Genomic DNA, 115,343 nt, shown 5'->3' on the forward strand with positions numbered 1-115,343 from the left:
GCGAGGCCGGCCTGCCCGCCGCCGAGCAGACGCTGCGGATCGCGCTCGACGAACGACCCGACGGGCTGGTCAGCTTCGGCCTCGGTGGCCCCGAGATCGGGGTGCCCCGGCCGCAGTTCAAGCCCTGGTTCGACCAGGCGCGGGCCGCCGGGCTGCGCTCGGTGCCGCACGCCGGCGAGACCACCGGCCCGGAGACGATCTGGGACGCGCTGCGCGAGCTGGGCGCCGAGCGGATCGGCCACGGCATCTCCGCCGCGCAGGACCCGGCGCTGCTGACCTACCTCGCCGAGCGGCGGATCCCGCTGGAGATCTCCCCGACGTCGAACGTGCGCACCCGGGCCGTGCCCAGCCTGGACGCGCACCCGCTGCCCCGGATCGTCGAGGCCGGCGTGCCGGTCAGCATCAACTCCGACGACCCGCCGATGTTCGGCACCACGCTCAACGACGAGTACGCGGTGGCCGCCCGGCTGCTGCGGCTCGGCCCCGACGGGGTCGCCGCGCTGGCCCGCGACGCCGTGGCCGCCGCGTTCCTGACGCCGGCCGAGCAGGCCCGGATCACCGCCGAGATCGACGCGTACCTGGGGAGCGCGGCACGCTGAGCGGCCGTACCGGTGCCGGCCGCCGGGATCCCCGGGGCGGCCGGCGCCGCGCGGTCAGCAGCATCGCGGACAGCGCGAGCACGGTGAGCGCGACGGTGGGACCGGGAGCGGCGGGCGCGGGCCGGACGGGCCCGTGCGCGAGCACCGGGTCCTGCCAGACCGCGAGTGTGAGCGCGATGCCCAGGCCGATGACGGCGGCCCAGCGGAGCAGACGACTGACGGCCGGTGGCATGACGGTCACCTCGCGCCCGGGATCGACGGGAGAGCGCGCGCGACGGGAGCGAGGTGTGGGGGGACCGGACTCCCGCCGCGCGCATGATCCGTCGGCCGGAAGGTCTTACGGGGCGTCCCGGCCGACGGAACTGATGGGTTCTGTCAGCGATCCTGGCAGTTCACGCCGGTTTTCCGGCCGTCGTTAAACCACCTTTAAGGAGAACTTGCGCCCGTACACAGCCACGGGTCAGCGCGGGCGCGGCCAGCGCCGCCCGGCACGCGGCTCACGGGCCTCCCGGGCCATCCGCCCGACCAGCCCGAACCGGTTCACCTGCCGGGGTGCCGCGTCCGGGTCGGCCAGCAGCATCACCACGCTCGCCCCGCCGAGCCGGGCCCGGTCGATGCTCACCGAACCGTTCGCCTGCAACGCGACCCGCTTGGCGATGTCCAGCCCGAGCCCGGTCGAGCCCTTGTCGCTCTCACCCCGGCGCAGCGCCCGGTCCGGGTCGGCGATGCCCGGCCCGGCGTCGTCGATGCGGATCGCCACCCAGCCGTCCCGGCGGCTCACCGCCACCTCGAACGCGGTGCCCTGCGGCGTGTACCGGAACACGTTGCCGATCACCGCGTCCAGCGCGGCGGCCAGTTCGGCGCGGGGCACCGGCGCCGGGATGCGGAACTGCGCCCCGACCACCCGGTGCGGCCGGTTCTGGTCCCCGGCCAGCGCCGACCAGAAGACCATCCGGTCCCGGACCACCTCGCTCACGTCGCACGACGCCGGCGCCGACTCCTGGGCGACCGCCTTGCGGGTCGTCTTGATGAGCTGGTCGACCTCGCCCTCCAGCGTGACGATCGCCTGCCGGATCCGCCGGATGCCGCGTCGCCGGTCCAGCTCCGCCTCGCTGAACGTGCCGATGCTCGTGTCGTCGGACTCCAGCGCCTCGGCGTCCAGCCGCAGCGCGGTCAGCGGCGTACGCAGCCGGTGCGACAGGTCGGCGACCAGCTCGTGCTCGTCGGCACGCAGCGCCACCAGCCGTTCCGTCATCCGGTTGAACGCGTGCCCGGCCTCGGCCAGCTCACGCGGGCCGGTCGGCTCGACCCGTACCCCCAGCTCGCCGTCGCCCACCGCGAGCGCCGCCTTGACCAGATCGCCGGTGGCGTCCACGGCCCGTGCCGCCACCCGGTCGACCACGGCGACCGCCGCGCCGACAAGCGCCAGGCCGATCGCGAACAGCAGCAGCCACCGCCCGCCGCCCCCGGAGTCGAGCACTTCGTCGGGGACGAACACCTCCACCACGGCGACCCGGTCACCGAGCACCACCGGGTCCAGCCGCAGCACCCCGCCGTCCACCTCGGTCACCACCGACTGCCGCCGCGCGGCCGCCTCGGCGAGCACCCGCGGGTCGGCGCGACCGGCGGACTCGTCCGCGCCGATGCCGTGCACGACCGGGCGCATGGCCGGATCGTCACCGGCCGCGGCGGCCACCGCCCGTTCGATCGTCGCGGTGTCGGTGCTGACCGCGAGCGCGCCGGTCACCAGCGCGGCCCGGCGGGCGGCGTCGGCCAGCTCCGCCTCCCGGGTCCGGTCGGCGAGGGTCAGCCCGAGCGGGATGAGGAAGGCGAGCGCGATCAGGCCGCACAGCCCCGCGGTGAGCCCGGCGAGGCTGAACCTCAGTCCGGCGCCACCAGCCGGAAGCCGACCCCCCGCACGGTGCGCAGGTAACGCGGCTTCGCCGCGGACTCGCCCATTTTGCGGCGGAGCCAGTACAGGTGAACGTCGATGGTCTGGTCCTCGCCGACCGATGGCTGCCGCCATACCTCCTCCAAGAGTTCCCGCCGGGACACTACCCGGCCGGGACGCGCGGCGAGATACGCCAGCAGGTCGAATTCCTTACGGGTCAGCGCCAGCGCCTCCCCGTCCAGCACCGCGCTGCGCTCGCCCACGTCGACGCGCAGGCCGCCGACCGTGTGCACGGCCGGCGCGACGGTACGGCTGGCCCGGCCGGCCCGGCGCAGCACAGTGGTGATCCGGGCGTCCAGGTGCGCCCCGGTGAACGGCTTGACCATGTAGTCGTCCGCGCCGGCGCGCAGCAGCCGCACCACCGACTGCTCGTCGTCCCGGGCGGTGGCGATGATGATCGGCACGTCGGTGATGCCGCGCAGCATGCGCAGCGCGTCCGAGCCGTCCAGGTCGGGCAGACCGAGGTCGAGCACCACCAGGTCCGGCGTCTCCGCGGCGACCCGGCGCAGCGCGTCCAGCGCGGTGCCGACGGCGTGTACCGCGTGCCCCCGATCGGTCAGCGACCGCAGCATGGCGCCGCGCACGACGTGGTCGTCTTCGACCAGCAGGACGGTTGCCACGTCAGCACCGTACTCGGCGTGGCAAGCCGGTCGCGTTGCGGCGGTCCGGCCAACCGGGCAAGCTGGGACGGCGATGACGTTCACGCTCTTCCCCGACACCCGCCTCACGCTCGCCCGCGACGCGCTCGCCGGCCTGTCGGTGGGCGACGCCCTCGGCTCCCAGTTCTTCGTCCCCGGCCGGCACCCGGACGACCTCGCCGCAGGGCGGCTGCCCGAACCGCCCTGGGAGTGGACCGACGACACCGAGATGGCGTGCTCGGTGGTGGCCGAGCTGGCCGCCGGCGGCCGCATCGACCGGGACCGGCTGGCGCTGGCGTTCGCGCAGCGCTGCGAGCCGTACCGGGGGTACGGGCCGGGCGCGGTGACGGTGCTGCGGCTGATCCGCACCGGCACGCCCTGGCCGGTGGCCGCCGCGTCCGCGTTCGACGGGCAGGGCTCCTGCGGCAACGGTGCCGCGATGCGCGTCGCGCCGCTCGGCGCCTGGCACGCCGACTCCACCCGCCGCGCCGCCGAGCAGGCCCGCGCCTCCGCCGAGGTGACACACGCCCACCCGGAGGGCGTCGCGGGTGCGGTAGCAGTCGCGGTGGCCGCCTCGCTCGCCGCCCGCGCCCGCCTCGACGGCGGCCGGCCCGACCCGGCCCGGCTGCTCACCGCCGTCGCCGGGACGCTCGACCCGGTCGGCGAGGTGCACCGCGGGGTACGCCGGGCCGCCGCGCTGCTCGGTCACTCCGCCGCCGCGGCGGCCGACGCGCTCGGCAACGGCTCCCGGGTCACCGCGCAGGACACCGTGCCGTTCACGCTCTGGGTCGCCGCCACACTGCTGCACGACTACCCCGCCGCGATCCGCGTCTGCGTCGAGGCGGGCGGCGACGTGGACACCACAGCCGCGATCGTGGGCGGGATCGTGGCCGCGTACACCGGGGTGGGCGCGCCGGGCGGCGTGCCGGAGAGCTGGCTGACCGCCCGCGAGCCGCTCCCCGGCTGGCTGACCGCCCCCGCCTGACCGCCCGTACTTCCGTTCGTTTCGACCGGCACGCGCCAGCTCGGGGAGGTGGCGGGGTCGGCGGGGGTGGGATGCAGCCACCTCGGCGAAGTGGAGTCGATCATGCGCTCCGGCGTGCACCACCAGCGGGGACGGGCTCGCCGAGGGGGTCCGCGGCGCTCCTCGAATCCGGGGAATCCGGTGCCGGGTCTCCGCTGGACGAATGCGGTTCCGAGCCGCCGTGGGGCGAATCGGGTGCGGGCCTGCTGCGGGACGAGTCGGGTGCCGGGGTGTCGGCGGCGGGAGCGGGGGCACGCTCGGGGGAGTCGGAGCGGTTGTCCGCGTCCGGACGCTCGGTGGCGGCGGGCGCGTCGGGGGAAAGGCTGTCGTCCGGGGTAGGGCTGCCGTCGGGCGGCAGGGTCATGGTGTCGCGCCGGCGGCGACTGAGCAGCCAGCCGATCGCCGCGCCACCGGCCAGCCCGGCGAGCAGGCCGCCGCCGAGCAGCAGGTCCGCGCTCGGCCCGTCGTCGGCAGCCCCGGCCGCCGGTGCCGTGCCGCCCTGCGCGCCGCCCTGCGCCCCGCCGGGTGCGCCCGGCGCGCCGTGCCCGCCGTGCCCGGCGCCGCCCGCTCCGGAAGCGCCGTCGTGCGTCACGGTGCCCGGCAGCGGCGGCAGCAGGTCGACCGTCGGCGCGGGGTGCGGGCCACCCGCCGGGTCCGCCCACCGGACCACAGTGCCGTCGTCGTACGTCTGCGTCACGGTGAACGTGAGCCGGTCGGTGGCGGGCATCGGTCCCATGCCCAGCGGCAGCCGGGCCGCCCCGGTGCCGGTGCCGGGCATCCGCAGCCAGCTCACCGCGTGGGTCACCTGGTTCAGTTCGGCCGCGTGCATGCCGGGGACCGGCTGGTCGAGCGTGCGGGTGGTGATGGTGGGCGCCCAGTCCGGCACCGACAGCGGGTACACCTCGCCGATCGGGGCGTCCGCGGGCATGGTCAGCTCGATCCGGGTGGTCCGGGTGCCGGGCCTGTCCGCCGGCACCAGCACGGACAGTTCGATCGCGTCGCCCTGGCGTACCTGGGCGGGCGAGGTCGTGACGGTCACCCCGGCCGCGTTCGCCGCGGCGGGCCAGCCCACCGCCCCGGCGAGTACCGCCGCCAGCAGCGCCGCCGCCCACCGGCCCTGACGGGTCATCCTCATGGTCGTCCCCATCCTTCTCGGCTGGGGCCGGTACCGGCTCCGGCCCCACCTGGTAGTTCGGGCGGCGGGGCGAAAAGGTTCAACCCGGCAGGGAACTCGCCGGAGGCGGGCACCGGCGTCGGCGGCGGTCCGGGTCCGGGCGACCGATAGCATCGCAGGGGCCGGTCACCGGCCCTTCCGTACCGTCGACGACAGGAGTCACCGTGTCCGCACCCCGTACCCCCGTCGTGGCCGACCCCGTCGTCGTCGCCGCCGGGACCACGGCGGCCGACGCGGTGGCCGCGGCCGGCCTGCCGATGAGCGGGCCGAAGGCGATCGTGGTGGTCCGCGATCCGCAGGGCCAGCTGCGCGACCTGGACTGGCGCCCGGCCGAGGAGGTCGCGGTCGAGCCGGTCACGCTGGACAGCCCGGACGGGCTGAACGTGCTGCGCCACTCCACCGCCCACGTGCTGGCCCAGGCCGTGCAGGACGTCTTCCCGGACGCCAAGCTCGGCATCGGCCCGCCGATCGAGAACGGCTTCTACTACGACTTCGGCGTGGACAAGCCGTTCCAGCCGGACGACCTGACCAAGCTCGAGAAGCGCATGCAGGAGATCGTCAAGTCCGGCCAGCGGTTCCGCCGCCGCCGGTTCGCCGACCTGGACGAGGCGCGGTCCGAACTGGCCGCCGAGCCGTACAAGCTGGAGCTGATCGAGGTCAAGGGGGAAGGGCTGGACTCCTCCGAGGTGATGGAGGTGGGCGGCGGCGAGCTGACCATCTACGACAACCTCGCCGCGAACGAGGACAAGGTCTGCTGGTCGGACCTGTGCCGGGGCCCGCACCTGCCGAACACCCGGCTGATCGGCGCGTTCAAGCTGATGCGCTCGGCCGCCGCGTACTGGCGCGGGTCGGAGAAGAACCCGCAGCTGCAGCGCGTGTACGGCACCGCGTGGCCGACCCGGGACGAGCTCAAGGCGTACCTGAAGCTGTTGGAGGAGGCCGCCCGCCGCGACCACCGCAAACTCGGCGCGGACCTCGACCTGTTCAGCTTCCCCGACGAGATCGGGTCCGGCCTGCCGGTCTTCCACCCCAAGGGCGGCGTGCTCAAGCGGGTGATGGAGGACTACGTCCGGGCGCGCCACATCGAGGAGGGCTTCGACTACGTCGGCACGCCGCACATCTCCAAGGAAGGTCTCTTCCACACCTCGGGACACCTGCCCTACTACAAGGACACGATGTTCCCGCCGATGGAGATGGAGGGCAGCGACTACTACCTCAAGGCCATGAACTGCCCGATGCACAACCTGATCTACCGGTCGCGCGGGCGGTCCTACCGGCAGTTGCCGCTGCGGCTGTTCGAGTTCGGGTCGGTCTACCGGTACGAGAAGTCGGGCGTGATCCACGGCCTGACCCGGGTGCGCGGCTTCACCCAGGACGACTCGCACTCCTACTGCACGAAGGAGCAGGCGCCGGCCGAGATCAAGCACCTGCTCGGCTTCGTGCTCAGCCTGCTGCGCGACTTCGGCATCGACGACTTCTACCTGGAGCTGTCGACCCGCGACGAGTCGAAGCCGGACAAGTTCGTCGGCTCCGACTCCGACTGGGCGACCGCCACCGCCGTGCTGGAGCAGTGCGCGCTGGAGACCGGCCTTGAGCTGGTGCCGGACCCGGGCGGCGCGGCGTTCTACGGCCCGAAGATCTCCGTGCAGGCCAAGGACGCGATCGGCCGCACCTGGCAGATGTCGACCATCCAGTACGACTTCAACCAGCCGAAGGGCTTCGGGCTGGAGTACCAGGCCGCCGACGGCACCCGGCAGCAGCCGGTGATGATCCACTGCGCCAAGTTCGGGTCGATCGAGCGGTTCATCGGCGTGCTCACCGAGCACTACGCGGGCGCGTTCCCGGCCTGGCTGGCGCCGGTGCAGGTGGTCGGCATCCCGATCCGCGAGGAGCACGGCGACTACCTGGTCGACTTCGCCGCGACGCTGCGCCGGCACGGCGTCCGGGCCGAGGTGGACCTGGGCGACGACCGGATGCAGAAGAAGATCCGCAACGCGCAGCAGCAGAAGATCCCGTTCATGGTGATCGCCGGGGACGACGACGTGGCCGCCGGCACCGTCTCGTTCCGCTACCGGGACGGCTCGCAGCGCAACGGCGTGCCGATCGACGAGGCGGTCGCGCACGTCCGCGAGGTGGTGGAGTCGCGTACCAACGCCGGTCCTGCCGCCGAGCGGGCCGGATCGTAGGATCGCCTGTGTGACAGGGGCGGAGCGGGACACCGGGTACGGCGGCGACAACGGTCTGGCGGACGGGCTGGACCGGCTCTGGACGCCGCACCGGATGACCTACATCTCCGGCGAGGACCGGCCCGAGGGCGGATACGAGAAGCCGGCCGGCTGCCCGTTCTGCCTCGCGCCCGGCCTGCCGCCGGAGGAGTCCCTGGTGGTGGCCCGGGGCGAGCACGTGTTCGCGGTGCTCAACCTCTACCCGTACAACCCCGGGCACCTGCTCGTCTGCCCCTACCGGCACGTGGCCGACTACACCGAGCTGGACGAGCCGGAGACGGTCGAGCTGGCCGCGTTCACCAAGGCCGCCATGCGGGTGGTCCGGCACGTCTCCAGCGCGCACGGCTTCAACCTGGGCATGAACCAGGGCGGCGTGGCCGGCGCGGGCATCGCCGCGCACCTGCACCAGCACGTGGTGCCGCGCTGGGGCGGCGACGCCAACTTCATGCCGGTGATCGGCCGGACCAAGGTGCTGCCACAACTGCTCGCCGACACCCGGGAACTGCTCGCCAAGGCGTGGGCGGCGGCCTGACGGGGGCCCGCCCCGACAGTACGATCTTGCGCATGGCTCTCCTGCACCGCGCGGAACTGCGCCCCTCGAAACTGGAGTTGCTCGTACCCTGGCTGCCCGGCCGGTCCTGGTTCGCCGGCGAGGCGGGCGCGGAGGTCAGCCGGGTCGCGGCGTACCGGTTCGACGACCCGGCCGGCGAGGTGGGCGTCGAGACGCTGCTCGTGCGCGCCGGTGACGGCCCGGTGCTCCAGGTGCCGCTGACCTACCGGGGCGCGCCGCTGGCCGGGGCGGACGACTTCTTCGTGGGCCTCGTCGAGCACTCGGTGCTCGGCCGCCGCTGGGTGTACGACGCCTGCGGCGACCCGGTGTACCCACCGCTGCTGGCCGCCGCCGTGCTCGCCGACGCCGGGCAGGCCGAGGAGTACTTCGAGGTCGACGGGAAGCGCGAGGTGCGCCCGGCGAGCATGAGGCTGACCGGCAGCCGTACCGGCCGCCCGGTGCCGACCGGTCCGGTTTCGACCGGCTCGGGTGACGGCGGCGTGACGGTGGTCCGGGTCGGGGACGTCGAGCTGGCGGTGGTCCGGCGGCCCGTGCCGGCCGAGGTGCCGGGCTCCGGCGGGCTCACCGGCACCTGGTCGGGCCAGGACGAGCCGGTGCTGCTGGCCTACGCCCGCTGACGGCTCGCCGGGCGGCCTTCTGCGTCGGAGGCCGGATCGAAGGGACGCCTCGCACCGATATGCCTCAGAGGCATATTCGTGACTCTCAGGCATATCGCGTTCACCGCGACTGTTCGCCGCCTGGCGTCACGCGGCGTGATCGCGGCCGGACTCTTCGGCCACGAACCGGCCCGCGGTCGCCGGGGAGATGACAGGATGCGGCGGTGGCAGTCGACAAGCGACAGTTGGGGCGCAGCGGCATCGAGGTGAGCGCCCTCGGCATGGGGTGCTGGGCGATCGGCGGCCCGTGGGCCGAGGGCGCCCGCCCGCTGGGCTGGGGCCGGGTCGACGACCACGAGTCGGTACGCGCGATCCGCCGCGCGCTCGACCTGGGCGTCACGTTGTTCGACACCGCCGACACGTACGGCGCCGGGCACGGCGAGCGGGTGCTGGGGCGGGCGCTGGCCGGCCGGCGCGACGAGGCGGTGATCGCGACGAAGTTCGGCTACACGTTCGACGAGCGCACCCGGCAGGCCACCGGCGAGAACGCCTCACCGCACTACCTACGCCGGGCGGTGACCGACTCGCTGCGCCGGCTGGGCACCGACCGCATCGACCTCTATCAGCTGCACCTGGGCGACCTGCCGCTGCCCCGGGCCGAGGCACTCATCGGCACGCTCGACGACCTGGTCGGCGCCGGCCTGATCCGGTCGTACGGGTGGAGCACCGACCGGGCCGACCGGGCCGCCGCGTTCGCGCAGGTCGCCCGCGGTGCCGCCGCCGTGCAGCACGCGCTGTCGGTGCTGCGGGACGCCCCGGCCATGCTCGACGCCTGCGACAAGCACGACCTCGCCGGCCTGGCCCGAGGGCCGCTCGGGATGGGACTGCTCACCGGCAAGTACACGCCGGAGTCCACGCTGCCCCGCGACGACGTACGCGGACTCGGGCCGACCTGGCTGGAGTGGTTCCGCAGCGGCCGGCCCGCCCCGGAGTGGCTGCGCCGGGTCGCCGCCGTCCGCGACGCGCTGACCGCCGACGGGCGCACCCTCGCGCAGGGGGCGATCGGGTGGATCTGGGCGCGCAGCGACCGGGCCGTGCCGATCCCCGGTGCCCGTACCGTCGCCCAGGTCGAGGAGAACGCGGCCGCGCTGGCTCGGGGCCCGCTCGCGCCGGACCAGTTCGCCGAGGTGGAGCGGCAGTTGGCGGCGGTACGCTCGGCCGCCCTCCGCGACGCCGACCGCCCCCACTGGCCGATGCCCCCGGTCCCCGCCGTCCGCCCCTGACCCACTTCCTACCAGGATCTGCGCAGTCCTGACCCGACCCCGCCCTCGTCGGCGTCGATCTTGCACTTACCGCCCCTCGGTTGCCGGAAACGCCCCATTTGGGGGGGCGGTAAGTGCAAGATCGCGGGGTCAGCGGGTGGTGGACTCCTTGCGGGCCTGGTCGGCCAGGTGGGCCGGCATGGGCTCGTGGCGGGCGAACTCGCGGCGGAACGTGCCGGTGCCGGCCGTCATCGAGCGCAGCTCGACGGCGTACCGCAGCAACTCGGTCGCGGGCACCTCGGCGCGGACCAGCGTCCGACCCTCGGCGTCCGGGTCCGGCTCGGTGCCGAGCACCCGGCCGCGCCGCCCGGACAGGTCGCCCATCACCGCGCCGACCGACGAGTCGGGCACCCGTACGGTGATCTCGTCGACCGGCTCCAGCAGTGCCGGCTGGCCCTTCTCGGCGGCCTCGCGCAGCGCCAGCGCGCCGGCGGTCTGGAACGCCGCGTCGGAGGAGTCGACGCTGTGCGCCTTGCCGTCGACCAGCGTGACCCGCAGGTCCACCACCGGGTAGCCGGCGACCAGACCGCGCTCCATCTGCGCCCGGACGCCCTTCTCCACCGACGGGATGTAGTTGTGCGGGACGGCGCCGCCGACCACCCGGTCGACGAACTCGAAGCCGGCGCCCCGGGGCAGCGGTTCCACCTCGATGTCGCAGACCGCGTACTGGCCGTGGCCGCCGGACTGCTTGACGTGCCGGCCGTGCCCGCGCGCGGCGGCGGTGAACGTCTCGCGCAGCGGCACCCGGACCGGCTCGGTGTCCAGCTCGACGCCGCCGCCGCGCAGCCGGTCGAGCACCACGTCGGCGTGTGCCTCGCCCATGCACCAGAGCACGAGCTGGTGGGTCTCCGGGTTGCGTTCGAGCCGTAGCGTCGGGTCGCCGGCGACCAGCCGGGACAGGTTGCGGGCCAGCGCGTCCTCGTCGGCCCGGCTGCGCGCCGTGATCGCCACCGGCAGCAGCGGCTCGGGCATCTCCCAGGGCGCGATCAGCAGCGGGTCGTCCTTGGCCGAGATGGTGTCGCCGGTCTCCGCGCTGCCCGACTTGGTGATCGCGCACAGGTCACCGGCGACGCAGGCGGCCACCTCGCGCAGCGTCGCGCCCAGCGGGCTGTAGACGTGGCCGACCCGCTCGTCGGCGTCGTGGTCCGGGTGGCCGCGCTCGGCCATGCCGTGACCCGACACGTGGATCACCTGGTCGGGGCGGAGCGTGCCGGAGAAGACGCGCACCAGCGAGACCCGCCCCACGTGCCTGTCGACTGTCGTCTTGACCACCTCGGCGACGAGCGGGCCGTCCGGGTCGCAGGTCAGCGGCGGGCGAGGCGAGCGGTCCACGCCGGTGACCGCGGGCAGGTCGTGCTCCAGCGGCGACGGGAACGCCGCGACCAGGCCGTCGAGCAGCGCGTCCAGGCCGACGCCGGTCTCCGCGCACACGGGCACCACGGGGTAGAAGTGGCCTCGGGCGACGGCGGTCTCCAGGTCGGTGATGAGCACCTCGGGGTCGATCTCCTCGCCGCCGAGGTAGCGGTCCATCAGGGTCTCGTCCTCGCTCTCCGCGATGATCCCCTCGATCAGCTCGTTGCGGGACTCCTGGATGGCCGGCAGGTGCTCCGGGTCCGGCTCACGCACCGCCGCCGGCAGCCCGTCGGAGTAGTCGTACACCCGGCGGGTGATCAGCCCCATCAGCCCGGCCACCGACTCGCCGTCGTCGCCGAGCATGGGCAGGTAGAGCGGCAGCACGTTGTCGCCGAAGACCCGCTGGCACAGCGCGACCGCCTCGTCGAAGTCGGCGCGCGGGTGGTCCAACCGGGAGACCGCCACGGCCCGGGGCATGTCGACGGCGGCGCACTCCTCCCAGAGGGCGGCGGTGGCGGCGTCCATGCCGTCGACGGCGGAGACCACGAACAGGGCCGCGTCGGCGGCGCGCAGCCCGGCGCGCAGCTCGCCGACGAAGTCGCCGTACCCCGGGGTGTCCAGCAGGTTGACCTTGACGTCGCGGTGCGTCAGCGGGGCGCAGGCCAGGCTCACCGAGCGCTGCTGGCGTACGGCGGCGGGGTCGTGGTCGCAGACGGTGGTGCCCTCGGTGACGGCGCCGGCCCGGCCGATCGTGCCGCTGGCGGCCAGCAGCGCCTCGACGAGCGTCGTCTTTCCGGCACCGGAGTGCCCGACGAGCACCACGTTGCGAACCCTGCCGGGCTCGGTCACCACCGGCGCGCCGCCGGTGACACCCTTCTCGTTCTTCTGCGCCATCGCGGCGCACCTCCCTCAACCGGTGGTGGTGGCGACCGCCGCGGGCGACGGGGGAGCGGACCCGGGACGGGCGCTGCGGCGATATCTTCCGGTGATCTCCTGCTGGACGGGAACGCGGACCGGTGATCCGGTGAACTGGCTCACCTCCTGGCTCGATCTCACACCCGCGCGGGTGCCCGCACAAGGGCCGCCGGGCGGGTCGTACGCCCGGCTGTGTCCCCGGCGGTTGCGGGCCGTTATCGTGGGACCGCCATGGCGAAGATCTTCCAAGTGACGGCCCGCGCGGGCATGACCCGCGTCGTGGAGCCGGTCGCCCGCGCGCTGCTGCGTGCGGGCGTGTCCCCCAATGCGGTCACCGTGACCGGAACCGCCGGCGTGCTCGTCGGCGCGCTCGGCTTCGGCGCGCGCGGCCATCTGGTCGCCGGCGCGCTGATCGTCACGGTCTTCGCTCTCACCGACCTGCTCGACGGCACGATGGCGCGGATGAGCGGCGGGTCCACCCGGTTCGGGGCGTTCCTCGACTCGAGCATGGACCGGATCGCCGACAGTGCGGTGTTCGGCGCGGTCGCGTACTGGCTGGCCACCGAGCACGACTACTCGGGCGTGGCGGCGGCGCTGATCTGCCTGGCCGCCGGTGGTCTGGTCTCCTACGTCAAGGCCCGCGCCGAGGGGCTCGGGATGACCTGCAACGTGGGCATCGCCGAGCGCACCGAGCGGCTGCTCATCGTCGGCGTCGGCGGCCTGCTCACCGGCGTCGGCGTGCGTCCCGCGCTGGAGATCGCCCTCTGGCTGCTCGCCGCCGTCTCGATCTTCACCGTGGGGCAGCGGATGGCCCACGTGTACCGCCAGGCCCAGCGGGTCGGCGTCGAGTGAATCTCACCGAGGCGGGCTTCGTCGCGGGCTGGCGCCTGATCCGCGCGCTGCCCCGGCCCGTCGCGGCCGCGGCCTTCCGGGCGGGCGCCGACCGCGCCCACCGCAAGGACGGCGGGGGTACGCGTCGACTGCGCGCCAACCTGCGCCGGGTGGTCGGCCCGGAGCTGCCCGACGCGGAGCTGGACGTGCTGGTGCGTGAGGGCTTGCGCTCGTACGCCCGGTACTGGATGGAGGCGTTCCGGCTGCCTGGCCTGAGCCGGGCCGAGATCCTCGCCGGATTCCGCCTGGACGGGCAGGAACTGCTCGCCGCCGACGTGGCGGCCGGCCGGGGCGCCGTGGTGGCGCTGCCGCATGCCGGCAACTGGGACGCCGCGGGCGCCTGGGTGGCTGCTACCGGCTGGCCGATGACCACGGTGGCGGAGCGGCTCCCGGACGGCGTCTACGAGCGGTTCGTCGGGTTCCGGGAGGGGCTGGGGATGGAGATCCTGCCCAACCGCGGTGGCCCGCGTCCCGCGTTCGACGTGCTGGTGGACCGGCTGCGTGCCGGTTACGTGGTGCCCCTGCTCGCCGACCGGGACCTGTCCGCCCGGGGCGTGGAGGTGGACTTCTTCGGCGGCCGGACCCGGACGCCGGCCGGCCCGGCGCTGCTGGCCATCCGCACCGGCGCCCCGCTCTACGTGGCCTCGATGTGGTACGAACCGGACGCGGCGTGCGCGTCCATCGACGGCCCGCTGCCGCTGCCGGACCCGGACGGCGCCCCGCTCGACGAGCGGGTACGCGCGGTGACGCAGCGGATTGCCGACGGTCTGGCGGCGGGCATCGCCCGGCATCCGCAAGACTGGCACATGTTGCAGCGGATGTGGCTGGACCAGGACCGGGACGGTACGCCCACGTCGCCGCGGCCACCGGCCACCACCGGGACGGTCTAGGGGGGGCGCAGTGCGTATCGGCATCGTGTGCCCGTACTCGTTCGACGTGCCGGGCGGCGTGCAGAACCACGTCATGGACCTGGCCGAGGCGCTGCTCGGGCTCGGCCACGAGGTGAGCGTCCTGGCGCCCGCCGACGAGGACTCGGCGCTGCCGCCGTACGTGGTGTCGGCCGGCCGGGCGGTGCCGCTGCCGTACAACGGGTCGGTGGCCCGGATCGCGTTCGGCCCGGTCTCCACCGCCCGGGTGCGGCGCTGGATCACCCGCGGCGACTTCGACGTGCTGCACGTGCACGAGCCGCTCACGCCGAGCCTGTCGATGCTGGCGGTGCTCTGCGCCCGCGGCCCGGTGGTGGCCACGTTCCACACCGCGATGACCCGTTCCCGGGTGCTGTCGGCCGCGCAGGGCGTGCTCCAGATCGTGCTGGAGCGGATCACCGCCCGGATCGCGGTCAGCGCCCTGGCCCGCAAGGTGCAGGTCGAGCACATGGACGGCGGCGCGGTGGAGATCCCGAACGGGGTGGCGGTGGCGAAGTTCGCCGGGGTGCCGCCGCTGCCGGGCTGGCCGGGGGAGTGCGCCCCGGGCACCGGCGGCACGCTCGGGTTCCTGGGCCGCTTCACCGAGCCGCGCAAGGGCTTCCCGATCCTGCGGGACGCGTTCGTCGCGTTGGCGCCGCACCGCCCCGGGCTGCGTCTGCTGGTCGCCGGGCCGGGTGACGCCGACGAGCTGTACGGGCGGTTCCCGGCCGGCCTGCGCGACCGGGTCACGTTCCTCGGCCTGGTCTCCGAGGCGGACAAGGCACGCATGCTGCGCAGCGTGCACCTCTACGTCGCACCGAACACCGGAGGGGAGTCCTTCGGGATGATCCTCACCGAGGCGCTGGCCGCCGGAACCACCGTGGTCGCCAGCGACCTGGACGCGTTCCGCCGGGTGCTCGACGGCGGACGGGCCGGGCGGCTGTTCCCGACCGGCGACGCGACCGCACTGGGCGCCGCGCTGTCCGAGCTGCTCGACGACGACGGACGCCGCGCCGGGCTGACCGCCTGCGGCGACCAGGTGGTGGCGAATTTCGACTGGCCCGTGGTTGCCCGCCGCGTTCTGGAGGTATACGCAGCCGCGATCGAGGCCACCGACGGCCGGGTCATGGACCAGGAGTGGGCGGGTCTGGGCTGACCGCTGTGGCCGCTGCGGCCGCTGTGACGAGCGCGTCTGCCGGTGCGAGCGCCGGCCGGCCGGGATGAGGAGCAGCACTACGATGCCGGGCATGTGGTGGGTGGTGGGCGCGGTCGCGGTGCTCGGGCTGCTCTCGGCGTACCTGATCTGGACCTCCGGCCGCGTGCAGCGGCTGCAGGTCCGCGCGGACTCGGCGGCCCGCGCGCTGGACGCGCACCTGCTGCGCCGCGCGGCCGCCGCCGCGGTCCTGGCCGAGCAGCGGTACGGCGTGGAGCTGTACGCCGCCGCCCGGATCGCGCTGGACGCCGCTCCGGAGGAGCGCGAGGCGGCCGAGAACGACCTGACCCGGCAGTTGCGCGGGGTGCGGCTGGACCCGGACGACCCGGCGTGCGCGGCGGTGATCGCGGCGAGCCGGCGGCTGGCGCTGGCCCGGCAGGTGCACACCGACCTGGTTCGGGACGCCCGCTCGGCGCGGGGGCGTCCGGTGGTACGGCTGTTCCGGATGGGGTGCGGCCGGGAGTGGCCGCGCTACTTCGACATCGACGACCCGACGCTGGCGTCGCACGCGGACGTGACCACCGGCTGATGCACCGGCCGTGACGGGGGCCACACGGCAGGCCACCGGGGGTTCGATTGGCGCTCGGACCGGCGTCGCGCCGGTCGTAGCATTCCTGCGCAGTCACCTCCCGAGCACGCCGAGGAGCGATGTCCCGTGTCTGAATCCGCAGCCCCGACCCCCGCCACCGCCGTCGGCACCGCCCGCGTCAAGCGCGGCATGGCCGAGATGCTCAAGGGCGGTGTGATCATGGACGTGGTCACCCCCGCGCAGGCGAAGATCGCCGAGGACGCCGGCGCTGTGGCCGTGATGGCCCTGGAGCGCGTACCGGCCGACATCCGCGCGCAGGGCGGCGTGTCCCGGATGAGCGACCCGGACATGATCGACGGCATCATCTCCGCCGTCTCGATCCCGGTGATGGCCAAGGCCCGTATCGGCCACTTCGTCGAGGCGCGGATCCTCCAGGCGCTCGGCGTCGACTACGTCGACGAGTCCGAGGTGCTGACCCCGGCCGACTACGCCAACCACATCGACAAGTGGGCGTTCACCGTGCCGTTCGTGTGCGGCGCGACGAACCTGGGCGAGGCGCTGCGCCGGATCACCGAGGGCGCCGCGATGATCCGCTCGAAGGGCGAGGCGGGCACCGGGGACGTCTCCAACGCCACCACCCACATGCGCAAGATCCGGCAGGAGATCCGCCGGCTCCAGTCGCTGCCCGACGACGAGCTGTACGTCGCGGCCAAGGAGCTGCAGGCCCCGTACGAGCTGGTCAAGGAGGTCGCCGAGCAGGGCAAGCTGCCGGTCGTGCTGTTCACCGCGGGCGGCATCGCGACCCCTGCGGACGCGGCCATGATGATGCAGCTCGGCGCCGAGGGCGTCTTCGTCGGCTCCGGCATCTTCAAGTCCGGCAACCCGGCCCAGCGGGCCGCCGCGATCGTCAAGGCGACCACGTTCCACGACGACCCGGACGTGCTCGCCAAGGTCTCCCGTGGGCTGGGCGAGGCGATGGTCGGCATCAACGTCGACGAGATCCCCCAGCCGCACCGCCTGGCCGAGCGCGGCTGGTGAGCGCGGCGTGACCGTACCGGTGATCGGCGTGCTCGCGCTTCAGGGCGACGTACGCGAGCACGTCGCGGCGCTGACCGGCGCGGGCGCCGACGCCCGGCCGGTGCGGCGGCCGGGCGAGCTGGACGCGGTCGACGGCCTGGTGGTGCCCGGCGGCGAGTCGACCACGATCAGCAAGCTGGTGGACATCTTCGAGATGCGCGAGCCGATCGACAAGCGGATCGCCGCCGGCATGCCGGTCTACGGCTCCTGCGCCGGCCTGATCATGCTGGCTGCCGAGGTGCTGGACGGCCGCCCCGACCAGCGCGGCTTCGCCGGCGTCGACATGACGGTGCGGCGCAACGCGTTCGGCCGTCAGGTCGACTCGTTCGAGGCGCCGGTGGCGCTCACCGGCGTCGACGGGGGCCCGTTCCACGCCGTCTTCATCAGGGCGCCCTGGGTCGAGCGCGTCGGCCCGGACGTCGAGGTGCTCGGCCGGGTGACCGACGGCCCGGCCGCGGACCGGATCGTCGCGGTACGCCAGGGCAACCTGCTTGCCACCTCGTTCCACCCGGAGCTGACCGGCGACCTGCGGCTGCACCGGCACTTCGTGGAGCTGGTCCGGGCCGCCTCCTGAGCGGCCGGTCCGTCCCTGGTTGTACCGGTTCGGGTGGGCTGGGACGGGCCGGTGCCGTGCGGCGCGTGACAGTGACCCGCCCGCCGCCGGTAGGATTGCCGAGATTCGGCAGGGCCATCAGCCCGCCGCGGCTCCCAGCGAAGATCACAGCACCTCGACGTGCGCCGGTGGGGGAGCGGGGCGTGTGCGGTGCGGTCGATGCAGACGGCGGGTAGCAACGGAGGTAACAGATGTCCGGCCACTCAAAGTGGGCGACGACCAAGCACAAGAAGGCGGTCATCGACGCCAAGCGCGGCAAGATGTTCGCCAAGCTGATCAAGAACGTCGAGGTGGCCGCCCGTACCGGCGGCGGTGACCCGGCCGGTAACCCGACTCTCTACGACGCCATCCAGAAGGCGAAGAAGAACTCGGTCCCGAACGACAACATCGACCGCGCGGTCAAGCGCGGCTCCGGCCTGGAGGCCGGCGGCGCCGACTGGCAGACGATCATGTACGAGGGTTACGGCCCGAACGGCGTGGCGATGCTGATCGAGTGTCTCACCGACAACCGCAACCGTGCCGCCACCGAGGTGCGTACCGCGCTGACCCGCAACGGCGGCTCGCTGGCCGACGCGGGCTCGGTGTCGTACATGTTCTCCCGCAAGGGCGTGGTGATCGTCCCCAAGGCCGGCACCAGCGAGGACGACGTGATGATGGCCGTGCTCGACGCGGGCGCGGAGGAGGTCAACGACCTCGGCGAGGCGTACGAGGTGGTCTCCGAGCCGGGCGACCTGGTCGCGGTCCGCACCGCGCTGCAGGACGCCGGTATCGAGTACGAGTCGGCCGAGTCCTCCCTCATCCCCAGCGTGAACGTGCCGCTGGACGAGGAGGGTGCGCGCAAGATCTTCAAGCTGATCGACGTGCTGGAGGACTGCGACGACGTGCAGAACGTCTACGCCAACTTCGACGTCTCCGACGAGGTCATGGCCGCGGTCGGCTGAACCGCCCCGACGCGCGGAGCGCCGGCCACCCTCATCGGGTGGCCGGCGCTCACCGTCTCGCGGTCAGCCGATCGGCTCGCGTTGCCGCCACGCCGTCCGAACCGAGGTCCGGCCGTTGGTGCGCAGCAGCGAACCCTCGTAGATCCGCGCCCCGGCGAGCAGGAACCCGGCCGCCGCGAGCAGCAGCAGCGCCAGCGACACGAACGGCTCCCAGGGCGCCGCGTCGCCGGTGAACAGCCGTACCGGCATCGCGGTGGGCGAGGAGATCGGCAGGTACGACAGGATCCGCATCGCGGCGGCGTTGTCGTTGAGGAACACCACGGCGAAGAACGGCGCCATCACCGCGAGCTGCACCGGCGTGGACGCCCCGGCGATGTCCTCCTGCCGGTTCACCAGCGCCCCGGCGGCCGCCCACATGGCCGCCAGCAGCAGGAAGCCACACAGGAAGAACGGTACGAACCAGCCGATCGCGGGCGCGATCAGGCCCAGCAGGTCACCGCCGTCGGTGAGGCGCATGCCGATCAGCGCGACTGCCGCGATCAGGGTGATCTGCCCGAGCGCCAGCGCGCCCGCGGCGAGGATCTTGCCGGCCAGCAGCGCCCGGGCCGGCACGGCGGCGACCAGGATCTCCACGATCCGGGTCTGCTTCTCCTCGGTGACGCTCTGCGCGATCTGCAACCCGAACGTCTGGGACATGAAGAAGAAGACGAACGCGAACGCGAACGGCACCAGGTAGGCGACGAGCGGGTCCACCGCGTCCGGGTCCAGCAGCTTCACCTGCGGAGCCGCGCTGAGCGCGGAGACCACGTCGTCCGGGGCCCGCTCGTCGGCGACCACGACCGGGCCGGTCACCACCGCGGCGTCCGCGTCGCCGTCGCGTACCGCCTGTTCGGCGGCGCCGTCGTCGGCGACGAGCATGACGTCCAGCCCGGCCGCGCGCAGCGGTTCGGCGCCGGCCGCGGTCACCGCCACAGTGGATGGACCGCTGCTCATCAGCGCCGGCACGACGGTGGCGACGACGGCGAGCAGCAGGAAGATCAGCGTGCTGTAGAGGAACGTCTTGTCGCGGACCTTGACCTTGATCTCGCGGGCCGCGACCAGCCGGGTGGCCTGGAACGTGTTCACTGGTTGACCTCTCGGAAGATCTCGGCGAGGGACGGGGTGACCGGGCCGAACGCGCGCACCGGGCCGCGCTCCAGCGCCGCGCGCAGCACCGACTGGTCGTCGGCGGGCGGGTCCACCTCGAACACGGCGCGCGCGCCGTCGAGGTCGACCAGCCGCACGCCGGGCTGGTCCCGCAGCCAGCCGGCGTCGCCGTCGACCACGAGCGAGAACCGGGGCAGCGTGTACGCGGCGCGCAGCTCCTCGCGGGCACCGGCGGCCCGGATCGTGCCGCCCGCGATGAGCACCAGGTCGTCGCAGAGCCGCTCCACCACGTCGAGCTGGTGGCTGGAGAACAGCACCGGCGCGCCGGCGGCGGCCCGTTCCCGCAGCACGGCGACCACCATGTCGACGGCGAGCGGGTCGAGCCCGGAGAACGGCTCGTCCAGGATCAGCACCTCCGGGTCGTGCACCAGCGCGGCGGCGATCTGCGCGCGCTGCTGGTTGCCGAGCGACAGCGTCTCCAGCAGGTCGTCGGCCCGCTCGCCGAGACCGACGCGCTCCAGCAGCGCGTCGGTACGCCGGCGCGCCCCGGCGGCGTCCAGCCCGTACAGCCGGCCGAGGTGGACCACCTGCTCGCGGGGCGTCATCTTCGGGTAGAGGCCGCGTTCCTCGGGCATGTAGCCGAACCGGGCCCGGGCCTCGCGGGTGAGCGGCTGTCCCCGCCACGTCACCTGCCCCGCGTCCGGGGCGAGGACGCCGAGGACGATCCGCATGGTGGTGGTCTTGCCGGCGCCGTTGCCGCCGACGAATCCGGTCATGCGCCCGGCGGTCACGTCGAAGGAGACGTCTTTGAGCACCTGACGGCCGCCGAAGCTGCGGTCGACGCCGTCGAGGCGGAGCACGCTGGTCATGATCCCGACGCTACGGCCGGCCGTCGCTCCCGTCGTCCCACCACGGAGCGATCATCGGGTCCGTCGCGCGGCGGACGGGCCTCATCCGCCGGGCCGGACCACCCCGTGCTCGTACGCGAACACCACCGCCTGCACCCGGTCGCGCAGCCCGAGCTTGGCCAGTACGCGGCTGACGTGGGTCTTCACCGTCGCCTCGCCGACGTGCAGCACGTCCGCGATCTCGGCGTTGCTGGCCCCGCGCGCGACCAGTTCCAGCACCTCCCGCTCGCGCGGCGTCAGGTCCGCGGTGGCCGCGTCGTGCCGCGGGTCCGGCGGGACCGCGCCGGGCCGGGCGAACGTGGAGATCACCCGCCGGGTGAGCGCCGGCGCGATGAGTCCCTCGCCGCGCGCCACCACCCGGACCGCCTCGATCAGGTCCTCCGGGGTGCCGTTCTTCAGCAGGAAGCCGCTCGCCCCGGCGCGCAGCGCGGCGAACAGGTAGTCGTCGTGGTCGAACGTGGTGAGGATCAGCACCGCCGGGCCGCCCGGTGTCGCGTCGGCGGTGATCCGGCGGGTGGCCTCCAGCCCGTCGAGCACCGGCATCTCCACGTCCATCAGCACCACGTCGGGACGCAGCGCGGCCGCCATCGACACGGCACGCTGCCCGTCGGCGGCCTCGCCGACCACCTCGATGTCGTCCTCGACCTCCAGGATGACCCGGAAACCGGTCCGGACCAGGTGCTGGTCGTCGACGAGCAGCACCCGCACCGGGGCGGTCACGCCGCCCGCCCGGTGGCCTCGACCGGCAGCGGCATGCGGGCCCGGACCCGGAACCCGCCGCCGGGGCGTGGTCCGGCCTCCACCTCACCGCCGTGCGCGGCGACCCGCTCCCGCATGCCGATCAGGCCGAGCCCGGCCCCGGCGGCCGGTACGGCGCCGTGTCCGTCGTCGCTCACGTCGATCTCCAGGTCCCTCGCCAGATAGCGGATCCGCACGTCCAGCGTGGTGGCGTGGGCGTGCTTGACCACATTCGTCACGGCCTCCTGCACGATCCGGTACGCCGCCTGCGACACCGAGCGCGGCAGCGGCACCGGTTCCCCGTACACGCCGACGTCGGCTCGGAGCCCGGTCTCCCGGGCCCGGTCGACGAGCGCGGCGACCTGGTCGATGCCGGCGGTGTCCTCCGGCGCGGTGGCCGTGCCGGCAGCGGCGTCCGGGTCGCGCAGCACGCCGAGCATCCGGCGCAGCTCGTCGACGGAGGTGCGGGCCGTCTCCTCGATCGCGGCCAGGGCGGTACGCGCTTTGTCCCGGTCCCTGTCGAACACGCGCCGGCACGCGGCGGCCTGCACGCCCATCACCGACACGTGGTGGGCGACCACGTCGTGCAGTTCGCGGGCGATGCGGACCCGCTCGCCCATCACCGCGCGCTCGCGCGCCTCGACCTGCGAGCGGCGCAGCTGCTCGGCCTGCTCGTGCAGTTCGTGCCGGCGGCGCGCGGCCACCCAGGCGGTCTGCCCGGAGTAGTAGGCGAACCCGAAGAACAGCACGTTGTAGAGCACGCCGTTCACGACGGCGGCGAGCACCGGCGGCACCGGGCCGGCGGCGTCGGCGAAGGAGGCGGCGGTGATCTGGTCGGCCCGCAGCGCGAGGGACAGCGCGAGCCAGCCGAACATCGCCACGATGATGCCGGCCCGCAGCCGCCCGGCCAGCCGCCGGTCGGTGCCCCACGCGCCGAGCGTGAAGAGGGCGGCGAACAGCGCGCCCGACGGGAGCTGGGCGAGCGGGACCGCCCGCGCCTGCCCCGCGACGAAGGCGATCGAGACGAGCACGGCGACGGTGGCGGGCCACCGCCGCCGTACGGCCAGCGGGGCGGTCACCGCCACGGTCCACCAGATCTGCTCGGCGACGCTCGGCGGTGGCCCGAGCAGGAAGGCCCCGGTGCTGTGCGCCAGCGTCAGCTCGAACAGGGCCAGCACGGTGACCGCGAGCCCGACCCAGAGGTCGGCGCGCAACTGCGCGGCTGTGGGAGCCGGCCGGCGCCAGGCGGTGGTGGGTGCGGTGCTCACCGTACGACCATGCCACCGCTGCCGCCGATGCGGTGCCCGGGGCGTAAACGGGTGGGCCGGATGACAGTGCCGACGTAGCCTGCCGGGGTGTTCGTGCCCGATCTGCCGTTACGTACCGAGCGCCTGCTGCTGCGCGCCTTCACCGCCGAGGACCTCGCCGTGGTCCGGGACTACCGGGGCCGCCCGGAGGTGACCCGCTACCTCTACCACGAGCCGTACGACGACGCCGCCGCCCGCGCCGCGATCGACCGGCTGGTCCGGCGGACCGCGCTGCGCGCCCCCGGCGACGTGCTCAACCTGGCGGTGACGCTGGCGGACACCGGGCAGTTCCTCGGCGACGTGCTGCTGAGCTGGACCAGCGGGGAGCACCGGCAGGGCGAGATCGGGTACGTGGCGCATCCCGCGCACACCGGCCGCGGGTACGTCACCGAGGCGGCCCGGGAGCTGCTGCGGATCGGCTTCGACGGGCTCGGGCTGCACCGGATCGTCGGGCGGCTCGACGCGCGCAACACCGCCTCGGCCCGGGTGCTGGAACGGCTGGGCATGCGCCGGGAGGCGCACCTGCGGGAGAACGAGTTCGTCAAGGGGGAGTGGACCGACGAGGTGGTCTACGCGCTGCTGGCCCGGGAGTGGCGGCCGGCGGCCTGACTGTCCGCGTACCCGGAAGGCCCGGCACGCCCACGACGGGGCGTGCCGGGCCGTTCGGGGCTCAGGCGGCGCGGCGGGCCTTGACCGCGCTGTCGACCACGTCCCAGATCGCGACCAGCACGACCACCGCGCCCGCCACCCGGGCGAACTCGACGGTCCCGCCGTCCCGCAGCCAGGCGAACCGCTCGACCAGCTCCGGGTTGAGCAGCCGGTCGGTGGCCAGCAGCCAGAGCACCGGGGCGGCGAACGCCACGTTGAGCACCGCGTTGACCGCCACCAGCGGCCAGGTCCACCGCCCCGACCGGTACTTGGCGATCTCCAGGCCGACGGTGGCCAGCAGAACCACGATCAGGGCCGGCAGCCAGAAGCTCCAGAGCGCCGGGTCGAGCGCCGGCAGCCGGGTGCCGTCGTCGGTGGTCCAGCGCTGGAAGTGCTGGCCGATCAGGAGGCCGATGGTGGCGAGCAGGAACACCACGGAGGCGATGCTGTCGGAGTGGCTGATCTGCCGTTCCCGGGTCTCCTCGGGGAGCTGGTCGACGGTCCACTCGGGCAGGCCGAGCGGGGTCCGGGTGCGCTCCAGTACGGCGAACACCAGCGTGACCCAGAACGCGATCTGCACCGCGGTCTGCATCGCGGCCACGACCGCCGTGCCGATCGCCGCGCCCGGCTCGCCGTCGACGAGCGCCTTCGTGACGCCGGAGAGCACGCCGACGATCGCCGGGATCCAGGTGAGCAGCAGACGCAGCAGCCGCCACCAGGTCAGGAAGTACCGCGGGCCGATGAGCTGCAGCGTGCGGTCGCTGTAGCCGGCCGCGAGCTTCTCCGGGTTGCCCAGCTCGGTGAGCACCTCGCGCTCGGCGGAGGCGTGGTCCTGCCCGCCCGAGGTCCGGTCGTCGATCATGTCGGCGATGGAGCCGCGCAGTTCCTCGGCGAGTTCCAGGCGGCGTTGCGCGGGCACGGCCCGCATGGTGGCGGCGACGTAACGGTCGGTCAGGGAACTCATCGTTCCGCTCCTTCGATCAGTTCGGTGACGGACGTCCGCACCGCGGTCATGTCATCGAGCAGGCGGTTCAGGACGGACTCGCCGTCGTCGCTGGTCCGGTAGAACTTGCGCGGCCGGCTCTCCTCGGTGTTCCACTCGCTGGTCAGCAGGCCCTGGTCCTCCAGCCGGCGCAGCAGCGGGTAGAGCGTGTTGGCGTCGACGGCGAAGCCGTGCGCGGCCAGCCGTTGCAGCAGGGCGTATCCGTAGTCGGGGCGGCGCAGGGCGACCAGGCTGGCCACCACGACAGTGCCGCGTCGTAGCTCCTGGAGGTGGGTCCGGAGGACCTCTTCGCTGACCATGTGCAACACGATACTGTGTGCCACACACCATTGCAATGGAGAAGAACATCGCGTGCCGCACACCGGTCGGTCGGAGAGACCCGGACCACCCTCGGTGTGGACGGTGGAGCCCGCGAGATCACCTCGGTAGGGTGGGTCGGTCGACTCCGACGCAGCTTGATCCACAACCCGGGGGGCGCCACGCATGGGCGATTCGTTCGCGCATCTGCACGTACACACCGAGTACTCGATGCTCGACGGGGCGGCCCGGCTCAAGGACCTCTTCGCCGAGGCGGCGCGGCTCGGCATGCCGGCGGTGGCGATCACCGACCACGGCAACATGCACGGCGCGAACGACTTCTACAAGCAGGCCATGGACGCCGGGGTCAAGCCCATCCTCGGCGTCGAGGCGTACGTCGCGCCGGAGTCGCGCTTCCACAAGGCCCGGGTCAAGTGGGGGCGCCCTGAGCAGAAGAGCGACGACGTCTCCGGTAACGGGGCGATCACCCACATGACCATGTGGGCGGCCAACCGCGACGGCCTGCACAACCTGTTCAAGCTCAACTCCCGCGCCTCGATGGAGGGCCACTACGTGAAGTGGCCCCGGATGGACATGGAGCTGATCGCCGAGCACGCCGAGGGCATCATGGCCACCACCGGCTGCCCGTCCGGCGCGGTGCAGACCCGGCTGCGGCTGGGCCAGTTCGACGAGGCGCTCAAGGTCGCCGCCGCGTACCAGGACATCTTCGGCAAGGACAACTACTTCCTGGAGATCATGGACCACGGCCTCGACATCGAGCGCCGGGTCCGCGACGGGCTCACCGAGATCGCCCGCAAGCTCGACATCCCGCCGGTGGTCACGAACGACTCGCACTACACGCACGAGGCGCAGGCCGAGGCGCACGACGTGCTGCTCTGCGTCCAGACCGGCAGCAACGTGGCCGACCCGAACCGGTTCCGGTTCGAGGGCGGCGGCTACTTCGTCAAGTCCGCCGACCAGATGCGCGCCGTCGACTCCTCCGAACTGTGGCAGCAGGGCTGCCGCAACACGCTGCTGGTGGCCGAGAAGGTCGACCCGGCCGGCATGTTCACCTTCCACAACCTGATGCCGCGGTTCCCGATCCCCGAGGGCGAGACCGAGGAGTCCTGGTTCCGCAAGGAGACCTTCGCGGGGCTCAAGCGCCGTTTCCCGAACGGCATCCCCGAGGGCCACGTCGTCCAGGCCGAGTACGAGCTGGGCGTCATCATCCAGATGGGCTTCCCGTCGTACTTCCTCGTGGTCGCCGACTTCATCCAGTGGGCCAAGAGCCAGGGCATCGCGGTCGGCCCGGGGCGTGGCTCGGCGGCCGGCTCGCTGGTGGCGTACGCGCTGGGCATCACCGACCTCGACCCGATCCCGCACGGCCTGATCTTCGAGCGGTTCCTCAACCCCGAGCGCGTCTCCATGCCGGATGTCGACATCGACTTCGACGAGCGCCGGCGCGGTGAGGTCATCAAGTACGTGACCGACAAGTGGGGCGAGGACAAGGTCGCGCAGATCGCCACGTTCGGCACGATCAAGGCGAAGGCCGCGATCAAGGACTCGGCCCGCGTGCTCGGCTTCCCGTACGCGGTCGGCGACCGGATCACCAAGGCCATGCCCCCGGCAGTGATGGGCAAGGACATCCCGCTGTCCGGCATCTTCGACCCGAAGCACCCCCGCTACGCCGAGGCGGGCGAGATCCGCGGCCTCTACGAGTCCGACCCGGACGTCAAGAAGGTCATCGAGACCGCCAAGGGCATCGAGGGCCTGATCCGGCAGACCGGTGTGCACGCCGCCGGCGTCATCATGTCCGCCGAGCCGATCATCGAGCACATCCCGCTGATGCGGCGCGACTCCGACGGCGTCATCATCACGCAGTTCGACTACCCGACCTGCGAGTCGCTCGGGCTGCTGAAGATGGACTTCCTCGGCCTGCGCAACCTGACGATCATCGACGACGCGGTGAAGAACATCCAGCTCAACCACGGCCGGGAGCTGGACCTGCTCGGCCTGCCGCTTGATGACAAGCCGGCGTACGAGCTGCTGGCCCGCGGTGACACGCTCGGCGTGTTCCAGCTCGACGGCGGGCCGATGCGCTCGCTGCTGCGGCTGATGAAGCCGGACAACTTCGAGGACATCTCCGCCGTTCTGGCGCTCTACCGGCCCGGCCCGATGGGCGTGGACTCGCACACCAACTACGCGCTGCGCAAGAACGGGCTCCAGGAGATCACCCCGATCCACCCGGAGCTGGAGGAGCCGCTACGCGAGATCCTCGCGCCCACGTACGGCCTGATCGTCTACCAGGAGCAGGTGCAGCGCGCCGCGCAGATCCTCGCCGGCTACACGCTCGGCCAGGCCGACCTGCTGCGCCGGGCGATGGGCAAGAAGAAGAAGGAGATCCTCGACAAGGAGTTCATCCCGTTCCGGGACGGCTGCCGCGAGCGCGGCTACTCCGACGAGGCCATCCAGGCCGTGTGGGACGTGCTGGTGCCGTTCGCCGGCTACGCGTTCAACAAGGCCCACTCCGCCGCGTACGGCCTGGTCTCCTACTGGACCGCGTACCTCAAGGCGCACTACCCGGCCGAGTACATGGCCGCCTTGCTCACCTCCGTCGGTGACGACAAGGACAAGATGGCCATGTACCTGTCCGAGTGCCGCCGGATGCGCATCCAGGTGCTCCCGCCGGACGTCAACACCTCGGCCGGGCCGTTCACGCCGGTCGGCAAGGAGATCCGCTTCGGTCTCGGCGCGGTACGCAACGTCGGCGCGAACGTGGTCGCCTCGATCATGCGGTGCCGCGAGGAGAAGGGCGACTACGCCGACTTCTACGACTTCCTGTCCAAGGTCGACGCCGTGGTCTGCAACAAGAAGACGATCGAATCGCTGATCAAGGCGGGGGCGTTCGACGTGCTCGGCCACCCGCGCAAGGGCCTGCTCGCCGTGCACGCCGACGCCATCGACGCGTACGCCGACGTCAAGCGCAAGGAGGCGGTCGGCCAGTACGACCTGTTCGGCGCCGGCTTCGGCGAGGCGGAGACCGGCGGCACCACCACTGTCATGCCGGTCATCGGCGAGGGGGAGTGGGACAAGCGCGACAAGCTCGCGTTCGAGCGCGAGATGCTCGGCCTGTACGTCTCCGACCACCCGCTGTTCGGCCTGGAACACGTGCTCGGTGCCGCCGCCGACACCACCATCGCCGCGCTGTCCGAGGAGGGCACGGTGCCCGACGGTGCGGTGGTGACCCTGGCCGGCATCCTCTCCGGCGTGCAGCGCCGGGTCACCAAGCAGGGCCGGGCCTGGGCGTCGGCCACCCTCGAAGACCTCGCCGGCGGCGTGGAGACGCTGTTCTTCCCGAACACGTACGAGGTGATCGGGCAGTACATCGCCGAGGACGCCATCGTGGTGGTCAAGGGCCGGGTGGACCGGCGTGACGACACCCCGCGCATCATGGCGATGGACATGTCCATGCCGGACGTCACCAGCAACCCGGCGAACAAGCCGGTCACGCTGACCATCCCGGTGCACCGCTGCACGCCGCCGCTCGTGGAACGGCTCAAGGAGACGCTCGTGCTGCACCCCGGCGACACCGAGGTGCACGTCAAGCTGCTCAACGGCGGCAAGGTCACCACGCTGCGCCTCGGCCCGTTCCGGGTCGCGCCCACCACCGCGCTGATGGGTGACCTGAAGAGCGTGCTCGGCCCGGCCAACGTGAGCTGACCGGGCCGGGCGCGCCGGCGCGGAGAGCTAGACGCGGGTCACGCGGATGGCGTCGGCGATCACGTACCCGGTACTGCCGGACCACCTGCTGACGCCCACCTTGTTGGTGTCCCCGGCGGCCAGGGTGAAGGTGCCCAGCGAGCGCCACGTACCGCCGTTGGCGCTCTGGTTCACCGCTACCGTCTGGTTGCCGCTGGTGGTCGCGACGATGTACGGCGTGCTCGTGTTGTATCCGGCGACGGCGGGATACCAGACCTCCACCCGGTAGGTGGCGGTCGCCGGGATGTTCACCTTGTACCAGGCCGTGTCGCTGGCCGCGACGGGGTTGGCGTACCGGTAGTCGGCGCCGTAGCGCTGCGCCGAGTACGTCGAGGTGCCCCAGTTGGCGCTCGCGGTGAACCGGCCGGCGGTGGTGTTGTCCACGATCGTCGACCAGGCTGTCGGCGGCGGCGTGGTGCCGCCGGTCACGAGCTGCATGTAGTAGGTCCAGTTCCAGTTCGAACCCGGGTCGGTGTGCGTGGCGCCCGGCACCTGGTTGTGCCCGATGATGTTGGTGCGGGTCTTCGGGATGCCGTACTTGTCGCACAGGTACCGGGTCAGCGCCGCCGACGACCGGTACATCGCGTCGGTGTACCAGGAGGCGTTGTCGACGTAGCCCTCGTGCTCGATGCCGATCGACTGGGTGTTGTAGGTCCAGTTGCCGGCGTGCCAGGCGATGTCCTTGTCCCGCACCATCTGGGTCACCGCGCCGTCTGAGGAGCGGAGCAGGTAGTGCGCGCTGGTGCCGGCGGCGGCGTTCTGGAACCAGCTGATCGAGCCGGCGTAGCTGCCCTGCATGGTGTGGATGACGATGTAGTTGATCGGGTACGCCGACTCGCGGCTGGAGACCGTGTAGTTGGACGAGTTGGCCGGCACCCAGGCCGCCGGGCCGTAGTCGGTGCTCAGGGTGCCGAAGTCGCCGGTGCCCAGCGGCGCCACCGCGGCGTACCGGCCCCGCTGCGGCGCGACCGGACGGCCGTCCACGCTGACCTCGCCGCCGGCGGTGGTCGCGATGAAGCCCCGGGCGAGCAGCTCGTACACGGAGTCCGCGTACAGCCGGGCGGTGGCCGCGTCCGTCGAGCCGCCGTAGCGGGCGATCGGGCCGTACCACTGATTGACGTCGTCGCGCTGTGCCGCGGTGAGCCCGGCCTCGTCGGCGTAGGAGCGCAGCACCGCCGCCGCGCCGGCCACGTTCGCCGCGTCCCGGGTACGCAGGTCGGCGCGGTCCAGCCGGGTCCGGCGCGCGGCCTCGTCGAGGGTCCGCACCTTCGGGTTGCTGGTCAGGTGCATCACGCCGTATCCGCCGGAGGCGCTGGGCTCGCCGCCGTGGCCGTCCAGGCGGGTTTCTGCGTAGCCGAGCGCGGCGAGTACGTCACGCGGCACGTCGGAGCCGGCGGCGGCCCGGTCGAAGGCCGCGGCGAGCGGCTGCGCGTCATGCTGGGGCGCGGCCTGGGCCGGCTGGCCGGTCAGGCCGATCACGATGATCAGGGCGCCGCCGAGCAGGTGGCTCACCCGACGCGAGGGTCTCCGAATCGTCACAGGCACTCCTCGTCCACTACACGGGGCGACGGGCTCACGTCGCCGGTTCGCCGCACCCTATAGCGTGACGTTCGTCTATGTCGATACCTTGCATCGACATACTCTCTGCTGAAGACTTCCTTCAGATGTGGAGCTGCCCCCGTACCGTCGCGGTGTTGCCCGGCGGGCCACGGCCGGGCAACATCGGGCGGATGCCGCCCACCGACCTGCTGCGCGTCCGTGACCTGGTGCCCGACTTCCTGGCCTGCGCCGAGCGGTTCACGCCGCCGGAACCGTGGCCCTCCCGGTATCTGGCCGGTCATCCGGACGTGGTCCGGGCGCTGCGCCGCGACGGCGACTGGTCCGACGCCGCGGGCGTGGCCGCCACCCTGGACGGGCTCCGCGACCGCGCCGCGGAGCTGGCGGCACGAGCCGAGACGGTACGCGCGCTGCTGCCCGGCGGCGTCGCGGCGGTGGCGGACGCGCTCGGCTGGTCCGGCGACGGCGGGCCGGTCGAGTGCGTGGTGCTGGTCGGGCTGAACCAGGCCAACGGCTGGGCCGGCGAGCTGAACGGCAGGTACGCGCTCTTCCTCGCCGTGGAACAGCTCGGGCCGCCGGAGGACGTCGAGCTGCTGGTGCGGCACGAGGCCGCGCACGTGGTGCACGACCGCGGCGCCGCGATCCGCGACTGGCCCGAGTACGGGGTGGCGAACGCGCTGTTCACCGAAGGGCTCGCCACCCAGGTCACGACGGAACTGGACCCCGGCCGGCCGGACGAGGAGTACCTCTGGTTCGGCCGCCCCGGGCACCGGCAGTGGCTCGACGAGTGCCGCCGCCGCTGGCCGGAGATCCTGCGCCGGGTCCGCGCCGACCTCGACGCCACCGACGTCGACCATCACGCCCCGTACTTCCTGATGCGGGACTCGCCGCTGGCGGGCGACCTGCCCAAACGGTGCGGCTACCTGGTGGGCCTGACCGCGGTACGACACCTGCGCCGCCACCACTCCCTCCAGGGGCTAACCACCTGGCCCCTGCCCCGCGTCCGCGCAGAGATCGCCGCCGCCCTGCCCGACCTCCCCCCACCACCCTGACCCCCACCCCTCCGCCCCACCTCACCTCCCCCCACCTAACCCCACCTCCCCCCGCCCGCCCCGGCGATCATGAAGTTAGCGGCGGACAAATCGGACCGCAGGCACCGCCAACTTCATGATCGGCGGGGCGGTGCGGTGGCGCGGACACCCGCGCCCCGGGCCGCGCCGCGCCCCCCCTGCTCCCCGCTGCGCGATCTTGCAGTTTCGGCCCTGCGATTCGGGGTTTTGCACCATTTGCCGGGGCAGAAAGTGCAAGATCGCCGGGGCCGGGGTGGGCCACGGGGGTGGGATTGGCGGTGTCGGGGTGGAGGCGGGGGTGGCTAGCGTCGGTGGCATGGAGCTGGAGCAGGCGCAGAAGTTGTGGCAGCCGGAACCGGGCTGGTTGAACACCGCCACCTACGGGCTGCCGCCCGAGCCGGTGTGGGACGCCGTGCAGCAGGTGCTCGCCGACTGGCGGACCGGGCGGGTGTCGTTCGAGGTGTGGGACGAGTCGGTGGACCGGTCCCGGGCCGCGTTCGCCCGGCTGACCGGTGTGGACGTCGCCGACGTGAGCATCGGTTCCGCCGTGTCGCAGCTGGTCGCGCCGATCGCGGCGAGCCTGCCGGAGGGCGCGACGGTGGTGGTGCCCGAGAGCGAGTTCACCTCGATCCTGTTCCCCTGGCTGGTGCAGCGGGAGCGGGGCGTGCGGGTCCGCACCGTGCCGCTGGCCGGCCTGGTCGACGCGATCGACGCCGACACCGACCTGGTGGCGTTCAGCGTGGTGCAGTCCGCCGACGGCACCGTCACCCCGTACGACGAGATCGTCGCGGCGGCCCGGGCGCACGACGCCGTCGTGGTGGTCGACGCCACGCAGGCGTGCGGGTGGCTGCCGTTCGCCGCGGACCGCGCGGACGCGGTGGTGGTGGGGGCGTACAAGTGGTTGATGGCACCGCGCGGCTCGGCGTTCGCCTACCTGGCGCCGGAGCTGCGCGAGCGGATCCGCCCGGACGCGGCCGGGTGGTACGCCGGCCAGGACCCGCACGCCTCCTACTACGGGACGCCGCTGCGCCTGGCCGAGGACGCCCGGCGGTTCGACATCTCCCCGTCCTGGCTGTGTTACGTCGGGGCGGCGCCGGCGCTGGAGCTGCTCGCCGACCTCGACCCGGAGGCGGTGCGCGCGTACGACGTGGGGCTGGCCAACAGGTTCCTCGCCGGGCTGGGCCGGCCGCCTGGCGACAGCGCGATCGTCAGCGTGGACGTGCCGGACGCGCAGGAGCGGCTGGCCCGCGCCGGGGTGCGCGCGGCGGTACGGGCGGGCCGGGTCCGCGCCTCGTTCCACCTCTACACGACCGAGGAGGACGTGGACCGGGCGGTCGAGGCGCTGACCGGCTGACCGCTCCGCTCAGGCCAGGTGGCCGCCGATCTTCGTGTAGCCGCGCAGCAGGTCCCGGGAGATGATCAGCCGCTGCATCTCGTCGGTGCCCTCGAAGATCCGGTACAGCCGGACCTGCCGGTACCAGCGTTCGATCGGCAGTTCCCGGGTGTAGCCCATGCCGCCGTGGATCTGCAGCACCCGGTCCACCACCCGGTTGACCATGCCCGCGCCGTAGAGCTTGCCCATCGAGGAGGCGTGCCGGGGGTCGAGGCCCGCATCGACGGTCCAGGCCGAGCGCAGGATCAGCCAGCGGGCCGCCTCCAGTTCGGTCTCCGAGTCGGCGATCATCCACTGGATGGCCTGGTTGGTGGCGATCGGCGCGCCGAACGTCTCGCGCGTGTTGGCGTGGTCGATCGCCATCTGCAGGGCACGCTCGGCGATGCCGACGGCGTGCGACGGGATGGTGTAGCGGCCCTTGCCGATCCACTCCATGCCGAGCGTGAAGCCCTGCCCGATCTCGCCGAGGATGTTGCGGTGCGGCACCCGTACGCCGTCGAAGATCAGCGAGGCCGGTCCGCCCTCGCCCATGGTCTGGATGAACTCCGAGCGCCAGCCCATCGCGCGGTCCACCAGGAACGCGGTCGCGCCGCCGCGGCGGGCGCCCTTCTCCGGGTCGGTCACCGCGACCACGATGGCGAAGTCGGCGTCGTTGCCGTTGGTGATGAACGTCTTCTCGCCGTCGAGGACCCAGTCGTCGCCGTCGCGGCGGGCGCGCAGCTTGATGTTCGCCGCGTCCGAGCCCGCGCCGGGCTCGGTGATGGCGAAGCAGGAGATCCGTTCCCCCTCGATGGTGGGGATCAGGAACTCGCGCTTCTGCTCCTCGGTGGCGTGGAACAGGATGTTGTCGGCCTCGCCGCCGAAGCGGAACGGCACGAAGCTGCGGCCCAGTTCGGTCCAGATCAGCGACTGCATGACCGCCGGCAGGGCCATGCCGCCGTACTCCTCCGGCGTGGCCAGCCCCCAGAAGCCGAACTTCTTCGCCTTGAGCTGGAGTTCGCGCAGCTCGGAGCGGTCCAGGCCGGGCTGGTGGGCGCGCTCGCGGCGCAGCACCTCCGCCTCCAGCGGCATCACCTCGCGGGTGACGAACGTGCGAACGGTGTCCCGGATCGCGCGTTCCTCGTCGGACAGTGCGAAGTCCACGGTGCCCCCTCAGGTCGACTGGCTCTAAACTAGCGCTGGAAGTTTTCCCGCGTCCAGACCCCGGGCCGAAAGGAGGATGATGACCAGGTGCCCCGACCCCGACAGGCCCTGCTCACCCGCGACCGGATCGTCGAGACCGCGCTGGCGCTGATCGACGCCGACGGGCTGGACGCGCTCTCGACCCGGCGGCTCGCCGCCGCGCTCGGCGTCCGCGGCCCTTCGCTCTACAACCACTTCGCCACCAAGGAGGAGATCCTCGACGCGGTGGCCGACGGCGTCGCGGCAACGGTCGACATCACCGTCTTCGACGAGTGCGAGTGGCTCGACGCGCTCGGCCGCTGGGCGCGCTCGTACCGGGCCGCGCTGGCGGCGCACCCGAACATCGTGCCGTACCTGGCGCAGGGGCCGGGCCGCCGTCCGGCGGCGCTCGCCATGGCCGACGCGGTCTACGGCGCGCTGGTCCGGGCCGGCTGGCCGCCCGCGCGGGCCACCCACATCGGCGCCGCGATGCGCTACTTCGTGGCCGGGTCCGCGCTCGGCTCGTTCGCCCGCGGTTTCGTCGAGGACCCCTCGCTGTACGCCGCGCACCCGCACCTCAGCCAGGCGCACCGGCTCGCCGGCCACCAGCGCAGCGTGGACGAGGGCGCCTTCGCGCTCGGCCTGGACGCGCTGCTGCACGGACTCGCCGCCGAGTACGCCGCCACCGTCGCCCCGCTGGAACGGGTCGGCGGTCCGGAGTAGCGTCGAAACTCCCACCGCTAGTTTCCACCACCACCGAAGGACGCCATGGATCTCGCCGACGCCCCTCCCGCCCTGCTGACGCGCCGCCACCTGCACATCGCCGGTGACTGGGTCGACCCCTCCTCGGGCGACAACGTCCCGGTGGAGAACCCGGCCACCGGCGGCATCGTCGGCGAGGTGCCCGCCGGTACACCGGCCGACGTGGACCGCGCGGTCGCCGCCGCCCGCGCCGCGTTCCCCGGCTGGGCCGACACCGCACCCGCCGAGCGCGCCGCGCACCTGGACCGGCTGCACACCGCGCTCGCCGCCCGCGCCGACGAGATCGCCCGCACCGTGGCGACCGAACTGGGCACCCCGCTCAAGCTCGCCACCCGCGTCCAGACCGGCCTGCCGCTGACAGTGCTGCGGAGCATGGTCGACCTGGCCGCCCGCCCGGCCACCGAGCACACGGTCGGCAACTCCCTCGTCGTCCGGGAGCCGGTCGGCGTGGTCGGGGCGATCACCCCGTGGAACTACCCGTTGCACCAGGTGGTCGCCAAGGTCGCGCCCGCGCTCGCCGCCGGGTGCACGGTGGTGCTCAAGCCCAGCGAGCTGACCCCGCTCACCGCGTACCTGCTGTTCGACGCGATCACCGACGCCGGCCTGCCGCCCGGCGTGGTGAACCTCGTGCCCGGCACCGGCCCGGTGGTCGGCGAGGCGCTCGCCGCGCACCCCGACGTCGACCTGGTCTCGTTCACCGGCTCCACCGCCACCGGCCGGCGCATCGCGCACCTGGCTGCCGAGCGGATCGCCCGGGTGTCGCTGGAACTCGGCGGCAAGTCGGCGAACGTCGTCCTGGCCGACGCCGACCTGCCCACCGCGGTCAAGGTCGGCGTCGGCAACGCGCTGCTCAACTCCGGGCAGACCTGCACCGCCTGGACCCGGATGCTCGTGCACCGCGACCGCTACGCCGAGGCGCTGGACCTGGTCGCGGCGGCGGTGGCCGGCTACCGGCTCGGCGACCCCTTCGACCCGGCCACCCGGCTCGGCCCGCTGGCCTCCGCCGCGCAGGCCCAGCGGGTACGCGACCACGTGGACCGCGCGCTCGCCGACGGCGCCCGGCTCGTCGCCGGCGGCCCGGACGCGCCACTACCGCCCCGGGGTCACTTCGTGGCGCCCACCGTCTTCGCCGACGTGCACCCGGACAGCGCGCTCGCCCAGGAGGAGGTGTTCGGTCCGGTGCTCGCGGTCATCCCGTTCGCCGACACCGACGAGGCGGTCGCCATCGCCAACAACTCCCGGTACGGGCTGGCCGGCGCGGTCTGGTCCGCCGACTCCGACGCGGCGCTGGCGGTGGCCCGGCGGATGCGTACCGGCCAGGTGGACGTCAACGGCGGCGCGTTCAACCCGCTCGCCCCGTTCGGCGGCTACAAGCAGTCCGGCCTCGGCCGGGAGCTGGGCGCGTACGGCGTGGAGGAGTTCACCGAGCTGAAGGCGATCCAGCGATGAGGGCGCTCGTGGTACGCGGCCGGGGCGAGACACCGGCGGTCGAGGACGTACGCCTGCCCGCGCCCGGTCCGGGTGAGCTGCGGGTCCGCATCCGCGCCGCCGGCATCTGCCACTCCGACCTGGCGATGGTGGACGGCACGCTGGCGCCCGCGTATCCGCTGGTGCTCGGGCACGAGGCGACCGGCGTGGTGGCCGAGGCCGGGCCCGGCACCACTATCGCGGTCGGCACACCCGTGGTGCTGAACTGGGCGCCCGCCTGCCGGGAGTGCTGGCACTGCCGGCACGGCGAGCCGTGGCTCTGCGCCGCGAACCCCAACCCGTCCACGCCGCGGGGCGAGACGGCCGCCGGTGAGCCGCTGGAGGTCACACTCGGGCTCGGCGCGCTCGCCGAGGAGGTGGTGGTGCCGCAGCGCGCCGCCGTACCGGTGCCCGCCGGACTGCCACCGGAGCAGGCCGCGGTGCTGGGCTGCGCGGTGCTCACCGGCGTCGGTGCGGTCCGCAACACCGCGCGGGTCGCGCCCGGCGAGTCGGTCGCGGTGATCGGGCTCGGCGGGGTGGGCCTGGCCGTGCTGACCGCCGCGCGGCGGGCCGGCGCGTCGCCGATCCTCGCCGTGGACGTGGTGGAGGCCAAGCGGGATCTGGCACTCGCCGCCGGGGCCACCGACTTCCTGCGCTCCGACGACCGGCTGGGCAAGGAGATCCGGGCCCGCACCGACGGGCGCGGCGTGGACCACGCGTTCGAGTGCGTCGGCCGGTCCGCCACCATCCGCGCCGCCTGGCGGGCGACGCGGCGCGGGGGAGCGGTCACCGTGGTCGGCATGGGCGCCCGCGACGACATGCTCAGCCTCTCCGCGCTGGACATCTTCCACTCCGCGCGGACGCTGCGCTCCTCGGTGTACGGCTCGACCGACCCGGACCGGGAGGTGCCGGAGCTGGCCGCCGCGCTCGCCGCCGGTGACCTGGACCTGGGCCCGCTGGTGAGCGGCACGGTGCCGCTGACCGAGGCACCAGCGGCGCTGGAACGGCTGGCCCGCGGCGAGGGCGCCCGCTGGGTGGTCACGTTCCCCGAATGACCCCTCCGGTACGGCGGTGGCCGTGGTGCGGGCGGGCGGCGGCGCCCCCCACGTGACGCGGAGCGACGCTACGCTTCCCGATTCATGGCCGTCTCGCGTCTGCGTGCGCTCGCCACCACGGTCCCCGCCGACCGGCCGGCGCCACCGCCGGTCACCCTGCCGTCCTGGTTGCTCCTGCCCGGTCTGGTGGCGTTGGCCGGGTCCCTCGCCGCGTACGCGGTCTTCCTGGACCACGACCCGCTGCGCGGGACGGACCTGTCGATGTACGTCGGTGGTGCGCGGTCCTTCCTGGACGGCGAGCCGGTCTACCGGCTCGGGTACACGACGCTGAACCTGCCCTACACCTATCCGCCGATCACGCTGCCGTTCCTGACGCCACTGACGCTGCTCGACGACCGGGCCGCCCTGTACGTGTGGACCGTGGCGGGCCTGCTGGCGATGCTCGCGGCGCTGTGGTTCACCACCCGGATGCTCGGGTACCGGGGCGCGCGGGGCGGGCTCGGCCTCGCCGCCGCGGTCCTCGCCGTGCTCGTGTGGACCGAGCCCTTGCACCGCACCTTCTATCTCGGCCAGATCAACATCTTCGTCCTGCTGCTCGTGGTGGCGGACCTGGCGCGTCCGGACCGGAGCCGGTTCAAGGGTGTCGGCATCGGCGTCGCCACCTCGGTCAAGCTGCTCCCCGGCCTGTTCGTGGTCTACCTGCTGCTGACCCGCCGGATCCGGGCCGCCCTGGTGGCCGGGGCGACGTTCGCCGGTCTCACCGTGCTGGGCGTGATCATCCAGCCGGGCGGCTCGTACGACTACTGGATCGCCGGCCGCGCGTTCGACTCGTCCCGGCCGCTCGCGACCTCCGGCCCGCGGTACGCCGCCAACCAGTCCCTTCAAGGTCTCGTGGCACGGGTGCTCGGCAGCGACGAACTCAACAGCGTGCCGTGGATGCTGGCCGTGGTGCTCGCCGGGGTGGCCGGCCTGGCGCTCGCCGTCGCGCTGCACCGGCAGGGTGAGGAGGCGGCCGCGATGGTGGTGGTCGGGTTCACCACGCTCGCCGTCTCGCCGGTGAGCTGGTCGCACTACTGGCTCTGGATCGGCCCGACGGCGCTGGTCCTGATCGATTTGGCCCGGCGTGCCCGCGGCCCGGCCCGGGTGCCCGCGGCCGCCCTCGCGGTGGCCGCCGTGCTGCCGTTCCTGCTGTGGCCCGGCCGCGACCGCACCGGTGCGACGGTCCCGCGCGGCCTGATCTGGAAGGCGGCCCACCTGGAGGGGGCGGCGAAGACGCTGGCGGTCGACGCGTACCTGCTGACGGTGCTCGCCCTGGGCCTGATCGCCGTGGCGTGGCTGTCGCTGCGCCGTCGTCGCCGCTCCGTCGCCGCGGCGGAGCCCGTCCCGCCGGAACGTGGGCCGGTGTGATCCGGCCCACCGGCCCGGTGCCGGGACCGCATCTCGTCCGGACCGGTCCGGCCCGGGCGCATCCAAACCGTGCCGTCGCGTCGAACCCCGGGTAGTGACCGTCTACCCGGGAGGTGCTTCTGGTGGTGACCGAGGCGATGCCCGGCGACGCCGTCGAGGACGTCCGCAAGCACCTCACCCTCGCCGCGGAGGACCTGGACGGCAACCGGGTCGCCGCGCTCGTCGTCGAGGCCGCGGGTCGGTGGGGCGTGACGGCGGTGTGGGAGCGGGTCTGCGCGCCGATGCTGGCCGCGCTACCGGGGCACAGCGCCGTCGAGGTGGCGGTGGAGCACGCCTTCTCCGAGGGGATCCGGTCCGGCCTGGACGCACTGGTGCGCGAGCCGGGGCGGGCGTCGCCGGGCGGCGGCATCCTGCTCGCCGCGGCGGAACAGGAACTGCACTGTCTCGGCCTGCACGCGCTCGCCGCCGCGCTGCGGGAGGCGAACCTGGGCAGCCTGCTGCTGGGCGCCGCCCTGCCCTGGCCGGCGCTGGCCAGCGCCGTGCGCCGCAGTCGGCCGCACACGGTGGTGGTGTGGTCGCAGACCCCGGTGACCGGCCGGGCGTACCGGATGGCCCGGTTCGCGCGGGAGTTCCCGTCGGTGTGGGTGCACAGCGCCGGGCCGGGCTGGATCATGCCACCGGACGGGCATCTGACGACCCTGTCCGACGCGCTGCGCACCTGCCGTGCCGCGGCCGGGCGCCCCGCGGCCCAGCCCTAGGCGCGGAAGCCGCGCAGCAGCGTGGCGACGGCGGCCTCCGGGTCGACGTCGTCGCCGGGGGCGGCGAGCCGGTTGCTCAGCAGCCCGTCGACGAGTGCCAGCAGCATCCGGAAGTGGGCCGGCGGGTCGGTCGAGCCGAGCGTGGCGAGCAGCGGCTCCCCCCAGCCGGCCAGCCGTGCCCGGGCGGCCTCGATCGCCGGGCGCAGGTCGGGCCGCACGGCCGCCTCGACGAACAACGCGTACCTGGCGAGCGTGACCACCCGCTGCCGGTCGGTGAACTCCCGGATCAGCCGGCCGACCACTGCGGCGAACGCGGTGACGTCGCCCGGCGGCAGGTCCGCGGCGAGCCGTTGCCAGGCCGCCGTCTCCACCTCGACGAGCCGGTCGAAGACGCCGGTGACCAGTGCCTCCCGGGTGCGGAACCGGTTGGACGCGGAGCCCTCGGGCAGGCCCGCCTCGGCGTCAACGGCCCGGTGGGTGAGCTGTCGCGGCCCGCCGGTGCCGAGCACCCGGATGGCGGCGTCGAGCAGGAGTCGCCGGCGATCGGTCACCCGGTCAGACTACAGGCGTAGTGCAGCCGACTACATCTGTAGTACGGTGACGGGCATGGGCGGACGCACGGTCGTGGTCGGGGGCGGGATCGGCGGGCTCGCGGCGGGCGTCGGCCTTCGGGCGGCGGGCTGGGACGTGACCGTACTGGAACGGTCGTCCGCACTGCCGGAGACCGGCACCGGGCTCGGCATCTGGCCCGCCGCGATGCGCGCCCTGGACGCCCTCGGCGTCGGCGACGAGGTGCGCCGCCGGGGCAGCCGTCAGGCCGGCGGGTCGATCCGGCGCCCGGACGGCAGCCGGATCGCCACCATCGACGTCGACCGGCTGGAGCGCCGCCACGGCGAGCCGGTGTACCTGGTCACCCGGCCGGTGCTGCTCGCCGTCCTGGCCGGCGCGCTGCCCGGACCGGTGTTGCGCCTGGACGCTCCGGTGGCCGACCCGGGGCCGCTGCGCGAGGCGTACGACCTGGTGGTGGGCGCGGACGGGATCAACAGCGTGGTGCGCGAGGCGATGTACGGCCGGCGGCACCCGCTGCGCTACGCGGGCGCGGTGGCCTGGCGCGGTGTGGTCGACCTGGACCTGGCCGAGGGTGGCGAGACCTGGGGGCGGGGGCGCAAGTTCGGGCTGACCCCGGCCGGGCCGGGCCGCACCAACTGGTACGCCGCGGTGCGGCTGCCCGAGGGGCACCCGGCGCCGCCCGACGACCGCGCCGAGCTGCGCCGACTCTTCGGCGACTGGCATCAGCCGGTGCCGCGCGTGCTCGACGCGCTCACCCCGGACGGCATCCTGCGGCACGAGATCCACGACCTGACGCCGCTGCCGTCGTACGTGTCCGGCCGGACGGCACTGCTCGGCGACGCCGCGCACGCGATGACCCCGGATCTCGGGCAGGGCGCCTGCCAGGCGCTCATCGACGCGGTCGCGCTCGCCGACTGCGTCCGCGAAGCAGGCGACCTGCCCGCCGCGCTGCGGGCGTACGACAGGCGCCGCCGGCGGCCCACGCAGCGGATCGCGGCGGGCGCGCGGTGGGCGGGGCGGTTGTCCGGCGCGCGGCGGCTGCTGCCGGTGCGGGACGTGCTGCTGCGGCTGGCGCTGGCGGCCGGGCCGCCCGCGTGACCTGAGACACATTCGATACGAACCGGTTCCGTATCGAAACCCGCTCACCTACGCTCGGCTCCGTTACGAGTCTGACCCGTATCGTATTCCGATCGCGGGGAAACCGGGGGGAGCACGGACGTGGAACCACGCGAGAACACCGGACACCCGAGGAGGTGGGCGATCCTCGGGGTGCTGGTGATCAGCCTCCTCGTGGTCGTCCTCGACAACACCATCCTCAACGTCGCGCTGCGCACGCTGGCCGACCCGGTGCACGGCCTCGGCGCCACCCAGGGCGAGCTGGAGTGGGCGATCAACTCCTACACGCTCGTCTTCGCCGGGCTGCTGTTCACCTTCGGCGTGCTCGGTGACCGGCTCGGCCGCCGCCGCTTCCTGATCCTCGGGCTGGCGCTGTTCGGCCTGTCCTCGCTGCTGTCCGCGTACGCGCAGGACCCGGGCCAGCTGATCGCGGCCCGCGCGCTGATGGGCGTCGGCGGCGCGGCCATCATGCCGGTGACGCTCTCGATCATCTCCAACGTCTTCGACCCGCGCGAGCGCGCCAAGGCGATCGGCGTCTGGGCCGGCGCGGTCGGCCTCGCGGTGGCGATCGGCCCGGTGCTCGGCGGCGCCCTGCTGGAGCACTTCTGGTGGGGCTCGGTCTTCCTGATCAACGTGCCCGTGGTGGTGCTCGGCGTGGTGCTCGTCGCGGCCCTGGTGCCCGAGTCCCGCGACCCCAAGCCCGGCCGGGTGGACCTGCTCGGCGTGCTGCTCTCGGTGGTCGGCCTGGTCGCGCTCACCTACGGCATCATCGACGGCGGCGAGCACGGCTTCGGCCGCCCGCAGGTGTGGGTCGCGGTGCTCGGCGGCCTCGCGGTGCTCGGCTGGTTCGTCGCCCACGAGCTGCGCAGCGACCACCCGTCGCTCGACGTACGGCTGTTCCGGGTGCCCCGGTTCGCCGCGCCGGTGGCCCTGGTCGGGCTGGTCTTCTTCGCCGCCATGGGCGTGATGTTCTTCGGCGCGTTCTATCTCCAGCTCGTCCGCGGCTACAGCCCGCTGGAGAGCGGCCTGCTGTTCCTGCCGTTCGCCGCGGCCCAGCTGATCTTCGCGCCGCGCAGCGCCGCGATGGTCCGCCGCTACGGCGGCCGTGCGGTCGCGGCCGCCGGGCTGCTGCTCACCACTGTGGCGCTCGCCGCGTTCGTCTTCATCGACGCGGACACCCCGATCTGGATCTTCTCGGCGCTGGGCTTCCTCCAGGGCGCCGGGATGGCGAACATCATGCCGCCGGCCACCGAGTCGATCATGTCGTCGCTGCCCCGGGAGAAGGCCGGCGTCGGTTCCGCGGTGAGCAACACCGTGCGGCAGGTGGCCGGCGCGCTCGGCGTGGCGGTCCTCGGCTCGGTGCTCTCCGCCGTCTACCGCGACCAGGTCGGCCCGGCGGTGGCCGCCCTGCCCGCCCCGGTGCGCGACGCGGCCCGGGAGTCGGTGTCCGGGGCGTACGCGGTCGCCGGCCGGCTCGGCCCCGACGGGCCGCGACTGATCGACGCGGCGAACGACTCGTTCGTCTCGGCCATGCACTGGGCGGCGGGCGCCTCCGCGGTGGTGGCCGCGCTCGGCATCGTGATCGTGCTGCGGTGGATGCCGGGCCGGCCGGTCGTCGCCCCCGACGCGGCGCCGGTCACCGACCGGGAGTTGGCCGGTACCGCATAGGTTCGTGGACAATGTCTGACATGACTTCCACGGCGGATGCTCCGCGGTCGCCCGGGCGACCGCGGAGCACCCGCGCGGACGAGGCGATCGTCGACGCCACCCTCGACCTGCTGGCCGAGGGCAGCACCATAGAGTCGCTGTCGATCGAGGCGATCGCGAACCGCGCCGGAGTCGGCAAGGCCACCATCTACCGCCGCTGGGCGGGCAAGGACGCGTTGCTGCTGGACGCGCTGCGCACGCTCAAGGGGCCCGCGCCGCGCACGGACGGGCGCTCCGTCCGCGACGACCTGGTGGTACTCGTCGGCGCGGTGGGCCAGCACGCCGATGTCCGCGTCCGGAAGATCATGCCCTGTCTGGTGCCGGAGGTGAACCGCAGCTCGGCGCACCGGCAGGCGTACGAGGCGATCATCGAGCCCCGGCGGGCGGCGATGCGCGAGGTGCTGCGCCGCGCGGTCGACCGGGGCGAGCTGCGCGCGGACCTCGACATCGAGGTGGCGATGGCGCTGCTCACCGCGCCGATGCTCACCCAGCGGATGCTGCGCTGGCACCCCGAGCGCGACGAGCGGCTGCTGCCCGAGCGGATCGTGGACGCGGTCCTGGACGGCCTGCGCGTGCGCTGATCCCGGGCCGGGCCGCCTGCCCGGCCGGTCCGTCGCCCGCCGCTCAGCGGGCGGGTGTGCGCAGCCGGTGCAGGCGCAGCGCGAGCTGCACCTCCAGCGCCCGCTCCGGCCGCTGCCAGTCCGCGCCGAGCAGGTGACCGACCCGCTCCAGCCGCTGGGTGACCGTGTTGACGTGCACGTGCAGCTGTTCGGCGGCCCGGGCCAGGCTGCCGCCCACCCCGAAGTACGCCTCCAGCGTCTTCACCAGCGCGGTGCCCCGCCGGGCGTCGTAGTCCAGTACCGGTCCCACGGTGGTGGCGAGGAACCGCGCCACGTCCCGGTCCCCGGCGTCACCGACCGCGCCCAGCAGCAGCCCGACGAAACCCAGCTCGGTGGTGCTCGCCCCCTGCCCGGCCCGGCCCAGCGCACCCAGCGCGGACAGGCAGCGCTCCGCCTCGGCGAACGTGACAGCGAGCGACGCCGGGCCGGTGGAGGGCCCGCTCGCCCCGGCGGTCACCGGACGGCCGGTCACCCGGGACAGGTCCCGGGCCACCGCGCGGGCCGCGCCGCCCGCGTCCCGGCCGGGCAGCATCAGCACCACCCGCCCGTCGCGCGCCGCGGCCAGGCCACCCCGGGTCGAGGCGTACGTGGTGGCCCAGGAGAGCACCCGCTGCCGGGCCGAGCCGGTCTCGGCGAACGCGTCGTCGCCGACCGCCACCAGCACGTGCGGGGCGTCCAGGTCAACAGCGATCCGGCGGGCCCGCGCGCGCAGCGCGTCCGCGTCGCGCAGCGGCCGGGCGATCAGGTCGTCCAGCAGCTCACCGCGGACCCGCCCCTCCGCCTCGGCCACGGTCCGGCGGAACAGCAGCAGCAACGCGGTCACCAGCGCGGCCCGCTCCAGGATGCGCTGGTCGGCGTCGACCAGCTCGTCGTCCGGGCGCAGCACCAGCGCGCCCAGGTTCTCCGCGCCGGCCACCACCGCGGCGTACCAGAGCGGACCCCGGCGCACGCTGCGCCCCTCGGTACGGGACGCGGCCACCGCCTCCACGATGTCCGCCCGGTCCGGCTCCTCGATCTCACCGACCCGGGCCAGCCGCCGGCCCTCGGCGTCCAGCGCCAGCAGCGCGCCGCCGAGCACCTCGGTGACCGCCGCCGCCACGTCCTCCATCCCACCGCCGCGTAGCACCAGCGCGGTCATCCGGTCGTGCGCCGCGGCGGCGCGCTCCACCGAGCTGCTGTGCGCCCGGATGGTGCTGTTCGCCGCGGACAGCTCGGCCAGCGCCGCCCGGGTCTCGGCGAGCAGCCGCGCGGTGTCGATCGCCACCGCCGCGTGCGCCGCCAGCGACACCAGCAGCGACACCTCCTCGCGGGCGAACGGCCGGGCCGAGCGGTTCGCCGCGTACAGCACGCCGATCACGCTGGACCCGAGCCGCAGCGGCACGCCGAGGATGGCCACCAGGCCCTCCTCGCCCACCCCGCCGTCGATCTCCCCGGTGTGCCGGAACCGCTCGTCCTCCTGGTAGTTCGAGGTGACGTACGGGGTGCCGGTCTGCGCGACCAGCCCGCCCAGCCCGTCGCCCAGCTCCAGCCGCAGCCGCTGGAACCGGGCCGAGATCGAGCCGTCGGTGACCCGCATGTACGTGTCGCCGCGTTCGTCGTCGTTGAGCGTCATGTACGCCACGTCGGTGCCGAGCAGGATCCGCGCCCGGTGCACGATCGCGCGCAGCACGTCGTCCAGGTCACGCAGCCCGGCCAGGTCGCTCGCGGTGTCGTACAGGCCGGACAGCTCGGTCTCCCGGCGGCGCCGGCGCGCCAGCAGCGCCCTCACCCGCAGCGCCACCACCTTCGCCTGCTCCAGCTCGGCGAGCCGTTCGGCGGGCAGGCCGGCGGCGCGCGCGGCCACCAGCGGGCCCTCGAACTCGACCGCGGCGGCCTCGCGCGCCAGCAGCTCCAGGAACTCCACCGGCGACGACATGACCGACATTGTGCGCGGGCCCACTAGTTCGCCGTCCAGCCCCCGTCGAGGGCGATCGAGGTGCCGGTGAGGAACGCGGCGGGCGGGGAGCAGAGGTACGCCACCAGTTCGGCCACCTCCTCCGGCTCGATCAGCCGCTTGATCGCCGCCCGGGCCAGCATGATCTTCTCGACCACCTCGTCCTCGCCGATGCCGTGGGTGGCCGCCTGGTCGGCGATCTGGCTCTCCACCAGCGCGGTGCGCACGTACGCCGGGTTGATGCAGTTGGCGGTGACGCCGTGCGCGGCGCCCTCCAGCGCGACCACCTTGGACAGGCCCTCCAGCGCGTGCTTGGCCGAGACGTACGCGGCCTTGAAGGGTGAGGCGCGCAGCCCGTGCACCGAGGAGATGTTCACGATCCGGCCCCAGCCGTTCGCGTACATCCGGGGCAGCGCGCGGCGGATCAGCAGGAACGGCGCCTCCACCATGACCCGCTGGATGTACTCGAAGCGCTCGACCGGGAAGTCCTGCACCGGCGCGACGTGCTGCAGCCCGGCGTTGTTGACCACGATGTCGGCGTCGACGCCGAGCCGGTCCACCGCCGCCGGGTCGGCCAGGTCGATCCCGACCGCCCGGCCGCCGGCCTCGGCGGCCACCGCCTCGGCCGCCGTCACGTCGCGGTCCAGCACCACGACCGTCGCGCCGGCCGCCGCCAGGCGCAGGGCACAGGCCCGTCCGATGCCGCCGCCACCACCTGTGACCAGCGCGGTGCGACCGGTCAGGTCGACGTGTACGACGTGGGGGACCGCCACGGGTTCTGCCGTCATGGCGCATGAACGTACGAGCCGGTTGCCCCCTGGCACATGGGGCGGCGACACATACTCCACCGCCCGCCTGTGTGGTGCGCCGGGTCACCGTCCGCACCCGGCGTGTCCGGCGGTCCCGGCGTCGGCGGGCACCAGTAGGGTGTGTCGAACACACGTACTGCTGGCGGCTCGGGGAGGAGGCGGCGTGCGCGTGCTGGGCGTCGACCCGGGGCTGACCCGGTGCGGGGTCGGCGTGGTCGAGGGCGTGCCGGGCCGTCCCTGCACGCTCGTGGCCTACTACGTGGTCTACACCGACCCGGAGGACGACCTCGCGCTGCGCCTGCTGCACCTGGACCGCTCGCTGACCGACCTGGTCACCGAGCACCGGCCGGACGCGGTCGCGGTGGAGCGCGTGTTCAGCCAGCACAACGTCCGCACCGTGATGGGCACCGCGCAGGCCAGCGGCGTCGCGGTGCTCGCCGGAGCCCGGGCCGGGCTGCCGGTGACGACGTACACGCCGAGCGAGGTCAAGGCCGCGGTGACCGGGTCGGGGCAGGCGGACAAGAAGCAGATGACCACCATGGTCACCCGGCTGCTGCGGCTGCCCGAGCCGCCGAAGCCGGCCGACGCCGCCGACGCGCTGGCGCTGGCCATCTGTCACGTGTGGCGCGGCGGCACCCGGTCCAAGCTGGCCGAGGCCGCGCAACGGGCCCGACGAGGAGGGACGCGATGATCGCGAGCGTACGCGGCACGGTGACCGCCACCGGCCCGGATCACGCGGTGGTGGAGGTGGGTGGCATCGGCCTGGCCGTGCAGTGCGCTCCCGGCACGATCGCCGACCTGCGCGTGGGCCAGCCCGCCCGGCTCGCCACCAGCCTTGTCGTCCGGGAGGACTCGCTCACCCTCTACGGCTTCGCCGACGACGACGCCAAGCAGCTGTTCGAGCTGCTCCAGACCGCCAGCGGGGTCGGTCCCCGGCTGGCCCAGGCGGTACTCGCCGTGCACACGCCGGACGCGGTCCGCAAGGCCATCGCCAACGCCGACACCGCGGCGCTGACCCGGGTGCCCGGCATCGGCAAGAAGGGCGCCGAGCGGCTGGTGCTGGAACTGCGCGACCGGGTCGGCCCGGTGCCGGTGGGCGCCGACGGCGCGGCCGGGGTGACCGCGGGCGCCTGGCCGGAGCAGGTCCGCCAGGCCCTCGTCGGCCTCGGCTGGACGACCGGCCAGGCCGAGCAGGCGGTGGCCGCGGTGGCGGAGACCGTCGACGGCGAGACCCCGGCGGTGCCGGTGCTGCTCAAGCAGGCGATCCGCCTCCTGGGCCGGACCCGATGACCGGAGAGAACCTGGTCTCGGCGTACGTGAACGACGCCGAGCGGGACGCCGAGGCCAGCGTCCGGCCGAAGCGGCTGGCCGAGTTCATCGCCCAGGACCGCGTCCGCGACCAGCTCGACCTGCTGTTGCAGGGCGCGATGCGGCGCGGCTCGCCGCCGGACCACATCCTGCTCTCCGGTCCGCCCGGCCTCGGCAAGACCAGCCTGGCCAACATCGTCGCCGCCGAGCTGGGCACCGGGATCCGGGTGACCAGCGGCCCGGCCATCGAGCGTTCCGGCGACCTGGCGGCGATCCTGACCGGCCTCGCCGAGGGCGACGTGCTGTTCATCGACGAGATCCACCGGATCGCCAAGCCGGCCGAGGAACTGCTCTACAGCGCCATGGAGGACTTCCGCGTCGACGTGGTCGTCGGCAAGGGCCCGGGTGCCACCGCCATTCCGCTCGACGTGGAGCCGTTCACGCTCGTCGGCGCCACCACCCGCTCCGGCCTGCTGACCGGCCCGATGCGCGACCGGTTCGGCTTCGTCGCGCACCTCGACTTCTACGCGCCGGCCGACCTGGAGACGCTGCTGCACCGGTCGGCCCGGATCCTCGGCGTGCCGATCACCGCCGACGGGGCGGCGGAGGTCGCCGGCCGGTCCCGGGGCACCCCGCGCATCGCCAACCGGCTGCTGCGCCGGGTCCGCGACTACGCGGAGGTCCGCGCCGACGGCGTGGTCACGCTGGAGACCGCACGGGCCGCGCTGACCGTCTACGACGTGGACGCGCTCGGCCTGGACCGGCTCGACCGGGCGGTGCTGACCGCGCTCGTCGACTCGTTCCGGGGCGGACCGGTAGGCCTGTCCACGCTCGCCGTGGCGGTGGGCGAGCAGCCGGACACGGTCGAGGAGGTCTGCGAGCCGTTCCTGGTCCGGGCCGGGCTGCTGGCCCGGACGCCCCGCGGCCGGGTGGCGACCGAGGCCGCTTGGCGCCATCTGGGCCGTACGCCCCCGAATGGTACATTTGGTGCGGATGCCCCTCCGGGGCCCGATCTGTTCTCGGTGCAGACCGATCAGCCGTGATCCGTTCGTGATCTGTGCCGCATTCGGTCTTCTCAGGAGCAGGGACTAGACTTCGCCGCGGTTTGTACAGGACGTGAGAATCCGCTTCCGCTGCGGCGCCCTCCGGCGCCGGGGCGGACGCCAACCGGAAGGTCTACACCGTGCTTTACGCAGCAGCGAGTGGCGGGGGAGCCGGCAGTCTGACGCCGATCCTCATGATCGCTCTGCTCTTCGTCGTCATGTACTTCATGATGATCCGTCCGCAGCAGAAGCGCCGCCGCGAGGCCGAGCAGATGCAGGCCGCCCTCTCCCCGGGCGACGAGGTGGTCACCATCGGCGGCCTGCACGGCACGGTCACCGCGGTCGAGGACGAGACGGTCCTGCTCGAGGTCGCCCCGGGCGTGCAGACCCGGTACGCCCGCCCCGCCGTCGCGCGGGTGATCAAGCGCGCCGAGGCGCCGGCGGCCGAGACGATCACCGAGGAAGCCGAGCCGGTCAAGGAGTGACCACCCGTCCCGGACGGGGCAGCGGATTCATCCGTACAAGTGGATAGTTGGGGTCGGCGCGCGGCGTCGGCATCCGGCCGGGCCGTGCGGCGCCCCCGCGCCGCGCTCCAGTCGGCGTGCCGTCCTCCGGTGCCGACCCGCCGGAGCAGTCGGGCGGACACCCCCGGCCCGACAGTTGTCGCCGCCGTGGAAACGGCGCGACCGTACAGGGAGACAGGACAGCCGTGGCACCACCTCAGGGACAGATGCGGCCCGGACGGCAGCTCGCCGTGCTCGGGCTCATCTTCGTCGTCCTCTATCTATTGGTGTTCTTCTCGGGCGGCGCCAGCGGTGGCTGGAAGGACCGGCTGGAGCCACGGCTCGGCCTGGACCTCGTCGGCGGCACCCGGCTGACGCTCGAGGCCACCAACACGGTGGACGGCAAGCCCCCGACCGCCGACAACCTCGAGGAGGCCCGCCAGATCATCGAGAGCCGGGTCAACGCCTACGGCGTGGCCGAGGCCGAGGTGGTCACCGAGGGCAACCGCAACATCGTCATCTCCCTGCCCGGCCAGAACCGCGACCTGACCGACGTCGGTGAGGCCGCCGAGCTGCGCTTCCGCAAGGTGCTCAAGGCCACCGACGGCAGCGGTGCCGCCGCCGCGCCCGCGCCGGTCCCGAGCGCGACCCCGTCCGGTGCCGCCAGCCCGACGCCGTCGGGCAGCGCGTCGCCGAAGGCGAGCACGAGCCCCAAGGTGAGCGGATCGCCGAGCGCCGGTGGGCAGGGCGGCATGGCCCCGGCCTCTCCGTCGGCGACGCCGAGCGCCGCCGCGCCGAGCCCGAGCGCCAGCGCCGAGCCGGTGCCGCAGAGCATCGAGCAGCAGCGCAAGGCCGTCGAGCAGAAGGTCGGCGCGGCCGCCTGGGCCGCCGCCTCGGGCCTGCAGGCCCCGGCGGACCTGACCACCGACCCGTCGCTGGCCGACAAGCTCAAGCCGTTCGGCACGCTCTCCCCGCAGGAGATCGCGGTCCTGCCGGTGGAGATGCAGTTCAACGTCCCGACCATCACCTGCGCCCAGCTCGACGCGCGGCCCGCCGCCTCGATCAAGGACGAGAAGCAGAAGGCGGTCGCCTGCGAGTCCGGCGCGAAATACCTGCTCGACGTGGCGAAGGTGCTCGGCACCGACGTCAAGAACGCCTCCGCCCAGCTCGACCAGACCAGCTCCTGGGTGGTCAGCCTGAACTTCACCGGCAGCGGCCAGGAGAAGTGGACCGCGCTGACCCGCGAGGCGTTCAACAACGAGGGCCAGGCCTGCGACCAGACCGCACTCGGCCAGGACGGCAAGTGCCGGGTCGCCGTGGTGCTGGACAACGAGATCGTCTCGTCCCCGGAGATCCAGGGCGTGCTGACCGGTGACTCGCAGATCACGGGAAGCTTCGACAACAAGGCCGCGAACGCGCTCGCCAGCCAGCTGCGCTACGGCGCGCTGCCGGTGACGTTCGAGCCGCAGGAGCAGCAGAACGTCACCGCGACGCTCGGTGACAGCCACCTCAAGGCTGGTCTGCTGGCCGCCGGCATCGGCATGCTGCTGGTCATCATCTACTCGTTCTTCTACTACCGGCTGCTCGGCTCGGTCATCTTCCTGAGCCTGGTGCTCTCCGCGCTGCTGGTGTTCGGCGCGCTGGTGGTGCTCGGCCGGTCGATCGGCTTCACGCTCACGCTCGCCGGCATCGCCGGCATGATCGTCTCGCTGGGCGTCGCGGCGGACTCGTTCGTCATCTACTTCGAACGATTGAAGGACGAGATCCGGGAGGGCCGCAGTCCACGCAGCGCGGTGCCGCGCGCCTGGATCCGCGCCCGCCGGACGATCATCTCGGCGAACGCCATCACGCTGATGTCGGCGGTGGTGCTCTACATCGTTTCCGTCGGCGCGGTGAAGGGCTTCGCCTTCGCGCTCGGCCTGGCGACAGTGCTCGACCTGGTCGTCGTGTTCCTGTTCCGCCACCCGATCATGACGATGTTCGCCCGGACCCGGGCGTTCCTGTCGCCGCGGGTCAGCGGTCTGGGCCGGGCGCTGCCGGCCCGGTCGGCCGAGCCGGGCACCGCCCGCAACCCGCGTGTGAAGGAGGCCTGAGATGGCTAAGAGCGGTCTGGCCGCCCGGCTCTACCGGGGCGAGGCGGATCTCAACATCGTCGGGCGGCGCAAGCTGTGGTTCGGCGTAGCCGGCGTGCTCGTGCTGATCGCCGTGCTGAGCTTCGCGATCAACGGCTTCAAACTGGGCATCGAGTTCGCGGGCGGCAACTCGTTCCAGGTGCCGGCGAGCGTCGGCACGCTGGACCGCGCCGAGCAGGTCGTCGACGAGGTGCTGGCCGACGAGGCGCCAGGCGTCGAGGTGGTCAGCGCGCAGAAGGTCGGCGGCACCAGCGGCGAGTTCTACGAGATGCGGACCGGCCAGCTCTCCGCGGAGCAGGCCAACGCGGCCAAGACCGCGATGGCGCAGGAGTTCGGCATCCAGGCCGACCAGATCAGCGGCAGCCAGGTCTCCGAGGCGTGGGGCAGCCAGGTCACCTCCCGCGCCTTCCTCGGCCTGCTGATCTTCATCGCGGTGGTGTCGATCTACCTGGTGCTGCGCTTCGAGTGGCGGATGGCGGTCGCGGCGATCGTCTCGCTGCTGACCAACCTGGCCCTGACCGCCGGCATCTACTCGCTCGTCGGCTTCGAGGTCACCCCGTCGACGATCATCGGCTTCCTCACGATCCTGGGCTTCGCGCTCTACGACGTGGTGGTGGTCTTCGACAAGGTGCAGGAGAACACACGCGGCATCACCGCGAACAACAACGTCACCTACGGCGAGGCGTCCAACCTGGCGCTCAACCAGAGCCTCATGCGGTCGCTGAACACCTCGGTGGTGGCGCTGCTGCCGGTCGGCGGTCTGCTCTTCATCGGCGCCGGCCTGCTCGGCGCGGGCACGCTGAAGGACCTCGGCCTGGTGCTGTTCGTCGGTATGGCGGTGGCGTTCCTGACCTCGATCCTGCTGGCCACGCCGCTGCTGGTGCTGCTGAAGAACATGGACCCGCGGATCAGCGCGCACAACAAGCGTGTGCTGTCCCGCCGGGCCGCGATCGCCAAGGGCGAGATCACGCCGAAGGGTCGGCCGGCGACCGCGCCGGCCGCCGACGCGCCGATCGACCCGGAGGCGGCCGCGCTGGCCGGCGCCGCACCCAAGGTGGGCGCCCGGCCCGCGGGCAAGCGCCCCAGCGGCGCCCGTGGCGGCCGTCCCGCCGGGGGCGGCGGCAACCGGCCCGGCGGCAAGCGCCGCTGACCGCGGGGCCGGACGGAATCGGTCCGACGGCGTCCGTCATGCTGTTGTCACGGCATGACGGACGCCGTCGTCGTTTCGAGAGGACATGGGACGAACCGTGACGGAGACCCACACCACAGGGGTACGGGGAGACAGCGGCCCGGAGGTCGCCCAGCTCGTCGCCAACCGGCTGCTGGACGTGCCGGACTTCCCCAAGCCGGGTGTCGTGTTCAAGGACCTGATGCCCCTGTTCGCCGACGGTGAGGCGTTCCGGGCGGTGATCGACGGCATCATCGCGTACCACGGGCCGGACTCGTTCGACACCGTCGCCGGCATCGAGGCGCGCGGGTTCGTGCTGGCGGCAGCAGTCGCGTACGCCACCGGCGTGGGCGTGGTGCCGGTGCGCAAGGCCGGCAAGCTGCCCCGCGCCACGCACTCGGCGTCCTACGCCCTCGAATACGGCGAGGCGACGCTGGAGGTGCACCAGGACGCCTTCACCGCCGGCCACCGGGTGCTGGTGCTCGACGACGTGCTCGCCACCGGCGGCACCGCCGAGGCCACGCTCGACCTGGTGGAACGCGCCGGCGGGACGGTGGCCGGGTTCACCGTGCTGCTGGAGCTGGGCTTCCTGGAGGGCCGTAAGCGGCTGGCCCAGCGTCCGGTCCATGCCCTGCTGACCGTTTGACCAGGCCGCGCCGGTCGGGCCGGTCGGCGCCGACCGTCCGGGGGAGCGGTGGCGTACCCTGCGTACGGGTAGCATTGCCCTTTGCCCGCCCCGGCCGAGCTGTCCGGAGCGGCGAAGGCGCCGGGGCCCGGCCCCGGTGACCGCGTGGAACAAGACCGGCCTCCGGGCCGGTTGAACCAGACGTCGGCCGGACGGCCGGCGCATCCCGGCGAGCGGTGAGGAGGCCGGTGTCCCACGATGTCGTCCCTCCGGTGGAGGGCACGGTGCACCCGACAGGCGACGCGGACGGCTCGGTGACCGAGCGCAGCGGCAACCCGCCGGCCCGGGCGACCGGCGCCACCGGCGGCGCGTCCGACGCGACGGCCGACGGCGGGGCGGTCGTGGTGCCGTTCCCCACCGAGGGTTCCACCGAATCCACGCCCGGCAGCGGCTTCGCCCTCTCCAACGCGCCCACCGGCCGGCGGGTACGCGCCCGGCTGGCCCGGTTCAACGCGCCCTGGCAGACCTCGCAGGTCAGCGAGGTGCTGGAGCCGCTGATCGCGACGCACCGGGAGAACCACCCAAAGGCCGACGCGCGGCTGCTGCAGCGCGCGTTCGACACGGCCGCGCGGTGGCACTCGGGGCAGTACCGCAAGTCCGGCGACCCCTACATCACGCACCCGCTCGCCGTGGCGACCATCCTGGCGAACCTGGGCATGGACACCACCACGCTGGTCGCGGCGCTGCTGCACGACACCATCGAGGACACCGAATACACGCTCGATGCGATGCGCGCCGACTTCGGCGGTGAGGTCGCGCTGCTCGTCGACGGCGTCACCAAGCTCGACAAGGTCAAGCTCGGCGACGCGGCCAAGGCCGAGACCATCCGCAAGATGGTCGTGGCGATGGCGAAGGACCCCCGGGTCCTGGTGATCAAGCTGGCCGACCGGCTGCACAACATGCGGACCCTGACCTTCCTGCCCCGCCCGAAGCAGGAGCAGAAGGCCAAGGAGACGCTGGAGATCCTGGCCCCGCTGGCGCACCGCCTCGGTATGAACACGATCAAGTGGGAGCTGGAGGATCTGGCCTTCGGCACGCTGTTCCCGAAGCGGTTCGAGGAGATCAACCGGCTGATCGGGGAGCATCAGCCGCAGCGCGAGGCGCTGCTGCGTCAGGTGACGCAGAAGGTGTCCACCGACCTGAAGGCCGCCAAGATCAAGGCGGAGACGACCGGCCGGCCGAAGCACCTCTACTCGATCTACCAGAAGATGATCGTGCGGGGGCGCGACTTCAACGACATCTACGACCTGGTGGGTGTGCGGATCCTGGTCGACACGGTTCGGGACTGCTACGCGGCGCTGGGGGTCATCCACGCCAACTGGCAGCCGGTGCCGGGCCGGTTCAAGGACTACATCGCCATGCCCAAGTTCAACATGTACCAGTCGTTGCACACGACTGTCATCGGGCCCACCGGCAAGCCGGTGGAGATGCAGATCCGCACGTACGCGATGCACCGCACCGCCGAGTTCGGCATCGCCGCGCACTGGAAGTACAAGGAGCACAAGGGCACCCCGGTGGTGGGCCCGCCGGCGCACATCGACGAGATGACGTGGCTGCGGCAGCTGCTGGACTGGCAGCGCGAGGCGGCCGACCCGAGCGAGTTCCTGGACGCGCTGCGGTTCGACCTGTCCAGCCAGGAGGTGTACGTCTTCACCCCCAAGGGCGACGTCATCCCGCTGCCGACCGGGTCGACGCCTGTCGACTTCGCGTACGCGGTGCACACCGAGGTCGGGCACAAGTGCATCGGCGCACGGGTGAACGGCAAGCTGGTGCCGCTGGAATCGACGCTGTCGAACGGCGACGTGATCGAGATCTTCACGTCGAAGTCCGACACGGCCGGGCCGACGCAGGACTGGCTCGGCTTCGTCAAGAGCCCGCGGGCGCGTACGAAGATCCGCCAGTACTTCAACAAGGAGCGGCGCGAGGAGGCGATCGAGGCCGGCAAGGACGCGATCGTCAAGGCGATGCGCAAGCAGGGCATGCCGTTGCAGCGGATGCTCACCTCGGACGCGCTGATGGCGATCGCCCGGGACCTGCACCTCGCCGACGTGGCCTCGCTGTACGCGGCGGTCGGCGACAGCCAGGTCTCCGCGCAGTCGGTCGTACAGAAGCTGATGGCCTCCTACGGCGGCGAGGAGGGCGCGGCGGAGGACATCGCCGAGACCGCCGTCGCCACCCGGCCGCCGCGCAGCCGGCAGAGCAGCGCCGACCCGGGTGTGGTGGTCCGCGGCGTCAGCGACGTCTGGATCAAGCTGGCCCGCTGCTGCACGCCCGTACCGCCGGACTCGGTGTTCGGGTTCGTCACCCGCTCCGGCGGGGTGAGCGTGCACCGGGACGACTGCGCCAACGCCGAGGACCTGCGCGCCCAGCCCGAGCGGGTGGTCGAGGTGAGCTGGAAGCTCACCTCCGCCTCCACGTTCCTGGTCGCCATCCAGGTCGAGGCGCTGGACCGGCACAAGCTGCTCGCCGACGTGACGAGGGTGCTGTCCGAGGAGCGGGTGAACATCCTCTCCGCGACCGTCACCACCACCCGCGACCGGGTGGCGGTCAGCCGGTTCAGCTTCGAGATGGCCGACCCGAAGCACCTCGGGCACCTGCTGGCCGCGGTCCGCAAGGTCGACGGCGTGTTCGACGCGTACCGGGTCACCTCGGGGGCCTGAGCCACCACGCACGCGAAAGCGCCCGCCGGCTGCGATCAGCCGGCGGGCGCTTCGTCGTCGTACGGGTGCGGTCAGCCGCCCTCGACCGGGCTCATCGTCACCTTGGTCATGGTGATCTCCTTCTTCGGGTGACCACCGCCGGCCTGCTTGGCGAACGCGCCGTCGTCACCGGCCGCGGCGACCTGCTTCACCACGTCCATGCCGCCGGTGATGGTGCCTAGCACGGTGTAGTTCGGGTCGAGCGGCGAGTCGCCGTACACGATGAAGAACTGGCTGCCGGTGCTGCCCGGCTGGCCGGAGTTGGCCATCGCGATGACACCCTCCGGGTACGGCGGGCGCTTGTCGGTGGGGAGGTTCTCCTCGGCCAGGTTGTACGACGGGCCGCCGGTGCCGTCGGTGTCCCGCCAGCCCTTGCCGGTGGCGCTCGGGTCGCCGCACTGGAGCACCTTGATGCCCTCGGTGACGAGCCGGTGGCACTTGGTGTTGTCGAAGAAGCCCTTGCTCGCCAGGTGCGTGAAGCTGCCGGCGGTGCAGGGCACCTTGGTGCGGTCGATCTTGGCGGTGATCGGGCCCAGGTTGGTGTCGATGGTCATCGTCTGGGTGCCCTTGCCCGGCTGCTGGGCCGGCGGCAGGCCGACGTCCTTGATCTGCGCCGGACGGCCCTCCTTTGGCACCTCCGTGTACGCGCACTGGACGGCCCCGGCGGCGGCGGTGGTGCCCTGCTCGTCGTCGTCGTCGCCGAGCGCGGCGACGAGCCAGACCGTGCCTGCTACGACGAGCACCAGCACCGCCGCGGCCCCGACGATCGCCTGGGTCTGCCGGCGCTTACGGGCCCGGCCGGCCCGTTCCGCCATCTCCCGCTCGAGCTTGGCCCGCGCCGCCGCGCGCTGGCGGTCTCTGGTGGACGTCACGGTCACTCCTCACCTGCTGCGTATGGGTTCGGCACGCGCGCCGCCGGGTCAGCCGACGGCCCGCCGCCTGCTCGCCTGTGTTCTCAGCCCGCGCTGGCGCTGGGCGACGGCGCGGGACTGCCGGCCGGCGCCGCACCGGGCTCGCCGACGGTGACGCTCTGGACCAGCACCTGCGTCTTCGGCTTGACCTTGGCGCCGTTGCCATTGTCCACCGTCGGCATGGCGCCGATCTTCTCCACCACGTCGAGCCCGCCGGTGACCTTGCCGACCACCGAGTAGGCCGGCTTGGCCGGGCTGGCGTCCTTGAAGAAGATCAGGAACTGGCTGCCGTTGCTGCCGGGCGGGTTGCCGATCATGGCGACCGTGCCCTTCGGGTACGTCGCCGGCTGCCCGGGCGCCGGCGAGGCCGACGGGCTGGGCTCCGCCGCGGCCGGAACGTTCTCGTCGTAGAACGAGTAGGTCGGGCCGCCGAGGCCGGTGCCGGTCGGGTCACCGCAGCGCAGCGCGCCCTCGGCGGTGATCTCGTGGCAGGTGGTGTTGTCGAAGAACGACCGGCCGGCCAGGTAGCTCAGGCTCGCCGCGCCGCACGGCGCGTCGGTCTGGTCCAGTTCGACGGTGATCGGCCCACCCTGGTTGGTGGTGATCGTCATCGGGCGGGTGCCGGAGGTGGGCAGGCCGGTGGTGGGCGGCTCGCCGACGTCCTTGAGGTTGGTGTTGACGGCGCCGTCCTGCGCGGTCCAGAGGCAGACGTCGTCGGCGGTCTTCTTCTCCGGCTCGGAGTCGAACGCGCCGAGCGCCCAGGCGGAGCCGGCCACGATCAGTACGAGCACCACCGCGGCGCCCACGCCGGCCCGGATCTGCCGGCGCCGCTTCGCGGCCGCCGCCCGCCGGGCGAGCTGCCGGTCGAGCTTGGCGCGCGCCAGTTTGCGCTGCCGGTCCCTGCTGGAAGCCACGCGCGCTCCCCTTCCTCTGCCTGATCGCCGCCGGCGCCGGGCGCCGTCCGCCGTTCCGATCGGGGTGCGCCACGCCACACGCCCGCCAGAGTGTACGGGTAGCGACTGTGAATGTGGTGTACGAGGTCCCGCCGTCTCAGACCGGCCGGGGCGGACGGGCCGGTGGCGGACGGAACCCGCTGGCCCCTGCGACTAGGCTGCAGGGGGACGACGACCGGACGGAAAGGGGAGCGACGTGCTCGTGGCCGGCTTTCCCGCGGACGCCTTCGGCACCAACTGCTACGTGGTGGCGACCGCTCCGGGGGAGCAGTGCGTGGTGGTCGACCCCGGCATCGGGGTGCTCGACCGGCTCGACGCCGTGCTCGCCGAGCACCGCCTGCACCCGGCCGCCGTGCTGCTCACCCACGGCCACCTCGACCACACGTTCTCCGTCGCCCCGGTCTGCGGCGCGCGGGGCATCCCCGCGTACGTCCACCCGGACGACCGGGAGCTGCTGGCCGACCCGAGCAAGGCGCTGTCGATGGACCTGACCCAGCTGTTCGGCGGCCGGCTGCCGTACGCCGAGCCGGACGACGTGGCCGAGCTGACCGACGGCGCGACGCTGTCGCTGGCCGGGTTGGAGATCACCGTCGACCACGCACCAGGCCATACCGGCGGGTCGGTGCTGTTCCGGTTGCCCGGCGCCGGCTCGCCCTGGGAGGCGGAGCAGATCTGCCTCTCCGGTGACGTGCTGTTCGCCGGCTCGATCGGCCGTACCGACCTGCCGGGCGGCAGCATGCCCCGGATGCTGTCCAGCCTGCGGGAGAAGGTGCTCCCGCTGGCCGACGACACGGTCGTCCTGCCCGGCCACGGCCCCGCGACCACGATCGGCCGCGAGCGCGCGACCAACCCGTACCTCGTCGAGGTGGCGGGCACCGGCGGCGCGCGCCCGGCCGCGCCCACCCGAGGCCTCTAGACCCTCACCCGCGCCCGCGCGGGTTCTCAAGGAGTTCGTGATGAGCAAGCCCACGCCCATTTCCGGCTTCCCCGAGTGGACGCCGGCGCAGCGGATGATCGAGCAGTTCGTGCTCGACCGGATCCGCGCCACGTTCGAGCTGTACGGCTTCGCCCCACTGGAGACCCGTTCGGTCGAGCCGTTGGACCAGCTCCTGCGCAAGGGGGAGACCTCCAAGGAGGTCTACCTGCTGCGCCGGTTGCAGGCCGACACCGACGGTCCGGCCGGTGACGACGCGCTCGGCCTGCACTTCGACCTGACCGTGCCGTTCGCCCGCTACGTGCTGGAGAACGCCGGCAAGCTCCAGTTCCCGTTCCGCCGCTACCAGATCCAGAAGGTGTGGCGGGGTGAGCGCCCCCAGGAGGGCCGCTACCGGGAGTTCCTCCAGGCCGACATCGACATCGTCGACCGGGACACCCTGCCGGCCCACTACGAGGCCGAGATGCCGCTGGTCATCGGTGACGCCCTGCGGTCGCTGCCGATCCCGCCGGTGCGGATCCAGGTCAACAACCGCAAGATCTGCGAGGGCTTCTACCGGGGCATCGGGCTGACCGACGCCGAGGCGGCGCTGCGCGCCGTCGACAAGCTCGACAAGATCGGCCCGGCCGGGGTGACGGAGCTGCTGGCGAGCACCGCCGGGGCGAGCGAGGCGCAGGCCAAGGCCGTGCTGTCGCTGGCCGAGATCTCCGCGCCGGACGCCTCCTTCGCCGACGCGGTGCGCGGCCTCGGGGTGAGCGACCCGCTGCTGGACGAGGGCGTCGCGGAGCTGACCGCCGTGGTGGAGACCGCCGCCGCGCACGCGCCCGGCCTCTGCGTGGCCGACCTGCGCATCGCGCGGGGCCTGGACTACTACACGGGTACGGTCTACGAGACGCAGATGATCGGCTACGAGCGGTTCGGCTCGATCTGCTCCGGCGGCCGGTACGACAACCTGGCCAGCTCCGGCAACGTCCGCTTCCCCGGCGTGGGTATCTCGATCGGGGTGACCCGGCTGCTCGGTCTGCTGTTCGGCGCCGAGGCGCTGTCGGTGTCCCGTTCGGTGCCGACCTGCGTGCTCGTGGCGGTCACCGCCGAGGAGGACCGGGCAGCCAGCGACGCGGTAGCGGCGGCGCTGCGCTCGCGCGGTGTGCCGACCGAGGTGTCCCCGTCGGCGGCCAAGTTCGGCAAGCAGATCCGGTACGCCGAGCGGCGTGGCATCCCGTACGTCTGGTTCCCGGGCGCGGACGGCGACGAGGTCAAGGACATCCGTTCCGGCGAGCAGGTGCCGGCCGCGGCGGGCGAGTGGACGCCGCCCCGGGCGGACCTGAAGCCGCTGGTCGGCCCGGCCGGCACTGGCGTCTGAAGGCGTTTCGACCTACGGTGGCGTAAGTTACGCCACCGTAGGGAGAACGTCGTGACCGTGCTCAGCCAGACCGCTCTGCTCACCGAACTCGAGCCGGTGGTCGAGAAGAACCTCGACCGCCACCTGTCGCTGGCCAAGGAGTGGTTCCCGCACGAGTACGTGCCGTGGAGCGAGGGCCGCACCTTCGACGGCCCGCTGGGCGGCGAGGCCTGGTCGGCGGAGGACTCGACGCTGCCCGAGGTGGCGCGTACCGCGCTGATCGTCAACCTGCTCACCGAGGACAACCTGCCCTCGTACCACCACGAGATCGCCACCCTGTTCGGGCGTGACGGCGCGTGGGGCACCTGGGTGCACCGGTGGACCGCCGAGGAGGGGCGGCACGGCACGGCGATCCGCGACTACCTGACCGTGACCCGGGCGGTGGACCCGGTGGCGCTGGAGCGGGCCCGCATGGTGCACATGTCGGCCGGCTACCAGAACGTCCACGACCAGGAGATGCTGCACTCGCTGGCGTACGTGTCGTTCCAGGAACTGGCGACCCGCATCTCGCACCGCAACACCGGCCGGGCCACCGGCGATCCGACGTGCGAGGCGCTGCTGGCCCGGGTCGCGGCGGACGAGAATCTGCACATGGTCTTCTACCGCAACCTGCTCGGCGCGGCGTTCGAGCTGGCGCCGTCGCAGGCGATGCGTGCCGTCGCCGACGTGCTCGCCAACTTCCAGATGCCGGGTGTCGGCATCGACGGCTTCGCCCGCAAGTCGGTGGCGATCGCGCTGGCCGGGATCTACGACCTGCGCCAGCACCGTGACGAGGTGGTGATGCCGGTGCTGCGCCAGTGGAACCTGTTCGACGTGACCGGCCTGAACGCCGACGGCGAGGCCGCCCGCGACCAGATCGCCGCCCACCTGGACACCCTGGAGACCCAGGCGTCCCGCTTCGAGGAGCGCCGCGCCGCCCGAGCCGCCCGCACCGCCGCCAAGGCCTGACGCCCGCCCCTCACTCCCGCGCGATCTTGCACTTACGGCCCCCGCGAATGCCGCGAAACCGGCACTGCGGGGGCCGAAACTGCAAGATCGCCGAGAACAGGGGCGGCGGCGGTCAGGGGAGGGGGAAGATGAGGCAGGTCGAGGTGGCGTGGGCCACCAGGCGGTCGGCCGGGTCCGTCAGGCGGGCCTCGGCCAGGGCGGTACGGCGGCCCCGTTGGAGCACGGTGCCCTCGCAGCGCAGCGTGCCGGTGTCGACTGTCACCGGGCGCAGGAACTTCACGTTGAGGTCCAGCGACGTGTAGCCGACCCCGGCCGGCAGCGTGGTGTGCACGGCGCACGCCGCGGCGGTGTCGAGCAGCGTGGAGAGGACGCCGCCGTGGACGGTGCCGAGCGGGTTGTAGTGGAACTCCTGCGGCAGCAGTTCGACAGCGACGCGCCCCTCCTCGGCCTCCATCCGGGACATGTCGACGAGGTGCATGATCGGCGGCGCGGCCAGCTCGCCGACGATCATCGCCTGCATCAGTTCCAGGCCGCTGCGCCGGCCCAGGTGTGCGGCGCCGGCCGCCGGGTCGGACCAGGTGAACGTACGGGTGCGCTCCTGCGTCTGCGTCATGGACTCAGCCTCGCAGCGCGTTGCTGAGTCTGTCAATCAGACCTAGCCTGGCGGCATGAGACCCGCGGCACTGGACTGGTCGGTGGAGAACTGCACCATCGCGCGCGCGATGGAGATCCTCGGCGAGCGGTGGACCCTGGTCGTGCTGCGCGAGGTCTTCAACGGCGTACGCCGGTTCGACGACATGCGGGTGCGCACCGGCATCCCGCGCCAGGTGCTCACCAACCGGCTCGCCATGCTCGTCGAGCGCGGCGTGCTGCGCCGGGTGCCGTACCGCGAGCCGGGCAGTCGGCCGCGCCAGGAGTACCGGCTCACCGAGATGGGCCTGGACCTGTGGCCCGTGCTCGTCGCGGTGCTCGGCTGGGGTGACCGCTACCTGGCCGACCCGGAGGGCTCGCCGCTGAGCGTCGCGCACCGCGACTGCGGCGCCGAGGTCCGGGTCGCGTTGCGCTGCGCCGAGGGGCACGAGATCACCGAGGCGCGGGACGTGCTGCCCCGCCCGGGCCCGGGGGCCCGCAGCCGCAACCTCTGAATCGGCTCTGACAGATGATGTCGATGTTGTTGCTCCGGCGTTACATCGGGCGCTGGTGCGAATCCGGGCAAAGCCATGTCTTGCTTACGATCTTAAATGTGTGAATACTTTGGGCACCCGGGCGGTTTCCCCAGGTCGCCCGGGTTGTCCTCGGGCGCGCCCCCATGACAGCGCCCGTTCACCCCCATTCGGAGGTTGTTACATGCGACCCACGAGGTCCACGCTCCGCCGCGCCGCCGCAGTAGCCGTCGCCGGCACCCTGGTCACCGGCTCGCTGCTCGGCGCACCCGCGCAGGCCGCCCCCACGGCCCTCTCGCCGGACGCCGCCGCCACCCTCGTCGAGAAGCTCGGCGCCCGCGCGGCCGGGACGTACGCCGACGCCAGCGGCAAGATGATCGTCACGGTGACCGACACCGCGACCGCCCGCCAGGTGCGCGACGCCGGCGCCATCCCGAAGATCGTGGCGCGCGGCGCGGACAAGCTCAACGCCGCCACCAGCGAGCTGGAGCGCTCCGCGAAGATCCCCGGCACCGCCTGGTGGACCGACCCGGCCACGAACCAGGTCGTCGTCTCCGTCGACAGCACCGTCACCGGCGCCAAGCTGGAGCGGGTCAAGGCCGCCGCCGCCCGGCACAACGGCGCGATCCGCATCGAGGCCGAGGCCGGCACGCTGAGCACCCGGATCTCCGGCGGCCAGGCGATCTACGCCAGCGGCGGCCGGTGCTCGCTCGGCTTCAACGTGCGTAGCGGTTCGACGTACTACTTCCTCACCGCCGGGCACTGCACCAACATCGGCTCGACCTGGTACTCCAACTCCAGCCGCACCACCGTGCTCGGCACCCGGACCGGCACCAGCTTCCCGGGCAACGACTACGGCATCGTCCGGCACAGCAACTCGGCCAACGCGGCCGGCAACGTCTCGCTCTACAACGGCAGCTTCCAGGACATCACCTCGGCCGGCAACGCGTACGTCGGCCAGTCCGTCCGCCGTTCCGGCAGCACCACCGGCCTGCGCAGCGGCAGCGTCACCGCGCTCAACGCGACCGTGAACTACGCCGAGGGCAGCGTCTCCGGCCTCATCCGCACCAACGTCTGCGCCGAGCCCGGCGACAGCGGCGGCTCGCTGTTCAGCGGCACCACCGCGCTGGGCCTCACCTCCGGCGGCAGCGGCAACTGCTCCTCCGGCGGCACGACCTACTTCCAGCCGGTCACCGAGGCGCTCAGCCGCTACGGCGTGAGCGTCTTCTGATCCGCGCACCGCAGTGGACGGGCCGCCGGTCACCCGGCGGCCCGTTCCGCGTACCCGGTCAGGCGCCCGCTCCGAGGCGGCCCGGACCGACCGGCGGCCCGTCCGGGCGCGGCGGCTCCGCCGGCTGGGCCGTCCAGTGCCGGTGGGCCCGCCGGGCGGACAGCACCGCCGCCAGCGGCCAGAGCGTCACCGCGAGCGCGGCCACCCGCTCGGCCAGCCCGGTCCGGGAGCCGCCCGTCACCTCGGCCACCGACCAGCCGAACAACGCCAGCAGGACGGCCGTCACGGCCAGCGCCACCGGCCGGCGGAACGCCCACGGCGGCCGGCCCGCCGGGGAGGCGGCCACCTCGCGCGGCACTCTGCGGGGCAGCCGCAGCGCCGTACCGGCCGGCCACAGCGACAGCGCGAGCACCGCCACGGTGGCCACCACGCCGTGCGCCGGGGAGCCACCCACCTGCGGCCGGGGGAACGCGATGAGCGCGACGGTGGACACCCCACCCACCGCGAGCAGGAAGCGACTGGGCAGCCCGGCGGCGTGCAGCGCGGCGGCGGTGGCGCAGTAGCAGCAGCCGAGCAGTACCAGCGCGCCGCCCATCAGCCACGGATCGGTGGCGCCCTCGCCGGCCAGCTCGCTGATCGTGTCCCGCACCGGGTCGTACCCCGGCCCCTGGCGGGCGCCCGCCACCGTCCAGCCCGCCACCAGCAGCGCGGGCGCGGCGGCCGCGGTGGCCACGGCCCAGCTCGGTACGGCACGCACCCGGTCACGGTAGACCGCCGGACCCGGCCCGCAGGGCGCTTTCGCCACCGCCGAGGCGGACCGGCTCGACGGGTGCCCGGGAGCGGGCCCGCCCGCCCTGACAGAATGCGGGGGAGCAGTGAGTGGACCAGATTGAGGAGACGCCAGCCGTGATCCGTACCCACAATGCCGGAAGCCTGCGCGCCGCGGACGCCGGCTCGACGGTGACGCTCGCCGGGTGGGTGGCCCGCCGGCGCGACCACGGCGGTGTCATCTTCGTCGACCTGCGTGACGCCTCCGGCGTCGTGCAGGTGGTCTTCCGCGAGGAGGACGCGCACGCGCTGCGCAACGAGTTCTGCGTCAAGGTCACCGGCGAGGTGACCCGCCGCCCGGAGGGCAACGAGAACCCGGACCTGCCCACCGGCGAGGTCGAGGTGACCGCGACCGCGCTGGAGGTGCTCTCCGAGGCCGCGCCGCTGCCGCTGCCGGTGGACGACCAGATCGAGGCCGGCGACGACATCCGGCTCAAGTACCGCTACCTGGACCTGCGCCGGGGCGGCCCGGCCAAGGCCATGCGGCTGCGCTCGCGGGCCAACCAGATCGCCCGCGGCGTGCTGCACGAGCGGGACTTCCTGGAGATCGAGACGCCGACGCTGACCCGCTCCACCCCGGAGGGTGCCCGCGACTTCCTGGTGCCGGTGCGCCTGCAGCCCGGCAGCTGGTACGCGTTGCCGCAGTCGCCGCAGCTGTTCAAGCAGCTGCTCATGGTCGGCGGCATGGAGCGGTACTACCAGATCGCCCGCTGCTACCGCGACGAGGACTTCCGCGCCGACCGGCAGCCGGAGTTCACCCAGCTCGACATCGAGATGTCGTTCGTCACCGAGGACGACGTGATCGACCTGGGCGAGGCGATCGTCTCGGCGCTGTGGAAGGACCTCGCCGGCTACGAGATCTCCCGGCCGATCCCGCGCATCACCTGGCACGACGCCATGTCCCGGTACGGCTCGGACAAGCCGGACCTGCGCTACGGCGTCGAGCTGACCGAGCTGACCGACTACCTGCGCGGCACCGAGTTCCGGGTGTTCGCGGGCGCGATCGACGCGGGCGGCTACGTCGGCGCGGTGGTCATGCCCGGCGGCGCGTCGCAGACCCGCAAGGAGCTGGACGGCTGGCAGGACTGGGCCAAGGCGCGCGGCGCGCGCGGCCTGGCGTACGTGGTGCTGGACGCCGAGACCGGCGAGCCGCGCGGCCCGGTGGCGAAGAACCTGTCCGAGGCGCACCTGTCCGGCCTGGCCGACGCGGTCGGCGCGAAGCCGGGCGACGCGGTCTTCTTCGCCGCCAGCACGAACACCCGCGAGGCGCAGGAGCTGCTCGGCGCGGCCCGCATCGAGATCGCCAAGCGGTCGAACCTGGTCGACGAGAGCGCCTGGGCGTTCTGCTGGGTCGTGGACGCGCCGATGTTCGAACGCACGGACGAGGGCGGCTGGACCGCCGTGCACCACCCGTTCACCTCGCCGAACGCCGAGTGGGTGGACCGGTTCGAGGACGCGCCGGACCGGGCGCTGGCCTACGCGTACGACATCGTCTGCAACGGCAACGAGATCGGCGGCGGCTCGATCCGTATCCACCGCGGCGACGTGCAGCAGCGGGTGTTCGACCTGCTCGGCATCACCGCCGACGAGGCGCAGGACAAGTTCGGCTTCCTGCTGGAGGCGTTCAAGTACGGCGCCCCGCCGCACGGCGGCATCGCGTTCGGCTGGGACCGGGTCTGCATGCTGCTGGCCGGCGCGGACTCGATCCGCGAGGTGATCGCGTTCCCGAAGACCCGGGGCGGCTTCGACCCGCTGACCGGCGCGCCCACCCCGATCACCGGGCAGCAGCGCGCCGAGGCCGGCATCGACGCCAAGCCGAAGGCCCCGACCGGCCCGCACGCCGGCACCGCCGGCCCGGCCGCCCCGGTGGCCGACCCCGTCTGATCCTCGCTCTCCGGAACTGGCCCGCGTCATGATGACGCGGGCCTTTTTCGATCTTCGGGGGAGACGACATGAACCTGCTCGTGGTGGGAGCCAGCGGTTTCCTCGGCACCGAGGTGTGCCGGCAGGCGGTCGCCGCCGGGCACCGGGTCGCCGGCACGTACCACCGCGCCGCCGTCGCGGTGCCCGGCGTCGCGCCGCACCGGCTCGACGTGACCGACCGCGCCGCCGTGCGTGAGCTGCTGACCCGGGTACGCCCCGACGCTGTCGTCGCCACCCCCTACCGGTACGACGACTGGGCGGTCACGGCGGACGGGGCGGCCCACATCGCGGTCGCCGCCGCCGAGGTGGGTGCCCGGCTGGTGCACCTGTCCAGCGACGCGCTGCACGCCGGGCGTCCGAAGCCGTATGCGGACGAGGACGTGCCCACGCCGCTGCACCCGTACGGGGCGGCGAAGGCGGCGGCGGAGACGGCGGTGCGGGCGGTGGACCCGGGCGCGGCGCTGGTGCGGACGTCGCTGATCGTGGGGGAGGGCAGTAAGCAGATCCAGCTCTGCCGGGACGCGCTGGCCGGCCGGGCCACGCTGTTCACCGACGAGCTGCGCTGCCCGGTGCACGTGGCCGACCTCGCCGCCGCGGTGCTGGAGCTGGTGCCGGGCGAGTACGCAGGGCTGCTCAACGTGGCCGGGCCGGACGCGGTGAGCCGCGCCGAGCTGGGGCTGCTGGTGGCCCGGCACGACGGGGCGGACGCGGGCGGGCTGCGGACGACCACCATCGCCGCCGCCGGGCTGCACCGGCCGGGCGAGGTGGTGCTGGACTCCACCCGGGCGGCGGGGCTGCTGCGGACCCGGCTGCGGGGCGTCGCCGAGCTGTACGGCTAGTTGCACAGAATCTTTGCAAGCATCTTGTGCATGGAAAGTGTGCACAGATATTGTGCATCGCATGGAGGAGAAGAAGGAGCGCACCGTACGCATCGACCACCGCCAGGTCCGCGCGCTGGCCCAGCCGCTGCGCATGCGGCTGATCGGGGCGCTGCGCGTGGTGGGCCCGTCCACCGCCACCGCCCTGGCCGAGATGCTCGGTACCAACAGCGGCGCGACCAGCTACCACCTGCGCCAGCTCGCCGAGGTCGGCCTCGTGGTCGAGGACCCCGACCTCGGCACCGGCCGGCAGCGCTACTGGCGGGCCGCGCACGACGTCACCAACTGGGAGTCGAGCGACTTCGACGACGACCCGGACGCGCGCGCCGCGATCGAGTGGATCGAGGCGGACTACGTCCGCTTCTTCGCCGGGCACGCCGAACGCTGGTTCGCCCAGCGGCACCAGTGGTCGCCCGCCTGGCGCGACGGGTTCGGCATGGGCGACTTCTTCATGCGGATCCCGGTGGACCGCCTGGAGGCCATCAAGGAGGAGGTCTTCGCGCTCTTCGAGCGGCACCGCGACGAGACCGACCCGGACGACCCCGACGCCGAGACGGTGCAGCTCTACCTCGCCGCCTTCCCGATGGACGCGGCGTTGCCGCGGACCACCCCGCCGTCCACTGAGGAGAAGTCGTGACCGCGCTGTCCGTACGCCAGATCCGGATCCGCTACCTCACGCTGTACGGCCTGCGCTGGCTACCGAGCGGCCTGCTCATGCCGGTGATGATCCTGCTGATGCAGGAGCGCGGCCTCACGCTCTCCCAGATCGGCCTGGTCGCCACCGCCCAGGGCCTCGTGGTGCTGGCGCTGGAACTGCCCACCGGCGGCTTCGCCGACGCGCTCGGCCGCAAACCGGTGCTGGTCGCGGCCTGGGCCGTCGGCCTCGGCTCGCTGGCGCTGATGGCGGTGGCCGACTCGTTCTGGATGTTCTTCCTGGTCTGGGCGCTGCAGGGCATCTACCGGGCGCTCGACAGCGGCCCGATGGAGTCCTGGTACGTCGACGCCACGCTCGCCGTCGACCCGAAGGCCGAGTACGAGCGCGGCCTCGGCTGGGCCGGCACCGTCGTCGGTGTCGCCATCGGCGCGGGCGCCCTGCTCAGCGGCGGCCTGGTCGCGCTCGGTCCGATCGGCCCGGTCAGCGCCCTCGCGCTGCCGGTGATCGTCGCCGCCGTGCTCCAGGCCGTCTCCATCGTGGCGCTGCTCGCGCTGATGGCCGAGCGGCGGCCCGCGTCCGGCCCGGCCGCGCTGCGCGCCTCGGTGGTCGATGCGCCCCGCATGGTCGGGCAGGCCGTCGGGCTGCTGCGCCGCAACCGGGTACTGCTGGCCCTCGTCGCCGTCGAACTGTTCTGGGGCTTCGGCATGGTCACCTTCGAGTCGCTGCTCCCGGTACGCCTCGCCGAGGTGCTCGACGACCCGGCCCGCGCGGCGGCGCTGCTCGGCCCCGCCGGTACGGCGGCCTGGCTCGCCAACGCCGCCGGCGCCGCGCTCACCCCGTTCCTGCTGCGCCGCCTCGGCGCCGCCCCCGCTGCCGCGCTGATGCGCATCCTGCAGGGCGTGACTGTGGTCGGCATGGGCCTGCTGGCCGGCCCGGTCGGCATCCTCATCGCGTACCTCGCCTGCTACGCCGTGCACGGCGCGTCGAACCCGCTGCACATGGGACTGCTGCACCGGCAGGTCGACGGCCCGTACCGGACCAGCGTGCTCTCGCTGAACTCGATGGCCGCCCAGCCGGCCGGCGCGCTCGGCGCGGTCACGCTGACCGCGCTGGCCGACGCCACGAGCGTCAGCGTCGCGATGTTCGTCGGCGCGGTGGTGCTCGCCGTGGCCGCGCCGCTCTACCTGCCGGCCTGGCGCGCCGCCCGCCGTGCCCGCTCTTCGGTCGAGGTGGCGCCGGAGGTGACGGGCGGCGGCCCCGGCCACGCCGGCCCGCCCCTCGACCCCGCCCCCGCGGTGGCCGCGCCCGCTCCCGCCGGCCGCGACTGAGCCGACCGGCCGGGTGGAACGTCATGGGTGTCTCGGACGCCGTTTGACACCCATGACGTTCCACCCACGCGGTCGGGGCGTCGCGTGTCAGGCGAGTTTGACGGAGGTGCGGCGTTCGGCGGCGGTGAAGCCGAGCCGGCCGTAGAGCCGGATCGCGCCCACGTTGTCCGGGTAGACACCCAGCGCCACGGTGTCGTACCGGCCGAACAGGGCATCCGTCATCCCGGCGGTCAGCGCCGCGCCCAGCCCTCGGCCGCGAAGCCCGGGCGCGACAGTCAACCCGGCCAGGAAGCCGATGTCGCCGCGGCTGCGATCGGCGCCGCAGGCGAGCAGGCGGTCACCGTCGCGGATGCCGTACCAGTCGACGATGCCCGGCTCGCCCGGCCGCGAGGTGGTGGCCGGGAACGCCTCCTCGATCAACGCGGCCAGGGCGGAGTGGTCGGCGGCGGTGAGGCGTACCACCCGCTCCTGCTCCGGCCGGCGCGGCGGCGGGCCGCTCGTCCAGAGGAAGTCCCACTCGGTCAGCCGGGCCACCGGCAGCCGCGCGGCCACCTCGTCCGGATCGGCGTGCGACAGGTTGATCGACTGACCGGCCCGCAGCGTCCCGTCCGCCCGGTGGGCGGCGAAGACGTCGAGCGCCGGGCCGGGTGCGCCGACCGCGCCGCCGGCCGACCACTCGCCCGGCGGGAGCAGCCATCCGACCGCGCCGGCGTGCCGCCATCCGCGCGCGGCCTGGTCGCGCCGCAGCGCGTGCCGGGCGTACGGGTGGCGGCCGGCCGCGTCGAGCAGCGCGTCCCGCCCGGTCAGCGATTCGTCGACCGTGATCATTCCGCCAGCGTACGAGCATCCCCGCTGGTACCGAGGGTTGAGGCACCGCCTGTTCCACGGTGGAGATTGACGAACAGACCGATTGGGTACATCCGTCGCCGACCTGCTGGGAACCCCCACCGGAGGAACGACATGCTCGCCATTCTCGCGGCCATCGTGTTCGGTTTCGCGCTGCTGCTCGACTTCATGAACACCGACCTCGGCGCCCCCGATCTGTTCAGCACCTCGACCCTCATGCTCATCGGCTTCCTGCTGCTCTCGCTCTACCTGGCCGGCGTCGGCTCCGGCCCGCGCGGCGGCGGTGGCGGCCGGTGGTACCGGGGCCGGCGGCCGGGTCGCGGCTGACCGGAAAAGACCACCCCGGGCCGGGGCGGCGGCGCGATTCCGGCGTCGTCGGCCCGGCCCGGTACTGTCTTCGTGATGGAATCGGACGCCCTCTTCAGCCTCGGCGAGCCGGCCGGCGCACCCGCGGGCGCGGGCGGCGCCGACGGCTTCACCGACGCCCGGGCGGACTCGCCCCTGCCGGTCCGGATGCGGCCGGCGGGCATCGACGAGCTGGTCGGGCAGGAACACCTGCTCGCGCCGGGAGCGCCGCTGCGTCAGCTGGTCGAGGGCGCGACGCCGATGTCGGTGATCCTCTGGGGTCCGCCGGGCAGCGGCAAGACCACCATCGCCCACCTCGTGGCCCGGGCCACCGACCGGCGGTTCGTGGCGATGTCCGCGCTGACCGCCGGCGTGAAGGACGTCCGCGCCGTGATCGACACCGCCCGCCGGCAGCGGCGGTCCGGCGGCCCGCCGACGGTGCTGTTCATCGACGAGGTGCACCGGTTCAGCAAGACCCAGCAGGACTCGCTTCTCGCCGCGGTCGAGGACCGGACCGTCACGCTGCTGGCGGCGACCACGGAGAACCCGTACTTCTCGGTCATCTCGCCCTTGCTGTCGCGCTGCGTGCTGCTCACCCTCCAGGCCCTCGACGACGACGACGTCCGCGGCCTGCTGCGCCGCGCGGTCGCCGACGAGCGCGGACTCGGCGGCGCGCTGGTCCTGGCCGAGGAGGCGGAGGACCACCTGGTCCGCCTCGCCGGAGGCGACGTGCGCAAGGCGCTCACCGCGCTGGAGGCGGCCGCGGCCACCGCTACCGCGCTCGGCACCGGCCGGATCGACCTGGCGGTGGCCGAACAGGCGGTCGACGTGGCGGCGGTGCGATACGACCGCGACGGCGACGCCCACTACGACGTGACGAGCGCGTTCATCAAGAGCATGCGCGGCTCGGACGTGGACGCGTCACTGCACTGGCTGGCCCGGATGCTGGTGGCCGGTGAGGACGCCCGGTTCATCGCCCGCCGGTTGGTGATCTTCGCCAGTGAGGACGTCGGCATGGCCGATCCCACCGCGCTGACAGTGGCCACCGCGGCCGCCCACGCGGTCGAGTACGTGGGCCTGCCCGAGGCGCAGCTCAACCTGGCCCAGGCGGTCATCCATCTGGCCACGGCGCCGAAGTCGAACTCGGCCACCACAGCGATCGGCGCCGCCGTCGCCGACGTTCGCGCGGGTCGGGGCGGTCCGGTGCCGCGCGGGCTGCGCGACGCCCACTACTCCGGCGCGCGGGGCCTCGGTCACGGCCGCGGCTACCGCTACCCGCACGACGACCACCGGGGGGTGGTCACCCAGCAGTACGCTCCGGACGACCTCGTCGGCACCGACTACTACCAGCCCAGCGGGCACGGCGCGGAGCGGGCGGTGGCCACCCGGCTGCCGCTGCTGCGCCGGATCGTACGCGGGCTGCCGGCTCCGGCGACCCGGGCGGAGGCCGGCGCCCCGGCCACCGCGAACGGGGCCCGGGTGGGGGGCGGCGAGCAGGCCAGCGGGGCGAGTGAGGGCGGCAGCGACGCCGCCGAGGGGGGTCAGTAGTGATGGCGCGTGGTCCGGAGCGGCCGGCGGACGGCCCCGACGAGCGGCGCGACCCGCGGGGCAAGGGCCGCCGATGGGGACGCGGCCGGGCCGAGCCCGAGCTGGACCCGACTGTCGTCGGCGAGGAACTCGGCTGGATCGACGACCTGCGCACCGCCAAGCACCAGGGCGGTGAACTCGGGCCGGACGGTGACGTCCCGGCGCCGCACCCCGGCCCCGACCCGTCCTGGCCGGCCGCCGAGCCGCGTCGCCCGGCCCCCGCGCCGGGCCCCGCCCCCGGCATGCCGCCCGCCGGCCGACCGGCTGCGCCGCCCTCGGCACCGGGCCCGCAGCCGCCCTCGGCCGGTCAACCGGGTACGCCTGCGCCCGCAGGCCGGTCCGGTCCGCCGCCGGCAGGCCCGCAGGCGCCCGGCCGTCCCGTGCCGCCCCAGGCAGGCGCGCCCCAGGCTCCCGGCCGTCCCGTTCCGCCATCGGCCGGCGCACCGCAGGCCCCAGGCCGTCCCGTGCCGCCACCGGCCGCCGCGCCCCAGGCTCCCGGCCGGCCTCACCCGAGCGGGCCCGCTCCGGGCGGCCGCACCGACCCGACGATGCCGCCCGTGACCGGCCGTGCCGGACCGGCGGCGCCCCCGGCCGCGGGCCGCACCGGCGGACCCGGTAACGACCTCCCTCCGGCCCCCGGCCGTCCGGGCATCGACCCGCCTCCTCCGCAGCGACGGTCCGGTGCGGACATCGCCGCACCGGCCGGCCGGCCCGGCATGGACACGCCCCCGGCCGCCGGGCGTCCGGCGGGGGCGATGCCGCCGGGAGCCCGCCCGCCGGTCGAGGACGCGCCTGCCGGTCGCCCCGGCCCGGAGACGCCGCCCGGCGGCCGTCACGGTCCGCGTCCCCCGGTCATGCGCCGCCCCGACGCGCCCGCTCCCGCCGCCCCGCCGGTACGCCCCGGCGGTCCCGAGCCGGGTGCCCCGCGCCGGGCCGCCGACGGTCCCTGGCCCGGCGGCCCCGAAGCCGCCGCCCCGCGCCGCCCGGTCGACGGTCCGTGGCCGGGTGTGCCCGAGGCGCCGCGTCCGCCGGATGCGCCGTACCGCCGCCGCCCGGACGGACCCACCGGTCAGCAGCCACCGGTCACCGGCACCCGCACGCCGTCGGGGGCGCCGTCGCCCGGCCGCGTGCCCGCCGACGCGGGCCGGCCTTCCGCGGACGGCGACACCCGCGTACCGCCGGCGCCCCGCGGCGGGCACGGCGCCGGGCCCGAGGGCCCGCACCCGGCCGACCCGACGATCCCGCCGCCCGCCGGACGACGGGCCCGCCCCGACGACACCGCCGGCATCCAGCCGGTCTCCGGTGCGGGCCGCCGAGCGCGTGCCGACGGTGTTCCGCCCGGCACCCGGCCCGTCTCCGGTGCCGGCCGCCGCGCCGCGCCGGAAGGCGTCGCACCCGGCGCGCCGGCCGGGCGAGCAGTTCCGGACGCCGCCCCGGTCTCCGGTGGCGGGCGCCGTGCCCGGCACGACGAGCCCACCGGCGGTCACCACCTGCCCGCACCCGGCGCCGAACCCGCAGCCACGCCCGGCCGGCGGGCCGCCCCGGATCGCTCCCCGGTCGTGCCGCGCAGCGGCAACGCACCGGACGTGCCGGGCGCGCCCGTGTCCGGCAGCCCGGCGACCGGCCCGACCTCGCCCACCGGCCGTCGCGGCGCGCCAGCCGGCCGCGGCTCCGCGCCCGACACGGCCGGCGGCCGGAGCGGCGCACCCGACACGGCCGGCGGTCGACGGAGCGCACCCGAGGTACCCGGCGCCCGGCGGGCCGCGTCCGACGAGCCGGGTGGCCCCGGTGTCGCCGCCGAGACGCCCGGCCGACGGGCCGCCCGTGACGATGCCGGTGAGCAGCGGCCGCAACGGCCCGAACGCCCCGCCGACTGGCTGCGGCAGGCCGGTCGTTCGCCGCACACCGACCCCGCCATGCCGGTCACCCGCCGTCCGGCCGGCCCAGCCGCCGAGGAGCCGCCCGGCCGTTCCGGTGGCCCCACCGGCCGGGCCGGTGTCGCCGTGCCGCCGGTGCGTCCCGAACCGGGTACGCCGTCCCGGCGACAGGGGCAGCCCGGCCCCGATGTGCCGGCGCGCGCCGAACCGGCGGCCCGCCCCGACCAGTCCGGCCCGGGCATGCCCCCGGCCCGGCCTCAGCCGTCCGACCCGCCGTCCACCCGGCCCGGCCCGGCCCGCGGCGCTGCCCGTCCCGGTGTCGCCGCCGTCCCCGGTGGCGGACCGGCCGGCCCGGTCGAGCCTGGCCCGCGCGGCGACCTCGATCGCACGGGCGGGATTCCGGCCGGCGGTGGCCGTCCCGGTGGTGCTCCGGCCGGCCCGGCCGGACCCGGTGGCGACGGCCGTGGGGTGGCCCGCCCCGACGACATCTCCCGGCCCGGCGCCGGGCCCCGACCGCCGGTGCCCCCCGGCGCCCGAGGACCGGCGGGCGACGCCCCGATGCCGCCCGGCGCGCCGGTGGCCGCCCGCGCGGCCGCGGGTGTGGCCCGTCCGGTCGCGCCGGACGACCGGCCCGCCGGGCGGGCGACACCACCCGGACCGGAGACGGGCCGGCCCGGACCGGGCGGCCCGGCGACACCGGCGGCGGCCCGGGCGGCTGTGGTCGTACCCCCGGGGGAGCCGGCGGGGCCACGGCCCGGCGGTCCCGGACCGGCCGACAGCGGCGCGGAGGCCGGTGGCCTGCGTGGCGCGCGGTCCGAGCTGCGCCGGCAGATGCGCGAGCGCAGCCGGCTGCGGCTGGGCATCCTCGCCCTGGTCAGCCTCGTGCTGCTGGGTGCGGTGCCGCTCTACTTCGGGATGCGGACGCTCAGCCGCGACCCGGTCTTCGACACCCTCGACGAGCTCTCGGTGCCCGCCTGGGCGCAGAGCAACACGGTGGACAACGTCAGCGGCAGCCGCTGGTGCCTGCAGGACTGCCGCCTGCGCGAACGGTCCGTCGAGTCGGAGCAGGGGTGGAAGGAGACCGTCGCGGTCTACGAGAAGGCGCTGGCCGGGGACGGGTGGCGGCGCTGGAAGGTCGACCGTTGCCCGGACGAGAAGGTCCCTGGCAGCTACACCTGCTGGCGCCGGGACGAACTCACGCTCGACCTGTGGGTACGCGACCGCACCTGCACGCCCCCGCCGATCGACGGAGCGCCCGCGCCGTCCACGCCCGCCGAGCCCGCAGCGGCGGCGTGCACCGGCTCGTTGGTGTCGGTGAAGGTGCGCAACGCGATCGATGACGAGCGCACCGGACCGACACCGACCACCGATCCGTCACTCACCGGTGAGGATCCCTACCCGACGCTGACCGACGACCCGCTGGGCGAGGTGACCCCCTCACCGTCGTGAGCCGACTTCCATCACGGACGGTAGGGTCTGGGGCTGGCACGCCCGTCCGTGCCCGGTGACCGGGTCGGCGTGGCGCGAAGTGGGTAGGTACGGTCGCGCGTTCCGGGGCGTCGGGTTCCGGGACACTGCTTGAGGAGGACTTTCGCGTGAGTGGTGGAGAGATCGCTGCGCTGATCGCGGCCGGCGCGTTCCTGATGCTGGTGCTCGTGCTGGCGGTGCCGATCCTGCGGCTGCGGCACACCGTGGACGCGACGACCCGCATGATCACCGACGTGAACGAGCGCACCGCGCCGCTGCTCGGTGACGTGAACACCACGGTGAAGAACGTCAACGTGGCGCTGGAGCAGGTGCAGACCTCGCTGGACGGGGTGAACCTCCAGCTCGCCAAGGTGGACACCATGACCAGCCACGCGCAGAACGTCACCGCGAACGTGGCGAACCTGGCCACCGTGGTCTCCGCCGCCGCCGCGAACCCGCTGGTCAAGGTGGCCGCGTTCGGCTACGGCGTGCGCCGGGCCGCCTCCGCCCGCCGGCACGCCGAGACCGAGCGCGAGGTGCGCGACACCATCAAGCAGCAGCGTCGCGCCGCCAAGCGCGGCAACCGCTGACCCCGACCGGCGTACGCGGGAAGGATGAGAACATGAGGCGGTTGTTCTGGCTGGGCATCGGGCTGGCCGTGGGCGTCCTGGTGGTGCGCAAGGCCACCCGGACCGCGCAGGCGTACACCCCGGCCGGCATCGCCAGCGGGCTGTCCGAGTCCGCCGGCGGTCTGGTCGAGTCGCTCCGGGCGTTCGTGGACGACGTCCGGGTCGGCATGGCCGAGCGTGAGCAGGAGATCCACGAGGCCTTCGCCCGCGGCGAGGTGTACGACGACCAGTTCGCCGAGCTGCGGGAGGACCCGCGGATCGGCGACCGAGAGATTTTCCCGGAGGACCACCAGCGATGAAGACGGCGGAGATCAAGCGGCGGTTCCTCGCCCACTTCGAGGCGAACGGGCACACCGTGGTTCCGTCCGCTCCGCTGCCCGCCATCAGCGACCCGAACCTGCTGTTCATCAACGCGGGCATGGTGCAGTTCGTGCCCTACTTCCTGGGCCAGCAGACCCCGCCGTACGCGCGGGCGACGAGCGTGCAGAAGTGCATCCGGACGCCTGACATCGACGAGGTCGGCAAGACCAGCCGGCACGGCACGTTCTTCCAGATGAACGGCAACTTCTCCTTCGGTGACTACTTCAAGTCCGGGGCGATCCCGCTCGCCTGGGACCTGGCCACCAAGTCGGTCGAGGCGGGCGGTTTCGGACTGGACCCGGAGCGGATCTGGGCCACCGTCTACCTGGACGACGACGAGGCGTACGACATCTGGCGTGCCACCGGCGTGCCGGCCGATCGGATCGTGCGCCGCGGCAAGGCTGACAACTTCTGGTCGATGGGCATCCCCGGCCCGTGCGGCCCCTGCTCCGAGCTGTACTACGACCGCGGCCCGGCCTACGGCCGCGAGGGCGGTCCGGAGGTCGACGAGGACCGTTACCTGGAGTTCTGGAACCTCGTCTTCATGCAGTTCGAGCGCGGCCCGGGCACCGGCAAGGAGGACTTCCCGATCCTCGGTGACCTGCCGGCGAAGAACATCGACACCGGCATGGGCCTGGAGCGGATGGCCTCGCTGCTGCAGGGCGTGGACAACCTCTACGAGATCGACGAGGTCAAGCCGATCCTCGACCGGGCGGCCGAGCTGACCGGCAAGCGCTACGGCGTGCACTCGGGTCACGCGGCCAACGAGTCGCACCCGGACGACGTGCGCCTCCGGGTCATCGCCGACCACGTGCGCACCTCGCTGATGCTCATCGGCGACGGGGTGACCCCGTCGAACGAGGGCCGGGGCTACGTGCTGCGGCGGATCATGCGCCGGGCGATCCGGGCGGTGCGGCTGCTGGGCTACCAGGACCGGGCGCTGCCGGAGCTGCTGCCGGTGGCCCGCGACTGCATGGCGCCGTCGTACCCGGAGCTGGCCGAGGACTTCGGCCGGATCTCCCAGTACGCGTACGCCGAGGAGGACGCGTTCCTGGCCACGCTGCGCGCCGGCACCACGATCCTGGACACCGCCATCGCCGAGACCAAGTCGGCCGGCAAGGCGGCGCTCTCCGGTGACAAGGCGTTCCAGCTGCACGACACGTACGGCTTCCCGATCGACCTGACCCTGGAGATCGCGGCCGAGCAGGGGCTGCAGGTCGACGCGGAGGGCTTCCGCCGGCTGATGGCCGACCAGCGCAGCCGGGCCAAGGCCGACGCGCAGGCGCGCAAGACCGGGCACACCGACGTGTCGGCCTACCGGTCGGTGCTCGACGGCGGCGGGCCGGTGGAGTTCACCGGCTACACCGAGCTGAGCCGGGAGTCACGGGTCCGCGCGCTGCTGTCCGGCGGCGCCGCGATCTCCGCGGCGGTCGAGGGCGACACGATCGAGCTGGTGCTCGACACCACCCCGTTCTACGCCGAGGGCGGCGGCCAGCAGCCCGACCAGGGGCTCATCACCGTCGGCGGCGGCCAGGTCGAGGTCTTCGACGTGCAGCAGCCGGTGCCCGGCCTGATCGTGCACCGGGCCAAGGTGGTGCGCGGCGAGGTCCGCTCCGGGGAGACCGGGTACGCCGAGATCGACGTGTCCCGCCGCCGGGCGATCTCCCGCTCGCACACCGCCACGCACCTGGTGCACCAGACGATGCGCAACTTCCTCGGCGAGTCGGCGACCCAGGCGGGTTCGCTCAACGCGCCGGGCCGGCTGCGGTTCGACTTCAACACCCCGACGGGTGTGGCGCCGAGCGTGCTGCACGACGTCGAGCAGCAGGTCAACGAGGTGCTGCTGGCCGACCTGGAGGTGCACGCGTTCGTCACCAGCCAGGAGGAGGCCCGCCGGATCGGGGCGATGGCCCTGTTCGGCGAGAAGTACGGCGAGCGGGTCCGGGTCGTCGAGGTCGGCGACTACGCCCGCGAGCTGTGTGGTGGCACGCACGTGGCCCGCTCCGCCCAGCTCGGCCTGGTGAAGATCCTCTCCGAGGCGTCTGTGGGTTCCGGCGTCCGCCGCATCGAGGCGCTCGTCGGCATGGACGCGTTCGGCTTCCTGGCCCGTGAGCACCTGCTGGTGTCCCGGCTGGCCGAGCTGTTCCGGGTGCCCGGCGAGCAGGTGGCCGACCGGGTGGAGCAGACCGTCACCCAGCTGCGCGACGCGGAGAAGGAGCTGGAGAAGCTGCGCGCCCAGCTCGTGCTCGGCGGGGCCGGTGCCCTGGCGGCGCAGGCGAAGGACGTGCGCGGCGTCGCGTACGTCGGCACCGAGGCGCCGGAGGGCGCGGCCGCGAACGACGTGCGGACCCTCGCCCAGGAGATCCGGGGCCGGATCGACGCGGCCCGCCCGGCGGTGGTCGCGGTGGCCGCCCGGGCCAACGGCAAGGCGTCGCTCGTGGTGGCCGTCAACCAGGCCGCCCGGGGGCGGAACCTGAGCGCGAAGGACCTGGTCAAGGCGGCGTTCTCCGGCCGCGGCGGCGGCAGCGACGACCTGGCCCAGGGCGGCGGCCTGCCCGCGACGGAGGCGCCGAACCTGCTGGTCACCGTCGAGCGGGCGGTCGCCGGCACGGCATGAGCGAACGCACCGAGCGAAGCGAGGGCCGCGAGCGCATGCCCGGCGATACGGCATGAGCGCAACGATCGACGCCAGGGCGGACCACCCGGTCCGCCCTGGCCCGTACCGGCGGGGAGGTGTCCGCTCGTGACCGAGCTGTCCCGTGGCGTCCGGCTGGGCGTCGACGTCGGCCAGGTCCGGGTGGGGGTGGCCCGCTGTGATCCGCACGGCATCCTGGCCACGCCTTTGGTGACGCTGGCCCGTGACCTGACCGCCGAACCGGACGCGGTGCCCGGCGACATGGCCGAGCTGGTCCGGCTCGCCGCCGAGCACGAGGCGGTGGGGATCGTGGTCGGGCTGCCGGTCAACCTGGCCGGAAAGCACGGCCCCGCGGCGGCGAACGTATCAGCATATGCCAGCCGATTGGCTGATGTAATGAGGCCGATTCCGGTGACGCTGACGGACGAGAGGATGTCTACCGTCGTCGCGAGTCGTAGGCTGGCCGAACGGGGCGTCCGGGGAAAGCGCCAACGAGCGGTGGTCGACCAGGCCGCCGCGGTGGAGATTCTGCAGAGCTGGCTGGACGCACAGCGGAGGCGGACGCAATGATCGACGATCTTGATCTGGGGTTCGACGAGCCGGACAGGGGGGAGAAGGGCCGGCACCGGCGCGGCGCGGTGCGCCGACGCCAGGGCAAGTCCGGCGGCGGCCGGGGCAAGACCCTGCTCGCCCTCGCCCTCGCGCTGGTCCTGCTCGGCGGCATCGGCGGCGGTGCGTTCTACGGCTTCGACCGGGTCCAGAACTACTTCGTCACACCCGACTACGACGGCTCCGGCACCGGCGAGGTGACCGTCGAGATCAAGCAGGGCGCGTTGATCGCCGACATGGCCGACGCGCTCGTCGCCGCCGACGTGGTGAAGAGCACCAAGGCGTTCATCGAGGCCGCCGAGGAGAACTCGCGCAGCAAGAACATCCAGCCCGGCACGTACAAGCTGCGCAAGCAGATGAGCGGTGACGCGGCGGTCGCGGCGATGCTGGACCTCAAGAACAAGATCGTCAACGGGATCACCATCCCCGAGGGCCTCACCGCGAAGACGGTCTACAAGCGGCTCTCCGAGAAGACCGACATCCCGGTCAAGGACTTCGAGGCCGCGGCGAAGGACCCGGAGGCGCTCGGCGTACCGGACTGGTGGTTCAAGCGTTCCGACGGCAAGAAGGTCAACCCGTCGATCGAGGGCTTCCTCTTCCCGGACACCTACGAGATCCCGCCGAAGGCCACCGCCGAGACGATCCTCAAGCTGATGGTGGACAACTTCCTTACCGTCACCTCCGGCATGCAGTACGCCGAGAAGGTGCAGAAGGAACGCGGCGGCATCACCCCGTACGAGGCGCTGATCGTCGCCTCGCTCGCGCAGGCCGAGGCCGGCAACAAGGTCGACCTGGGCAAGGTCGCCCGGGTCGCGTACAACCGGGTCTACGGCGAGTTCCCCTGCAACTGCCTGGAGATGGACGTCACCGTCAACTACTACCTGGAGCTGACCGGGCAGAAGACCAAGGCATCCAAGGACATGACCGCCGCCGAGCTGGACAACCCGAAGAACCCGTACAACCGCAAGCTGCGCGGGCTGGTCCCCTCGCCGATCAACAACCCCGGCAAGGAGGCGCTGGAGGGCGCGCTGAGCCCGCCGGACGGCAAGTGGCTCTACTTCGTGGCGATCAGCAAGGACGGCCGCTCCGCGTTCGCCGAGACCTACGCCGAGCAGAAGCGCAACGAGCAGAAGGCCAAGGAGGCCGGGATCATCTGATGGCCGATCCCCGCCGCGCCGCGGTGGTCGGCAAGCCGATCGCCCACTCGCTCTCCCCGGTGATCCACACCGCCGGGTACGCGGCGGCCGGGCTGACCGGCTGGTCGTACACCCGGATCGAAGCCGGCGCCGACGAGCTGCCCGGCCTGGTCGCGGGCCTCGGCCCGGAATGGGCCGGGCTGTCGGTGACCATGCCGGGCAAGGAGGCGGCGCTCGCGCTGGCCGACGAGGTCTCGCCGGTCGCCGCCGCCGTCGGCGCCGCCAACACGCTGGTACGCCGGCCCGACGGCACCTGGTACGCGGACAACACCGACGTCACCGGCATGGTCGAGGTGCTCACCGGCGCCGGCTGCGTGGCCGGGGCGGTGGTCACCGTGCTCGGCGCGGGTGGCACCGCCCGGGCGGCCATCGCGGCGGCGGCCCGGATCGGGGCGGCCGAGGTGACTGTGGTGGCCCGCCGCCCGGAGGCGGTCGACGAGCTGCGTCCGGTCGCGGCGGCCGCCGGCGTTCCGCTGGCCGGGGCCGAGTGGGACGGCGCGCCCGCGCACGCCCGCGCCGACCTGGTGATCTCCACGGTGCCGAAGGGCGTGGCCGACCCGCTCGCCGACAACTTCGACTGGCGGCCCGAGTCGGTCTTCTTCGACGTGGTCTACGACCCGTGGCCGACGCCGCTCGCGGCGGCGGCGCTGGCCGCCGGGTGCCGGGTGGTCTCCGGGCTGGATCTGCTGCTGGCCCAGGCGTACGGCCAGTTCGAGCAGTTCACCGGTGTCCCCGCGCCGCGCGCCGCGATGGCCGACGCCCTGGCACGGGAACGGGTCGGCGCCGGACCGGCGTGACCGGTGCGCGGACGGGCCCGTCCGCAGGGCGGGATGCGGCGGGCGGCGTACGCCGGCGACCACCGGGCGTGACACACTGACCGTCGTGTTGCGCTGGCTGACTGCAGGTGAATCGCACGGACCCGCCCTCGTCGCGATGCTGGAGGGCGTACCCGCCGGCATCGAGGTGACCACCGGGGAGATCTCCGGCGAGCTGGCCCGGCGCCGGCTCGGCTACGGCCGGGGCGCCCGGATGTCGTTCGAGCAGGACGAGATCGAGATCATCGGCGGGCTCCGGCACGGGGTGACGCTCGGCAGCCCGGTGGCGATCCGGGTCGGCAACTCCGAGTGGCCCAAGTGGCGCACCGTGATGGCCGCCGACCCGGTCGACCCGGAGGAACTGGCGAACCAGGCCCGCAACGCGCCGCTGACCCGGCCCCGGCCGGGCCATGCCGACCTGGCTGGCATGCAGAAGTACGGGCACACCGACGCCCGGCCGATCCTGGAGCGCGCCAGCGCCCGGGAGACCGCCGCCCGGGTCGCGGTGGGCACCGTCGCCAAGGCGCTCGTGCGTCAGGCGCTCGGCGTCGAGATCGTCTCGCACGTGGTCGAGCTGGGTCCGGTGGCGGTCAAGCCGGGCCTGCGCCCCACGCCGGAGGACGCCGCGCGCATCGACGCCGACCCGCTGCGCTGCCTTGACGCCGAGGCCAGCGCCCGGATGGTCGCCGAGGTCGACGCCGCGAAGAAGGCCGCCGACACGCTCGGTGGCGTGGTCGAGGTGCTCGCGTACGGGGTGCCGCCGGGCCTGGGCAGCCACGTCCAGTGGGACCGGAAGCTCGACGCCCGCCTCGCCACCGCGCTCATGTCGATCCAGGCGATCAAGGGCGTGGAGATCGGCGACGGCTGGCAGCAGGCCCGCTCGCGCGGTTCGGAGGCGCACGACGAGATCGTGCCCACCGCCACCGGCGTGCGGCGGATCACCGACCGGGCCGGTGGCCTGGAGGGCGGCATCACCACGGGTGAGCCGCTGCGGGTGAAGGCGGCCATGAAGCCGATCTCGTCGCTGAACCGGGCGCTCGCCACCATCGACGTGACCACCGGCGAGCCGGCCACCGCGATCAACCAGCGTTCCGACGTGTGCGCGGTGCCGGCGGCGGCCGTGGTGGCCGAGGCGATGGTCGCGCTGGTGCTGGCCGAGGCGGCGGTGGAGAAGTTCGGCGGCGACTCGGTCGCCGAGATGCGCCGCAACCTGACCGGTTACCTCGACAGCCTGGTGATCAAATGAGCACCCGGCCGGTCTGCGTGCTGGTCGGGGCACCCGGCTCCGGCAAGACCACAGTCGGCACGGCGCTCGCCGAGGCGCTCGGCGTCGGCTTCCGGGACACCGACGCCGACATCGAGGACCTCGCCGGCAAGCCGATCCCGGAGATCTTCGTGGACGAGGGGGAGGAGCACTTCCGTACCCTCGAACGGGCCGCCGTGGCGGCGGCGCTCGCGTCGCACGCGGGCGTGCTTGCGCTCGGCGGCGGCGCGGTCCTGGCCGAGGAGAACCGGGCCGCGCTGATCGGCCACACGGTGGTGCACCTGTCGGTGGAGCTGCCGGACGCGCTCAAGCGGGTCGGTCTGGGTGCCGGCCGGCCGCTGCTCGCGCTGAACCCGCGCGCCACGCTCAAGCACCTGCTGGACCAGCGCCGCCCGCTCTACGCCGAGGTGGCGACCGCGACCGTGGTCACCGACGGGCGTACGCCGCAGGAGCTGGCCGCGGAGATCGCCGCGCTGCTCAAGCCCTGACACCCGCCCCGCCGCGCCTGGCTCCCGCCCTCGGTGGAACGCCGTGGGTGTCTCCGGGGCGTTATGACACCCGTGGTGTTCCACTCGTCGGCTGATGCCGTGGTGGGTGGAACGTGGTGGGTGTCTCCTCGGCCTCTTGGCACCCGTGGCGTTCCAGCCGGCGCGCATGACGTCGGTGGGTGGAACTTCGTGGGCGGGTGAGAAGGCGCGTCGGCCAGGTCCGGCCGGTCAGGCGTTTGCGGCGACGGTCCCGGCCGCGCGGCGGCGGCGCTTGGCCGGTTCGGGCCGCCAGGTGGCGAGCAACGCCAGCGCCAGCGCGATCTCGGCCAGGTCGCCCAGGTAGTACATGAGCGTGGCCCCGGCCCGCAGCTCGGCGGCGGTGGCCGGCACGTCGACGAACAGCCCGGCGTAGAGCAGCTGAGCGATGGTGGCGTGCGCGGCCACCCCGAACCCGATCACCACGAGCCGGACCGGTACGCGTGGGCGGTGCGGTCCGGGATCGGGACCGGCGATCGACCAGGCGAACAGGCAGCCGCTGAGCAGGAAGTGCGCGTTCACCAGCGTGTGCAGGGCCGGGTTGTCGAGGGTGGCCCGGTACAGCGGGGTGAGGTAGAGCAGCCACAGCCCGCCCGCGGTGAGCACCAGGCCGGTCACCGGGTGGCCGAGGACCCGCGCGACCGGGTGCCGCAGCAGGTGGACCAGGGCCCGGCCGGTACGCCGGTCCAGCGTGCGCAGCAGCAGCGTGACCGGGGCGCCGAGCACCAGCGCCAGCGGCGCGAGCATGCCGATCAGCAGGTGCTGCCACATGTGCCCGACGAAGTCGCCGGCCGGCCAGAGCAGCCCGGTCACCAGCAGCAGCGCGCCCAGCCCGAAGCTCGCCATGCGGGCGTGCGGCCAGCCCGGCCCGCCCGGGTCGCGCAGCCGCAGCGCGGCGGCCAGGTACGCCCAGAACAGCGCCGCCGGGACCAGCGCGGTCGCCGGGAAGCCGCCGTCGGCGTGCCCGGCGTGGGCCAGGCTCACCGGCGCTCCGGCGCGCAGAGGTCCACTGCGCGGGCCCGGCGCTGGATCGCCCAGCCGACTGCGATCAGCACCACGCCGAGGGCCAGGAACCCGAGGTCCCACCAGAGCTGGTTCGGGCCGCCGCGTACGTGGTGGATGCCGAGCAGGTGGTGGTCGATGACGCCTTCGACCAGGTTGAACAGGCCCCAGCCGATCAGCGCCCAGCCCCACAGCATCGGCGAGCGCCACAGCCGGCCCCGGGAGCTGGTCACCCGGGAGTAGAGCAGGGCCAGGCCGGTCAGCACCGCCACCCAGGTGACCACGTGGAACAGGCCGTCCCAGAGCGTGTTCATCTGCAACCCGGGCACGGTGTCCACCGGGTACTCGCGTACGCCGACCCGGTCGCTGCCGGTGCTGCTGAGCATGTGGTGCCACTGGAGGACCTGGTGCAGGACGATGCCGTCGACGAAGCCACCGAGCCCGACGCCGAGGATCGTGGCGGGCAGCCGGATGCTCGTCGCGGATTCCGGTCGGGTTGCGTGTGCCGTCGTCTCGCTCATTCCGGCCGCCCTACCCGCGGTGCGGCCGGGCAAACACCCAGCCGGTGGACAACGGCCGCGCGAGGGCGGCGCGCTGGACTAGGCTGCCCGCGATGGACGAGGTGACCCGGATTCCGGTCGGCGGCGAGCGGCCGTACGACGTGCTCGTGGGACGTGACCTGCTGGACCCGCCGCCCCGGCTGCTGCCGGGCGCCGAGCGGGTGGCCTTCCTGCACGCGCCGCCGCTCAAGGCGCTCGCCGACCGGCTCGCCGACGCGGTTCGCGAGGGCGGCGTGACGCCGCTGCTGATCGAGGTGCCCGACGCCGAGGCGGGCAAGCACGTCGACGTGGCGGCGGCCTGCTGGGACCGGCTCGGTGACGCCGGGTTCACCCGTACCGACGCGGTGGTCGGGGTGGGCGGCGGCGCGGTCACCGACCTGGCCGGCTTCGTCGCGGCGACCTGGCTGCGCGGCGTGCGCTGGGTGCCGGTCGCCACGTCGCTGCTCGGCATGGTCGACGCCGCCGTGGGCGGCAAGACCGGCATCAACACCGCCGCCGGCAAGAACCTGGTCGGCGCGTTCCACCCGCCGGCCGGCGTGCTGGCCGACCTGGCGACGCTGGACAGCCTGCCCCCGGCGGACCTGGCCGCCGGGATGGCCGAGGTGGTCAAGTGCGGGTTCATCGCCGACCCGGTCATCCTCGACCTGGTCGAGCGGGATCCGGCCGCCGCGCTGGACCCGGCCGGGCCGGTGCTGCGGGAACTGGTCGAGCGCGCGGTCCGCGTGAAGGCCGACGTGGTCGCCGGAGACCTGCGCGAGTCCGGGGTACGCGAGGTGCTCAACTACGGGCACACCCTGGCGCACGCGATCGAGAAGGTGGAGGGCTACCGCTGGCGGCACGGCCACGCGGTCGCGGTCGGCCTGGTCTACGCCGCCACGCTGGCCCGGCTCGCCGGTCGCCTCGACGCGGCCGACGCCGAGCGGCACCGCCGGGTGCTGACCGCGCTCGACCTGCCCACCGGCTACCGGGCCGACGCCTGGCCGGAGCTGCTCGCCGCGATGCGGGTGGACAAGAAGGCCCGGGGCAGCCGGTTGCGGTTCGTGGTGCTCGACGGGCTCGCCCGCCCGGCGATCCTGGAGGCGCCGCCGGACGACCTGCTCGCCGCCGCGTACGCGGAGATCAGCTCGTGAGGGTGTACGTGCTCAACGGACCGAACCTGGGCCGCCTCGGCACCCGCCAGGTCGACGTGTACGGGGTGACCAGCTACGCCCAGCTCGTGGCCGACTGTGAGCGGCACGGCCGGGAGCTGGGCCTGGACGTGGAGGTCCGGCAGACCGACGCCGAGCACGAGATGCTGGCCTGGCTGCACGAGGCGGCCGACGAGGCGGCGGCGGTGGTGCTGAACCCGGCCGCCTGGTCGCACTACTCGGTCGCGGTGCGGGACGCCTGCGCCATGCTGCGCGGCCCGCTGGTCGAGGTGCACATCTCCAACATCCACGCCCGGGAGGAGTTCCGGCACCACTCGGTGGTCTCCGCGGTGGCCACCGGCGTGATCTGCGGCCTGGGTGTGGACGGCTACCGGCTGGCGCTGCACCACCTGGCCGCCCGGCTCGCCGCAGGAGCCTGAGCCGGTCCGTTCCGTGGCGCGAGTCCGATTCGACAGAGCGAGTAGACTTGGACGGTCTGTCCGCCAATTGATGATCAAGGCAGGAAATGGCCACCACCAACGACCTGAAGAACGGCCTGGTACTCAACCTGGACGGCGAGCTGTGGGCCGTCGTCGAGTTCCAGCACGTCAAGCCCGGTAAGGGTGGTGCCTTCGTGCGCACCACGCTGAAGAACGTGCTGTCCGGCAAGGTGGTCGACAAGACCTTCAACGCGGGCACCAAGGTCGAGACCGCGACCGTGGACAAGCGCACCATGCAGTACCTGTACGCCGACGGCGAGGACTACGTCTTCATGGATCTGGAGACGTTCGACCAGATCACCGTCCCCGGCGGCACCGTCGGCGAGGCCGCCAACTACCTCCTCCCCGAGGCCGAGGCGACCGTCGCCACCCACGAGAGCGTGCCGCTGTACATCGAGCTGCCGACCTCGGTCGTGCTCGAGGTCACCTACACCGAGCCGGGCCTGCAGGGCGACCGGTCGACCGGCGGCAACAAGCCGGCCACCGTCGAGACCGGCGCCACAGTGCAGGTGCCGCTGTTCATCACCACCGGTGAGAAGATCAAGGTCGACACCCGCGACGGCCGTTACCTCGGCCGAGCCTGATGGCCGAGGGCCCCAAGCAGCAGATGCCGGCGCGCCGCAAGGCGCGCAAGCGGGCGCTGGATGTGCTCTTCGAGGCCGACCTGCGGGACCGCCCGCCGGTCGAGGTGCTCGCCGGTTACCTGGAACGGATCGAGCAGCCGCGCCCCGACCACCTCGGCTACGCGGTCGGGCTGGTCGAGGGCGTGGCGGCGCACCTCGACCGGATCGACGAGACGATCGCCAGCTACGCCGAGGGGTGGACGCTGGAGCGCATGCCGGTGGTCGACCGCAACCTGGCCCGGATCGCCGTGTACGAGCTGCTCTACGTCGACGAGATCGACGACGCGGTGGCGATCAGCGAGGCCGTGGAGCTGGCCCGGCAGATGTCGACAGACGACTCGCCCCGCTTCCTCAACGGCATCCTCGGCCGGATCGCCGAGTACGCCACGCGCTGACGCGCCGCGACGACGAAGGGCCCGTGCCGGTAGGCACGGGCCCTTCCTGTCGTACGGGGTGTCAGGACGCGAAGAACGCCCGCGGGTCGGCGACCAGCACGCCGTGCTCGGTCAGCCGCTCGATCAGGCCCGACGGCGAGGCGTCGTAGACGATCGCGAGGGCGCGCAGGTCGTCGGCGCGGATCGAGAGCACCCGGCCGTTGTAGTCGCCGCGCTGCTGCTGGATGGCGCGCGCGTAGCGGGCCACGTACGCGAGGTCCTCGGAGGCCTCGTCGTAGAGCCGCTCCAGGTCCAGCACGATCTTGCTGGTGGGCTCGTGACGCACCCCGCTGCCGTCGGGCAGCAGCTCCGAGACGGGAACGCGGTAGAAGTCGGCCAGCTCCGCCAGGCGGGACACGGTGACGGCGCGGTCGCCGCGCTCGTACGAGCCGACCACCACGGCCTTCCACCGCCCGTTCGACTTCTCCTCCACCCCCTGCAGGGACAGGCCCTGCTGCTGGCGGATGGAGCGCAGGCGGGCGCCCAGCGACTTGGCGTATTCAGAGGGCATTCGGACACTCCCAGTGCTGTTCGGGTTCTCCGAGCTATCGCTACGGAGCGTGACGGTACGGGGATTGCGACAAGTGGTCAAGTGTTGCCGTGCACGAGGTCCGGCACCCACGTGTGGCTTGTCCCCATTTCGCCGGGCTGACCAGCAGGTCAGGACCGGCGGCGGGTGGCCCGGTGACCGCTGGTAACGTGGCGTGAAGCCCCGGTCCGGGCCCCGCGCGGGCCTGCCGGAGCAGAACAGACGTCCTTTAACGACCCGTCCCGTGAGGCGGGGAAGGAGGTCCGCCGTGGCCTACCCACCGGCTGCCCACTCGTCGCCGCCGCGACAACCCTCGGTGAAGGTGATCCTCGCCGCAGCGGACGTGTCGCGGGTGGTCGACCGCATCGCCCACCAGATCCTGGAGAAGACCCAGGGCGCCGCCGGCACCGTGCTGCTGGGCATCCCCACCCGGGGCGTGCCGCTGGCCCACCGCCTCGCCGCCCGGATCAGCACCTTCGAGGACGTCACCGTCCCGGTCGGCGTGCTCGACATCACGCTCTACCGCGACGACCTGCGCCGGCACGCCACCCGCGCGGTCGGCCCGACCGACCTGCCACCCGGCGGGATCGACGGCAAGCGGGTGATCCTCGTCGACGACGTGCTGTTCTCCGGCCGCACCGTGCGGGCCGCGCTGGACGCGCTCAGCGACGTCGGCCGCCCGGCGTCCGTGCAGCTCGCAGTCCTGGTCGACCGCGGCCACCGCCAGCTGCCGATCCGCGCCGACTACGTCGGCAAGAACATCCCCACCGCGCTGGCCGAGAACGTCAAGGTCACCCTCGCCGAGACCGACGGCACGGACGAGGTCAAGTTGTACGGGGGTACACCCGCATGATCCGGCACCTGCTCTCCGGCGCCGACCTGGACGCCGACACCGCCACCCTGGTCCTGGACACCGCCGCGGAGATGGCGACGGTGGCCGGGCGCGAGGTCAAGAAGCTCCCCGCGCTGCGCGGGCGCACCGTGGTCAACCTCTTCTACGAGGACTCCACCCGGACCCGGATCTCGTTCGAGGCGGCCGCCAAGCGGCTCAGCGCCGACGTGATCAACTTCTCCGCCAAGGGCTCCAGCGTGGCCAAGGGGGAGAGCCTGAAGGACACCGCGCTCACGCTCCAGGCGATGGGCGCGGACGCGGTGGTCGTCCGGCACCCCGCCTCCGGCGCCCCGCACCGGCTCGCCGAGTGGGTGGACGGGTCGGTCGTGAACGCCGGTGACGGCACCCACGAGCACCCCACCCAGGCGCTGCTCGACGCGTACACGATGCGGTCCCGGCTGGGCCGGCTCGACGGCCTGCACGTGGCGATCGTCGGCGACGTGCTGCACTCCCGGGTGGCCCGCTCGAACGTGCTGCTGCTGTCCACGCTCGGCGCGAAGGTCACCCTGGTCGGCCCGCCCACGCTCATCCCGGTCGACATCGCCGCCGCCCTGGCCCCCGGCACCGACGTCTGTTACGACCTCGACACCGTTCTCCCAGGTGTGGACGTGGTGATGATGCTGCGGGTGCAGCGCGAGCGGATGGGTGACTCCTACTTCCCGTCGGCCCGCGAGTACGCCCGTCGCTACGGGCTCGATGGGCCGCGCATGCGCCGGCTGCCCGAACACGCGATCGTCATGCACCCCGGCCCGATGAACCGGGGCATGGAGATCACGCCCGAGGTGGCCGACTCGCCCCGCTCCACCATCGTCGAACAGGTCGCCAACGGGGTCTCCGTGCGGATGGCCGTGCTCTACCTGCTGCTCGGAGGGAACAACCGGTGACCGCGTACCTCATCAGAAGCGTCAGCATCGTCGGCGGCGAGCCGACCGACCTGCTCATCCGCGACGGCGTGGTGGCCGGTACGGGCCGCGGGCTCGCCGCGGGCGACGCCACGGTCGTCGACGCGACCGGCCTGGTCGCGCTGCCCGGCCTGGTCGACCTGCACACCCACCTGCGCGAGCCCGGCCGGGAGGACGCCGAGACCGTCGAGTCCGGCTCCCGGGCGGCGGCGCTCGGCGGCTACACGGCGGTGTGCGCGATGGCGAACACCTCGCCGGTCGCCGACACCGCGGGCGTGGTCGAGCAGGTCTGGCGGCTCGGCCGGGAGGCCGGCCTGGTCGACGTGCAGCCGATCGGCGCGGTCACCGTCGGGCTGGCCGGCGAGCGCCTGGCCGAACTGGGCGCGATGGCCGACTCGGCCGCCGAGGTGCGGATCTTCTCCGACGACGGGCACTGCGTGTCCGACCCGCGGCTGATGCGCCGGGCGCTGGAGTACGTCAAGGCGTTCGACGGCGTGATCGCCCAGCACGCCGAGGAGCCCCGGCTCACCGAGGGCGCGCAGATGCACGAGGGCGAGGTGTCCACCCGCCTCGGCCTGACCGGCTGGCCGGCCGTCGCCGAGGAGGCGATCATCGCCCGCGACGTGCTGCTCGCCGAGCACGTCGGCAGCCGCCTGCACGTCTGCCACGTCTCCACCGCCGGCAGCGTCGAGGTGCTGCGCCAGGCCAAGGCGCGCGGGGTACGGGTCACCGCCGAGGTGACGCCGCACCACCTGCTGCTCACCGATGCCAAGGCGGAGAGCTACGACCCGGTCTTCAAGGTCAACCCGCCGCTGCGCACCGCCGCCGACATCGCCGCGCTGCGGGAGGCGCTGGCCGAGGGCGTGATCGACATCATCGCCACCGACCACGCGCCGCACGCCGTGGAGGACAAGGAGTGCGAGTGGGCGTACGCCCGGCCGGGCATGCTCGGCCTGGAGACGGCGCTGTCGATCGCGCTCGACGTGTTCGGCCCCCGCTGGGACCTGATCGCCGAGCGGATGTCCCGCACGCCGGCCCGGATCGCCGGGCTGGCCGGGCACGGCCTCGACCCGGCGCCCGGCGTACCGGCCAACCTGACCCTTGTCGACCCGGCCGCCCGGCGCGTCATCGAACCGGCGGAGCTGGCCAGTCGCAGTCGCAACACCCCGTACGCACGCATGACGCTGCCGGGTCGCATCGTGGCGACCTTCCTGCGCGGCGAGCCGACGGTCCTGGACGGAAAGGCTGTCAAGTGATCCGAGCGAGGAACGTAGCGGAGCGGAGTCCCGCAGTCCGGATCGAAGGGGGCGCAGCATGGTGAAGCGTAGATCGGCGATTCTCGTCCTCGAGGACGGGCGCACGTTCCACGGCGAGGCGTACGGCAGCGTCGGGGAGACCTTCGGCGAGGCGGTCTTCAACACCGGCATGACCGGCTACCAGGAGACGCTCACCGACCCGTCGTACCACAGGCAGGTGGTGGTGCAGACCGCGCCGCACATCGGCAACACCGGCGTCAACGGCGAGGACGACGAGTCCGACCGGATCTGGGTGGCCGGGTACGTGGTGCGCGACCCGGCCCGGATCAGCTCCAACTGGCGGGCCGGCGGCGGCCTGGAGGACCGGCTCGCCGCGGAGGGCGTCGTCGGCATCAGCGGCGTGGACACCCGGGCGCTGACCCGGCACCTGCGCGAGCGCGGCGCGATGCGCGTCGGCATCTCCAGCGTCGAGGACGACCCGGCCGCGCTGCTGGAGCGGGTGCGCCGCTCGCCGCAGATGGTCGGCGCGAACCTGTCCGACGAGGTGACCACCGCCAAGCCGTACGTCGTGCAGGCGCAGGGCGAGCACCGGTTCACGGTGGCCGCGGTGGACCTGGGCATCAAGCGCAACGTGCCGCGCCGGCTCGCCGCCCGCGGCGTCACCACCCACGTGCTGCCCGCCGGGTCGACCATCGAGGACCTGCTCGCCACCGGCGCGGACGCTGTCTTCTTCTCGCCCGGCCCGGGCGACCCGGCGACCGCCGACGGCCCGGTGGCGCTGGCCCGGGAGGTGCTGACCCGGCGGATCCCGCTGTTCGGCATCTGCTTCGGCAGCCAGATCCTCGGCCGGGCGCTCGGCTTCGGCACCTACAAGCTGGGGTACGGCCACCGCGGCATCAACCAGCCGGTGCTCGACCGGGCCACCGGCAAGGTCGAGGTGACAAGCCACAACCACGGCTTCGCGGTGCAGGTGCCGGGTGCCGGGGACGGCGCGGTGGTGCCGGATCAGGTGATCCAGACCGAGTTCGGCGGTGTCCAGGTGTCACACGTCTGCCTCAATGACAACGTGGTCGAGGGGCTGCGGGCCGTGGACGTGCCCGCCTTCACCGTCCAGTACCACCCCGAGGCGGCGGCCGGCCCGCACGACGCGGACTACCTCTTCGACCGTTTCGCAGAGCTGATCGAGGGGCGCAAGAATGCCTAAGCGGACCGACCTCAAGCACGTCCTGGTGATCGGCTCCGGGCCGATCGTGATCGGACAGGCCTGCGAGTTCGACTACTCCGGCACCCAGGCCTGCCGGGTGCTGCGCAGCGAGGGGATCCGGGTCAGCCTGGTCAACTCGAACCCGGCGACGATCATGACGGACCCGGAGTTCGCCGACGCCACGTACGTCGAGCCGATCACCCCGGAGTTCGTCGAGCTGGTCATCGCCAAGGAGCGCCCCGACGCGCTGCTGCCGACGCTCGGCGGGCAGACCGCGCTGAACACCGCTGTCGCCCTGCACGAGGCGGGCGTGCTGGAGAAGTACGGTGTCGAGCTGATCGGCGCGAACATCGAGGCGATCAACCGGGGCGAGGACCGCCAGCTGTTCAAGGAGATCGTCGCGAAGGCCGGCGTACGGCTGGGCCTGGACGATCCGTCGGCGCTGGTGCCGCGGTCGCGGGTCTGCCACTCGATGGACGAGGTCCGCGAGACGGTCGCCGACCTGGGCCTGCCGGTGGTCATCCGGCCGTCGTTCACGATGGGCGGCCTCGGGTCCGGCATGGCGCACACCGACGAGGATTTGGAGCGCATCGCCGGGTCCGGCCTGGCGGCCAGCCCGGTGCACGAGGTGCTCATCGAGGAGAGCGTGCTCGGCTGGAAGGAGTACGAGCTCGAACTGATGCGCGACCGCCACGACAACGTGGTGGTGGTCTGCTCGATCGAGAACGTCGACCCGATGGGCGTGCACACCGGCGACAGCGTCACCGTCGCCCCGTCGATGACGCTCACCGACCGGGAGTACCAGCGGCTTCGTGACCTCGGCATCGCGGTGCTGCGCGAGGTCGGTGTGGACACCGGCGGCTGCAACATCCAGTTCGCGGTGAACCCGGCCGACGGCCGGATCGTCGTGATCGAGATGAACCCGCGGGTGTCGCGTTCCTCGGCGCTGGCGTCGAAGGCCACCGGCTTCCCGATCGCGAAGATCGCCGCGAAGCTCGCCATCGGCTACACGCTCGACGAGATCCCCAACGACATCACGCTGAAGACGCCCGCGGCGTTCGAGCCGACGCTCGACTACGTGGTGGTGAAGATCCCCCGGTTCGCGTTCGAGAAGTTCCCCGGCGCCGACCCGGAGCTGACCACCACGATGAAGTCGGTGGGCGAGGCGATGAGCCTGGGCCGCAACTTCACCGAGGCGCTGAACAAGGCGATGCGCTCGATGGAGACCAAAGCATCGGGTTTCTGGACCACTCCGGACCCGGACGGCGCCACGAAGGAGAACACCCTCGCCGCGCTGCGCACGCCGCACGACGGCCGGCTCTACACGGTCGAGCGGGCGCTGCGCCTCGGCGCGTCGATCGCCGAGGTGTCCGAGGCGTCCGGCGGCATGGACCCGTGGTTCCTGGACCAGATCGCCTCGCTGGTCGAGCTGCGCGCCGAGATCGTGGACGCGCCGGTGCTCGACGCCGCACTGCTGCGCCGCGCCAAGCGGGCCGGCCTGTCCGACCGGCAGCTCGCCGCGCTGCGTCCCGAGCTGGCCGCCGAGGACGGCGTCCGGACGCTGCGGCACCGGCTCGGCGTCCGGCCGGTCTACAAGACGGTGGACACCTGCGCGGCCGAGTTCGAGGCGACCACGCCGTACCACTACTCGACGTACGACTCGGAGACCGAGGTGGCGCCCTCGGCGCGGCCGAAGGTGCTCATCCTGGGCTCCGGGCCGAACCGGATCGGTCAGGGCATCGAGTTCGACTACTCGTGTGTGCACGCCGTCCAGGCCCTCCGGGCCGTGGACTACGAGACCGTCATGGTCAACTGCAACCCGGAGACCGTCTCCACCGACTACGACACCGCCGACCGGCTCTACTTCGAGCCGCTGACGTTCGAGGACGTGCTGGAGGTCTGGCACGCCGAGGACTCCTCCGGCAAGGAGGCGGGCGGCCCCGGCGTCATCGGGGTGATCGTGCAGCTCGGCGGGCAGACTCCGCTGGGCCTGGCGCAGCGGCTCAAGAACGCCGGCGTGCCGATCGTCGGCACCTCCCCGGAGTCGATCCATCTGGCCGAGGAGCGCGGCGCGTTCGGCGCGGTGCTGGCCCGGGCCGGGCTGCGCGCGCCCGCGCACGGCATGGCCACCTCGTACGACGAGGCGAAGGCGATCGCCGACGAGATCGGGTACCCGGTGCTGGTCCGCCCCTCGTACGTGCTCGGCGGGCGCGGCATGGAGATCGTGTACGACGACGCCACGCTGCGCGACTACATCGGCCGCGCCACCGCCATCTCGCCGGACCGCCCGGTGCTGGTGGACCGGTTCCTGGACGACGCCATCGAGATCGACGTGGACGCGCTCGTGGACGCCGACGGCGACGTCTACCTGGGCGGCGTGATGGAGCACATCGAGGAGGCCGGCATCCACTCCGGCGACTCGTCCTGCGCGCTGCCGCCGATCACCCTGGCCGGCTCGCACCTGGCCCAGGTGCGGCACTACACCGAGCAGATCGCCCGCGGCATCGGTGTGCGCGGCCTGCTCAACGTCCAGTACGCGCTGCAGGGCGACATGCTCTACGTGCTGGAGGCCAACCCGCGCGCCTCCCGGACCGTACCGTTCGTCTCGAAGGCCACCGCGGTGCCGCTGGCGAAGGCGGCGGCCCGGATCGCGCTCGGCGCCACCGTCGCGCAGCTGCGCGCCGAGGGGATGCTGCCGCCCACCGGCGACGGCGGCACCATGCCGGCCGACGCGCCGATCGCGGTCAAGGAGGCGGTGCTGCCGTTCAAGCGGTTCCGCACCCCTTCGGGCAAGGGCATCGACGTGCTGCTCGGCCCGGAGATGAAGTCCACCGGCGAGGTGATGGGCATCGACACCGGCTTCGGGCAGGCGTTCGCCAAGTCGCAGGCCGCCGCGTACGGGTCGCTGCCCACCGCCGGGAAGATCTTCGTCTCGGTCGCCAACCGGGACAAGCGCGGCATGATCTTCCCGATCAAGCGCCTGGCCGACCTGGGCTTCGAGATCGTGGCCACCACCGGCACGGCCGAGGTGCTGCGCCGGCACGGCATCGCCTGCGAGCAGATCCGTAAGCACTACGAGTCGGGTGAGGGCGCGGACGCGGTGTCGCTGATCCTCGGCGGGGACGTGGCGCTGGTGGTGAACACGCCGCAGGGCTCCGGGGCGAGCGCCCGTTCCGACGGGTACGAGATCCGCAGCGCGGCGGTGAGCGTGGACATCCCGTGCGTCACCACGGTTCCCGGCGCCGCCGCCGCGGTAATGGGCATCGAGGCCCGCATCCGAGGCGACCTGAAGGTCCGCCCCCTGCAGGACCTGCACGCAGCCCTGCGGGCCGGCGAGTGACACCGCGCCTTCACGCGCCGATCATGAGGTTGGCGGCGATGTGGATCTCCAAATCCGCCGCCAACCTCATGATCAACGGGGAGACGGGGGAGACCGGGGAGACCGGGCGAGGGGGCGCGGCGTGATCTTCGAGAAGGTGGTGCGGCCCCGGTTGTTCTCGCTCGCGGGCGGGGACGCCGAGGGGGCGCACGAGTGGACCCTGGAACGGCTGGCCGCGGTGTCGCGGCAGCCGGCCGTTCTCGCGGCGCTGCGACGGGCGTACTTCCGGTCGGCGCCGCGCACCGTGTTCGGGGTGCGCTTCCCCAACCCGGTCGGACTGGCGGCCGGGATGGACAAGAACGGACTCGCGTTGCCGGCCTGGCCGGCGCTGGGCTTCGGCTTCGTCGAGGTCGGCACCGTGACCGCGCACGCCCAGCCGGGCAACCCCCGGCCCCGGCTGTTCCGGCTGCGCGACAGCGAAGCCGTGATCAACCGGATGGGCTTCAACAACGCCGGTGCCGAGGCGCTGGCGGACCGGCTGGCCGCGTTGCCGCGCCCGCTCGGTGTGCCGCTGGGCATCTCGCTCGGCAAGTCCAAGGTGACCCCGCTGGACGAGGCGGTCGAGGACTACCTCGCCTCGTACCGGGCGCTCAAGGACCACGGCGACTACTTCGCGGTCAACGTGTCCTCACCGAACACTCCCGGGCTGCGGTCGCTTCAGGACCGGTCCCATCTGGACGCCCTGCTCGCCGCGCTGGTGGGGGAGAAGCCGGTGCTGGTGAAGATCGCCCCGGACCTGACCGAGCCGGCCGTGGCCGAGCTGCTGGAGGTGTGCCTCGACCGGGGCGCGGCCGGGGTCATCGCCACGAACACCACGCTCGCCCGCGACGGGCTCGCCCCGGCCGACCGGGAGCGCGCCGCCGAGGCCGGCGGGCTGTCCGGCCGGCCGCTCACCGCCCGGGCCCGGGAGATGGTCGCGTTCGTGCACCGCGAGACCGGGGGCCGGCTGCCGGTGATCGGTGTGGGCGGCATCCTGCACCGGGACGACGCGACACGCATGTTCGACGCCGGCGCCTCCCTGCTCCAGCTCTACACCGGCTTCATCTACCGCGGCCCCGCCCTGACCCGGGCCATAACAACCCGAACCACCCGACCCTGACCCACCCACCCCACCCCCGCACCGCCCCCACCCCCGCGCGATCTTGCGCTTTCGGCCCCGGCATACCGCCCATTCCGGGCCCGGTCGGGGCACCAACTGCAAGATCGCGGGGGAGAGCGGGGGAGGGAGGGGGAAGGGCGGGGGCGAAGGAGGAGGAGACGTGACGCCTGAGGAGATTCTGGAAGCCGACCGGCGGCACGTGTGGCACCCGTACGCCGCGATGCCTCCCGCCGGCGCGCCGTACGTGGTCGACAGCGCCGCGGGGGTGCGGCTGCGGCTCGCCGACGGGCGGGAACTCGTCGACGGCATGTCGTCGTGGTGGGCGGCGATCCACGGCTACCGGCACCCGGTGCTCGACGCCGCGGTGACCGACCAGCTCGGACGGATGAGCCACGTGATGTTCGGCGGGCTCACCCACGAGCCCGCGGTACGCCTGGCGCGCACGCTCGTCGAGCTGACCCCGGACGGCCTGGAACACGTCTTCCTGGCCGACTCCGGCTCGGTCAGCGTCGAGGTGGCGGTGAAGATGTGCCTGCAGTACCAGCGGGCGCTGGGACGCCCGCAGCGCCGCCGGCTGGGCACCTGGCGGGGCGGCTACCACGGCGACACGTTCCACCCGATGAGCGTGTGCGACCCGGAGGGCGGCATGCACCACCTCTGGGGCGACGTGCTGCCCCGGCAGGTGTTCGCGCCGGTGCCGCCGCCCGGCTTCGACGCGGCGCCGGACCCGGCGTACGAGGCGGCGCTGGTGGACGCGGTGGAGCGGCACGCCGACGAGTTGGCCGCGGTGATCGTGGAGCCGGTGGTCCAGGGCGCCGGCGGGATGCGGTTCCACCACCCGCACTACCTGCGCGTGCTGCGCGAGGTGACCAGCCGGCACGGCATCCTGCTGGTGTTCGACGAGATCGCCACCGGCTTCGGCCGGACCGGCCGGATGTTCGCCGCCGAGCACGCCGGCGTCGCCCCGGACGTGCTCTGCGTCGGCAAGGCGCTCACCGGCGGGTACCTGACGCTCGCCGCGGCGCTGTGCACGCCCGAGGTGGCGCGGGCGATCTCCGCCGACGGGGTGCTGGCGCACGGGCCGACGTTCATGGGCAACCCGCTCGCCTGCGCCGTCGCCAACGCCTCCCTGGACCTGCTGCGGGCCGGGGACTGGGCGGGACGCGTGGCGGGCATCGCCGACGGCCTGCGGACCGGTCTGGAGCCGTTGCGGGACGCGCCCGGCGTGGCCGACGTCCGCGTGCTCGGCGCGATCGGGGTGGTGCAGCTCGACCACGAGGTGGACCTGCCCCGGGCGACCGCCGCGGCGGTGGCCGAGGGGGTGTGGCTGCGCCCGTTCCGGGATCTCGTCTACACGATGCCGCCGTACGTCTGCGACGCCGCGGACGTGGCGCGGATCGCGGCCGGAGTGGCCGCGGCGGTCAAGGCCGGCTGAGCCCGGCCGGATACGACAGGGCGCGACGGAAGGCCCGTCGCCGGACACGCCAGGCGGCCCGGAGCCGCCGGGAGAGGGAGAGACGTGATGGAGACGTTCGGCGCCCGTCTGCACCGGGCCGTGGCGGAACGAGGGCCGCTCTGCGTGGGCATCGACCCGCACCCCGGGTTGCTGGCCGCCTGGGGCCTGACCGACGACGTGGCGGGCCTGGAGCGGTTCTGCCGCACGGTGGTGGAGGCGATCGGTGACCGGGTCGCCGTGGTCAAGCCGCAGTCGGCGTTCTTCGAGCGCTTCGGCGCCCGCGGTGTCGGTGTGCTTGAGTCAACTATCCGACAGTTGCGAGATTTGGGAGCGCTCACTCTGCTTGACGTGAAGCGCGGCGACATCGGCTCGACAGTCGCCGCGTACGCGTCGGCGTACCTCGACCCATCCAGCCCTCTGTATGTCGACGCGGTCACCGCGAGCCCCTACCTGGGAGTAGGTTCGCTCGCCCCGATGTTCTCCACCGCCGCCGAGCACGGCGGCGGGGTCTTCGTCCTGGCGCTCACCTCCAACCCGGAGGGTGCCTCCGTGCAGCGCGCCGTGGGCGCCGACGGGCGCACCGTCGCGCAAACCGTGATCGACGAGATTTCCCAGCTCAACAGGGGTGCGGAACCACTCGGCAGTTTTGGTCTGGTGGTCGGGGCGACGATCGGTGAGACGGGTCACGATCTGGACTCGGTGAACGGTCCGCTGCTCGCGCCAGGGCTGGGCGCACAGGGTGGAACGCCCGCCGGGTTGCGTACCGTGTTCGGCGCCGCGCTGCCGTCGGTGCTTCCCTCGTACTCCCGGGAGGTGCTCGGCGCGGGCCCCGACCCGGCCGACCTGCGGGCCGCCACCGAGCGGGTGCTGGCCGACTGCCGGGCCGCCCTGGGCGCGGCGGACTGACTGACGGCTCGGTCACTTTGGGTTGATCATCGCGCGTCCACGTTGCCGAAATCTCCGTTGACCGCTAGTTTTCCCCGCGCTGGGAACCACGGACCCCTTTGGTTGCCAGCGACACCACGTTTCACAGATGCGGTGGGGCGCTCAGCCCGCCGTACTAGGGACCTGAGGAGAACTGGTGCCGCTCCCGTCACTGACCCCCGAGCAGCGCGCTGCCGCGCTGGAGAAGGCCGCGGAGATCCGCAAGGCCCGCGCTGAGCTGAAGGAGCAGCTCAAGCAGGGCAAGACCACCCTCGCCACCGTCCTCGAGCGGGCCGAGTCCGACGACGTCGTGGGCAAGCTGAAGGTTTCGGCCGTGCTCCAGGCGATGCCGGGCATCGGCAAGATCCGGGCCACCCAGATCATGGAGAAGCTCAAGATCGCCGACAGCCGTCGCCTGCGCGGCCTCGGCGAGCAGCAGCGCAAGGCTCTGCTCGGAGAGTTCGCCGCCAACTGAACGGCCCGCCGTGTAGAAACAAGCGGTGAGCACGGATGACGAGGCGCGCTCGGCGGCTCGGCTCACTGTCCTGTCCGGTCCCTCCGGGGCCGGCCGGAGCAGTGTCGTCGAGGCGGTCCGGGCGCGCCTTGCGTCTGTCTGGGTGCCGGTGGTCGCCACCACCCGCCCACCCCGTCCGGACGAGCGCGACGGCGTCGACCGCGTCTTCCTCGACGCGCCCGGCTTCGACCGGCTGATCGCCGCCGGGGAGCTGCTGGAGTGGTGCCGGATCGGGCCGTACCGCCGGGGGGTGCCCCGGGCCGGGGTGCGGACGCGGCTCGCCGAGGGCCGGCCGGTGCTGCTGCCGCTGGACCTGGGCGGCGCCCTGGCGGTACGGGCGGCGGCGCCCGGCACCCGGCTGGTGCTGCTCGCGCCGCCGGCGTACCGGGCGGACCCGGACGTCGCGGCCGTCTTCGCCCACGCCGTGGCACACGACCACACCGAGCGCGCCGCGGCGGAGCTGGTAGGATTGCTCGGTTCGTCCTTCCTGGCTCCGGCCCGACCGCCCGCGGGCGGCGCACGAGACGCAGAGGTTTAATTCGTGGGATCCATCGCCACCAACCCCGAGGGCATCACCAACCCGCCGATCGACGAGCTGCTCGAGAAGACCACCTCGAAGTACGCGCTGGTCATCTTCGCCGCCAAGCGCGCCCGGCAGGTGAACGCCTACTACAGCCAGCTCGGTGAGGGTCTCCTGGAGTACGTCGGCCCGCTGGTGGAGACCACCCCGCAGGAGAAGCCGCTCTCCATCGCCATGCGCGAGATCAACGCGGGCCTGCTCACCGCCGAGCCGACCGACCAGCCGTAACCGCGCCCGCGCCGATGCCCGCCGAGATCGTCCTCGGGGTCGGCGGCGGCATCGCCGCCTACAAGGCGTGTGAGCTGCTCCGGCTCTTCACCGAGTCGGGTCACCGGGTCCGGGTGGTGCCGACCGCCTCGGCGCTCCGCTTCGTCGGGGCGCCGACCTGGGCGGCCCTGTCCGGCCGGCCGGTCGCCGACGACGTCTGGTCCGACGTGCACGAGGTGCCGCACGTGCGGCTCGGGCAGCACGCCGACCTGGTCGTGGTCGCACCGGCCACCGCCGACCTGCTCGCCAAGGCCGCCCACGGCCTCGCCGACGACCTGCTCACAAACACGCTGCTGACCGCGCGCTGCCCGGTGCTGCTGGCCCCGGCCATGCACACCGAGATGTGGGAGCACCCGGCGACCGTGGCGAACGTGGCCACGCTGCGCTCGCGCGGCGTCCGCGTGATCGAGCCCGCAGTGGGCCGGCTCACCGGGCGGGACACCGGCAAGGGCCGGCTGCCCGACCCGGCGGAGATCTTCGCGGTGGCCCGCCGGGCCCTGGCCCGCGGCGCCGAGGCCGAGGCCGACCTGGCCGGCCGGCACGTGGTGGTCACCGCCGGGGGCACCCGCGAGCCGCTGGACCCGGTCCGGTTCCTGGGCAACCGGTCGTCCGGCAAGCAGGGGTACGCGTTCGCCCGCGCCGCCGTCGCCCGGGGCGCCCGGGTCACGCTCGTCGCGGCGAACGTGGCGCTGCCCGACCCGGCCGGGGTGGACCTGGTCCGGGTGGGCACGACCGAGGAACTGCGCACCGCCACGCTCGCGGCGGCAGCCGACGCGGACGCCGTGGTGATGGCCGCCGCGCCCGCCGACTTCCGGCCCGCCAGCTACGCCAGCGGGAAGATCAAGAAGTCCGACGACGGCGTCGCGCCGACCATCGAGCTGGTCACCAACCCGGACATCGCCGCCGAGCTGGGGCGCGTCCGCCGTCCCGGGCAGGTGCTCGTGATCTTCGCGGCCGAGACCGACGACGCGGAGGCCAACGGCCGGGCCAAGCTGGCCCGCAAGGGGGCCGACATGATCGTGGTCAACGAGGTCGGCGTGGACAAGGTCTTCGGCGCCGACACCAACGCGGCCACCGTGATCGGTGCCGACGGTGCCGTGCACCGGCTGCCCGAGCAGCCCAAGGAGGCCCTGGCCGACGCCGTCTGGGACCTCGTCTGTCCGCGGCTGCCGTCACGTTCCTGACGGTTGGTCGACCCGCGTTCATCGGGTCACGGCGGAACGACGGTGACTAAACTGCCGCCGAGCGACCTTTAAAAGTCTTCACATGCTTAGGAGTGCCGTGACACGTCTCTTCACGTCCGAATCGGTCACGGAGGGCCACCCGGACAAGATCGCCGACCAGATCAGTGACGGCATTCTCGACGCCCTGCTCGCCCAGGACCCGCACAGCCGGGTCGCGGTGGAGACGTTGATCACCACCGGTCAGGTGCACGTGGCCGGCGAGGTGACCACCAAGGCGTACGCCGACATCCCGACCATCGTCCGCGAGACCATCCTCGGCATCGGCTACGACTCGTCGAAGAAGGGCTTCGACGGCGCGTCCTGCGGCGTCAGCGTGTCCATCGGCGCGCAGTCGCCGGACATCGCCCAGGGCGTCGACAACGCCTTCGAGCTGCGTACCGGCGGGTCGGAGAGCGCGCTGGACGCGCAGGGCGCCGGCGACCAGGGCATGATGTTCGGCTTCGCCTGCTCCGAGACCCCCGAGCTGATGCCGCTGCCGATCGCGCTGGCGCACCGGCTGGCCCGCCGGCTCGCCGCGGTCCGCAAGGACGGCACGATCCCGTACCTGCGGCCGGACGGCAAGACGCAGGTGACCATCGAGTACGACGGGCTGCGCCCGGTCCGGCTCGACACCGTCGTCGTGTCCAGCCAGCACGCCGCGGACATCTCGCTGGAGTCGCTGCTCACCCCGGACATCCGCGACCATGTCATCGCCCCGGAGCTGGAGGGGCTCGGCCTGGACACCGAGGGCTACCGGCTGCTGGTCAACCCGACCGGGCGGTTCGAGATCGGCGGCCCGATGGGTGACGCCGGCCTGACCGGCCGGAAGATCATCGTGGACACGTACGGCGGGTACGCCCGGCACGGCGGCGGCGCGTTCTCCGGCAAGGACCCGTCGAAGGTCGACCGGTCGGCCGCGTACGCGATGCGCTGGGTCGCCAAGAACGTCGTGGCGGCCGGGCTGGCCGAGCGGTGCGAGGCGCAGGTCGCGTACGCGATCGGCAAGGCGCACCCGGTGAGCCTCTTCATCGAGACGTTCGGCACCGAGACCGTGCCGGTCGCCTCGATCGAGAAGGCCGTGGCCGAGGTGTTCGACCTGCGTCCGGCCGCCATCATCCGGGACCTGCACCTGCTGCGCCCGATCTACCAGCAGACCGCCGCGTACGGCCACTTCGGCCGGGAGCTGCCGGAGCTGACCTGGGAGGGCACCGACCGGGCCGCCGACCTCAAGTCGGCCGCGGGAGCCTGACCACCACCACGCGCCGCGACCGGCGACCCGCACCGGGGTCGCCGGTCGCGCGCGTCTGCGTGGACGTGCCGCTGCCGCACCTGGACCGCCCGTTCGACTACCTGGTGCCGGAGGCGCTCGACGCCGACGCCCGGCCCGGGGTGCGGGTGAAGGTGCGCTTCGCCGGGCAGCTCGTCGACGGCTGGCTGCTGGAGCGCGCCGAGTCGTCCGCGCACCCGAAGCTCGCGTACCTGGAGAAGGTCGTCTCCCCGGTGCCGGTGCTCTCCCCGGAGGTGGCGCGGCTGGCCCGCGCGGTCGCCGACAGGTACGCCGGCAGCCTCGCCGACGTGCTGCGGCTGGCGGTGCCGCCCCGGCACGCCCGCGCCGAGAAGGCCGTCACCGCCGCGGCCGCGCCCGACGTCGGCCCCGCCGACGGCACCGAACCCACCGGCAGCCCCGCCGACGGCACCGCGCCCGACGGCGTACCGGCCGAGGCCGCCGACGCCCGGCCGGGTGCCCGGGCGGAGGTGGACCCGCGCGGCTGGCGGGACTACCCGGCCGGTCCGGCGCTGCTGCGCGCGCTCACCGACGGCAAGCCCGCCCGCGCGGTCTGGTCGGCGCTGCCGGGGGAGGACTGGGCCGACAGGTACGCCGACGCGGTCGCCGCCACGGTGGCCGGCGGCCGGGGCGCGGTGGTCGTGGTGGCCGACGCCCGCGACCTGGACCGCCTCGACGCCGCCCTGACCGCCGTGCTCGGCGCGGGGCGGCACGTCCGGCTCACCGCCGCCGACGGTCCGGCCCGCCGCTACCGGGCCTTTCTCGCCGCCCGCACGGGCGAGGTGGACGTGGTGATCGGCACCCGGGCGGCGATGTTCGCCCCGGTGCGGCGGCTCGGCCTGGTGGCGATCTGGGACGACGGCGACGACCTGCACGCCGAACCGCGCGCGCCCTACCCGCACGCCCGCGACGTGCTGCTCACCCGGGCGCAGCTCGGCGACATCGCCGCGCTGGTCGGCGGGTACGCCCGTACCGCCGAGGCGCAGTTGCTGGTGGAGACCGGCTGGGCGCGCGAGGTGGTGGCCGACCGGGCGGTGGTGCGCGCGCGTACCCCGGCCCTGGCCCCCACCGGCGACGACCCGCAACTGGCCCGCGACCCCGGCGCGGCCTCGGCGCGGCTGCCGAGCCTGGCCTGGACCACCGCCCGGGACGCGCTGCGCGCGGACCTGCCGGTGCTGGTGCAGGTGCCGCGCCGCGGTTACGTGCCGTCGGTGGCCTGCGCCGACTGCCGCGCCCCGGCCCGCTGCCCGCACTGCGCCGGGCCGCTCGCGCTGCCGTCGGCGCAGGGCACGCCCGCCTGCCGCTGGTGCGGGCGGGTCGCAGCCGCGTACGCCTGCCCGGAGTGCGGCGGGCGGCGGCTGCGCGCCTCGGTGACCGGCGCCCGGCGGACCGCCGAGGAACTGGGCCGGGCGTTCCCCGGCGTGCCGGTGCGGACCTCGGGGCGGGAGGAGGTGCTGGCGAGCGTGCCGGGTGGAGCCGGGCTGGTGATCGCCACCCCGGGCGCCGAGCCGGTCGCCGAGGGCGGCTACGGCGCGGTGCTGCTGCTCGACTCGTGGGCACTGCTGACCCGGGCCGACCTGCGGGCCGGAGAGGAGGCGCTGCGGCGGTGGATGGCCGCCGCCGCGCTGGCCCGGCCCGGTACGGCAGGTGGCCGGGTGGTGGTGGTCGCCGACGGCGCGCTGGCCCCGGTGCAGGCGCTGCTGCGCTGGGACTCCGCCTGGTTCGCGGCCCGGGAACTGGCCGAGCGGCGCGAACTGGGCTTCCCCCCGGCGGTCCGGATGGCGAGCGTCACCGGTGCGGCCGAGGCGGTGGCCGACCTGCTCGCCGGCGCCCGGCTGCCGGGTGACGCCGAGGTGCTCGGCCCGGTGCCGGCCGACGAGGGCCGGGAGCGGATGCTGGTCCGCGTGCCCCGGTCACGGGCCGCCGCGATGGCCGAGGCACTGCACGCCGCCGCCGGGCAGCGCAGCGCCCGCAAGGCGGCCGACCCGGTGCGGCTCCAGGTCGACCCGCTCACGCTGTTCTGATCGGCGCGCCCGCGTGACAGTGCGCACGCGGACCCTCGCGCACGGTCGTGACCTGGGGTTTGCCGCACACCTGGTCCGGCAATCGAGTAGCGGGCGGTGATAGCATCGCCCGTCATGCCCAGCCGCGCGGTTTTCCCGTGCGGGACGCGGCGCGGCGGGTGCCAGAGCACGTCGGGCCGACACGGATTCGATGTCGTCAGTCAGCCGGTGAGCAGGGGTGGACCAGTCGTGACCGTTCGTCAGTCGATCGTCTTCAACGGTGACCTCGGCAGTGGCAAGAGCACCGTCTCGGTCGAGATCGCCAAGCGGCTCGGGCTGCGCCGGGTCAGCGTCGGCGACCTCTACCGCCAGATGGCCCAGGAGCGGCAGATGACCGCCCTCCAGCTCAACCTGCACGCCGAGCTGGACCAGGCCGTCGACGGGTACGTCGACCAGCTCCAGCGCGACATCGCCGCCTCCGGTGAGTCCCTGGTCATGGACTCCCGCCTGGCCTGGCACTTCTTCACCGACGCGCTCAAGGTGCACATGATCACCGAGCCGACCGAGGCGGCCCGGCGCGTGCTCGCCCGGCCGTCCGGCCCGGCCGAGAGCTACACCTCGCTGGAGGAGGCGCGGGCCAAGCTGCGCGAGCGCAGCGAGAGCGAGCGCGGCCGGTTCATCGTCCGGTACGGCGTCGACAAGGCCCGCCTGCGCAACTACGACCTGGTCTGCGACACCACCCGGGCCGACCCGGAGCAGGTCATCCAGCACGTCATCGACGTCTACGAGGGCCGCCTCGGCGCGGACGTGCTGCGGGCCGGCCGGCCGCTGCTGCTGCTCGACCCGAACCGGGTGTACCCCACCGAGGACGTGTCGACGCTGCGCGGCCTCTGGGACGCCGACGCCGCTGCCGAGACGGCCGGCAACGGCGCGGAGCCGGAGCCGCTGAGCATCGGCTACACCGGCGAGTACTTCTTCGTCGTCGACGGGCACCGGCGGCTGAGCGCGGCGGTGCGCGGCGGCCTGCCGATGGTCGCGGCCCGGCTGGTCGCCGAGGTGGACGAGCCGGTGGTCGGCGGGATCAGCGCGCTCGACTTCTTCACCGCGCAGGCCCGCCCGGGGCTGATCCACGACTGGGAGGACGCGCACGGCATCACGCTGCCGCTGCCGGAGCACGCGCTGCTCGGCGGCGGCCCGGTGCTCGCCGGGGAGCCGGGCGCCGGCGTCTGACCGCCGGGGACACCGCCACCTCGCCGGCACGGGTTCACCCGATCCGGCGGGCCGGAGCATGATGAAGGCCTCCGATGCCTGGGGAGGCGGAATCGTGGATCCGACCGACGCGCTCGCGTTGCTGATGTCCCCCGAGGGTCGTCTCGACCCCTATCCGACGTACGAGCGGCTGCGCGCGCACGGTCCGGTGGTCCAGGCCGGGCCGGTCTTCTACGTGGTCACCGGCTACGCCGAGGCCGACGCGATCCTGCGCGACCCGCGCTTCGGTGTGATGGACGACGCGCTGCGCGACCAGTTCATGCCGGGCTGGCGGGAGAGCCCGGCGGTGCTGTCGATCTCCCGGTCGATGCTGCGCACCAACCCGCCGGACCACAGCCGGATGCGGCGGCTGGCCGCCGGCGCGTTCACCCCGCGCCGGATCGCCGCGATGCGCGACGTGGTGCGGGCGCAGGCCGACGAGCTGGTCGACGCGATGCTCGCCGCCGACGGGCCGGTCGACTTCATGGCCGCGTTCGCGTACCCCCTGCCGGTCGGCGTGATCTGCGCGCTGCTCGGCGTGCCGGCGGCGGACCGGCCGCTGTTCCGGCGCTGGGCCACCGACCTGACCGGCGTGCTCGAACCGGAGATCACCGCCGACGAGCTGGCGGTGGCCGACCGCGGCGCGACCGAGCTGCGGGACTACTTCACCGAGCTGGTGGCGGCCCGCCGCCGGGCCCCGGCCGACGACCTCACCACCGCGCTGGTCCAGGCCCACGACGGCGGCGACCGGCTCTCCGGCGACGAACTGCTGGCCAACCTCATCGTGCTGCTGGTGGCGGGCTTCGAGACCACCACCAACCTGCTCGGCAACGGCCTGGTGGCGCTGCTGGAGCATCCGCGCGCCGCGGCGGCGCTGCGCGAGCGGCCCGACCTCGCCCCCGCCTACGTCGACGAGCTGCTGCGCTACGACTCGCCGGTGCAGCTCACCTCGCGGATGAGCACCGCGCCGTCCCGCTACGGCGACGTCGACCTGCCGCCGGAGAGCTGGGTCATCGTGCTGCTCGGCGCGGCCAACCGTGATCCCCGCCGCTATCCGGATCCGGCCCGCTTCGACCCGTGGCGGGCGCAGATCGCGCCGTTGTCCTTCGGCGCCGGGCCACACTACTGCCTCGGTGCGGCGCTGGCCCGGCTGGAGGCGCAGGTGGCGTTCCCGCTGCTGCTGCGCCGGCTGCCCGGGCTGGCGGTGGCGGGCCGGCCCGAGCGGCGGGTCCGGCTCACCCTGCGTGGTCACGCCACGTTGCCGGTGACAGCGGGGCGGGAGGCGGCCCCGGTCACCGTTCCCGGTACGCGACCCGGGGCGGCCGGGCCGACTCCGTAGACTGGACGCGCATCGTTCGACCCAGACAAGGAGCCACGCCGAGTGACCGTCCAGCCCATCCGTCTGTTCGGCGATCCGGTGCTGCGCACGCCGGCCGACCCGGTCGTCGACTTCGACGCCGAGCTGCGCAAGCTGATCGCCGACCTGACCGACACGATGCGCGAGCAGAGCGGCGCCGGCCTGGCCGCGCCGCAGCTCGGGGTGGGCCTGCGGGTGTTCACCTTCGACGTCGACGACGTCCTCGGCCACCTGGTCAACCCGGTGCTGGAGTTCCCCGACGAGGAGGAACAGGACGGCCCGGAGGGCTGCCTGTCCATCCCCGGGCTCTACTTCGACACCAAGCGCCGGCAGAACGTGATCGCCAAGGGCTTCAACGGCTACGGCGACCCGCTGCAGATCGTCGGCACCGGCCTGATGGCCCGCTGCGTGCAGCACGAGACCGACCACCTCGACGGCGTGCTCTTCGTCGACCGGCTCGACGCGGCCGGCCGCAAGGAGGCCATGAAGGCGATCCGCCAGGCCGAGTGGTACGACCGGGCCGCGCCGCCGACGGTCAAGCTCAGCCCGCACGCCGCCGGCAACCCGTTCGGTCTGGGGCGGTGACCCGGATGCGCCTGGTCTTCGCCGGCACGCCGGCCGTCGCCGTACCGGCCCTGGACGCGATCGCCGCCTCCGGGCACGAGCTGCTCGCCGTGGTCACCCGCCCCGACGCCCCGGCCGGGCGGGGCCGGGGACTGGTCCGCTCGCCGGTCGGCGCGTGGGCCGACGCGCACGGCGTCGAGGTGCTCACCCCGGCCCGTCCGCGCGAGCCGGAGTTCCTCGACCGGCTGCGCGAGCTGGCGCCGGACTGCGTTCCGGTGGTCGCCTACGGCGCGCTGGTGCCGCCGGTCGCGCTGGAGATCCCCCGGCACGGCTGGATCAACCTGCACTTCTCGCTGCTGCCCGCATGGCGCGGCGCCGCGCCGGTGCAGCACGCCGTGCTGCACGGCGACGAACTGACCGGGGCCAGCGTCTTCGAGCTGGAGGCGGGGCTGGACACCGGTCCGGTCTACGGCACCGTCACCGACGAGATCCGGCCCGCCGACACCTCCGGTGAGCTGCTGGAGCGGCTCGCGCACTCCGGCGCCGGGCTGCTTGTCGCCGTGCTCGACGCGATCGGCGCCGGCACCGCCCGGGCCGTGCCGCAGCCGGCCGACGGCGTCTCGCTCGCCCCGAAGCTGACGGTGGAGGACGCCCGGGTCCGCTGGGGTGACCCCGCGTTCGCGGTGGACCGGCGCATCCGCGCCTGTACGCCCGCGCCCGGCCCGTGGACGACGTTCCGCGACGATCGGGTCAAGCTCGGCCCGGTCACGCCGCTGCCCGACGGCCCGGAGCTGAAGCCGGGGGAGCTGCACGTGGAGAAGTCCGGTGTGCTCGTCGGTACCGCCACCACGCCGGTGCGCCTCGGCGAGGTGCGCGCCGCCGGCAAGAAGGCAATGCCCGCCGGCGACTGGGCGCGTGGCGCCCGGGTCACCGCCGGCGAGGTGTTCGCGTGACGGGGCCGCAGCGCCCGGACCGGCCCGTCGAGGGCGAGCGTCCCCGGGGGTACGCGCGTGAGCACGGCGACCGGCGGGGCGGGGACCGGTTCGGTGGCGACCGGCGGGGCGGGGACCGGTTCGGTGGGGACCGGCGGGGCGGGCGTCCGGTCCGTCCGGCGGTCGACCTGCCCCGGCAGATCGCGTACGAGGCGATCGCGGCGGTGCACCGCGACGACGCGTACGCCAACCTGGTGCTCCCGGCGATGCTGCGCGAGGCCGGGCTGACCGGCCGGGACGCCGCGTTCGCCACCGAGCTGACCTACGGCACGCTGCGGCACACCGGCACGCTGGACGCGATCGTCACCGACGCGGCCGGGCGGGACGTGCAGCGCATCGACCCGCCGGTGCGCGACGCGCTGCGGCTCGGGGCGTACCAGATCCTGCACACCCGGGTGCCCGCGCACGCCGCGGTGTCCTCCACTGTGGACCTGGTCCGATCGGTGGGGCCGGGCGCCACCGGGTTCGCCAACGCGGTACTGCGGGAGATCACCACCCGGGACGCCGACGCCTGGGTGGCGAAGCTCGCCCCGGCGCAGGAGACCGACCCGATCGGGCACCTCGCGCTGGCGTACAGCCATCCGCAGTGGATCGTGCGGTCGTTCGCCGAGGCGCTCGGCGGCGACATGGGCGAGACGACCCGGCTGCTCATCGAGGACAACGAGCGCCCGCCGGTGCACCTGTGCGCCCGGCCGGGCCTGGCCGATCCGGTGGCGCTGGCCGACGAGGTGGGCGGCGCGCCCGGCGCGTTCTCGCCGTACGCGGTCTACCTGCCCGGCGGCGCGCCGGGTGACCTGCCGGCGGTGGCCGACGGCCGCGCGCACGTGCAGGACGAGGGTTCCCAGCTGGTGGCGGACGCGCTGACCGCGGCGCCGCTGGACGGCCCGGACGGCCGCTGGCTGGACCTGTGCGCCGGTCCAGGTGGCAAGTCCGGCCTGCTGGGCGCGCTCGCCGCGATCCGTGGCGCGCGGCTCACGGCGGTCGAGGTGGCCGAGCACCGGGCACGGCTGGTGGAGCAGGCGACCCGAGGGCTGCCGGTGACGGTGCTGCACACCGACGGGCGCAGCGTGGGCAGCGATCCGAAGCTGCCGGAGGAGCACTTCGACCGGGTGCTCGTGGACGCGCCGTGCACCGGGCTGGGCGCGCTGCGCCGCCGCCCGGAGTCGCGGTGGCGCCGCCAGCCGTCAGACCTACCGCCGCTGACCCGGTTGCAGCGGGAACTGCTCACCGCCGGGCTGCGGGCGGCCCGGCCGGGTGGCCTGGTCGCATACGTGACCTGCTCGCCGCATGTGGTGGAGACGCACGTGACGGTGACCGAGGCGGCTCGGCGGTGCGGTTTCGGTGTCGACTTCGTCGACGCGCGGCCGCTGCTGCCGGCCGGCATGCCGGGTCTGGGCGACGGCCCCACGGTGCAGCTGTGGCCGCATCGCCACGGCACCGACGCCATGTTCCTGGCGGTCCTCCGCCGGGTCTGACCCACCCCTCTTCGCAGTCGATCGAGGAGTTCGTGTCCCCGGCGCCGCCGTGCCCGGACACGAACTCCTTGATCGTCATGCGGCGAAATGGGGAGGGATGGAGCGTGTGCGGCATCCCGGTGGGGGGAGGGGGCCGGTGGGATGTGACAGCCCGTTGACTGTGCGATCGATACATGTAACTGTTCCGATCACCGGTCCCGGCACCCCCGCCCGCCGAACCCCCACGAGGAGTCTCCATGAGACGCAGAACGCCGACCACGAGCCTCGCGCTCGCCCTCGTCGCCACCCTGACGACGGCGAGCCTGGCCGGCACCGCCTCCGCCGCGCCCGCTCCGGCCCCCGCCCCCGCCCCGGCCGCCGCCGCGCTCGCCGCGCCGGACGTCTCCCTGAGCAACATCCAGGCCCACCTCACCCAGTTCAACTCCATCGCCACCAGCAACGGCGGCAACCGGCGCTCCGGCTCGGCCGGCTACACGGCGTCGGTCAACTACGTCAAGGGCAAGCTCCAGGCCGCCGGCTACACGGTCACCGAGCAGAACTGCTCCACCTGCACCTACCCGGGCAACAACCTGATCGCCGAGTGGCCGCAGGGCCCCTCCGACCAGGTCGTCATGTTCGGTGCCCACCTGGACGGCGTCGCCGCCGGCCCCGGCATCAACGACAACGCCTCCGGCTCGTCGGTGCTGCTGGAGAACGCGCTGGTGCTGGCCGCGCAGAACCCGACCATGACCAAGCGGGTCCGGTTCGCCTGGTGGAACGGCGAGGAGCAGGGCCTGCAGGGCTCCAAGCACTACGTCAACCAGCTCAGCTCCACCCAGCGCGGCTACATCAAGGGCTACTACAACTTCGACATGGTGGGCTCGCCCAACGGCGGCTACTTCATCAACCGGATCACCTCGGCCACCGCCGCGCCGCTGAAGGCGTACTGGGACTCGTTCGGCATCTCGCCGGAGGAGAACACCGAGGGCCAGGGCCGCTCGGACGACTACTCGTTCGCCAACGCCGGCATCCAGACCTCCGGCTACGCGGCGGGCGCCAGCTACACCAAGACCTCGGCGCAGGCCAGCAAGTGGGGTGGCACCGCGGGCGCGGCGTACGACGGGTGCTACCACCGCTCCTGCGACAACACCGGCAACATCAACACGACCATCCTGAACCGGGCCGCGGACGGCGTCGCGTACGCGATCTGGCAGCTCGCGGTCGGCGGCGGCACGCCGACAAACGACTTCTCCGTCTCGGTGAGCCCCACCTCCGGCAGCGTCGCCCGGGGCGGCTCCACCACCGCCACGGTCAGCACCGCCACCACCGCCGGCAGCGCGCAGACCGTGGCGTTGTCCGCCAGTGGCACCCCGAGCGGCGTCTCGGTGAGCTTCAGCCCGTCCTCGGTCACCTCGGGCGGCTCGGCCACCATGACCGTCACCGCCTCGTCGACGGCCACCACCGGCACGTTCACGCTCACCGTGACCGGCACCGGCTCGGCCACCCGCACCGCGAGCTACACGATCACGGTGACCGGCGGCAGCGGCGGCTGCACCGGTGGCCAGCTGATCGGCAACAGCAGCTTCGAGTCCGGCACCACGCCGTGGACGGCCAGCTCGGGCGTGATCACCAACAGCTCGAGCCAGGCGGCCCGCACCGGGTCGTACAAGGCGTGGATGAACGGATACGGCTCCTCGCGTACCGACACGCTCTCCCAGTCGGTCACGCTGCCGTCCGGGTGCAGCAGCTACACGTTCTCGTTCTGGCTGCACATCGACTCGGCCGAGACGACCACCTCGACCGCTTACGACAAGCTCACCGTGCAGGTCGGTTCGACCACGCTGGCCACGTACTCGAACCTGAACAAGGCGACCGGCTACACCCAGCGCACCTTCAACCTGGCCGCGTACGCGGGTCAGACGGTCACGCTGAAGTGGACCGGGGTCGAGGACTCCTCGCTGCAGACCAGCTTCGTCGTGGACGACGTGACGCTGCAGGTCGGCTGAGCGGTACCGGGCGGGGTGGGCGCCGGCCCGTCCCGCCCGGTTCTCAGTTGATCGGCAGCGCCTTGGCGCCCGCGCCCTTGACCGAGCGGGTCAGCGACCGTCCGGAGACCCACAGGAAGCACTGCACGCCCCGGTCGCCGTCGCGCCACTGCTCCTCGTACGGGTGGTAGATGATGGTGCCGGCCCGGTACTGCATGTTGCCGTCGTTCGGCAGCCCGGCGTACTTGGCGATCAGGCCGCGGCAGGCCTTGTGCGCGCGCAGCGGCGTGCGGTCGAACTCCGCGTAGCTGATGTCCGGCGCCTGGTAGACGCCGACGAACTCGGCGTGGTGCTTGCTGGTGCAGGCCACCGGCCGCATCGACTGCACCTTGTCCTTGCTCAGCTTCGGGTTGAAGCAGCCGAGCGCGAGCTTCGAGCCGGGCTTCAACGCCCCCCGCAGGCTGCCGGTGCGCTGGGACACGGCGCCCTCGTCCAGATCGCTGATCTCGGCGACGTCGCAGCGGTACCAGCGGGCCCCGCCGGACCACGCGAGCGCCGACGGGAAGACCACCGCCAGGCGCAGCCGCCCGGAGCGCCAGTCCGCGCCGACGGCGCGGGTGACCTGGCGGGCGCACTCGGCGTGCGCGGCACGCATCCCCGCCGAGCCGGTACGCGGCGGCGCGGAACGCTCCGCCTCCGCGCCGGTCATCGTGCCGACGTGCAGCGTCTCGGTGCGGTGCGGGGTGGCGCAGTCGACCGGCTGGTAGCCGCTGAGGTAGCCGACGTCGGCGACAGTGGGATGACAGGCGCCGGACTTCGGCACGAACCCGACCGGCGCGGCGAACGCGGGCCAGTCGTCGACCAGGTCCCGGTCCACTCCGGCCGGCGCGGCACAGCCGCCGAGCGCCAGCGCCAGCGCCGCGCCCACGGTGACCGCCACCCGCCATCGCCGCATCCCGACCGACCTCCCCCGCGCATCCGGCGCCGTCCGGTCACCCGGTACGCCTCGGCGGTGGAGCATACGGCAGCCGATCAGGTGACCGGGAGTCCCTCGGGGCCGGCGCCGCGCACCGATCGGTTCAGCTTGCGGTCGTCACTCCACAGGAAACAGCGCACGCCCCGGTCGCCCTCCTCCCACTCCCGCTGCGACGGCGGGTAGAAGATGGACCCGGCCCGGTACGGCAGTTCGGCGTTGTCCGGCACCTCGGCGAACGCGGCGATGAGCGTCATGCAGCGCCGGTGCGTGGCGGGCGCGCCCTTGGTGAACTCCGCCCAGCTCATGTCGCGTTCCTCGTACACGCCGACGAACTCCGCCCGGTGCGGTTCGGTGCACAGCACCGGGGCCATGTAGTTGAGGTTCTGGCCGATCAGCTTCGGGTCGAAGCACCTGTGCACCAGCGGGTTGTCGCCGACGAGCGCGCCGCGCAGGCTGCCGACCCGGTTGACCGGGCGGGTGTTGTCGATGCTGTCGGTCTCGGCCAGGTCGCAGCGGAACCAGCGGGCGCCGGACGTCCAGGCGGTGACGGTGGGCAGCGCGATGTTCAGCGTCAGCCGGGCGGCCCGCCAGTCCCCGCCGATCATCTCCCGGGCCCGCTGGTCGCACTCTGCGCGCGCGGTCCGCAGCGCCGGCGAGCCGGGTTCCGGGCGCACGCCCTGCGCCGCCGGTCCGCTGAACCGGCCGACGTGCACGGTCTCGGCCAGGTGGCTGCCCGCGCAGTTGACCGTCTCGTAGGTGGCGGCGGCCACCACGGTGCTCAGCCGGGGCAGGCAGGCCTCGGTCGCCGGGACGAACAGCTGCGGCACCGGCAGCGCCGCCCAGTCGTCGATCAGGTCGCCGTCGGCCCGATGCACCTGAGCGCAACCCGCGAGCACCGCAGTCGCCGCGCCGGCCAGCGCGAGCACGTGGAGCCACCGTCGCATCGTCCGCCCCTTCCGGGAGAGATGACAGCCGGTCGTCATAGGCCCGACCGGCGTCCCCCGCGCCCGGGCGTGCAGCATACGTGACCGTCCCTGTAGGAGTTTCGTCATCTTTCAATCGATCGGCCAGTCACCGGCGACTATTCGTGCCGACTTTCTCCCCGGACGGCCGGACGGTGCACCGCGGGTGACGGAAGGATCACCGCTGGTCGCTCCGGGAGCCGTGCCGCTACCTCCGGATCACCGCGTTCGTACACTGGCCCCGTGACCGTACCGCCGCCGATCGTCGCGCCCAGCATCCTGGCCGCCGATTTCGCCCGCCTCGCCGACGAGGTCCGTGCCGTGGAGCCCGCCGCCGACTGGCTGCACGTCGACGTCATGGACAACCACTTCGTACCCAACCTGACCATCGGGCTGCCGGTGGTGCAGAGCCTGCGCGCCGTCACCGGGATCCCGTTCGACGTGCACCTGATGATCGAGGATCCGCGCCGCTGGGCGCCCGGGTACGCCGACGCCGGGGCGTACAACGTCACGTTCCACGCCGAGGCGTGCGACGACCCGGTGGCGCTGGCGAAGGACCTGCGCTCGGCCGGGGCGAAGGCCGGGCTGGCGATCGACCGGGACACCCCGATCGAGCCGTACCTGGAGCTGCTGCCGAGCTTCGACACGCTGCTGATCATGACGATCAAGGCCGGCTTCGGCGGCCAGCGTTTCCTGCCGCAACTGCTGGACAAGGTGCGCGCGGCCCGCCGGCACGTCGACAGCGGGCACCTGGAGCTGCGCATCGAGGTCGACGGCGGCATCGCCGCGGACACCATCGAGCAGGCCGCCGCGGCCGGCGCCGACGCGTTCGTCGCGGGCACCGCCGTCTACGGCGCCGACGATCCCGCGGAGGCGGTGCGCCGCCTGCGGGGCCTGGCGGAACGCGCGATGACCGGGGCCTGAGATGGACCCGGCCGGCGAGCGACCCGACGTGATCCTCGTCGTCGACGACGACGAGGACATCGCCCGCTTCGTCGAGTTCAACCTGCGCCTGCACGGCTTCGAGGTGCTGCACGCCGCCGACGGCCAGGAGGCGCTGGAGGTCATCGAGCGGCAGCGGCCCGACCTCGCAGTGGTCGACCTGATGATGCCGCGCATCGACGGGCTGGAACTGACCCGGCGGCTGCGCGCCGACCCGATGACCTCGGCCCTGCCGGTGATCATGCTGACCGCCAAGGGGATGACCCAGGACAAGGTCAACGGGCTCAGCGTCGGCGCGGACGACTACCTGGTCAAGCCGTTCGACACGCTGGAACTGGTGGCCCGGGTCAACTCCACGCTGCGCCGCAACAAGGAGTTCCGGGAGGTCTCGCCGCTGACCGGACTGCCCGGCAACAGCCGGATCCGGCGGGAGATCAGCGACCGGGTCCGCAACGGCGTCGACTACGCCGTCGGCTACATCGACATCGACCGGTTCAAGAGCGTCAACGACCGGTACGGCTTCGTGCGCG

At 73.5% G+C, this 115,343-nt stretch carries 105 protein-coding genes (2 of these 105 running past the window's edge); 79 read left to right on the plus strand and 26 right to left on the minus strand.

Annotated elements, in window-relative coordinates; translation table 11 throughout:
* Positions 1 to 599, plus strand: partial view of an adenosine deaminase gene (locus O7611_RS08660; RefSeq protein ID WP_194801027.1) — the 3' portion only. 427 nt of this gene lie to the left of the window's left edge; the window shows 599 of its 1,026 coding nt (coding positions 428-1,026); the start codon falls outside the window, past its left edge; its stop codon occupies positions 597 to 599.
* Here O7611_RS08660 and O7611_RS08665 read toward each other — a convergent pair.
* The 3 genes from O7611_RS08665 to O7611_RS08675 form a co-directional block, all read right to left on the minus strand.
* Positions 556 to 831 carry a hypothetical protein gene (locus O7611_RS08665; RefSeq protein ID WP_135239358.1) on the minus strand — a complete coding sequence of 92 codons (276 nt, stop codon included), beginning with the start codon at positions 829 to 831 and terminating at the stop codon, positions 556 to 558. The two genes, O7611_RS08660 and O7611_RS08665, sit on opposite strands and share 44 nt — an antisense overlap.
* 228 nt (positions 832 to 1,059) lie before the next feature.
* On the minus strand, positions 1,060 to 2,451 hold the full coding sequence (locus tag O7611_RS08670; protein WP_194801054.1) for a HAMP domain-containing sensor histidine kinase: 1,392 nt from the start codon (positions 2,449 to 2,451) through the stop codon (positions 1,060 to 1,062).
* A gap of 29 nt (positions 2,452 to 2,480) precedes the next feature.
* A complete protein-coding gene (locus tag O7611_RS08675) occupies positions 2,481 to 3,170 on the minus strand; it encodes a response regulator transcription factor (protein WP_013285422.1) in 690 nt (229 codons plus the stop codon).
* 73 nt (positions 3,171 to 3,243) lie between these two features.
* Here O7611_RS08675 and O7611_RS08680 point away from each other — a divergent pair, with 73 nt between their 5' ends.
* Positions 3,244 to 4,173, plus strand: coding sequence for an ADP-ribosylglycohydrolase family protein (locus tag O7611_RS08680; protein WP_269696538.1), 930 nt, complete (start codon positions 3,244 to 3,246; stop codon positions 4,171 to 4,173).
* Positions 4,174 to 4,273: 100 nt separating this feature from the next.
* On the opposite strand, the gene O7611_RS08685 is transcribed toward O7611_RS08680, so the two are convergent.
* On the minus strand, positions 4,274 to 5,347 hold the full coding sequence (locus O7611_RS08685) for a YcnI family protein (protein ID WP_228532084.1): 1,074 nt from the start codon (positions 5,345 to 5,347) through the stop codon (positions 4,274 to 4,276).
* A gap of 203 nt (positions 5,348 to 5,550) precedes the next feature.
* Between O7611_RS08685 and thrS the strand changes: the two genes are divergently transcribed.
* The 4 genes from thrS to O7611_RS08705 all read left to right on the plus strand — a co-directional run bounded on the left by thrS (position 5,551) and on the right by O7611_RS08705 (position 10,061).
* Positions 5,551 to 7,572 carry a threonine--tRNA ligase gene (gene thrS / locus O7611_RS08690; RefSeq protein WP_194801029.1) on the plus strand — a complete coding sequence of 674 codons (2,022 nt, stop codon included), beginning with the start codon at positions 5,551 to 5,553 and terminating at the stop codon, positions 7,570 to 7,572.
* Between the two features lie 10 nt (positions 7,573 to 7,582).
* Positions 7,583 to 8,143 carry an HIT family protein gene (locus O7611_RS08695; RefSeq protein WP_410054887.1) on the plus strand — a complete coding sequence of 187 codons (561 nt, stop codon included), beginning with the start codon at positions 7,583 to 7,585 and terminating at the stop codon, positions 8,141 to 8,143.
* 32 nt (positions 8,144 to 8,175) lie between these two features.
* Positions 8,176 to 8,799 carry a CG0192-related protein gene (locus tag O7611_RS08700; RefSeq protein WP_194801030.1) on the plus strand — a complete coding sequence of 208 codons (624 nt, stop codon included), beginning with the start codon at positions 8,176 to 8,178 and terminating at the stop codon, positions 8,797 to 8,799.
* Between the two features lie 203 nt (positions 8,800 to 9,002).
* Positions 9,003 to 10,061, plus strand: a complete 1,059-nt coding sequence (locus tag O7611_RS08705; RefSeq protein ID WP_194801031.1) for an aldo/keto reductase — start codon at positions 9,003 to 9,005, stop codon at positions 10,059 to 10,061.
* Between the two features lie 129 nt (positions 10,062 to 10,190).
* On the opposite strand, the gene O7611_RS08710 is transcribed toward O7611_RS08705, so the two are convergent.
* A complete protein-coding gene (locus O7611_RS08710; RefSeq protein WP_269696539.1) occupies positions 10,191 to 12,347 on the minus strand; it encodes an elongation factor G-like protein EF-G2 in 2,157 nt (718 codons plus the stop codon).
* A 252-nt stretch (positions 12,348 to 12,599) separates the two neighbouring features.
* Here O7611_RS08710 and pgsA point away from each other — a divergent pair, with 252 nt between their 5' ends.
* The 7 genes from pgsA to O7611_RS08745 all read left to right on the plus strand — a co-directional run bounded on the left by pgsA (position 12,600) and on the right by O7611_RS08745 (position 18,537).
* Positions 12,600 to 13,220, plus strand: coding sequence for a phosphatidylinositol phosphate synthase (gene pgsA / locus O7611_RS08715; RefSeq protein ID WP_194802930.1), 621 nt, complete (start codon positions 12,600 to 12,602; stop codon positions 13,218 to 13,220).
* The gene (locus tag O7611_RS08720; RefSeq protein ID WP_269696540.1) at positions 13,217 to 14,149 is read left to right on the plus strand and encodes a phosphatidylinositol mannoside acyltransferase; all 933 of its coding nucleotides are present in this window, start codon (positions 13,217 to 13,219) and stop codon (positions 14,147 to 14,149) included. The genes pgsA and O7611_RS08720 overlap by 4 nt, the downstream gene beginning before the upstream one ends.
* Before the next feature lie 10 nt (positions 14,150 to 14,159).
* Positions 14,160 to 15,320, plus strand: coding sequence for a glycosyltransferase family 4 protein (locus O7611_RS08725; RefSeq protein WP_194802928.1), 1,161 nt, complete (start codon positions 14,160 to 14,162; stop codon positions 15,318 to 15,320).
* A gap of 82 nt (positions 15,321 to 15,402) precedes the next feature.
* Entirely contained in the window at positions 15,403 to 15,906 is a 504-nt protein-coding gene (locus tag O7611_RS08730; RefSeq protein WP_269696541.1) for a hypothetical protein, read from the plus strand.
* 126 nt (positions 15,907 to 16,032) lie between these two features.
* Complete coding sequence (gene pdxS, locus O7611_RS08735) at positions 16,033 to 16,944, plus strand: pyridoxal 5'-phosphate synthase lyase subunit PdxS (RefSeq protein ID WP_269696542.1); 912 nt, start codon at positions 16,033 to 16,035, stop codon at positions 16,942 to 16,944.
* A gap of 7 nt (positions 16,945 to 16,951) precedes the next feature.
* Entirely contained in the window at positions 16,952 to 17,557 is a 606-nt protein-coding gene (gene pdxT / locus O7611_RS08740; RefSeq protein WP_269696543.1) for a pyridoxal 5'-phosphate synthase glutaminase subunit PdxT, read from the plus strand.
* A gap of 230 nt (positions 17,558 to 17,787) precedes the next feature.
* Positions 17,788 to 18,537, plus strand: a complete 750-nt coding sequence (locus tag O7611_RS08745; RefSeq protein ID WP_013285436.1) for a YebC/PmpR family DNA-binding transcriptional regulator — start codon at positions 17,788 to 17,790, stop codon at positions 18,535 to 18,537.
* 63 nt (positions 18,538 to 18,600) lie between these two features.
* Here O7611_RS08745 and O7611_RS08750 read toward each other — a convergent pair whose 3' ends face one another.
* The 4 genes from O7611_RS08750 to O7611_RS08765 all read right to left on the minus strand — a co-directional run bounded on the left by O7611_RS08750 (position 18,601) and on the right by O7611_RS08765 (position 22,597).
* Positions 18,601 to 19,662 (minus strand): ABC transporter permease, encoded by a 1,062-nt coding sequence (locus tag O7611_RS08750; protein ID WP_194802925.1) that lies wholly within the window; start codon positions 19,660 to 19,662, stop codon positions 18,601 to 18,603.
* A complete protein-coding gene (locus O7611_RS08755) occupies positions 19,659 to 20,552 on the minus strand; it encodes an ABC transporter ATP-binding protein (RefSeq protein WP_269696544.1) in 894 nt (297 codons plus the stop codon). The genes O7611_RS08750 and O7611_RS08755 overlap by 4 nt, the downstream gene beginning before the upstream one ends.
* A gap of 81 nt (positions 20,553 to 20,633) precedes the next feature.
* Positions 20,634 to 21,311 carry a response regulator gene (locus O7611_RS08760; protein WP_194802923.1) on the minus strand — a complete coding sequence of 226 codons (678 nt, stop codon included), beginning with the start codon at positions 21,309 to 21,311 and terminating at the stop codon, positions 20,634 to 20,636.
* Complete coding sequence (locus O7611_RS08765) at positions 21,308 to 22,597, minus strand: sensor histidine kinase (RefSeq protein WP_269696545.1); 1,290 nt, start codon at positions 22,595 to 22,597, stop codon at positions 21,308 to 21,310. The genes O7611_RS08760 and O7611_RS08765 overlap by 4 nt, the downstream gene beginning before the upstream one ends.
* An 87-nt stretch (positions 22,598 to 22,684) precedes the next feature.
* Here O7611_RS08765 and O7611_RS08770 point away from each other — a divergent pair, with 87 nt between their 5' ends.
* Positions 22,685 to 23,245 (plus strand): GNAT family N-acetyltransferase, encoded by a 561-nt coding sequence (locus O7611_RS08770; protein WP_269696546.1) that lies wholly within the window; start codon positions 22,685 to 22,687, stop codon positions 23,243 to 23,245.
* A gap of 61 nt (positions 23,246 to 23,306) precedes the next feature.
* Here the strand turns inward: O7611_RS08770 and O7611_RS08775 are convergent, their stop codons facing one another.
* The gene (locus O7611_RS08775; RefSeq protein ID WP_194802920.1) at positions 23,307 to 24,248 is read right to left on the minus strand and encodes a permease prefix domain 1-containing protein; all 942 of its coding nucleotides are present in this window, start codon (positions 24,246 to 24,248) and stop codon (positions 23,307 to 23,309) included.
* On the minus strand, positions 24,245 to 24,586 hold the full coding sequence (locus tag O7611_RS08780; protein ID WP_194802919.1) for a PadR family transcriptional regulator: 342 nt from the start codon (positions 24,584 to 24,586) through the stop codon (positions 24,245 to 24,247). Before O7611_RS08780 ends, O7611_RS08775 begins: the two co-directional genes overlap by 4 nt.
* 184 nt (positions 24,587 to 24,770) lie before the next feature.
* Between O7611_RS08780 and dnaE the strand changes: the two genes are divergently transcribed.
* Positions 24,771 to 28,304, plus strand: coding sequence for a DNA polymerase III subunit alpha (dnaE, locus tag O7611_RS08785; RefSeq protein WP_194802918.1), 3,534 nt, complete (start codon positions 24,771 to 24,773; stop codon positions 28,302 to 28,304).
* Positions 28,305 to 28,331: 27 nt separating this feature from the next.
* Here the strand turns inward: dnaE and O7611_RS31980 are convergent, their stop codons facing one another.
* A complete protein-coding gene (locus O7611_RS31980) occupies positions 28,332 to 29,282 on the minus strand; it encodes a golvesin C-terminal-like domain-containing protein (protein ID WP_370585020.1) in 951 nt (316 codons plus the stop codon).
* A gap of 791 nt (positions 29,283 to 30,073) precedes the next feature.
* Between O7611_RS31980 and O7611_RS08795 the strand changes: the two genes are divergently transcribed.
* Both O7611_RS08795 and O7611_RS08800 read left to right on the plus strand, forming a co-directional pair.
* Positions 30,074 to 30,952 (plus strand): DUF2268 domain-containing putative Zn-dependent protease, encoded by an 879-nt coding sequence (locus O7611_RS08795; RefSeq protein ID WP_269696548.1) that lies wholly within the window; start codon positions 30,074 to 30,076, stop codon positions 30,950 to 30,952.
* A gap of 334 nt (positions 30,953 to 31,286) precedes the next feature.
* Positions 31,287 to 32,324: an aminotransferase class V-fold PLP-dependent enzyme gene (locus O7611_RS08800; RefSeq protein WP_194802915.1), complete on the plus strand. Its 1,038-nt coding sequence runs from the start codon at positions 31,287 to 31,289 to the stop codon at positions 32,322 to 32,324.
* Positions 32,325 to 32,333: 9 nt separating this feature from the next.
* On the opposite strand, the gene O7611_RS08805 is transcribed toward O7611_RS08800, so the two are convergent.
* Complete coding sequence (locus tag O7611_RS08805) at positions 32,334 to 33,506, minus strand: acyl-CoA dehydrogenase family protein (protein ID WP_194802914.1); 1,173 nt, start codon at positions 33,504 to 33,506, stop codon at positions 32,334 to 32,336.
* Between the two features lie 87 nt (positions 33,507 to 33,593).
* Between O7611_RS08805 and O7611_RS08810 the strand changes: the two genes are divergently transcribed.
* From O7611_RS08810 to O7611_RS08830, 5 genes are all read left to right on the plus strand, one after another.
* A complete protein-coding gene (locus O7611_RS08810; protein ID WP_194802913.1) occupies positions 33,594 to 34,247 on the plus strand; it encodes a TetR/AcrR family transcriptional regulator in 654 nt (217 codons plus the stop codon).
* Positions 34,248 to 34,292: 45 nt separating this feature from the next.
* Entirely contained in the window at positions 34,293 to 35,735 is a 1,443-nt protein-coding gene (locus O7611_RS08815) for an aldehyde dehydrogenase family protein (RefSeq protein WP_269696549.1), read from the plus strand.
* Positions 35,732 to 36,808: an alcohol dehydrogenase catalytic domain-containing protein gene (locus O7611_RS08820; protein WP_194802911.1), complete on the plus strand. Its 1,077-nt coding sequence runs from the start codon at positions 35,732 to 35,734 to the stop codon at positions 36,806 to 36,808. The genes O7611_RS08815 and O7611_RS08820 overlap by 4 nt, the downstream gene beginning before the upstream one ends.
* 84 nt (positions 36,809 to 36,892) lie before the next feature.
* The gene (locus O7611_RS08825; protein WP_269696550.1) at positions 36,893 to 38,215 is read left to right on the plus strand and encodes a glycosyltransferase 87 family protein; all 1,323 of its coding nucleotides are present in this window, start codon (positions 36,893 to 36,895) and stop codon (positions 38,213 to 38,215) included.
* A 125-nt stretch (positions 38,216 to 38,340) separates the two neighbouring features.
* Positions 38,341 to 38,973 carry a transcriptional regulator gene (locus tag O7611_RS08830; protein ID WP_269696551.1) on the plus strand — a complete coding sequence of 211 codons (633 nt, stop codon included), beginning with the start codon at positions 38,341 to 38,343 and terminating at the stop codon, positions 38,971 to 38,973.
* Here the strand turns inward: O7611_RS08830 and O7611_RS08835 are convergent.
* Positions 38,970 to 39,524: a TetR/AcrR family transcriptional regulator gene (locus O7611_RS08835; RefSeq protein WP_194802909.1), complete on the minus strand. Its 555-nt coding sequence runs from the start codon at positions 39,522 to 39,524 to the stop codon at positions 38,970 to 38,972. The two genes, O7611_RS08830 and O7611_RS08835, sit on opposite strands and share 4 nt — an antisense overlap.
* Before the next feature lie 55 nt (positions 39,525 to 39,579).
* On the opposite strand from O7611_RS08835, the gene O7611_RS08840 reads away from it, so the two are divergent.
* The 3 genes from O7611_RS08840 (at position 39,580) to O7611_RS08850 (ending at position 42,947) form a co-directional block, all read left to right on the plus strand.
* Positions 39,580 to 40,641 (plus strand): FAD-dependent monooxygenase, encoded by a 1,062-nt coding sequence (locus O7611_RS08840; RefSeq protein ID WP_269696552.1) that lies wholly within the window; start codon positions 39,580 to 39,582, stop codon positions 40,639 to 40,641.
* A gap of 120 nt (positions 40,642 to 40,761) precedes the next feature.
* Complete coding sequence (locus O7611_RS08845; RefSeq protein WP_269696553.1) at positions 40,762 to 42,327, plus strand: MFS transporter; 1,566 nt, start codon at positions 40,762 to 40,764, stop codon at positions 42,325 to 42,327.
* An 11-nt stretch (positions 42,328 to 42,338) separates the two neighbouring features.
* Entirely contained in the window at positions 42,339 to 42,947 is a 609-nt protein-coding gene (locus O7611_RS08850) for a TetR/AcrR family transcriptional regulator (protein WP_269696554.1), read from the plus strand.
* 43 nt (positions 42,948 to 42,990) lie between these two features.
* Here O7611_RS08850 and O7611_RS08855 read toward each other — a convergent pair whose 3' ends face one another.
* On the minus strand, positions 42,991 to 44,910 hold the full coding sequence (locus O7611_RS08855) for a helix-turn-helix domain-containing protein (RefSeq protein WP_269698068.1): 1,920 nt from the start codon (positions 44,908 to 44,910) through the stop codon (positions 42,991 to 42,993).
* 14 nt (positions 44,911 to 44,924) lie between these two features.
* A complete protein-coding gene (locus O7611_RS08860) occupies positions 44,925 to 45,707 on the minus strand; it encodes a 3-hydroxybutyrate dehydrogenase (protein WP_194802905.1) in 783 nt (260 codons plus the stop codon).
* A 184-nt stretch (positions 45,708 to 45,891) separates the two neighbouring features.
* Here O7611_RS08860 and ruvC point away from each other — a divergent pair, with 184 nt between their 5' ends.
* The 8 genes from ruvC to O7611_RS08900 all read left to right on the plus strand — a co-directional run bounded on the left by ruvC (position 45,892) and on the right by O7611_RS08900 (position 55,227).
* Positions 45,892 to 46,419, plus strand: coding sequence for a crossover junction endodeoxyribonuclease RuvC (gene ruvC, locus O7611_RS08865; protein WP_194802904.1), 528 nt, complete (start codon positions 45,892 to 45,894; stop codon positions 46,417 to 46,419).
* The gene (ruvA, locus tag O7611_RS08870) at positions 46,416 to 47,018 is read left to right on the plus strand and encodes a Holliday junction branch migration protein RuvA (protein WP_269696555.1); all 603 of its coding nucleotides are present in this window, start codon (positions 46,416 to 46,418) and stop codon (positions 47,016 to 47,018) included. Before ruvC ends, ruvA begins: the two co-directional genes overlap by 4 nt.
* Positions 47,015 to 48,079 carry a Holliday junction branch migration DNA helicase RuvB gene (ruvB, locus tag O7611_RS08875; protein ID WP_194802902.1) on the plus strand — a complete coding sequence of 355 codons (1,065 nt, stop codon included), beginning with the start codon at positions 47,015 to 47,017 and terminating at the stop codon, positions 48,077 to 48,079. Before ruvA ends, ruvB begins: the two co-directional genes overlap by 4 nt.
* 140 nt (positions 48,080 to 48,219) lie before the next feature.
* Positions 48,220 to 48,564 carry a preprotein translocase subunit YajC gene (gene yajC / locus O7611_RS08880; protein WP_135239395.1) on the plus strand — a complete coding sequence of 115 codons (345 nt, stop codon included), beginning with the start codon at positions 48,220 to 48,222 and terminating at the stop codon, positions 48,562 to 48,564.
* A 224-nt stretch (positions 48,565 to 48,788) separates the two neighbouring features.
* Complete coding sequence (gene secD, locus O7611_RS08885; RefSeq protein ID WP_269696556.1) at positions 48,789 to 50,675, plus strand: protein translocase subunit SecD; 1,887 nt, start codon at positions 48,789 to 48,791, stop codon at positions 50,673 to 50,675.
* A gap of 1 nt (position 50,676) precedes the next feature.
* Positions 50,677 to 51,864: a protein translocase subunit SecF gene (gene secF / locus O7611_RS08890; RefSeq protein WP_269696557.1), complete on the plus strand. Its 1,188-nt coding sequence runs from the start codon at positions 50,677 to 50,679 to the stop codon at positions 51,862 to 51,864.
* A gap of 97 nt (positions 51,865 to 51,961) precedes the next feature.
* Positions 51,962 to 52,528, plus strand: a complete 567-nt coding sequence (locus O7611_RS08895) for an adenine phosphoribosyltransferase (protein WP_194802899.1) — start codon at positions 51,962 to 51,964, stop codon at positions 52,526 to 52,528.
* 227 nt (positions 52,529 to 52,755) lie between these two features.
* The gene (locus O7611_RS08900; RefSeq protein WP_370585018.1) at positions 52,756 to 55,227 is read left to right on the plus strand and encodes a RelA/SpoT family protein; all 2,472 of its coding nucleotides are present in this window, start codon (positions 52,756 to 52,758) and stop codon (positions 55,225 to 55,227) included.
* 71 nt (positions 55,228 to 55,298) lie between these two features.
* Here O7611_RS08900 and O7611_RS08905 read toward each other — a convergent pair whose 3' ends face one another.
* Positions 55,299 to 56,138 carry a peptidylprolyl isomerase gene (locus tag O7611_RS08905; RefSeq protein ID WP_194802898.1) on the minus strand — a complete coding sequence of 280 codons (840 nt, stop codon included), beginning with the start codon at positions 56,136 to 56,138 and terminating at the stop codon, positions 55,299 to 55,301.
* Between the two features lie 83 nt (positions 56,139 to 56,221).
* On the minus strand, positions 56,222 to 57,091 hold the full coding sequence (locus O7611_RS08910) for a peptidylprolyl isomerase (RefSeq protein ID WP_194802897.1): 870 nt from the start codon (positions 57,089 to 57,091) through the stop codon (positions 56,222 to 56,224).
* 235 nt (positions 57,092 to 57,326) lie between these two features.
* Between O7611_RS08910 and O7611_RS08915 the strand changes: the two genes are divergently transcribed.
* Genes O7611_RS08915 through O7611_RS08925 form a run of 3 tightly spaced genes read left to right on the plus strand, consistent with a single transcriptional unit; the run spans position 57,327 to position 60,414 of the window.
* The gene (locus O7611_RS08915; RefSeq protein WP_194802896.1) at positions 57,327 to 58,046 is read left to right on the plus strand and encodes an MBL fold metallo-hydrolase; all 720 of its coding nucleotides are present in this window, start codon (positions 57,327 to 57,329) and stop codon (positions 58,044 to 58,046) included.
* 40 nt (positions 58,047 to 58,086) lie between these two features.
* A complete protein-coding gene (hisS, locus tag O7611_RS08920) occupies positions 58,087 to 59,427 on the plus strand; it encodes a histidine--tRNA ligase (RefSeq protein ID WP_194802895.1) in 1,341 nt (446 codons plus the stop codon).
* A 51-nt stretch (positions 59,428 to 59,478) separates the two neighbouring features.
* On the plus strand, positions 59,479 to 60,414 hold the full coding sequence (locus O7611_RS08925; protein ID WP_269696558.1) for an acyl-ACP desaturase: 936 nt from the start codon (positions 59,479 to 59,481) through the stop codon (positions 60,412 to 60,414).
* A gap of 112 nt (positions 60,415 to 60,526) precedes the next feature.
* Here O7611_RS08925 and O7611_RS08930 read toward each other — a convergent pair whose 3' ends face one another.
* On the minus strand, positions 60,527 to 61,027 hold the full coding sequence (locus tag O7611_RS08930) for a PaaI family thioesterase (RefSeq protein ID WP_194802893.1): 501 nt from the start codon (positions 61,025 to 61,027) through the stop codon (positions 60,527 to 60,529).
* Between the two features lie 55 nt (positions 61,028 to 61,082).
* Between O7611_RS08930 and O7611_RS08935 the strand changes: the two genes are divergently transcribed.
* Together O7611_RS08935 and O7611_RS08940 are read left to right on the plus strand one after the other, a co-directional pair.
* Complete coding sequence (locus O7611_RS08935) at positions 61,083 to 61,559, plus strand: winged helix-turn-helix transcriptional regulator (RefSeq protein ID WP_194802892.1); 477 nt, start codon at positions 61,083 to 61,085, stop codon at positions 61,557 to 61,559.
* 202 nt (positions 61,560 to 61,761) lie between these two features.
* Positions 61,762 to 62,808, plus strand: coding sequence for a S1 family peptidase (locus tag O7611_RS08940; RefSeq protein ID WP_269696559.1), 1,047 nt, complete (start codon positions 61,762 to 61,764; stop codon positions 62,806 to 62,808).
* Between the two features lie 58 nt (positions 62,809 to 62,866).
* Here O7611_RS08940 and O7611_RS08945 read toward each other — a convergent pair whose 3' ends face one another.
* Complete coding sequence (locus O7611_RS08945) at positions 62,867 to 63,565, minus strand: DUF998 domain-containing protein (protein ID WP_269696560.1); 699 nt, start codon at positions 63,563 to 63,565, stop codon at positions 62,867 to 62,869.
* Between the two features lie 149 nt (positions 63,566 to 63,714).
* Between O7611_RS08945 and aspS the strand changes: the two genes are divergently transcribed.
* The 4 genes from aspS to O7611_RS08965 all read left to right on the plus strand — a co-directional run bounded on the left by aspS (position 63,715) and on the right by O7611_RS08965 (position 68,420).
* Positions 63,715 to 65,520, plus strand: a complete 1,806-nt coding sequence (gene aspS / locus O7611_RS08950) for an aspartate--tRNA ligase (protein WP_194802939.1) — start codon at positions 63,715 to 63,717, stop codon at positions 65,518 to 65,520.
* A 68-nt stretch (positions 65,521 to 65,588) separates the two neighbouring features.
* Positions 65,589 to 66,398: an SDR family oxidoreductase gene (locus tag O7611_RS08955; protein WP_269696561.1), complete on the plus strand. Its 810-nt coding sequence runs from the start codon at positions 65,589 to 65,591 to the stop codon at positions 66,396 to 66,398.
* Between the two features lie 61 nt (positions 66,399 to 66,459).
* On the plus strand, positions 66,460 to 67,074 hold the full coding sequence (locus O7611_RS08960; protein ID WP_194802888.1) for an ArsR/SmtB family transcription factor: 615 nt from the start codon (positions 66,460 to 66,462) through the stop codon (positions 67,072 to 67,074).
* Positions 67,071 to 68,420 (plus strand): MFS transporter, encoded by a 1,350-nt coding sequence (locus O7611_RS08965; RefSeq protein ID WP_194802887.1) that lies wholly within the window; start codon positions 67,071 to 67,073, stop codon positions 68,418 to 68,420. Before O7611_RS08960 ends, O7611_RS08965 begins: the two co-directional genes overlap by 4 nt.
* Before the next feature lie 87 nt (positions 68,421 to 68,507).
* On the opposite strand, the gene O7611_RS08970 is transcribed toward O7611_RS08965, so the two are convergent.
* Positions 68,508 to 69,248 (minus strand): GNAT family N-acetyltransferase, encoded by a 741-nt coding sequence (locus O7611_RS08970; RefSeq protein WP_269696562.1) that lies wholly within the window; start codon positions 69,246 to 69,248, stop codon positions 68,508 to 68,510.
* 132 nt (positions 69,249 to 69,380) lie between these two features.
* On the opposite strand from O7611_RS08970, the gene O7611_RS08975 reads away from it, so the two are divergent.
* From O7611_RS08975 to O7611_RS09025, 11 genes are all read left to right on the plus strand, one after another.
* Positions 69,381 to 69,593 (plus strand): hypothetical protein, encoded by a 213-nt coding sequence (locus O7611_RS08975; RefSeq protein ID WP_018785054.1) that lies wholly within the window; start codon positions 69,381 to 69,383, stop codon positions 69,591 to 69,593.
* A gap of 75 nt (positions 69,594 to 69,668) precedes the next feature.
* Complete coding sequence (locus O7611_RS08980) at positions 69,669 to 71,159, plus strand: replication-associated recombination protein A (protein ID WP_194802885.1); 1,491 nt, start codon at positions 69,669 to 69,671, stop codon at positions 71,157 to 71,159.
* A 2,747-nt stretch (positions 71,160 to 73,906) separates the two neighbouring features.
* Entirely contained in the window at positions 73,907 to 74,524 is a 618-nt protein-coding gene (locus O7611_RS08985; protein ID WP_135243889.1) for a hypothetical protein, read from the plus strand.
* A 146-nt stretch (positions 74,525 to 74,670) separates the two neighbouring features.
* Positions 74,671 to 75,132 carry a DUF948 domain-containing protein gene (locus tag O7611_RS08990; RefSeq protein WP_013285490.1) on the plus strand — a complete coding sequence of 154 codons (462 nt, stop codon included), beginning with the start codon at positions 74,671 to 74,673 and terminating at the stop codon, positions 75,130 to 75,132.
* A 32-nt stretch (positions 75,133 to 75,164) separates the two neighbouring features.
* Positions 75,165 to 75,470, plus strand: coding sequence for a hypothetical protein (locus O7611_RS08995; protein ID WP_013285491.1), 306 nt, complete (start codon positions 75,165 to 75,167; stop codon positions 75,468 to 75,470).
* Positions 75,467 to 78,148, plus strand: coding sequence for an alanine--tRNA ligase (alaS, locus tag O7611_RS09000; protein ID WP_194802883.1), 2,682 nt, complete (start codon positions 75,467 to 75,469; stop codon positions 78,146 to 78,148). Before O7611_RS08995 ends, alaS begins: the two co-directional genes overlap by 4 nt.
* A gap of 126 nt (positions 78,149 to 78,274) precedes the next feature.
* Positions 78,275 to 78,736, plus strand: coding sequence for a Holliday junction resolvase RuvX (gene ruvX, locus O7611_RS09005; protein ID WP_194802882.1), 462 nt, complete (start codon positions 78,275 to 78,277; stop codon positions 78,734 to 78,736).
* Complete coding sequence (gene mltG, locus O7611_RS09010) at positions 78,733 to 79,932, plus strand: endolytic transglycosylase MltG (protein ID WP_194802881.1); 1,200 nt, start codon at positions 78,733 to 78,735, stop codon at positions 79,930 to 79,932. The genes ruvX and mltG overlap by 4 nt, the downstream gene beginning before the upstream one ends.
* Positions 79,932 to 80,768: a shikimate dehydrogenase gene (locus O7611_RS09015; protein WP_194802880.1), complete on the plus strand. Its 837-nt coding sequence runs from the start codon at positions 79,932 to 79,934 to the stop codon at positions 80,766 to 80,768. Before mltG ends, O7611_RS09015 begins: the two co-directional genes overlap by 1 nt.
* Positions 80,769 to 80,853: 85 nt before the next feature.
* Positions 80,854 to 82,032: a chorismate synthase gene (aroC, locus tag O7611_RS09020; protein ID WP_194802879.1), complete on the plus strand. Its 1,179-nt coding sequence runs from the start codon at positions 80,854 to 80,856 to the stop codon at positions 82,030 to 82,032.
* On the plus strand, positions 82,029 to 82,538 hold the full coding sequence (locus O7611_RS09025; RefSeq protein WP_194802878.1) for a shikimate kinase: 510 nt from the start codon (positions 82,029 to 82,031) through the stop codon (positions 82,536 to 82,538). Before aroC ends, O7611_RS09025 begins: the two co-directional genes overlap by 4 nt.
* Positions 82,539 to 82,766: 228 nt before the next feature.
* Here the strand turns inward: O7611_RS09025 and O7611_RS09030 are convergent, their stop codons facing one another.
* A complete protein-coding gene (locus tag O7611_RS09030) occupies positions 82,767 to 83,558 on the minus strand; it encodes a cytochrome c oxidase assembly protein (protein WP_194802877.1) in 792 nt (263 codons plus the stop codon).
* Entirely contained in the window at positions 83,555 to 84,097 is a 543-nt protein-coding gene (locus O7611_RS09035) for a DUF2243 domain-containing protein (protein ID WP_194802876.1), read from the minus strand. The genes O7611_RS09030 and O7611_RS09035 overlap by 4 nt, the downstream gene beginning before the upstream one ends.
* 92 nt (positions 84,098 to 84,189) lie before the next feature.
* Between O7611_RS09035 and aroB the strand changes: the two genes are divergently transcribed.
* From aroB to nusB, 4 genes are all read left to right on the plus strand, one after another.
* Positions 84,190 to 85,266 carry a 3-dehydroquinate synthase gene (gene aroB / locus O7611_RS09040; RefSeq protein WP_194802875.1) on the plus strand — a complete coding sequence of 359 codons (1,077 nt, stop codon included), beginning with the start codon at positions 84,190 to 84,192 and terminating at the stop codon, positions 85,264 to 85,266.
* Entirely contained in the window at positions 85,263 to 85,703 is a 441-nt protein-coding gene (aroQ, locus tag O7611_RS09045) for a type II 3-dehydroquinate dehydratase (RefSeq protein WP_194802874.1), read from the plus strand. Before aroB ends, aroQ begins: the two co-directional genes overlap by 4 nt.
* An 86-nt stretch (positions 85,704 to 85,789) precedes the next feature.
* Positions 85,790 to 86,347 (plus strand): elongation factor P, encoded by a 558-nt coding sequence (gene efp, locus O7611_RS09050; RefSeq protein ID WP_013285503.1) that lies wholly within the window; start codon positions 85,790 to 85,792, stop codon positions 86,345 to 86,347.
* Positions 86,348 to 86,370: 23 nt separating this feature from the next.
* Positions 86,371 to 86,781 (plus strand): transcription antitermination factor NusB, encoded by a 411-nt coding sequence (gene nusB / locus O7611_RS09055; RefSeq protein WP_174361785.1) that lies wholly within the window; start codon positions 86,371 to 86,373, stop codon positions 86,779 to 86,781.
* Between the two features lie 61 nt (positions 86,782 to 86,842).
* Here the strand turns inward: nusB and bldD are convergent, their stop codons facing one another.
* Positions 86,843 to 87,331: a transcriptional regulator BldD gene (gene bldD / locus O7611_RS09060; RefSeq protein WP_013285505.1), complete on the minus strand. Its 489-nt coding sequence runs from the start codon at positions 87,329 to 87,331 to the stop codon at positions 86,843 to 86,845.
* Between the two features lie 286 nt (positions 87,332 to 87,617).
* On the opposite strand from bldD, the gene pyrR reads away from it, so the two are divergent.
* The 20 genes from pyrR to O7611_RS09160 all read left to right on the plus strand — a co-directional run bounded on the left by pyrR (position 87,618) and on the right by O7611_RS09160 (position 111,954).
* Entirely contained in the window at positions 87,618 to 88,202 is a 585-nt protein-coding gene (gene pyrR, locus O7611_RS09065) for a bifunctional pyr operon transcriptional regulator/uracil phosphoribosyltransferase PyrR (RefSeq protein WP_194802873.1), read from the plus strand.
* Entirely contained in the window at positions 88,199 to 89,125 is a 927-nt protein-coding gene (locus tag O7611_RS09070; RefSeq protein ID WP_194802872.1) for an aspartate carbamoyltransferase catalytic subunit, read from the plus strand. The genes pyrR and O7611_RS09070 overlap by 4 nt, the downstream gene beginning before the upstream one ends.
* Positions 89,122 to 90,399: a dihydroorotase gene (locus tag O7611_RS09075; protein ID WP_194802871.1), complete on the plus strand. Its 1,278-nt coding sequence runs from the start codon at positions 89,122 to 89,124 to the stop codon at positions 90,397 to 90,399. Before O7611_RS09070 ends, O7611_RS09075 begins: the two co-directional genes overlap by 4 nt.
* 61 nt (positions 90,400 to 90,460) lie before the next feature.
* Complete coding sequence (gene carA / locus O7611_RS09080; RefSeq protein ID WP_194802938.1) at positions 90,461 to 91,603, plus strand: glutamine-hydrolyzing carbamoyl-phosphate synthase small subunit; 1,143 nt, start codon at positions 90,461 to 90,463, stop codon at positions 91,601 to 91,603.
* Positions 91,596 to 94,943 (plus strand): carbamoyl-phosphate synthase large subunit, encoded by a 3,348-nt coding sequence (gene carB, locus O7611_RS09085; RefSeq protein ID WP_194802870.1) that lies wholly within the window; start codon positions 91,596 to 91,598, stop codon positions 94,941 to 94,943. The genes carA and carB overlap by 8 nt, the downstream gene beginning before the upstream one ends.
* 121 nt (positions 94,944 to 95,064) lie before the next feature.
* Positions 95,065 to 96,081: a quinone-dependent dihydroorotate dehydrogenase gene (locus O7611_RS09090; protein WP_194802869.1), complete on the plus strand. Its 1,017-nt coding sequence runs from the start codon at positions 95,065 to 95,067 to the stop codon at positions 96,079 to 96,081.
* A 160-nt stretch (positions 96,082 to 96,241) separates the two neighbouring features.
* The gene (locus O7611_RS09095) at positions 96,242 to 97,516 is read left to right on the plus strand and encodes an adenosylmethionine--8-amino-7-oxononanoate transaminase (RefSeq protein ID WP_269696563.1); all 1,275 of its coding nucleotides are present in this window, start codon (positions 96,242 to 96,244) and stop codon (positions 97,514 to 97,516) included.
* Between the two features lie 87 nt (positions 97,517 to 97,603).
* On the plus strand, positions 97,604 to 98,443 hold the full coding sequence (gene pyrF / locus O7611_RS09100) for an orotidine-5'-phosphate decarboxylase (RefSeq protein WP_194802867.1): 840 nt from the start codon (positions 97,604 to 97,606) through the stop codon (positions 98,441 to 98,443).
* A 175-nt stretch (positions 98,444 to 98,618) separates the two neighbouring features.
* The gene (mihF, locus tag O7611_RS09105) at positions 98,619 to 98,936 is read left to right on the plus strand and encodes an integration host factor, actinobacterial type (RefSeq protein ID WP_013285515.1); all 318 of its coding nucleotides are present in this window, start codon (positions 98,619 to 98,621) and stop codon (positions 98,934 to 98,936) included.
* Between the two features lie 25 nt (positions 98,937 to 98,961).
* Positions 98,962 to 99,513 carry a guanylate kinase gene (locus tag O7611_RS09110; protein WP_194802866.1) on the plus strand — a complete coding sequence of 184 codons (552 nt, stop codon included), beginning with the start codon at positions 98,962 to 98,964 and terminating at the stop codon, positions 99,511 to 99,513.
* Between the two features lie 3 nt (positions 99,514 to 99,516).
* Entirely contained in the window at positions 99,517 to 99,783 is a 267-nt protein-coding gene (gene rpoZ, locus O7611_RS09115; protein ID WP_013285517.1) for a DNA-directed RNA polymerase subunit omega, read from the plus strand.
* A gap of 14 nt (positions 99,784 to 99,797) precedes the next feature.
* Entirely contained in the window at positions 99,798 to 101,006 is a 1,209-nt protein-coding gene (gene coaBC, locus O7611_RS09120) for a bifunctional phosphopantothenoylcysteine decarboxylase/phosphopantothenate--cysteine ligase CoaBC (RefSeq protein ID WP_194802865.1), read from the plus strand.
* Between the two features lie 82 nt (positions 101,007 to 101,088).
* Positions 101,089 to 102,294 carry a methionine adenosyltransferase gene (gene metK, locus O7611_RS09125; RefSeq protein WP_194802864.1) on the plus strand — a complete coding sequence of 402 codons (1,206 nt, stop codon included), beginning with the start codon at positions 101,089 to 101,091 and terminating at the stop codon, positions 102,292 to 102,294.
* A gap of 59 nt (positions 102,295 to 102,353) precedes the next feature.
* On the plus strand, positions 102,354 to 104,354 hold the full coding sequence (locus O7611_RS09130) for a primosomal protein N' (RefSeq protein ID WP_269696564.1): 2,001 nt from the start codon (positions 102,354 to 102,356) through the stop codon (positions 104,352 to 104,354).
* 228 nt (positions 104,355 to 104,582) lie between these two features.
* A complete protein-coding gene (locus O7611_RS09135) occupies positions 104,583 to 105,563 on the plus strand; it encodes an AAA family ATPase (RefSeq protein WP_194802862.1) in 981 nt (326 codons plus the stop codon).
* A 94-nt stretch (positions 105,564 to 105,657) separates the two neighbouring features.
* Entirely contained in the window at positions 105,658 to 106,920 is a 1,263-nt protein-coding gene (locus O7611_RS09140) for a cytochrome P450 (protein ID WP_194802861.1), read from the plus strand.
* A gap of 42 nt (positions 106,921 to 106,962) precedes the next feature.
* Positions 106,963 to 107,523: a peptide deformylase gene (def, locus tag O7611_RS09145; RefSeq protein ID WP_194802860.1), complete on the plus strand. Its 561-nt coding sequence runs from the start codon at positions 106,963 to 106,965 to the stop codon at positions 107,521 to 107,523.
* A gap of 5 nt (positions 107,524 to 107,528) precedes the next feature.
* On the plus strand, positions 107,529 to 108,455 hold the full coding sequence (fmt, locus tag O7611_RS09150) for a methionyl-tRNA formyltransferase (protein WP_269698070.1): 927 nt from the start codon (positions 107,529 to 107,531) through the stop codon (positions 108,453 to 108,455).
* Positions 108,452 to 109,969, plus strand: coding sequence for an RsmB/NOP family class I SAM-dependent RNA methyltransferase (locus O7611_RS09155; RefSeq protein ID WP_194802859.1), 1,518 nt, complete (start codon positions 108,452 to 108,454; stop codon positions 109,967 to 109,969). Before fmt ends, O7611_RS09155 begins: the two co-directional genes overlap by 4 nt.
* A 236-nt stretch (positions 109,970 to 110,205) precedes the next feature.
* Entirely contained in the window at positions 110,206 to 111,954 is a 1,749-nt protein-coding gene (locus O7611_RS09160) for a M28 family peptidase (protein WP_269696565.1), read from the plus strand.
* 43 nt (positions 111,955 to 111,997) lie between these two features.
* On the opposite strand, the gene O7611_RS09165 is transcribed toward O7611_RS09160, so the two are convergent.
* Positions 111,998 to 112,888, minus strand: a complete 891-nt coding sequence (locus O7611_RS09165; RefSeq protein WP_194802857.1) for a septum formation family protein — start codon at positions 112,886 to 112,888, stop codon at positions 111,998 to 112,000.
* Between the two features lie 77 nt (positions 112,889 to 112,965).
* Positions 112,966 to 113,853: a septum formation family protein gene (locus O7611_RS09170; RefSeq protein WP_194802856.1), complete on the minus strand. Its 888-nt coding sequence runs from the start codon at positions 113,851 to 113,853 to the stop codon at positions 112,966 to 112,968.
* A gap of 261 nt (positions 113,854 to 114,114) precedes the next feature.
* Here O7611_RS09170 and rpe point away from each other — a divergent pair, with 261 nt between their 5' ends.
* The gene (gene rpe, locus O7611_RS09175) at positions 114,115 to 114,795 is read left to right on the plus strand and encodes a ribulose-phosphate 3-epimerase (protein ID WP_128137820.1); all 681 of its coding nucleotides are present in this window, start codon (positions 114,115 to 114,117) and stop codon (positions 114,793 to 114,795) included.
* 1 nt (position 114,796) lies between these two features.
* A protein-coding gene (locus tag O7611_RS09180; protein ID WP_194802855.1) for a GGDEF domain-containing response regulator crosses the window boundary here: on the plus strand, positions 114,797 to 115,343 show its 5' portion. The gene runs 410 nt beyond the window's last position; 547 of the gene's 957 nt are visible here — the first part of the coding sequence; its start codon is at positions 114,797 to 114,799; its stop codon lies beyond the right edge, outside the window.

It is taken from the genome of Micromonospora sp. WMMC273 (assembly GCF_027460285.1).
Lineage (GTDB): Bacteria > Actinomycetota > Actinomycetes > Mycobacteriales > Micromonosporaceae > Micromonospora > Micromonospora aurantiaca.

Bases quoted from the DNA above. Each gene is read 5' to 3' on its own strand.
- O7611_RS09035 (WP_194802876.1), bottom strand. From the start codon at position 84,097: ATGAGCGAGACGACGGCACACGCAACCCGACCGGAATCCGCGACGAGC.
- O7611_RS08665 (WP_135239358.1), bottom strand. From the start codon at position 831: ATGCCACCGGCCGTCAGTCGTCTGCTCCGCTGGGCCGCCGTCATCGGC.
- O7611_RS08700 (WP_194801030.1), top strand. From the start codon at position 8,176: ATGGCTCTCCTGCACCGCGCGGAACTGCGCCCCTCGAAACTGGAGTTG.
- O7611_RS08940 (WP_269696559.1), top strand. From the start codon at position 61,762: ATGCGACCCACGAGGTCCACGCTCCGCCGCGCCGCCGCAGTAGCCGTC.
- O7611_RS08685 (WP_228532084.1), bottom strand. From the start codon at position 5,347: ATGAGGATGACCCGTCAGGGCCGGTGGGCGGCGGCGCTGCTGGCGGCG.
- O7611_RS08820 (WP_194802911.1), top strand. From the start codon at position 35,732: ATGAGGGCGCTCGTGGTACGCGGCCGGGGCGAGACACCGGCGGTCGAG.
- O7611_RS08850 (WP_269696554.1), top strand. From the start codon at position 42,339: ATGTCTGACATGACTTCCACGGCGGATGCTCCGCGGTCGCCCGGGCGA.
- secF (WP_269696557.1), top strand. From the start codon at position 50,677: ATGGCTAAGAGCGGTCTGGCCGCCCGGCTCTACCGGGGCGAGGCGGAT.
- coaBC (WP_194802865.1), top strand. From the start codon at position 99,798: ATGCCCGCCGAGATCGTCCTCGGGGTCGGCGGCGGCATCGCCGCCTAC.
- O7611_RS09160 (WP_269696565.1), top strand. From the start codon at position 110,206: ATGAGACGCAGAACGCCGACCACGAGCCTCGCGCTCGCCCTCGTCGCC.
- O7611_RS08855 (WP_269698068.1), bottom strand. From the start codon at position 44,910: ATGTCGGTCATGTCGTCGCCGGTGGAGTTCCTGGAGCTGCTGGCGCGC.
- O7611_RS08815 (WP_269696549.1), top strand. From the start codon at position 34,293: ATGGATCTCGCCGACGCCCCTCCCGCCCTGCTGACGCGCCGCCACCTG.
- hisS (WP_194802895.1), top strand. From the start codon at position 58,087: ATGAGCAAGCCCACGCCCATTTCCGGCTTCCCCGAGTGGACGCCGGCG.
- metK (WP_194802864.1), top strand. From the start codon at position 101,089: ATGCTTAGGAGTGCCGTGACACGTCTCTTCACGTCCGAATCGGTCACG.
- O7611_RS08795 (WP_269696548.1), top strand. From the start codon at position 30,074: ATGCCGCCCACCGACCTGCTGCGCGTCCGTGACCTGGTGCCCGACTTC.
- ruvB (WP_194802902.1), top strand. From the start codon at position 47,015: ATGACCGGAGAGAACCTGGTCTCGGCGTACGTGAACGACGCCGAGCGG.
- O7611_RS08975 (WP_018785054.1), top strand. From the start codon at position 69,381: ATGCTCGCCATTCTCGCGGCCATCGTGTTCGGTTTCGCGCTGCTGCTC.
- bldD (WP_013285505.1), bottom strand. From the start codon at position 87,331: ATGCCCTCTGAATACGCCAAGTCGCTGGGCGCCCGCCTGCGCTCCATC.
- O7611_RS09015 (WP_194802880.1), top strand. From the start codon at position 79,932: ATGGCCGATCCCCGCCGCGCCGCGGTGGTCGGCAAGCCGATCGCCCAC.
- alaS (WP_194802883.1), top strand. From the start codon at position 75,467: ATGAAGACGGCGGAGATCAAGCGGCGGTTCCTCGCCCACTTCGAGGCG.
- O7611_RS08800 (WP_194802915.1), top strand. From the start codon at position 31,287: ATGGAGCTGGAGCAGGCGCAGAAGTTGTGGCAGCCGGAACCGGGCTGG.
- O7611_RS08755 (WP_269696544.1), bottom strand. From the start codon at position 20,552: ATGACCAGCGTGCTCCGCCTCGACGGCGTCGACCGCAGCTTCGGCGGC.
- O7611_RS09025 (WP_194802878.1), top strand. From the start codon at position 82,029: ATGAGCACCCGGCCGGTCTGCGTGCTGGTCGGGGCACCCGGCTCCGGC.
- fmt (WP_269698070.1), top strand. From the start codon at position 107,529: ATGCGCCTGGTCTTCGCCGGCACGCCGGCCGTCGCCGTACCGGCCCTG.
- mltG (WP_194802881.1), top strand. From the start codon at position 78,733: ATGATCGACGATCTTGATCTGGGGTTCGACGAGCCGGACAGGGGGGAG.
- O7611_RS08935 (WP_194802892.1), top strand. From the start codon at position 61,083: ATGAGACCCGCGGCACTGGACTGGTCGGTGGAGAACTGCACCATCGCG.
- carB (WP_194802870.1), top strand. From the start codon at position 91,596: ATGCCTAAGCGGACCGACCTCAAGCACGTCCTGGTGATCGGCTCCGGG.
- O7611_RS08780 (WP_194802919.1), bottom strand. From the start codon at position 24,586: ATGGTCAGCGAAGAGGTCCTCCGGACCCACCTCCAGGAGCTACGACGC.
- O7611_RS08985 (WP_135243889.1), top strand. From the start codon at position 73,907: ATGCGCGAGCGCAGCCGGCTGCGGCTGGGCATCCTCGCCCTGGTCAGC.
- O7611_RS08955 (WP_269696561.1), top strand. From the start codon at position 65,589: ATGAACCTGCTCGTGGTGGGAGCCAGCGGTTTCCTCGGCACCGAGGTG.
- O7611_RS08960 (WP_194802888.1), top strand. From the start codon at position 66,460: ATGGAGGAGAAGAAGGAGCGCACCGTACGCATCGACCACCGCCAGGTC.
- dnaE (WP_194802918.1), top strand. From the start codon at position 24,771: ATGGGCGATTCGTTCGCGCATCTGCACGTACACACCGAGTACTCGATG.
- O7611_RS08860 (WP_194802905.1), bottom strand. From the start codon at position 45,707: ATGACGGCAGAACCCGTGGCGGTCCCCCACGTCGTACACGTCGACCTG.
- ruvA (WP_269696555.1), top strand. From the start codon at position 46,416: ATGATCGCGAGCGTACGCGGCACGGTGACCGCCACCGGCCCGGATCAC.
- pgsA (WP_194802930.1), top strand. From the start codon at position 12,600: ATGGCGAAGATCTTCCAAGTGACGGCCCGCGCGGGCATGACCCGCGTC.
- O7611_RS09170 (WP_194802856.1), bottom strand. From the start codon at position 113,853: ATGCGACGGTGGCTCCACGTGCTCGCGCTGGCCGGCGCGGCGACTGCG.
- O7611_RS08730 (WP_269696541.1), top strand. From the start codon at position 15,403: ATGCCGGGCATGTGGTGGGTGGTGGGCGCGGTCGCGGTGCTCGGGCTG.
- efp (WP_013285503.1), top strand. From the start codon at position 85,790: ATGGCCACCACCAACGACCTGAAGAACGGCCTGGTACTCAACCTGGAC.
- O7611_RS08825 (WP_269696550.1), top strand. From the start codon at position 36,893: ATGGCCGTCTCGCGTCTGCGTGCGCTCGCCACCACGGTCCCCGCCGAC.
- O7611_RS09165 (WP_194802857.1), bottom strand. From the start codon at position 112,888: ATGCGGCGATGGCGGGTGGCGGTCACCGTGGGCGCGGCGCTGGCGCTG.
- O7611_RS08680 (WP_269696538.1), top strand. From the start codon at position 3,244: ATGACGTTCACGCTCTTCCCCGACACCCGCCTCACGCTCGCCCGCGAC.
- O7611_RS08930 (WP_194802893.1), bottom strand. From the start codon at position 61,027: ATGACGCAGACGCAGGAGCGCACCCGTACGTTCACCTGGTCCGACCCG.
- O7611_RS08970 (WP_269696562.1), bottom strand. From the start codon at position 69,248: ATGATCACGGTCGACGAATCGCTGACCGGGCGGGACGCGCTGCTCGAC.
- nusB (WP_174361785.1), top strand. From the start codon at position 86,371: ATGCCGGCGCGCCGCAAGGCGCGCAAGCGGGCGCTGGATGTGCTCTTC.
- O7611_RS09070 (WP_194802872.1), top strand. From the start codon at position 88,199: ATGATCCGGCACCTGCTCTCCGGCGCCGACCTGGACGCCGACACCGCC.
- O7611_RS08710 (WP_269696539.1), bottom strand. From the start codon at position 12,347: ATGGCGCAGAAGAACGAGAAGGGTGTCACCGGCGGCGCGCCGGTGGTG.
- aroB (WP_194802875.1), top strand. From the start codon at position 84,190: ATGGACGAGGTGACCCGGATTCCGGTCGGCGGCGAGCGGCCGTACGAC.
- pyrF (WP_194802867.1), top strand. From the start codon at position 97,604: ATGGAGACGTTCGGCGCCCGTCTGCACCGGGCCGTGGCGGAACGAGGG.
- O7611_RS08775 (WP_194802920.1), bottom strand. From the start codon at position 24,248: ATGAGTTCCCTGACCGACCGTTACGTCGCCGCCACCATGCGGGCCGTG.
- O7611_RS08995 (WP_013285491.1), top strand. From the start codon at position 75,165: ATGAGGCGGTTGTTCTGGCTGGGCATCGGGCTGGCCGTGGGCGTCCTG.
- O7611_RS08840 (WP_269696552.1), top strand. From the start codon at position 39,580: ATGGGCGGACGCACGGTCGTGGTCGGGGGCGGGATCGGCGGGCTCGCG.
- O7611_RS08745 (WP_013285436.1), top strand. From the start codon at position 17,788: ATGTCCGGCCACTCAAAGTGGGCGACGACCAAGCACAAGAAGGCGGTC.
- O7611_RS08980 (WP_194802885.1), top strand. From the start codon at position 69,669: ATGGAATCGGACGCCCTCTTCAGCCTCGGCGAGCCGGCCGGCGCACCC.